This window comes from Brucella ciceri (assembly GCF_041930145.1).
GTDB classification, from domain to species: Bacteria; Pseudomonadota; Alphaproteobacteria; order Rhizobiales; family Rhizobiaceae; genus Brucella; species Brucella intermedia.
The window spans coordinates 169,257-284,599 of sequence record NZ_JBHEEV010000002.1; the positions used below are offsets into that span (position 1 = coordinate 169,257).

Genomic DNA, 115,343 nt, shown 5'->3' on the forward strand with positions numbered 1-115,343 from the left:
GTGGAGTTGGATTGAATGTTTGCCGTCTGAGGGGAAGGTACATTCGCATGAATACAGCTTCTGCCACCGCCGCACATCCGCTTCTGAGAGAAAGAGACGGGCACCATGCCCGGGTAACATTCGAGGAACTGTTCTTCGACCTGGTCTATGTTTTCGCGGTTACGCAACTCAGCCATGAGCTTTTGCACAATCTGACATTAACCGGCGTAGCGGAAACGCTCATTCTCTGGTTCGCCGTGTGGCTGGGCTGGCAATATACCTGCTGGGTAACAAACTGGTTCAACCCGGAGACACCGCAGATACGCAGCCTTCTGTTTTGTATCATGCTGCTCGGCCTGGTGATGGCTTCTTCTATCCCAGGCGCATTTGCAGAGAATGGCTGGATATTCGCGCTGGCTTATGTGGCCATGCAGCTCGGCCGGACCGGCTATATCGTTTTTGTCCTTGGGCAGAAACATCCGCTTGCCGCCAATTACCGGCGAATGCTCGGCTGGCTCACCATTGCAGCCGTCTTCTGGATCGCCGGTTGTTTTGTTGAACATGAAATCCGCATGGCTTTCTGGCTGATCGCCGTGCTTTGCGAATATCTATCGCCGATGTTCGGCTTTGCATTGCCGGGGCTCGGGCGTTCCCATACGAGCGACTGGACCATCGAGGGAGGGCATCTGGCGGAACGTTGCCAATTGTTCGTGATCGTCGCACTTGGCGAAACACTGCTCGCTACCGGCGCATCGCTGTCCAATGCCGATGTCTGGAATGTCGCCTTGATATCCGCTGTGCTTGCAACCTTCGGCGGCACACTTGCGATGTGGTGGCTATATTTCGGAACTTCCAGCAAGGACGCGACAGAAACGATCACTCATTCCCCAGACTCAGGGCGGATCGGCGCATATTTCCATTATGTCCACGCAATACTGGTCGCCGGCATTATTGCGACGGCAGTGGGAAACGATCTGGTGATGGAACATCCACATGATCCGCTGAAAACAGCCTATGTTCTAACTCTTGTCGCTGGACCGGCAATCTATCTGATGGGCAGCGCGATCTACAAAAAAGTTGTCTATGGCCTGATCCCGGCGTCGCACATTTTTGGCGTGCTGGCCCTGCTGATAGCCATTCCCATAGGTTACGCGGCCAATCTCTTACAGATGGGAATCCTGACGACGGTAATCATGCTGGTCGTGAGTGTCTGGGAAGGGCTCAACAAGCGGCTGCGCGCCCCTGCAATGATGAGTTAACTGGACTTCCAGCTCGTCTGTCCAATCCCTATCTACGAAGTCAGACCCGTGTTTTGGAACTTGTAGCGCACCATGTCAGATACGCAGCCCGCCGATGAACCAGCAGCCGAAAATACTCATGTCAAAGTTGCCCGAAAGGTCGACATCGTAGTCATTGGCGCCGGGCAGGCAGGGCTTTCGTCAGCCTATCACCTGAACAGGCTCGGTCTTGCCGGAGAACGGCAATTCGTGGTTCTCGACAAGGCTCCAGGGGCGGGCGGGGCCTGGCAATTTCGATGGCCTTCGCTGACGCTCAAGACTGCAAACGCCATTCACGATCTGCCTGGCATGAAGTTTGAAGATATCGTCGAAACGGAGAATGGCGAAGTGCGCGCGTCGGTGGCCGTCCCGCAATATTATCGGGCTTATGAAGAAAAGTTCGATCTTCCAGTGCATCGACCCGTAACCGCAAGAGTTGTCTGTGACCGTGGCGAGCGGCTTCGGGTGGAGACCGATCAGGGCAATTACTCGGCTCGCGGGGTAATCAACGCGACCGGCACATGGGAGACGCCCTATGTTCCGCCTTATCCGGGTGCGGAACTGTTCAGAGGCCAGCAGCTACACACTCGTGATTATCAGACAGCGGGGGAGTTCAGAGGTAAACGTGTTCTGGTGGTCGGCGCTGGCATCTCGGCCGTGCAGCTTCTGGACGAAATATCGCGCGTGACGGAAACCGTATGGGTGACGCGGAAGGAGCCTGCATTCAGGGAAGGACCATTTACGCCTGAACTGGGGCGCGCTGCGGTGGCCCTGGTCGAGGAGCGTGTGCGCCGAGGCTTGCCGCCGGGATCGGTCGTTTCTGTTACCGGCTTGCCGCTGACACCGGCCATTGAAGCAGCGCGGGCTCGCGGTGTGCTCAACAGGCTGCCAATGTTCAAGGAGATTACGGAAACCGGGGTTCGTTGGGAAGACGGAAGGGAACAATCTTTCGACGTGATCTTGTGGTGCACCGGATTTCGCAGTTCGCTCGATCATCTTGCCCCGCTGCAGTTGCGCAACTCCGAAGGCGGCATTCTCATGACCGGGCGTCTGGCGACACAAGTGGCTGCCGATGCCCGCATTCATCTCGTTGGATACGGTCCGTCAGCTTCGACCATCGGTGCAAACAGGGCAGGTGGCGCGGCAGCGCGGGAGTTGGCAAGCCACCTTGGACTGATATGATCTGATGCAACCAATTTTGCGAGGGGCAGCATGCGGCGCATTCTGAAGTTTGCAGGGGGGGCACTGCTTGCCATCCTGCTTGGAGCAATCGTGTGGCTGGCTGTGAAACCGCCCGAACTTTTGCGTGTCGGCACGGGCTACGCCGCCAAGATCGTCTGTTCAAATGTCTTCATAGCAGGACGTGATGCTGCCAGTGTTCTTGCAGACGATGTTCAGGCACCGGGAAATCCGTTGCTCCGGTTTCTCGATGCGTCCGTTGACAAGAGTCGCGGCAGCGTAACAGTGCGCATTTTCGGCTTTTTCGCGCCAAGTACCGCAACCTACCGCCCGGCGCTTGGATGCGCGAATATCCACCAAAGTGATTTGCGGCTTGAATTACCGACGGGGCCGCAAGTGCCGGCAGAGCCCATCCAAATCGAGAGCGACCCGGCGATACAGGCCATAATCGAAAACGATGCCCTGGCTGGCCCTGGCATGCGGGCGATTGCCGTTATCCGCGACGGCAAACTGATCGCGGAGAATTATGGTCCGGGCTTTAATGCTGATACGCCCTTGCTGGGATGGTCGATGACCAAATCCGTCATGGCAACGCTGATCGGCATGCGCATCGCAGAGGGACGCATGGCGACGGAACGTACGGACCTTTTGCCTGAATGGAAGAATGACGGCCGGTCGAAGATTTCCCTGGCAAACCTTTTGGCGATGAACAGCGGCTTGCGCTTCGATGAGGATTACGGCACCGTGGCGGATGTCACGCGTATGCTTTTTCTCGAACCGGACATGACCCGATTTGCCGCCTCGTTGCCGCTGGAGGAAGCACCCGGCACGAAGTTCAACTATTCCAGTGGAACGGCGAATATTCTATCAGAGCTGTTCATGGATAGTTTCAACAGCCGCGAAGAGGCGCTGGCCTATCCTCGACTTGCGCTTTTCGGCCCGCTTGGCATGCGCAGCACCATTCTGGAGGCTGACGCTTCGGGCGTCTTTGTCGGCTCCTCTTATATGTACGCGACGGCGCGCGAATGGGCACGTCTGGGTGCATTTCTCGCAGATGACGGAAAGCTTTACGGAAGACCGGTACTGCCTGCGGACTATGTTTCGTTCATGCGCAGGCCCACGCCGGAGTCGCAAGGACGTTACGGTTCTGCGCAGGTCTGGCTTCAACTGGGCGGCGTGAAAGCAGGTGAAGACGGTATTCCCGAAGATGCTTTCTGGATGTCGGGACATGACGGGCAAAGTGTCATGGTCGTTCCGTCAATGCATCTTGCCGTGGTTCGCCTTGGCCTGACACCATCCCGCACTGGCTATAACGTTCAATTGTTGAACGCCAAAATCATTGAGGCTCTCCGGAGGGAGCGTTGAACGTCAGTTTGCGAAAATCGTTTCCGCTCGGATTTTGGAAAGCGCTCAGGCCGAATTGCGGCAATACCGCATAGAGGTGATCGAAAATGTCGGACTGGATCTGTTCGAACGATGCCCAGACCGTTGTGTTGGCGAAACAATAGATCTCCAGCGGCAAACCTTCGGGTGTAGGGTCCATCTGGCGCACCAGCAGCGTCATACCCTTGTGCACGCCGGGATGGTTGCGAAGATAATTTTCTACATAGGCCCGAAACGTGCCTATATTGGTGAACTGACGCCGGTTGACCGGATTGTTGGCGCGGTCGCCCAGCTTCTGGTTCCATTCGGCGATTTCCTTGGCTTTCTTCGGTAGATATTCCGCCAGCCAATCGACCGTGCCCAGTCTGGCGCGCTCTTCCTCAGATAGAAATCGAATAGTGTTCTGATCGATGTAAAGAGCACGCTTGATCCGTCGGCCACCAGATTCCTGCATGCCGCGATAGTTCTTCATCGGCTCGGTGATGAGCTTGCGGATGGGAATTGTGGTGATCGTCTTGTCGAAATTCTGCACCTTGACCGTATAGAGCGCGATCTCCGTGACATCGCCATTGGCGTCGAGGTTCTTCATCTCGATCCAGTCGCCGACACGCACCATGTTGGAGGAAGCGATCTGCATGCTGGCGACGAGGGAAAGCAGCGTATCCTGAAAGACGAGGATCAGCACTGCCGCCATGGCACCGACACCGGAAAGCAGGATAACCGGCGATTTGTCCAGCAAGGTGGCAATGATTAGAACCGTCGCGATGATATAGACCGCCAGCTTGGCGACCTGGATATAGCCCTTCATAGGGCGGAATCTCGCCTCTGGACGACGGTGATAGAGCGTATCGACAAGCCCAAAGGCCGAATTAACCGCCAATGCCAGCGTCAGAATGATAAAGGCTATGGCCACATTCCGAATGACGGTGATCACGCCTTCAGGCAGACCCGGCACGGCCATGATCCCGGATGAAATAATCAAGGCAGGAACGATATTGGCAAGGCGGCTGATGACCCCGTGCCTCTTAAGCTCTTCGTCCTGTCCGAAAGATGTCTTCTCGACAATCCGATCGAGCAGTTTCAGCAAGATGGCCTTGATGAGAAAATTTGCAATGAATGCCGAAAGGAATAATCCGCCGAGCGCAGCAAGCGTCTCGGCCCAAGGATGAGCAAGTAAGAATTCCGACAATATTCTTTTCCGGGACCTGTTTTTCGATACTGAGTTTTATTGTGCGTAGCGTGGTTGAGCGCTGAATTCAATCGCGGGGCGTGTTTTGCCTATGTGAAAACCCCGGCTGGGTCGCCGGGGTAATTTTCTGTTGCATTTTCCGTGACGGAATTTGTCAGCTCTACTGAGCGGGTGCCGGAGAGGCTGGCGCAGGCGCGGTCCCGCTTGCGGGAGTGTCAGTCGCTGGCGCGTTGGTCTCCGTTGCCGCAGATGGATCGGCGACACCATCAGCAAAGAATTTTGAACGGTCGAAGGCCGGTGCGTCATTCAGCTGCTGCTTGTTGGCCTTGATGACCAGCCACGTTTTTCCGTCACTGCGCGTAGCAAGCTGAAGTTGATCAGGGCTGACCGCGACGTCCTTTTCACCGACACCGAGGAAACCGCCGACACCGATAATGGCCGCTTCGATCTGACCATCGGGGCTGGCGATCAGGTCATTCAGTTTACCCACTGACTGTGCGTCAGGCGCATCGCTTTCATAAACGCTTCGCCCGATGAAGGACGAAACAAGCAACTGCCCTTCTTTCGGTTCCACAAAGCCGACCTTGCCCGCTTCGCCGGTTATGGGCTTGCCGAACATGTCCTTGGATGAAACCGGCATGTCTTGCGTGGTTGCGGGCGCTTCTGCCGGAGCAGGCGAGGGAGTTGCTGTTTGGGCGAAAGCCGATCCGCCGATCAGCAAAGCACAGGTCGTCGTCAGAAGTGTAGTTCTGAACATAACTATCTCCTTTATACGTTCCGGTTATTCAATCCAAACGCTGAAATTGCTCCTTCGTTCCAAAATTCATTGCAATCTGCCAAGTGTTACAGCTCTGCTTACGGCGGAATATCTTTCCCCGCTACCATTCGACAAACAAAAAGCCCGCGCGAGGCGGGCTTTCAGTGTTGCTGTTTTTACCGACGACCTTTAGCTGCAGCCGCTCGTTGCGCCGCAAGTGTCGCACTTCAGGCAGGTGCCATTGCGAACCATGGTGAAGTTCTGGCACTCGGTGCAGCTGTCGCCCGTATAGCCCTGCATCATCGATTTGATGCGGCGATCAGCTTCCAGCTTCTTGGCGGCATTTGCGCTTTCCGCACGGGCCGAGGCAGCATCTGCGGCGGCCTTGTCCGAGAAGAGCTCAGTTGCCGATGTGCTTTCCTGCTGTTGCGCCGGTGCAGGCTGTTCCTCGAATTCGCGTTTGAAAGCCGTTGCGCCATCCGTGACCAAGCCGATTGTCGCCGGGCGATTGCCCGCCGGAGTGGTCGACTTCAAGGCTGTGACGTTGGAGGCCTGCGGCGCAGAACTCGTCGACCCCTTGGCTTCGTTGTTCGAATTCGTCACCAGCGTGGGCTTGTATCCACGCGTCCAACCGGTCGAAACCAGATTGGTCTTGCCTTCCTTGATGCCTTTGCCCAACGCCGTATTGCCGAAATCGCTCGTATCGACATGGGCGAGGTCATTGCGACCGAGATAGGAGACAGCCAGTTCACGGAAGACATAATCGATGATCGACGTCGCGGTCTTGATGGCATCGTTGCCGATAACCATGCCAGCCGGTTCGAATTTTGTGAAGGTGAAAGCCTCCACATATTCTTCAAGCGGCACGCCATACTGCAGGCCGAGGGAAACGGCGATGGCGAAGTTGTTCATCATTGCGCGGAAGGCGGCGCCTTCCTTGTGCATGTCGATGAAGATCTCGCCGAGACGTCCGTCGCCGAATTCGCCAGTACGCAGATAGACCTTGTGTCCGCCGACGACTGCCTTCTGGGTATAACCCTGACGGCGGTTCGGCAGCTTTTCGCGTTCGTGGACGATCTTCTCTACAACCTTCTCGACGATGCGTTCGGTAACCTGAACGGCACGAGCGGCTGCCGGTGCTTCAATCAATGCCTCGATTGCGTCGTCTTCATCCTCATCGTCCGCGATCAGCGAGGCGTTGAGCGGCTGGGAGAGCTTGGAGCCATCGCGATAAAGCGCGTTGGCCTTGAGCGCCAGCTTCCATGAAAGCATGTATGCGTCTTTGCAGTCCTCGACGGTTGCATCGTTCGGCATATTGATCGTCTTGGAGATCGCGCCCGAAATGAACGGCTGCGCGGCAGCCATCATGCGGATGTGGCTATCTACCGAGAGATAACGCTTGCCGATCTTGCCGCACGGATTGGCGCAATCGAACACCGCGTAGTGTTCTTCCTTCAGGAAGGGAGCGCCTTCGAGGGTCATCGCGCCGCAAACATGAATGTTGGCAGCTTCGATTTCCTTGCGGGTAAAGCCAAGGGCAGGCAGCATTTCGAACGAGAAATCATTGAGCTGCTCGTCCGTGAGCTTCAGCACATCCTTGCAGAAATCTTCGCCCAGCGTCCACTTGTTGAAAGCGAACTTGATGTCGAACGCGCTCTTGAGAGCCGCATTCAGGGCTTCGATCTTCTCATCGCTGAAGCCCTTGGACTTCAGGGAAGAGGGATTGACGCCAGGCGCCTGATTGATGTTGCCGTGGCCGACAGCATAGGCTTCGATTTCGGCAATCTGGCTTTCCGAGTAGCCGAGCGTGCGGAGTGCTTCCGGCACGGCGCGGTTGATGATCTTGAAGTAGCCGCCACCGGCAAGCTTCTTGAACTTCACCAGAGCGAAGTCCGGTTCGATGCCGGTTGTGTCGCAATCCATGACGAGGCCGATCGTGCCGGTTGGCGCAATAACGGTTGCCTGTGCATTGCGATAGCCATGCTTTTCGCCCAGTTCCAGCGCCTTGTCCCAGGCCGCACGGGCATGGACGATCATATCCTGATCCGGGCAATCCTCGGCAATGAGCGCGACCGGGTTGACGGCAAGGCCTTCGTACCCTTGAGTTTCACCATGTGCGGCGCGGCGATGATTGCGAATGACGCGCAGCATGTGCTGTGCGTTCGGCTCGTAGCTCGGGAAGGTGCCCAGTTCCTTCGCCATTTCGGCGGAGGTCGCATAGGCCACGCCGGTCATGATCGCGGTCAGCGCACCGCAAATAGCACGGCCTTCGTCGGAGTCATAAGGAATGCCGGAAGTCATCAGCAGGCCGCCAATATTGGCATAGCCGAGGCCGAGCGTGCGGTATTCATAGGAGAGGCGGGCAATTTCCTTGGACGGGAACTGCGCCATCATTACCGAGATTTCGAGAACGATGGTCCACAGGCGGGCCGTGTGCTCGTAAGCTGCAATGTCGAACGAACCGTCCTTGTTGCGATAGGTGAGTAGGTTGATCGACGCCAGATTGCAGGCCGTATCATCGAGGAACATATATTCCGAGCACGGATTGGAGGCGCGGATAGGACCAGCCGTCGGGCAGGTGTGCCAGTCGTTCATGGTCGTGTTGTAGTGCAGGCCCGGATCGGCGGACGCCCAGGCGGCGTAACCGATCTTTTCCCAAAGGTCGCGCGCCTTGAGCGTCTTCATGACGCGACCGTCGCGGCGTGCGGTGAGGTTCCAGTCGCCGTCATTTTCGACAGCGCGCAGGAATTCGTCCTTCAGCGAGACGGAGTTGTTGGAGTTCTGGCCCGAAACGGTGAGGTAGGCTTCCGAATCCCAATCAGTATCGTAGGTCTTGAACTGAATGTCGGTGTAGCCCTGACGCGCGAACTGGATCACGCGCTTGACGTAGTTTTCCGGGACCTGGTTCTTCTTCGCGGCCCTGATTTCACGCTTCAGGGCAGGGTTCTTCGCCGGGTCGAAGCAATCGTCCCGAGTCGCTTCAGAACCGGCTTCGCAATTGACGCAAGCCTTCATGATGGCCGTCAGATGCTGCTTGACGATCTTGGAGCCGGTGACGAGCGAAGCAACCTTCTGCTCTTCCTTCACCTTCCAGTCGATGTACTCCTCGATATCCGGGTGATCGATATCGACAACGACCATCTTGGCGGCGCGGCGGGTCGTGCCGCCGGACTTGATTGCGCCCGCAGCGCGATCGCCGATCTTCAGGAAGCTCATGAGGCCGGAGGACTTGCCGCCGCCAGAAAGCTTTTCACCTTCGCCGCGCAGATAAGAGAAGTTGGAACCGGTGCCCGAACCATATTTGAACAGGCGCGCCTCGCGGACCCAAAGGTCCATGATACCGCCCTCATTGACCAGATCGTCGCCAACGGACTGGATGAAGCAGGCATGTGGCTGCGGATGTTCATAGGCCGACTTGGACTTGGTCAGCTTGCCAGTCTGCCAGTCGACGTAGAAGTGGCCCTGGCCGGGACCGTCGATGCCATAGGCCCAGTGCAGGCCGGTGTTGAACCATTGCGGGCTGTTCGGCGCCACGCGCTGCGTTGCGAGCATATAGGCAAGCTCGTCGCGGAAGGCGAGGGCATCTTCTTCGGAGGCGAAATAGCCGCCTTTCCAGCCCCAATAGGTCCAGGTGCCGGCGAGACGGTCGAAAACCTGGCAGGCATCCATCTCGGAGCCATAGCGTTCGTTTTCCGGCAGCTTGGCGAGCGCGTCCTCATCGGCGACCGAACGCCACAGCCATGAAGGGACGTCGTTTTCCTCAACCTTTTTCAGCTGCGTGGGGACGCCGGCCTTGCGAAAATACTTCTGGGCGAGAATGTCAGCGGCCACCTGGCTGAACTGCGCGGGCACATTGATGTTTTCAAGACGGAATACGATGGACCCATCGGGATTCTTGATCTCGCTGGTCGCAGTCCGGAACGCGATGTCCGCATAGGCCGACTGATTCTCTTTCGTGAAACGGCGTTCGATCTTCATCTGTCCCATCCAAACGTTCTATATATAGTAGCTTTAGTGACGGTTTTCAGCCACGGCCTGTCTGTATCGCGTCTCTGTCAAAACAGCTCTTCTGCGGGGAGGAGCGTCTTGTTGGGGAGAAAGCTCCCGGAAATCCGCTTCCGCCTCTTCCAATCCCACGAAAAAACGCCTCAGGGGAGCTTGATTGCAACCTTGCTAACGCTATTCGCGATAAAAATCAGCGGAACGAAAAATACCTTATCTTGTAAGGAGTGTGAGCGCAAATACTAAATCTAGTGTTAACGCTGTTTCTTTCCGACGCTGCATCTGCTTCTCCAAAGACCGGAATGCCCAGAATACGGGCGCAAGAAAGCACCGAGCGAAAAAGACACTTCCAAAACGCGACGCTCGTTCGATACTCAACTTGACCGAAAAAAGATCGACGGATTTACAACGCCCGACCACGCTACTTACGCAACGATAGTCTCATAAAAAACGACTCGGCTTCGAGCGTCAAGCAATGGTTTGCTGCAACGCTCCAGCATCTAGATATTGTGCGCAACCGCTTGGGGCAAATGTGGATAACGGGGAGAAGCGACAGTTTTAAGAATCAAGCCGGCTAGAGAACGAAGCGCCTGGAACCTCGCCCTCTCGTGGCGCTTCCTGGAGCAATTTCGGTAGGATTTTCTATAGAAAGGGGAAATCCCGGCAAATAGGTCGCAAGCCGGGAGAAATTGCGGTGGCGGGCGGCTAGCTGCCTACTCGGCCGCCGCCGCTATTCCCGAATCACCAAACTGGTTCAGAATCTGCTTCAATTCACTTTCTTCGACACGACATGCAGCTTCCTGCGGCGATACCCACTCGCTGATGCGTTGGTCCCGCTCAGGCCAGTCTTTTTCCTGACCTGTGAATTGCACGGCAAATACCGCAGCCACGAACTGGTTGATGCGCTCGGGCGGCAGGTCCGTCTTGCAGTAGCAAAAACTGCCAATCGGTATTGGAGAGACTTCGCCGCGAATGCCGGCTTCTTCATACGCTTCGCGAAGAGCGGTTTCTGCAAGGGTACGACCCACTTGCGGCCAGCCCTTGGGAATGATCCATCGCCCTGTGCCGCGACTTGTGATGACGAGAACCTTGAGTGCGCCCATGTCGCGACGATGCACAAGTGCCGCAACCTGCTGCAAACGACCCGAAGGCGTAAGAATACGCTTTTCGGTTGCAATAAGTTGTTTGGCTTGCGACTTCACCGCGAAAATCCCCTCTTTCTTTATAGCATGATCCGATTCGCCAAAATAACAACTGATTACTTAGACTGCGAACCTTCGAAAATGTTCCAAAAAATCTTTTAATTTAAAGGCATTACTGAAATTAATAGATGGGATAGCAGCTTAGGAAAGGCACTTCGCCCTTGGTCGGCGTTATTTCGGTGGGCTTTCTATAAAGCGCGATTGCGGCGGAAATATCACCGCAATCGCATTCGTTTATTTTCGTTTAGTAGTGTTATGACCCGGCAAAGCGGAAAGCCAGCAGTTCCGAGAGAGGTGGAATCCCTATGAATTTAGGGCAAGTTTGCTTCGGGCTTTAGCCGCGCTTTCCGCCTGCAATCGGCTCCTGATAGGTGAAGCCCATATCCCACGGGAAGTAGATCCAGGTGTCCTGCGATACTTCGGTCACGAAGGTATCGATCAGCGGGCGACCTTTCGGCTTGGCATAAACGGTTGCAAAATGGGCCTTCGGCATCATTTCGCGAACGATGGCTGCCGTCTTGCCGGTATCGGTCAGATCGTCGACGACGATGACGCCTTCACCGCCATTTTCGAGAAGCGTTTCGCTGACGCCCTTGAGAATCTGCATGTCTCCTTGCGATGTGTAGTCATGATAGGAGGCGATGCAGACGGTTTCGATAAGGCGAATGCCGAGTTCGCGGCAAACGATGGCCGCTGGAACCAGTCCGCCACGCGTAATGGCAACAATTGCGTGCCAATCGCGGTTCATGCCGGCGATCCGCCAGGCGAGGGCGCGGGCATCGCGGTGGAACTGGTCCCAGGAAACGGGAAAGGCTTTATCTGGCAAGGACATCGAAACGCTCCGTGGAACGATCCGGAGTTTGTTCTCCGGACCTTTTAAAACCAAAAATGCGCTGTGACGGTTGCCAAGCGCTGTAACTGTCAGGATCTGCGGCTTTTCCACCCGCGCCAATTCAGACAGGCGGCGAGTAAGAAAAGGCTCTCCACCCGGCACAGTCAGCGCCGGGTGATGCTGATAACCGCAAAAATGGCGTTCTTGCAAGCGTATCGTGCGATCACATAGGGGCTGAGCGACCAAACCGGTCCTCAGCCATGACTTTTAACGCGAGAAAAGTGTGAGGATTGGCAATTCGTTCAACATGGAGCGCGTCACGCCGCCAAAGACCAGTTCTCGCAACCTTGAATGACTATAGGCGCCCATCACGAGAAGATCGGAACGTTGCGCGATAATATGCTCCCGCAAAGCATCCTGGGCGTAGCGGCCGTTCGAGGCGATTGCCGTTGGCGTTACTTCGATGCCGTGGCGCGAAATTGATTCTGCGATATCGTGGCTTGCCAGCGCCTGATCTTGGCCTTCGATTTCCGGTGGATCAACCCAAACGATTTCCGTCCTGTCCGCATGTTTCATCAGGGGCAGGGCGTCGAACGCAGCGCGGGCGGCTTCACGCTTGCCGTTGAAGGCGACGACGATACGATCCAGTGAGACCATAGGTAGCACCGGTGCATAGGGTACAAGCAGAACAGGGCAGCTTGAATTGAAAACGATGGTATCGGCGGTCTCGTCGTTGGTGGCCGGATCGTCCGGGTCCGGTTGTCCGGCGATCAGCAATTCCGCGCCAAGACAAGCCGTCAGCACACCGTCTGCGGCTGTGCCCGTTTCCGAGCGCGTGATGCGATACTCATAATTGGTGCCCTGACGGCGCATTTCCTCTTCGAAGACATGTTTCAATCTTTCGGAGAGTTCCTTGTGCTGCTTGTCATGTAGTTCGAACATTCCGGGATCGATGAAACCGTTCGGGTCGGCATAGACGATGGGCGAAGGAGTGGCATATAGCCCGATGACATGAATATCGGGCAGCTTCTGCTTCAAAAGTCCAACGGCGGACAAAACCCGCTTCAACTCGGATTCACTGCGAGAATAGGCAACCACCGTCTTGTAGGACATGATAGAACTCCTTCCGGCTGTGTTTCTATTTTAGCATATAATGCAACGAGTTGCGCAGGCAAAAGGTTGCAGGCGATCAAGCGGCGCCCATCTCTTCGAGTGACGAGATCATTTTCTCGATTGCATCGATCGCCACATCAATTTTCACAGGGTCGCTGCCCCGGACGACAAGTTCGGTGCTGAAGCGTCCATTCTCGAATTTCGGGTAGGAACCGATGATCGTATCCGGGTTTTCTTTCTGGATTTCCGTCAGGGGCGCACCGATCACGCCTTCGCCAAAGGGACAGCGCACGGATTTCGACAGAAGCTTCCGTCCGGTCTTCAGCGTGGGCAGCACGTTGTCGAGCATCGCCTGGAACACGGAGGGTACGCCAGCCATCACATAGACATTGCCGATATGAAAGCCGGGAGCAGCGGAGATGGGATTCGCTATATGCTCCGAGCCTTGCGGCATGCGCGCCATGCGCTTGCGCGAGTCAGTAAATTCCAGCCCGCGCTTCGCGTAATTATCACCGAGCAGCCTCATGGCTTTCTCGTCATAGATGCAAGGCACGCCGAACGCCGTCGAAACAGCGTCGGCAGTGATATCGTCATGGGTGGGGCCTATCCCGCCTGACGTGAAGACGTAATCATAATGCGGTCGCAGCGCATTGAGAGCGTCGACGATGGCCGCTTCCTCGTCCGGAACAATCCGTACTTCCTTCAGATCGATGCCGGCCGCTGTGAGCACGTCGGCAAGATGCCCGATATTCTTATCCTTGGTGCGGCCAGAGAGAAGCTCGTCGCCAATTGCCAGCATCGCGGCCCTGACGGCTTGCTGCGGATTGTTGGTCATATCCAGACTCCATTTTCTGGCGTCAGTTAAGCGCCAGCGGGACAAGGCTGCAACTGCTTTATTTCAGCATTTCATTCGTTTGGCTGCGGTTGCGCCTTTCCAAAGGAGGCCGCTCCCCTAATTGAAGCTTTCGAGGTCGGGGCCTCGCAAACCGGGATAGGGAGAGTCACATGGTTAAGGTGCTGGTGTTGTATTATTCGGCCTATGGTCATACCGAGAAAATGGCCAAGGCCGCTGTCGAAGGCGCGCGCGAAGGCGGCGCGGAGGTCACTCTCAAGCGGGTGCCCGAACTGGTTCCACCCGATGTCGCAAAAGCCTCGCACTACAAGGTGGATCAGGATGCGCCGATCGCTACGCCGGCGGAACTTGCAGATTACGACGCCATCATCATCGCTACTGCTACCCGCTACGGCATGATGGCAGCCCAGATGAAAAACTTTCTCGACCAGACCGGCGGGCTTTGGGCAAAGGGCGCTTTAGTCAATAAGGTCGGGTCGGTGATGGTTTCCACAGCCACACAACATGGCGGTGCGGAACTCGCGCTGATTTCCACGCAATGGCAGATGCAGCATCACGGCATGATCATCGTCCCGCTTTCCTATGCCTATCAGGGCCAGATGGGTAACGATGTGGTGCGTGGCGGTGCGCCCTACGGAATGACGACGACCGCCGATGGCGACGGTTCGCGTCAGCCTTCGGAGCAGGAACTCGAGGGAGCTCGCTTCCAGGGCAAGCGCGTTGCGGAAATTACCGCCAGGCTACACGGCTAATCAGGTTTCAAGCGCGGAGGAGCCGCAGACCTGATCTGCGGCTTTTCATGTTGTATGTTATGTATCTCAATTAGTGAATTGTATTATATTATCTTTTTGTATTGATGGCGTCTAACCGCCCGGTAAAGATACCAGCGACGGGCAACGACAACAGTGAGCGGAGGTGGTGCGGTCGGCGGGACTTGAACCCGCAAGTCTAAAAGACGACGGATTTTAAGTCCGTTGCGTATACCAATTTCGCCACGACCGCAGCAATTGCCATTGTCTATGTCATGATTTGTATCACGATTTCAAGCCACAAAGCCTGTTAACATCAACAGTTAGAACTGCCGAATATATGCCTGGTCCAGATCGCTGATTTGGCATCCGGCAAGGCTTCAACCTTGTCTGTGAGGTCAAAGCCATGTAGCGATGGGCAAAATTCCGTTGGAAATGCAGAAAGTCCAATAATGACCGCCTTCGTCAAATCCGTATCCGAGGCCGAAAAGGCAATGCGCGCGCTGTTTCCAGAAACGCCGTTGCAGCTTAACGATTACCTGTCGCGGAAATACGGTGCGGAGATTTGGCTCAAGCGCGAGGACCTGACGCCTGTCCGTTCCTACAAGATTCGCGGCGCCTTCAATTTCATTTCCAAGGCTGTCGAAACGACCGACAAGAATGTGGTGTTCGTATGCGCTTCCGCAGGCAATCATGCGCAGGGCTTTGCATTTGTCTGCCGCCATTTTGGCCGCAAGGGCGTCGTGTTCATGCCGGTCACAACGCCGCAGCAGAAAATTGACAAGACGCGCGCTTTTGGCGGCGAATTCATCGAAATCAAGCTGGTGGGCGATATTTTCGACGTTTGCTATGCCGCGTCGCAGGAGTTTGCAGCAAGCAACAAGGGCGTGATGGTGCCACCTTTCGACCATCCCGGCATTGTCGAAGGACAGGCCACGGTGGCGCTGGAGATCGAACGGCAATTGCCCGACGAAAAGAAGCCTGACTTTATCCTGTTGCCCGTGGGTGGCGGGGGACTGTCCGGCGGCGTTACCCAATATGTTTCGGATCGCGGCTGGAAGACGAGTTTCCGCTTTATCGAGCCACAGGGCGCGGCGAGCCTGAAAGGCAGCCTTGAGGCAGGCAAGCGCATCAAGCTTACCCACGTCGATAATTTCGTCGATGGCGCGGCTGTTGCTGAGATCGGCAAGGAAAACTTCAAGCTTCTCAAAGGCTTTGATCCGAAAACTGTCATAACGGTTCCGGAAAACCGGCTTTGCGCGACCATCATCGAGATGCTCAATATCGAAGGTGTCGTCCTTGAACCGGCCGGCGCACTTGGCATCGATGCGCTCAAGGATTTCAAGAAGAGCGATCTCAAGGGCAAGCGGATCGTCATTGTCGTTTCGGGCGGTAATTTTGATTTCGAGCGCCTGCCGGATGTTCGCGAACGTGCCCTTCGATTTGAAGGGTTGAAGAAGTATTTCATCTTCCGTTTCCCGCAGAGGCCGGGCGCGCTTCGCTCGTTCCTTGATCTGCTGGGGCCCGAGGATGACATTGCCCGGTTCGAATATCTGAAGAAGTCGGCGCGCAATTTCGGTTCGGTCCTGATCGGTATCGAAACGAAGAATGCGTCTAACTTCAAGCTTCTGGAAAAGAAGTTCGCAGCAGCGGGCTGGGCTTATCAGGACATTACGGACAATCAGGTTCTTGCCGACTTCATCATCTGATTTTGGTGGTTTAAGCAAAATCGGTTGCTTTTCTGGCGAAAACACCCCATATGCCGGGGCAGGCGCATGGGCCGACGTGTTCGTCGGCTTTCCCGGCATTGGACTTGTTGCGTCTCGCCTCTGTCTTCCGGAATGGTCCGGAGGCGGGGAGACCCGAGAAATGTTCGGGCACGGCAGCGCAAGTCGCCAGGAGTTTAAAGTTCCGGCGTCCCGTCGTTATCATTGAACAGATAGAGTTCGGCAAGTTGCGCTTGACCGGCATTGGATGTGGACCATGGCAGCATGGTGCCACTGAGAGAGATTGAATTGACAAAAGAAATTACGGGCGGCTTTGCCGCTCTTGGCGTTACCGGCATTTTGCTCAAGGGCGTTGAAGCCGCTGGCATGACCGAGCCAAAGCCGATCCAGTTGCAGGCGATCCCACACCAGCTTGAAGGTCGCGATATTCTGGGCATTGCGCAGACGGGCTCCGGCAAAACCGCTGCTTTCAGCCTGCCTATCCTGCAGAAGATCATCGGGCTCGGCGACAAGCGCCGTCCGAAGACCGCACGTGCGCTGATCCTGGCGCCGACGCGCGAACTGGCCGTGCAGATCGAACAGACGATCCGCAATGTTTCCAAACATGCGCATATCTCGACCGCGCTTGTTCTTGGCGGCGTTTCCAAACTTTCGCAGATCAAGCGCATCGCGCCGGGCATCGACGTTCTGATCGCTACGCCGGGCCGTCTCACTGATCTGATGCGTGACGGTCTGGTAGACCTTTCGCAGACGCGCTGGCTTGTTCTCGACGAAGCGGACCGTATGCTCGATATGGGGTTCATCAACGATGTGAAGCGCATCGCGAAGGCGACCCATTCCGAACGCCAGACCGCGCTGTTTTCGGCGACCATGCCGAAGGAAATCGCATCGTTGGCGGGAAGCCTGCTGCGTGACCCGGTTCGCGTCGAAGTTGCTCCGCAGGGAACGACTGCTGCTGAAATCACGCAGGTCGTGCATCCTGTGCACACCAAGGAAAAGCGCCGTCTTCTTTCCGCACTGCTCGGCGACAAGGCCATGCGTTCGGTCATCGTCTTCACCCGTACCAAGCACGGCGCGGATGCAGTGGTGCGCCATCTGGAGCGGGACGGTTACGAAGTCGCTGCGATCCACGGCAACAAGTCACAGAATGCACGCCAGCGTGCGCTGAACGGATTCCGTGACGGGTCGCTGCGAATTCTGATCGCAACCGACATCGCTGCACGCGGCATTGACGTTCCGGGTATCAGCCATGTCGTGAACTACGATCTGCCTGACGAGCCGGAAACCTATGTGCACCGCATTGGCCGTACTGGCCGCAATGGCGCCAGCGGCGCATCGATCACGCTCTACGATCCGGCGGCGGAGGAATCCAAACTGCGAGCGGTCGAGCGCGTGACGCGCAGCAAGCTTCCGATCAAGGATGCGCCTGTGGAACTTGCACCGGCTCCGGCACCCCGCGCTGCAACTCCCGGCGAGCGCCCGCAGAAGACCCATCGCAAAGGCGGAACGCCACAGAAACCGCGCCGCGCAGCCCCCAAAGCTGGCGATCATCGCGGAGCCGCCCACGCAACGGCGGAAGCTGCTCCCAAGGCGAAGCGCCCGTTCCGCCGTAAGCGCCGCAATGCCAACGGCAATGGCGGCCAGCGCGCGGCATAATTCCGCTTCTCAAACATTTTTCCAAAAAGCCGCTCATTTCGGGCGGCTTTTCTATTTATGACTGCGAAACGGGTTTCGCTTTGCGTAATGGCGGGGAAAAATATTCCCTGCTTGCTTGAAGGGCGGGGCTGTTCCTCATAGTTTCCTCTGCGAAACAGGAAGGACGGATGCCATGTTCCAATCGGTGCTCGACGCAATCGGCAATACGCCATTGATCCATTTGAAGAAGGCTTCCGAACTGACCGGCTGCGCAATTTACGGCAAGGCCGAGTTCCTCAATCCCGGTCAGTCGGTGAAGGACCGGGCAGCGCTCTATATTATTCGCGATGCGGAAAAGCGCGGGCTGTTGAAACCCGGCGGGGTTATTGTCGAAGGCACGGCTGGCAATACCGGCATTGGCCTCACGATGGTTGCAAAAGCGCTCGGCTATCGCACTGTCATCGTCATTCCCGAAACGCAGAGCCAGGAAAAGAAGGACGCCTTGCGCCTGCTTGGCGCCGAACTGATCGAAGTTCCAGCCGCGCCCTATCGCAATCCGAACAATTATGTGCGTCTTTCCGGACGCCTGGCCGAACAACTCGCCAAAAGCGAGCCGAATGGTGCTGTCTGGGCCAATCAGTTCGATAATCCAATCAACCGGCAAGCTCATGTCGAAACCACCGCACAGGAAATCTGGCGCGATACCAATGGCAAGGTTGATGGATTTGTCGCGGCAGTAGGATCGGGCGGAACGCTTGTCGGTACGGCATTCGGTCTGAAGGACCACAATGCCGATATCAAGATCGCACTTGCCGATCCGTATGGAGCTGCACTTCATTCCTTTTACACGACAGGCGAGCTGAAAGCCGAAGGCGACTCGATTACCGAAGGCATCGGGCAGGGGCGTATCACCGCCAATCTCGAAGGCTTCACCCCCGATTTCTCCTATCGTCTTTCCGATGCGGAAGCGCTCGATATCGTATTCGATCTCGTGGAAAATGAGGGGCTTTGCCTTGGCGGTTCATCAGGCATCAATATTGCAGGCGCAATCCGGCTTGCAAAAGATCTCGGTCCGGGCCACACAATTGTGACGGTGCTTTGCGACTATGGTAATCGCTATCAGTCCAAGCTGTTCAATCCTGCTTTCCTGCGCGGCAAGAATCTGCCCGTACCGGGCTGGCTGGAGACGAAAACCGAGATAGACATACCGTTCGAGGGATAATCATGGCATACGAGACCGAAGCGCTTTTCCGCGAAGATTCCTATCTTTCAACGGCGGAGGGCACGGTGCTCGCCATTACCGAAACGGGCGGGATTATTCTCGACCAGACCAATTTTTACGCGACCTCCGGCGGTCAGCCGGGGGATATCGGCTTCTTCGAACGCGCCGACGGCTCTCGCATAGAGATTGCGGCGACCGTTACCGGCGAAAACAAGAACGAAATCATTCATGTGCCGGCAGAGGGGCAGGCTGCACCCGCAATCGGCGAAAAACTGGTGCTGCATGTAGACTGGCCCCGGCGCTACAAGCTGATGCGCATGCATACGGCCTGTCACCTGCTGTCTGTTGTCTGCCCTTTCCCGATTACCGGCGCCGCTGTCGGCGAGGACGAAAGCCGCGTTGATTTCGATCTTCCCGATCCGACCTACACCAAAGAATTCGTGACCGAAAAGCTCATGGAGCGGGTGAACGCCAATGATGCTGTCGCCATTCGCTGGATCAGCGATGAAGAGTTTCTGGCCAATCCGGATATTGTGAAGTCGAAGAATGTACGCCCCCCCGTGGGGCTCGGTCGCATACGCCTCGTTCTTATTGGTGAGAACGGAGTGGTGGATTCGCAACCTTGCGGCGGCACGCACGTTTCCGAGACGCAGGAAGTGGGTGAAATCCACATCGGCAAGATCGAAAAGAAGGGCAAGGAAAACCGCCGTTTCCGCATTCGTTTCGGCGCCTTGCCGGAATCCTGAGCCGTAGGGGAGTGATTGTCATGGCTGATAAAAGCGCTTTCGTCGTTTCGCGTGACTGGTTGAAAGAACGGCTCGGCAAGCCGGGCATCGCGATTGTCGATGCATCCTGGTATCTTCCGGCTGCTGGGCGCAATGGACAGGAAGAATACAACGCAGCGCATATTCCGGGCGCGGTTTTCTTCGATCAGGACAAGATCGCCGACAAGGAATCGGGTCTGCCGCACACGCTGCCATCGGCAGAGCTTTTTGCCCAGCATGTCGGCGCCATGGGGATTACGGCCGACGAGACAGTCGTTGTCTATGACGGGCCGGGCATGTTTTCCGCGCCCCGGGTCTGGTGGATGTTCCGTGTCATGGGCGTGAAGAATGTCTTTGTGCTCGATGGCGGCTTTGATGGCTGGAAGAAGGCCGGATATCCGGTTACCGATGAAGCCACAAAGATTGCATCGACGCTTTTCACGCCATCCTTCAACAAAGCCGCTGTGGTCGATTTCGCCGAAATGCGCGATATCGTAGACGAACGGCGTTCGCAGGTCGCCGATGCTCGTGCTGCCGGACGGTTCACAGGTCGCGATGCCGAACCGCGCGCCGGCATGCGATCCGGCCATATGCCCGGCGCACGCAACGTTCCCGTCGGCACTCTGTCCGAAAATGGCGAACTGAAGGATCTGGACAGCCTGCGCAGGATCTTCGATGAGGCCGGGATCGATCTTTCCAAGCCGGTTGTTACAAGCTGTGGATCGGGCGTAACGGCTGCGGTCATCACGCTGGCCCTCACATCGCTCGGTCATACCGAAAACCGCCTTTACGATGGCTCCTGGAGTGAATGGGGCAGCAGGCAGGACACGCCTGTCGTGACTGGTGAAGCCGAGTAAGCATGTCGGAAAAGCTGGTTGCCCGCATCACCCATCTGGAAATGTCTGCCCGTCAGGCGGTCGCGGTGCCGGTACCTTCCGGTATCCGGCTGGCAATCATGCGTGCGGGCGACATGCCCGTCCACTATTATCGCTATCTCTATGAACGGGTGGGGCGCAAGCATCACTGGATGATGCGCCGCGTTCAGACAGACGCAGAGGTTGCGGCTGCGATCCACGCCAACACCACCGAAATCCACGTTCTCTATGCGGAAGGATGCCCGGCGGGCTTTGTCGAATTGGACCTGTCGGCATTACCCGCCACCGCAGAAATCCTTTATTTCGGTCTCATTGATGATTTTCAGGGACGGGGGCTGGGCAAGTTCTTTCTAAGTGAGGCAATTTCAGCGGCATGGGCGCATGGACCGCAAAAGGTGACGATCCATACCAATACGCTCGACAGCCCGCGCGCATTGCAGCTTTACCAGAAAATGGGTTTCGTCCCGGTTGGTTGGTCCGAAGAGGTCATCGAACCTTGGGAGTAGGGGCTGGCGCTAGAGCGGTTCCTGTTTTAACAGAATCGCCGGAACCGCTCTAACTATTTGTTTTATCGCATTATCCAACGCATCGAAGCGGGATAAGAAATCAGTCCAGTGAACTGATTTCCCCGCGTAGACGTTTCACGCTTTTGCTGGAAATGCTCTAACCGCGTGCCACTTCCCGAACACTCGCGATGGAAACGATGGACGCGCTGGCTAGCCGTCCGCTTTCCTCATCGAAGACCACACAATTGCGCCCGCGCTGCTTTGCCATATAGAGACAACGGTCCGCGCGGCTTAGCACCTGCGAGTTCGTCTCGTTCTTCGGCGCGGACGCAACACCGATACTGATCGTCAACGGATAGACCTGATACTCGGTCGTGTGAAACGGTGTGTTCTCCACTTCCGCGCGTATACGCTGTGCAACGCGCATGCCGGTTTCTCCGCTTGCGCCCGGCAAGAACACGCAAAATTCTTCCCCGCCGATCCGGCCAACCAGATCACCCTTCCGCGTCACGTTCTGAAGCGCGAAAGCGATCAGCTTCAAGGCGCGGTCGCCGACGCCGTGGCCAAACGTATCGTTGATCGCCTTGAAGTGGTCGGCATCGATAACGAGCAGGGTGCCGGTTTCGATACGGGAACGGCTGATCTTCATCGCTTCAAAAAGCGCCTCACGGTTGAGAAGACCGGTCATGTGATCGATCCGCGACCGTGCCTGCAGTTCAACATGGGCCCTCTCGAGCTGAAGATAAGCGTCTTTCAGTTTCCCATGCTGATGGAAAATATAGGCAAGGGAAGGGAAGGCCGTTGCTGCGGGAATGCCCGCGCTGAGGCTAAGCGCAATGATGCCAGGAGTGGCGCCAGCGGAAAAAGCCACTATCGACGTTGCCCCAAGCGAGAACGCAACGACAGACAGCGTTATCAGTGCTGCTTTCACAAGAGCAGTCTTCTTCATTCCCTCGCACTCCCAACCCTGAGTGAGGATGATCAACGACCCCGCCTTAACCCAGAATGAACGGGCTATATTTTGCGGGCCTTATAAAAGGAACGCCGGAGAGGGGAAAGGTATCACCATGCGCGTCCTACAATTTTTTGTTTATGAGTGCCATTAATGACACAATCATAGGTAGCATGATGGTTATATATTACGAAGAAATGTAAATAAGCACAACTATGTTTAAAAGAACGATCCTGACGGGACATAAATCATCAATATCTAATATAAGTATGGAGCGCCTCTCGCAAGGCGTTTTGGAAGATCCCGGAGTAGCGCAAAGCCACAAACTCCGGGATCGTAGCTGCTGAAGGCTTTAAATCAGAAGACCGCCAGATATTTCAGAAGCGAAATGATGCCGATAATGATCACGATAACTTGAGCGATCTGTTTGACCTTGGCATCCAACGGCAGCATGTTGATCAGATAAAGTATGAGGAAGATAACGAGAATTGTTATCAGCAGGCTGATGAGGATGGACATGGGCGGTCTGATCCTTCCCGGAACTTGGGGTTGCATTGCCCACCCGACGACCGTTCCTCCGCGTCGCCCGGTTGAGCCGTTCTAACCGGAAGAAAGAGCAGGGCCCTTGCTGCCGGCACATCGTTTCCAATCCAAAAACAATGTGCCGGTTAACGTTCCAAGAAAAAGAAGGTTCCGCTTTATAAGCAAGAACTTAAAACGCAACGCGCTGTTCAGTTCTGGAGTTTCCAACTCGTCATTTGCGCATGCTGCCCGTTTCGCGGCGGCGTTGATGCCAGCTGAAAGCTTCTTCGATCAGGTGAGGGGTATGTCCGCCACGCGCACAGGCCCTGTCGAAATAATCGTTAAGCTGGCCGCGATAGTCCGGATGCGCGCAGTTGTCTATGATCGCGCGCGCCCTTTCGCGCGGGGCGAGGCCGCGCAGGTCTGCAAGGCCCTGCTCGGTCACAAGAATATCCACGTCATGTTCGGTGTGATCGACATGCGTAACCATCGGTACGACGGACGATATGGCGCCGTTCTTGGCTTCGGATTTGGTCACGAAGATCGAAATGAAGGCGTTGCGGGCGAAGTCGCCTGAACCGCCGATGCCGTTCATCATATGTGTGCCGTCTACGTGCGTGGAGTTCACATTGCCGTAAATGTCGAATTCCAGCGCGGTATTGATGCCGATAATGCCGAGACGACGGATGACTTCCGGGTGATTGCTGATCTCCTGCGGACGCAGAATGAGCTTGTCGCGGTAGCGGTCGATATTGTTGAAAACGCGCTCTCCGCAAGCGGGGCTGAGCGTGATGGACGATCCCGATGCAAAGTCCAGCTTTCCGGCATCGAAGAGATCGAAGGTGCTATCCTGCAACACTTCGCTATACATGCGCAGATTGTGAAACGGGCTGTCGGCAAAACCGTTCAAGACTGCATTGGCAATGGTGCCTATACCCGCCTGAAGCGGATTGAGCGTCAGGTCCAGACGCCCGGCCGCTACTTCCTGCATCAGAAATTCGATGAGATGGCCAGCGATGGCAATGGTTTCACTGTCGGCCGGTTCGACGGTCGATGCGCTGTCATTCTCCTTCGTGATGACGATGCCTGCGATCTTTTCCGGCGGGATTGGAATGTAGGGCAGGCCGACGCGGCTGTCGCAGGCCGTGACCGGTATCGGGTCGCGGGAAGGGCGCTTCGTTGGGATATAGATGTCGTGCAGACCTTCAAGCGCCATGGACTGGTTGAGGTTCACTTCCACGATGACCTTTTCGGCCAGAATGGCAAAGCTCGCGGAATTGCCGATCGATGTCGTGGGAATGATCCCGCCGCTCTCGGTTATGGCAAGCGCTTCAACGACCGCATAATCAATGGGGCCGATCTGGTTCGAGCGCAATTGCTCGACGGTTTCGGAAAGATGCTGGTCGATGAACATCACTTCGCCGCGATTGATGGCGGCCCGCAGGGTTCTGTCGACCTGAAATGGCATGCGCCGCGAAAGCACATGGGCTTCGGTGAGCAGCTTGTCGACATCGTGACCAAGCGATGCGCCGGTAATCAGCGTGATCTTGAAAGGGTCGGTCGCAGCGCGCGCAGCCATGGCCACCGGCACGGCCTTGGCATCACCAGCGCGGGTGAAACCGCTCATGCCGACGACCATGCCGTCTTTAATCAGGCTCGCGGCCTGTTCCGCGGTAATGATCTTGTCCCGAAGCGAAGTGTTGCGAATACGTGCTTCCAACATCTTTAAAACTACCTTCCTCGCCATTCCGGGCTTGAGCCGGAAATGGCGCTCGCTGCGTCCAACGCCGGATACTGCCACCGTTCGATTTGTGGGTCACGGCGCCGCCTGCGTATTAGCGCATATGGACGAGCAGTACACGCATGCTTTGGTCTTAGAAGCCGAAACGGACGGCTGTGAACCCCGCCGTGTCTCCCATGGTCCGCGATTCTAGGGAATGATTGAAATCAACGACGCAGAGCGGGCAGGTGCACGGTCGATCGGTACAAAACGCATGACGCAAAAGGCAGCTCATCTGCAAGTCGCACTTTACGCTGGAACCCACCCTGGCTAACATACGTCGATTGCATAAGATAGATTATGGAACTATCCGATGTGAAGTTCGCGTGAGAACCTGACCTCAAAGCCGATGCCATTATGAAAGCTGCCCTTGCTTTCGAGGACATGTAGCCAGCGTGAAAATCAGCGCCGCCGCGCGATATAGAGATGTCCTGGAACCGGCGCTCCCTGTTCACTGCGAACGACAATATCTTCGCAGCGCACGCAGTCCATATCATGGTTGTCGAGCATCGCACGCACATAGGATTGTGCGTGTGCAAAGCGCTGATAATCACCGACCATGAATGCGCGTCCGGCCAGTCGCGCATCGTCCAATGTCTCGCTTGAAAAGCCGAAATGTCCGCCTGACGACAGATGCGCGGCAACGCCCGCGAAGAATTTTTCGAGTTCGCCCATATATGGCAGGACGTCGGTGGCGACGATCAGGTCCCATTGCGGTTCATCGGTGGTCTCGAGAAAGCGTACGGCTTCGCCGACAAACAGCGCCTGATAATCGCCTTTCTCGTAAGCGACTTCGATCATGTTTTCAGAAATGTCGACGCCCGTCTTATGTCCGGCCATGTCGTCGAGCGCATCGGCGGACAAACCGGTGCCGCAGCCGAGATCAAGCATGCGTTCTGCGAAAAACTCGTCGTCCAGTTCAAGGAGCATTTCGCGCAGCTGCAGCGGAACGTCATAGCCTAGCTGGTCTACAAGGATCGTATCGAACATTTCGGCGTGCTGATCGAAGAGTGTGGACACATAGGCATCCGGCGCCTTTAACGGCACTGCGCCGCGTCCCATGCTCGCAAGCCGCACGGCAGCGCCGCCATGGTCATCAGGATCGATGCGCAGCACATCTTCATATGCCTTGGCAGCGGCATCGAAATCACCAGCCTTTTCCAGAGCGAGAGCCCGGTTATAGGCTTCTGCTAGTGCTTCCTGATCAAAAGCCTGGGCATCGTTCTTTGCCATTGATTTCTGCCTTCTCCACCTTGCACCGCGCACGTGCAAAGACAGCGCAACAATTGCGCACATTTCGTTAGAATATTTGAAGGCCGGAATCCCGTAATCGCAGAGCCGGCCCCTGCCCGTTCTCCTACGCCGATCCAATTGCACTCGCAAGCGCATTATGGAAAGGTTTGTTTCCGTTTTAAATAAAACAGATAAATCTAATATTGTTTATAATTTTCATTGGGAAAAATAATCGATGGAAATATAAAATCGTAATGGTAGCGTCATGATACTTTACGGGCATTTACATCATTGTATTATTTAACTGTAATGAGGCTCAGGTGCGCAGTTCAATTTTGAAATTATTGGTCTTCCTGGCTGCTGTTTCCGCTAGTATCGATCTCGCGCGCGCTGATGCAGAACAGGAACTGGCCAAAAAACTCGCCAACCCCATTTCAAGCCTCATCAGTGTTCCTTTCCAGCAGAATTACGACTGCTGCTTCGGCCCCAAGGATGCTTACCGATATTCACTCAACATTCAGCCCGTCATTCCGTTTTCGCTGGATGAGGACTGGAACCTTATCGTCCGCACAATTGTGCCTGTCGTCTATCAGGAGGCTCCAGCGGCCGGTTTCGACAGTCGTTTTGGTCTGAGCGACACAGAACAGAGTTTCTTTCTTTCGCCGGCGCAATCTCTGAACGGTATAACCTGGGGCGTTGGCCCCGTGTTTCTGTGGCCGACCGCCACCAGCAGCGAGCTTGGCACCGGCAAATGGGGGGCAGGCCCGACAGGTGTCATCCTCAAGCAGCATGGCGGCTGGACCTATGGCGCACTGGCCAACCATATATGGTCCTATGCCGGGCACAGCGACCGTGAGGCTGTCAGCCAGAGCTTTGTCCAGCCGTTTCTCACCTATACTTTTCCCGATACGACAGCGCTGAGCCTTTCATCGGAATCCTCCTATGACTGGACCTCGGAGCAGTGGACCGTGCCAATCAACGCGGGCATATCGAAGGTTTTCAAGTTCGGAGAACAACGGGTCAGCCTCGGTGTTTCTGCGCGGTATTATGCCGAAGCACCGTCGGACGGGCCCAAATGGGGCGCCCGCTTCGTAACGACGTTTCTATTTCCAGAAAAATAGGAGAACGCCCTACTCCGCGGCAGCCGTAACACGTTCGTCGTGATCTTTATGATCGGCCAGTTTTCTGGCGATCACTGCGCAGGCCATGAGCTGTATCTGGTGAAAGAGCATCAGCGGCAAAACGATGCTGCCGACATTCGCTCCGGCGAAAATGGCGCTCGCCATTGGTGCGCCGCTGGCGAGGCTCTTCTTCGAGCCGCAGAACATGATCGTAATGCGGTCCGGCCGGTTGAAGCCCAGCCATTTGCTTCCGTACCAGGTCGCAAGCAGCACGGCGACCAGCAGGACGATATTGACGCCCACCATCATGCCAAGATCGTCCCAGGAAACGGTACGCCAAAGGCCTTCAACCACGGCCTCGCTGAAAGCCAGATAGACCACCATCAGGATTGAACCGCGATCGACGAAACCGAGCGCCTTGCCGTGGCGCCGCATGAAACTCCCGATCCAGGGTTGCAGGATTTGCCCGAGCACGAATGGCGCCAGCAGTTGCAGCAGGATTGATTCAAGCGCGTCGACCGATATTCCGCCACCGCCTTTGACCGCAAACAACAGGCCGACCAGCAACGGTGTGAGAAACATGCCGAAAATGTTTGACGCTGACGCCGACACGATTGCCGCCGAAACGTTGCCGCCCGCAATTGAGGTGAAGGCGATGGATGACTGGACCGTCGAAGGCAGAACGCAAAGAAAGAGGATGCCTGTGTAAAAGGCTGACTGCGACAGTCCAGGAACGGACCAGCCTGCCGCCAGACCGAGGATAGGAAACAGGATGAACGTCGATGAGAGCACCGCCAGATGCAGTCTCCAGTGCGTTATGCCTGCAACGACAGCCTCTCGCGACAGCCGGGCACCATGCAGGAAGAACAGGAGCCCGACAGCAAATTTCGTCGCCAGTGCAAACCACTCCGCAAATTCACCATGTACGGGTAGCACGGACGCAAACAGGATGGTTACGATCAGCATGCTGGTGAATTTGTCAGGCAGGAAACGCATCATATCGTCCAATCTCGCGGCATTTCAAAAGTCTCGGGAGGAGTTGCAATCCCCCGATGTCCGTAAACAGCTCGCAATTTCAAGAGCGGGCCCGAACTATGAACTAATTCGGCCCTGTCCGGTTCATTCGTAGCCGTTGGGGTTCTTCGATTGCCAATGCCACATGTCCTGGCACATCTCGCGCAGGTTCTTCTCCGCTGACCAGCCGAGGAAGTCGCGGGCAAAGGTTGGATCGGCGTAGCATTCCGCCACGTCGCCAGGACGGCGCGGTGCGATCTCATATTTGATCTCGCGGTTGGAAACATGCTCGAAGGCCTTGACCACATCGAGAACGCTATAGCCCTGCCCCGTGCCCAGATTGACCGAGAAGCACTGCGGCTCATCAAGCTTCTTGAGCGCTTTCAGATGCCCTGCCGCCAGATCGACCACATGGATATAGTCGCGAACGCCGGTGCCGTCAGGCGTCGGATAGTCATTGCCCCAGACATTCAGTTTCTCGCGGCGGCCGGTCGCGACCTGCGCGATGATGGGCATCAGATTATTTGGAATGCCCTTCGGGTCTTCACCGATCAGGCCGCTCTCATGCGCGCCAACCGGGTTGAAATAGCGCAGGATGGCGATTTTCCAGCTATTGTCGCCATTATAAATATCGCGAAGCATGTCTTCGATGACGAGCTTGGTGCGACCGTAAGGATTCGTCGCCGTCAGCGGCTGGTCTTCGGTGATCGGTAATTTTTGTGGATCGCCATAGACCGTGGCCGACGAACTAAAAACCAGCGTTTTGACGCCCGTGGCCTCCATGGCTTGCAACAGTCGGAGTGTCCCGACCACGTTGCAATCATAATAGAGCATCGGCTTTTCGCTCGATTCTCCCACAGCCTTCAGACCGGCGAAGTGAATGACGGCGGTGCATTTGTGATGCCGGATCACCTGTTCCAGAAAGGCGCGGTCACGAATATCACCTGCTTCACGGCGCGGCGTGCGCCCGGTAATCTGTTCGATGCGATGCAGGGCTTCCGGGTGGCTGTTATCAAAATTATCGACCACAACGACGTCGTGGCCTGCCTCGATGAGCTGAACGCAGGTGTGCGAACCAATATAGCCGGCACCGCCAGTCACAAGAATTGTCATCGTTTATGTATCCGCTTGTTGAACATACCGCCCCGATGTGCGATCCCCGGCTGACTATGCAAAATCAGTAACAGACTTCAAGCCATCCGGCACGATTCTCTCGAATTGACAGACACGGATTAGCCAAGTTTGATGGAGCGAAGATGAAACCATCCCGCAATATTGATCGCTTGCTGGAAATCATGGCAGCGCTTCGCGACCCGGAAACCGGCTGTCCGTGGGATGTGGAACAGAGTTTCGAATCCATCATGCCCTACACGCTCGAGGAAACTTATGAGGTCCTCGATGCCATAGAGCGCAACGATATGGACGATCTGCGTGAAGAGCTTGGCGACCTGCTGTTGCAGGTGGTGTTTCATTCGCGCATGGCCGAGGAACAGGGCAGCTTTGCATTCGGCGATGTTGTCGAAGCCATCACGCATAAGATGATCAGGCGACATCCGCACGTTTTTGGTGACGCCGAAGCCAGAAGTGCCGGCATGGCCAAGGGGTCGTGGAACCGCATCAAGGCAGAAGAAAAGGCCGAACGGGCCGAGCGGCGCTCCAAACTTGGACTTGAAACGACAGAAAAGAACGGCTTCCTGGATGATATTCCACAAGCCTTCCCCGCCCTGCTGCGCGCCCTGAAACTTCAGCAGAAGGCTGCGAAAGTCGGATTCGACTGGTCTGAAGCGGCACCGATTCTCGACAAGATCGCCGAGGAAACCGCAGAGCTCAAGGAAGCAATGGCGGCACAGGAACGCGGAAATATCGAAGAGGAATATGGCGACCTGCTGTTTGCCATGGTCAATCTTGGCCGCCATCTCGAAATCGACGCAGAAACTGCACTTGTCGCCGCCAATGAAAAGTTCAAGCGGCGGTTCCATTTCATCGAAAAGACACTCGGTGAAGCCGGTAGCGATCTCGACGCTGCTACCCTCGACGAAATGGAAGCAATCTGGGGGGAGGCGAAGAAAAAGGGCCTTTAGAACGGGGTTCTGTCAGGTTGGATCGCCCCCTCAAAGCTTTTGCCTGAAGGCGGGCTCCCACTCTCCGGAATCATGCTCTGATGACGCCTATTTCTCGTCTTCCCATTTTGGCCGGAACATCTGATAGACGCTTTCCGTCGTGGAAAAATCCATATAGCCCAGCCTGCTGACAGGTCTGGTCTTGGCAATATCGATGAGACCATCGGTCAAGACCTGTTCATCGATATGGACGCCGACAACTTCGCCAATCACCATGTAATTGTCGGTCAGCCTGCCCTCTTTATCCTGCAATCGCTTGATTTCCACCGCAACGCATTCAAGCGCGGCGTAGGCTTCCTTGACGCGCGGTGCTGCGATAAGCTTGCTTGCTGCCCTGGTGAGACCCGCATAGTCGAACTCGCTGACGCCGCGCGGGGCGTTGACGGATGACGCATTCATCTGCGTTCTCAAATAATCGCTCACCAGATTTGCGGTGAACTCACCGGTCTGCTCGATGAACGAAACGCTGTCCTTCGCACCGTTCGAGGAAAACATGACCATTGGCGGCGTATCGCAGATCGCGTTGAAGAAGGAATAGGGCGCGAGGTTGACCGCGCCCTCCTTCGATTGCGTCCCTATCCAGCCAATGGGGCGGGGGGCGACGATCGCCTTGAACGGATTATGGGGCAGCGGGTGCCCTTCCCTCGGTTCGTAAAACATAAGCCTGTCCGTTGATTAGCAATGGTTGTTAAAGCCGATTCTAGGCTTGCTCCCACGGGCCGGAATATTCCGATACGATCTTGTCCATATCCGCTCTCGGGCGTTCCGGCATCTTGTTTGCTGCCGATCCGACATGAACGAACCCGGCAACGCATTCATGGGGCGCCAGCCCCAGAAATGCGCGGGCGGGCGCGTCGTCGGCATACCAGTTTGTAATCCAGTTGGTAGCGTATCCAAGCGCATTGGCAGCGGTGCAAAGGTTCATCGCTACAGCTCCGGCGGACAGAAATTGTTCCCATTCCGGAATGCGCTCGTGGGCGACGGGCGATGACACGACGCCAACGACGAGCGGCGCGCGGGAGAAGCGCGTCAGCTCTTTTTCCTTCCGACCTTCCGGAAGCGGGCCTTCAATTTCTTCGGCACGCCGGGCCAGATATTCGCCAACCCTGACACGTGCATCGCCACGATAGAGGATGAAACGCCACGGCGTCAGACGTCCGTGGTCCGGCACGCGCGCGGCGACTTTCAGCAGTGCTGCAAGTTCCTCGCCCTCGGGTGCCGGTTCGGTAATCGCCGAAATCGGGGTGGAACTGCGCTGCGCCAGAAAATCGAATACCGGGTGGGCCACGGATAACCTCATCACTAAAATGCTGCTTATATTGCTCCACTTATTGGAGCTGCCTCTTCTCGCCCGTTGCACCCGAACTGTAAAGTTAAAATTCAAGGATGGAACAATTGCATGAATTTGCAAAAATGCGGGCTCCGAAAGCGATTTGGCCTTGAATTCGCCACCCGCATGGGCTCAAAAATACAGCATGTCGGATTGCTTGAACCTGCTTTATTCAAAGAGAAAAACAGCCCTCGGGGGAGGATCGCTTCTATCAGCGATCATGCTTGCCGTCAGTGCAGTGCCATCGTTGGCTCAGGGCCTCGATCCGCAGACACATATTCCGCAGTTGCAGACCACGACGACCGGCCTGCCCGACTTGCCGCAACCGGCGCTCAATCTCCCGACGCTGAACAATTACGCCTCCCCCTCAAGTCCCGAGAACAATCCGCTTGCCCAGACGCGGGAACTCGATCTCAAGGCGCGACTGAGTGAGGACGGCGGAGACATCCCGGCAGGGCTTGTCTGGCGTGTATTCTCGCCCGATGTCGGAGCTGATGGTCAATTGCCGCTTATCGCGAGCGCACAGGGCGGCGGCGCAGTTTTCAACCTGCCCGAAGGCAGCTATCTCGTGCATGTCGCCTATGGGCGCGCGGGTGCCACAAAGCGGATCACGGTTGGAAATGCGACGCGCCATGAAGTGATGATGCTGGATGCCGGTGGGATGAAGCTTAGCGCTATCCTGCCCGATGGCGGCAAGATCAACAATGATCTCCTGCGTTTCTCGATTTATGCCGACGAGGATAATAGTGACCGTTCGCTGATCGTCCCTGACGTCAAGCCGAACACGATCATCCGCCTCAACAGCGGCACCTATCACGTTGTTTCTAACTATGGCTCGGCGAACGCCATCATCCGTGCGGATATTCGGGTGGAGGCCGGTAAACTGACCGAAGCGACCGTTCAGCATCGTGCTGCGGAAGTGACATTGAAGCTTGTGCGCGAGCGCGGCGGCGAAGCACTCGCCGACACATCCTGGTCTATCCTCAACGCTTCCGGCGATGTGGTGCGCGAAAGCGCCGGCGCCTATTCATCAATGGTTCTCATTGAGGGCGATTATGTTGCGGTCGCCAAGAACAAGGACCGCATTTATCAGCGTGATTTCAAGGTGTCGTCCGGCAAGAACGAGGAAGTTGAAGTCGTCGCCAATGGCGAATCCGAACCTGCTCAGGACAGTATGGATTAGACTCTCCCCGCCTTAAAAATCAAAGGCCGCGCAGTGCGCGGCCTTTTTATTATCAATTGCCATTCTTCAGACGCAGCAGATCGGGCGGCGTTGCCTCTTCAACAAGGCGCGCGATGGCTTCGTCGAGCGTCATCGATTCCTGATCCCGGGAACCGAGACGGCGCATATTGACGGTGTTTTCTTCCGCCTCGCGCTTGCCGCAAACCAGGATCACCGGAACCTTCTGCAACGAGTGCTCACGAACCTTGTAGTTGATCTTCTCGTTGCGCAGATCGGTTGCGACCTGCAATCCGGCGGCCTTCAGCTTGGCGGCAGCCTGTGCGGCATATTCATCGGCGTCCGAGGTGATCGTGGCAACGACAACCTGCACCGGCGCGAACCACAAAGGCATGTGACCGGCGAAGTTCTCGATCAGAATGCCCAAAAAGCGTTCCATCGAACCGCAGATCGCGCGGTGGATCATCACCGGCTGGCGCTTTTCCGAATCCTTATCGATATAGAAAGCGCCAAAGCGTTCCGGCAGGTTGAAATCGACCTGCGTGGTGCCGCACTGCCATTCACGGCCGATGGCATCCTTCAGCGTATATTCGAACTTCGGCCCGTAGAACGCGCCCTCGCCTGGCAGGACGCCGGTCTTGATGTTGTTGGACTGCTGCTGGATCTGATCCAGCACCGACATCATCACGCTTTCTGCACGATCCCATAGTTCATCCGACCCCACGCGCTTTTCAGGACGGGTGGACAGCTTGATGGTGATCTCCTCGAAGCCGAAATCCTTGTAGACCGACAAGATGAGATCGTTGATGCGCAGGCACTCCGCTGCCATCTGCTCTTCGGTGCAGAAGATATGCGCATCGTCCTGCGTAAAGCCGCGCACACGCATCAGCCCATGCAATGCGCCGGACGGTTCGTAGCGATGCACATTGCCGAATTCAGCAAGCTTGATCGGCAGATCGCGATAGGATTTCAGGCCGTGCTTGAATATCTGCACATGGCCGGGGCAGTTCATCGGTTTCAACGCGAACACGCGATCATCGTCGGTTTCATCCCCGGCGACGGTCACCTTGAACATGTTGTCGCGATACCAGCCCCAGTGACCGGAGGTTTCCCACAGCGACTTGTCCAGCACCTGCGGCGCGTTCACTTCCTGATAGCCGTGGCTGTCGAGGCGGCGGCGCATATAGCTCACCAGGTTCTGGAACATCTTCCAGCCCTTGGCGTGCCAGAACACGACGCCCGGCCCTTCTTCCTGGAAATGGAACAGGTCCATTTCACGGCCAAGGCGGCGGTGATCGCGCTTTTCGGCTTCTTCAAGCATATGGAGATAGGCCTGAAGATCGTTATCGTTCGCAAAGGCAGTGCCATAGATGCGGGTCAGCATCGGATTGTTGGCATCGCCGCGCCAATAGGCGCCGGCAACCTTCATCAGCTTGAAGGAATTGCCGATCTGGCCTGTGGAGGCCATGTGCGGACCGCGGCAGAGGTCGAACCAGTCGCCCTGATAATAGATCTTGAGATCCTGCCCGGCTGGAATGGCATCAACCAGTTCCACCTTGTAGTTTTCGCCCTTGTCGGCAAAAACCTGCTTGGCCTTTTCGCGCGACCAGATTTCCTTGGTGAACGGCTTGTTGCGCTGGATGATCTCGCGCATTTTCTTTTCGATCACGGGAAGATCGTCGGGCGTGAACGGTTCATTGCGCGCGAAGTCGTAATAGAAACCGTTTTCGATGACGGGGCCGATGGTAACCTGTGTGCCCGGAAAGAGCTCCTGCACGGCTTCTGCCAGAACGTGCGCCGTGTCGTGGCGGATCAGTTCGAGCGCGCGCGGGTCTTCGCGGGTCAGAATCTCGACCTTGCCGGAAGCGCCGAGGGGATCGGAAAGATCGCGCACAGTGCCATCGACGGCGTAGGCAACAGCTTTTTTGGCAAGTGATTTGGAAATCGATTCCGCGAGACCGGCGCCGGTCATCGACGCATCGTATTCACGCACAGAGCCATCGGGAAATTGCATGGAAACGGTATTCGACATTCTAGTCATCCTTATCCAGTCCCGCCAACGATTGCGGGTGGGGTTCATGCGTATGAAATGAAGGTTGGGTTCTAGTCTTTTTCGCCCGGTCAGTAAAGCGCGACACGCTGACAGCGTCAGGTCGCGCTTATCGACGTTGAAAAGAATAAATCAGTTCCGGATCGGCAGGCAATCAATCTTCTGCTGCTTCAGTTGAGCGCATGCCTTTTCGGCGGAGGCCGAATCCTTGAAGCCGGAGAAACGCGCGCGATAAACCTTGCGACGCTTTTCGGCCGGAGAAATTTCAGCCTTCAGCCCCGGCGCGACCTTGTCGACCGCAGGTCGATACCTGGCCAGCAGTTGCTTTGCGCCGTCAAGCGTCGGCGGAGCGCCAAGCTGGATCGTCCAGGCCGATGCGCCAGCGGCAGAGGCGATCAGGAACCCGCCATCGCCCTGCTCGATGCGCGAATCGTCGATCAGCCCGGCGACTGCGTCGGCTTTCGGCTGGGCTGCGGCTGTTTGCTTCGCGACAGGCTGCGGCTTGGCCATTGCGACGAGCTGCCCCTTGGTATCGGCGTCTTCGGTGCTGAATCGTGTCAGAAGCTTCGCCATCTGGTCGTCGCGCTGCCGCGCCGATCCGGCGCCAAGAACAACGCCGACAAGATGCTTGTCATTGATGATAGCCGAAGAAACGAGATTATAGCCGGACACGTCCGTATAGCCGGTCTTGATGCCGTCCACGCCCTGATAGCGGTACATCAGGGTGTTGTGACCGTTCAGGACGCGGTTGCGGAACGTGAAGGAGCGCGTGGAAAAAAGCGCATATTGTTCCGGAAAGTCGCGACGCAGGCTCATGCCGAGAATTGCCATGTCGCGGGCGGTGGTAAGCTGTGTGGCCTTGGCAGTCAGACCCGAAGGATTGACGAAGAAAGTGCTCTTCATGCCGATCTGGCGCGCCCGTTGCGTCATCAGGCGACCGAAAGCGGCTTCCGATCCCGCCATATACTCGCCCATTACGGTTGCCGCATCATTGGCCGATATGACGATCATGCCATAGATGGCGTCGTGCACGGTGATGGTTTCGCCCGGCTTCAGCCAAAGCTTCATGCGGACCTTGGATGCGGCGTTCTTCGAAATGGGCATTGCATCGTCCCAATGCAGCCTACCGGTCTTGAGCGCCTCAAAAGCGAGATAAAGCGTCATCATTTTCGCCAGCGAAGCAGGCGCATGCTGAATATTGGCGTCGTCCTGACCGAGAATCCGCCCGCTATCGGCATCGAAAACCACCCAGGAGGTGCTCGCCATGGACGCGGATGTACAAAGCACACCTGCACCAAGCGCAAAGGATGCAATGAGACGCGAAAGGCGGGACGATGATTTCAGCATAACAGCTCGCAGGAATATGAACGCCGAGGGGGACATGCAGGCAAATTGCGGCCCGAAAAAGACCACAGCACTGCCTTAAATTCCAATTCTCAATGAAACGTTGATATCCTTAATGAATTATAATCAGCTAACAAAAAACTGTCAGAAATCCCCACGCGGAGATGAGCACCGCCAGTAGCGCCAGGGCAGATACCATTTCAATTCATTGGGGAGCGTTCGGGGTACGGGATCGAATCCGTGTGTGCCGAACGGCCCGCAGCGCATGACGCGAAACAGCCCCATCCACCCGCCGCTCCACAGTCCGTGACGTGCGATGGCTTCGTAGGCATATTCGGAACAGGTCGGCAGATGCCGGCAGGAATTGCCGATGAGGGACGATAATGTCACCTGATAGAAACGTACGAATGCCGTGCCGATCAGCCTTCCCGGCGTCTTGCGCCAGGGATCGGTAAAGTTCCGGCTATAGCGTTTTCGCGGCCCCTCGCCCGCATGATCCTTGCCGGAGGAACACATCAGGCAGCTTTGGCCTTCTCCTCTATCTGCCGGATGCAATCGACAACCGCATCGAAGGTCAGCAGCGTGGAGGCATGGCGCGCCTTGTATTCGCGCACCGGCTCGAAATATTTCAGATCGGCAAAGCGTCCTTCCGGTGCCGGGCCGTCTTCCTTGAGCATCTTGTACATTTCATCGCGAACGGCTTTCAGTTCCTCCGCGGAAGCGCCGATGATATTGCGCGCCATGACGGAGGAAGAAGCCTGTCCAAGCGCGCAGGCCTTCACCTCATGCGCGAAATCCGTCACGACGCCATCGGCCATTTTCATATAGACGGTAACGGTCGAGCCGCACAGCTTGGAATGCACCTTGGCAACCGCGTCCGGTTCGGGAAGACGCCCAAGGCGCTCCATGTTTCCGGCGAATTCCAGGATGCGTTTGTTGTAAATATCATCGATCATCGAGGCGACCTTCCGCCGTGCCGGAGAAAAACATAAATTTGTCGCCCGGCTGCGGTTTGAAGTTGCAATTTATTGTCTATATAATAGGCAAGTAGCGTCTGCGCCATGGGTAACAATAGCACAGACCCCGGGGGCAGTCGCACGAAAACCTGTCCGGTGACCGTAAGCGCCGGATCAATACATCGCCCGCTCGCAAAGCGTATCGTTGTATTGTCCGTTTAACTCGTCTCCTCCTTGAAGGAGACTACTGGAGAATACTGATGGACGCTCGCATCCTCAAAGAAGATGACGAATCCGGCCTGCCGAACAAGCAGGCAGATGTAACTCTTTTGCATGGCAAGCCGACGCAGGCCGATGCGGAAGCGGCGGTACGCACGCTTTTGCTTTGGGCTGGAGACGACCCGGAACGCGAAGGCCTTCTGGAAACGCCGAAGCGTGTGGCCAAGGCTTATAAGGAACTGTTCGCAGGCTATACGGAAAGCCCGGAAGAAGTCCTCGGTACGGTTTTCGAGGAAGTCGGCGGCTATAACGATCTCGTTCTCGTAAAGGACATTTCGTTCCATTCGCATTGCGAGCACCATATGGTGCCGATCATCGGCAAGGCGCATGTCGCCTATCTGCCCGATCACAAGGTGGTTGGCCTTTCCAAGATTGCCCGCGTCGTGGATATTTTCGCGCGCCGCCTGCAGACGCAGGAAAGCATCACTGCGCAGATCGCCGACAGTATCCAGCGCATTCTGAAGCCTCGCGGCGTTGCCGTGATGATCGAGGCGGAGCATATGTGCATGGCCATGCGCGGCATACGCAAGCAGGGTTCGACGACCATCACCACCACTTTTACCGGCGAAATGCAGGTAAATGCGGAGGAGCAGGTTCGCTTCATGACCCTGACCCGCAGATAAGCGGCTGAAATGAGCTTCTTTCCTGCACAGCCTTCCGACAAGAAGGCCATAGAAGAAGGCGCGGCATTCATGCCGCGCTTCGATGCATCGGGCCTCATCACTGCTGTCGTTACCGATGCGCGTGACGGCGAATTGCTGATGGTCGCCCATATGAATGAGGAAGCGCTGCGGCTCACCCTCGAAACGGGAATTGCGCATTACTGGTCACGCTCGCGTTCCACGCTCTGGAAGAAGGGCGAGACGTCGGGCAATCTGCAAAGCGTGGTCGAGTTGCGCACCGATTGCGATCAGGACGCGCTCTGGCTGAAAGTACGCGTGGCTGGCGATGGACCAACCTGCCACACAGGACGCCGCTCCTGCTTCTATCGGCAGGTTATTGCCGAGAACGGCGATATTTCCCTGGCCGTTGAAGGCTCCTGCGATCACGGGCACTAACCCCGGTCAAAAGGATGTGATGGCGCGAATATGAGTCGCGCCATCAATTCGCAGCATTTATTCTTTGGATACTATGTTTCACTAACGTGAAGCTGTTCCCGCCAAACGGAACTGTCGGAATCGTTTTAGCTATTTGCCTGTGCATTTCCTGACGCAAACCGTTTGCCCTTTTACCGGGCTCTTTTGCCGGAAGTGCTTCGGGTGGAAACGAAGAGGTGTCCATCGTGATGCTTGCATGGGGGCAGAAGCGGAAGGCTGCGAATAACGACCTTGCTCTGCCAGCAGAAGAACCCGCTGAAAAGCCTGAAATCAAGCGAGACCCGCGCCGGATAGCCCTGGCGCTGGGCGGTGGCGCTGCACGCGGCTGGGCCCATATCGGCGTGCTGCGCGCGCTGGACGAAGCCAATATCGATATCGAGATGATCGCCGGCACGTCGATCGGCGCGCTTGTTGGCGGCTGTTATCTGGCCGGAAAGCTGGACGAACTGGAAGAGTTCGCCCGCAGTCTTACCCGGCGGCGCATGTTCAATCTTCTCGACATTACATTTCGCGGCAGCGGGTTGTTCGGCGGCATGAAACTGGACGGTCGCCTGCGTGAGCATCTGGATGGGCTGCGCATCGAGGAACTGGATCGTCCCTTTGTTGCGATCTGCACCGAGTTGCGCACCGGGCACGAAATCTGGCTGTCCTCCGGCCCTCTGGTGGAAGCGATGCGCGCCTCCTACGCCCTGCCCGGCGTTTTCGAGCCTGTGCGCTGGCAGGAACGTGTGCTGGTCGACGGCGCGCTGGTCAATCCCGTGCCGGTATCCGTATGCAGGGCTTATGAGCAGCGCCTCGTTCTGGCGGTCAATCTCCACTACGACCAGTATGGTCGCGCGGCGGTCATCAAACACGCGCAAACCCGGCAGGACAGTCTTGCCGACGCAATCCATGGCGAGAAGGAAGCGCGTCTCGGCATTACCGGCGTGATGATGGAAGCCTTCAACATCATTCAGGATCGCATATCGCGCGCCCGCATGGCTGGCGACCCGCCGGACGTCACGCTGATGCCGATCGTGGGACAGATCGGGCTTGCCGATTTCCATCGCGCATCCGAAGCCATTGACGCCGGATATACAGAAACGCTGAAGCGCCTTGAGGATATCAAGCGCCTGCAGGGCATCGCGGGCTGATTTTCGACAGCCGAAACGAATCCGGGGGAATCGATTTCACCGGATTCGCTTCCCGTTGCTCCCTTCAGCTTGGTCGCTGACCGCCGCGCATCCGCTTGATGACGTTTTTCAGAAATTTTTCTGATTTGTGGAAGTCTTTGAAAAAGCCCGGAAATTCTGGGTTTCTTTCCCTTCTGTCGTGATTGAGCACAAGCTTTTTCACATTCTTTTTCAAAAAGATTGCCGGAAGATGCAGATGGGGCTTGTGCACCCCAAAGTGATTTGCTAAATGCCCACTCGCCGACGGAGTTCGGCTCCTACCACGGGCGGTCGTGGCGGAATTGGTAGACGCGCAGCGTTGAGGTCGCTGTGGGGCAACCCGTGGAAGTTCGAGTCTTCTCGACCGCACCATCTTCTCTCAAGAACAATTTCAAATACTTTCCCCGCAAGGGGTTAAAGCCGTTTCTTGATTAGAAACTTTCACTTCTCTTCAATGCATTGCAAACGAAAACGCGCCCTTCCAGGAAGAGCGCGCCGATAGAGTTTCGGGTTTTCGCTCAGCCTTTTCCAATCTCCGAGAGGATCGCTTCGCTGTGTTCACCAAGCTTCGGGGAACGGTTGTGGAGCTTCAGTTCGGCACCAGAGAAACGAATGGGCGTGCGCAGGCCGGGAACCCCTTGCGGGTCTATTCTCATCCCCCTCGCCTCGAACTGCGGGTCTGCGAACACATCGGCCACCGTGTTGATCGGGCCGGCAGGCACGCCGATTCTGGCAAGCTCGGCCAGAAGATCGTCGCGCTTCCACGCTCGGGTCTTTTCTTCCAGAAGCGCCGTCAGGGCCGCCCGGTTGGCCACGCGCGCCGAATTGCTGACGAAGCGCTCGTCTGCTGCAATATCACCGATACCGAGCAGTGAAGTCAGTTTTCCGAACTGTCCGTCGTTGCCGCAGGCGATGATGAAATAGCCATCGGAAACCGGCAGCGTCTGATAGGGCGCGATGTTGGGATGCGCATTGCCCATGCGCTTCGGCGATACGCCGGACGCCAGATAGTTCATTGCCTGATTGGCAAGTACCGCCGACATGCAGTCGAACAGCGCCATATCGATATGCTGGCCGGTGCCGGTGCGTTCCCGCATGATGAGCGCTGACTGAATTGCAATCACGCTGTAGAGGCCGGTGAAAATGTCGGCGAAAGCCACACCGATCTTCTGCGGCTCCCGGTCCGGTTCACCGGTCAGATCCATGATGCCGCCCATACCCTGGATCATGAAATCGTAGCCTGCGCGTTCCGCATAAGGGCCTGTATGGCCGAAACCGGTGATCGAGCAATAGATCAGGCGCGGATTGATGGCCTTCAGGCTCTCATAGTCGAGGCCGTATTTGTCGAGGCCGCCCAGCTTGAAGTTTTCGATGACGACATCGGCGTCAGCCACGAGCTGGCGGACCAGTTCCCTGCCCTCTTCGGTGCGGAAATCGGCCGTGATCGAGCGCTTGCCGCGGTTGCAGGCGTGAAAATAGGCAGCAGACCGTTCGCCTTCCACATCAATGAAAGGCGGGCCCCATTTGCGCGTATCGTCGCCCTCGGGGCTTTCAACCTTGATGACATCGGCTCCCAGATCGGAGAGCGTCTGCCCCACCCATGGCCCGGCAAGAATGCGCGCCAGTTCTACCACCTTGAGACCGTCAAGCGGTGTGTTCTGCATTTTCTGCAATCCCATACAAAAAATAAAGAGGCCCGCCCGCGAACTGCGAACGGGCCCAAATGGAAGGCTTGGCTAGAGCATGTCTCCCGAAAGCGGGAACCGGTTTCGGGTTAAAGACATGCGTAAAAACAAATGGATAGAGCATTTCCAACGACTGATGAAAAACAGGAAATGCTCTAACTGCTATCAGAAGAAAGCCTGAATGCCGGTCTGGGCGCGGCCCAGGATCAACGCATGAACGTCATGCGTGCCTTCATAGGTATTTACCGTTTCCAGATTCTGCGCGTGACGCATGACGTGGTACTCGATCTGGATACCGTTGCCGCCGTGCATGTCGCGTGCCTGACGGGCGATATCCAGCGCCTTGCCGCAATTGTTGCGTTTGACGATGGAGATCATTTCCGGCGCCATCTTGCCTTCGTCGAACAGGCGACCGACGCGCAAGGATGCCTGAAGGCCAAGCGCAATCTCGGTCTGCATGTCGGCGAGCTTCTTCTGATAAAGCTGCGTGCCTGCGAGCGGCTTGTCGAACTGCTTGCGGTCAAGGCCGTATTGACGCGCACGGAACCAGCAATCTTCCGCCGCACCCAGCACGCCCCAGGAAATGCCATAACGAGCGCGATTGAGGCAGCCGAACGGACCCTTGAGGCCGGAGACATTCGGCAGAAGCGCATCTTCCGAAACTTCGACGCCATCCATGACGATTTCACCGGTGATCGATGCACGCAGCGAAAGCTTGCCGCCGATCTTCGGCGCGGAAAGACCCTTCATGCCCTTTTCGAGCACGAAGCCGCGAATGGCGTTGTCGTGCGCGGCAGACTTGGCCCAGACGACGAAAACGTCGGCAATCGGCGAGTTCGAAATCCACATCTTGGAGCCGCTGAGACGATAGCCGCCGTCGATCTTTTCCGCCCGGGTCTTCATGCCTGCCGGGTCGGAGCCCGCATCAGGTTCGGTCAAACCGAAGCAGCCGATCAGTTCGCCGGAGACGAGGCCCGGAAGATATTTCTTGCGCTGTTCGTCGGAGCCATAGGCGTAAATCGGATACATCACGAGCGACGATTGCACGCTCATCATGGAGCGATAACCGGAATCGACCCGCTCGACTTCACGCGCTACCAGACCATAAGACACATAGCCCGCATTGGCCGCGCCGTATTCTTCAGGAAGCGTCACGCCCAGAAGTCCAGCCTGCCCCATGAGACGGAAGAGTTCAGGATCGGTCGTCTCATCCAGATAGGCCTTTTCGACACGAGGCAGCAGAACATCCGTTGCGAAAGCCTTGGCCGAGTCGCGGATCATGCGCTCGTCTTCGTTCAGCTGGTCATCCAGCAGAAACGGGTCTTCCCAGCTAAAAGCCGCACGTGACATCAGTGTATTCTCCTCAATGAAAATTTGCAGGAAATATGGACTGTGCCGCAGTTCGGTGCAATCGACGTTTACTCATCGATCTATTCCATTTAGTAATGGATCATGACTTCGATCTCCCGACGCCTGCTTCCCTCCACCAGTGCGCTTGCCGCCTTCGATGCCGTTGCGCGGCATGAGAGCTTTTCGGCTGCGGCCGAGGAGTTGTCGCTAACGCAAGGCGCGGTGAGCCGACAGATTGCAACGCTTGAAGAACAGCTCGGAACGGCACTTTTCGACCGCACCAGTCGTCATGTGGTGTTGTCGGATGCCGGACGCGCCTATCTCAAGGCTGTGGGGCCGGCGCTGGCGTCCATTCGGGCCGCCTCACTGCAAGTCATGTCGCAGATGCGCGGCACCACGCTCAATCTGGCCTTCCTGCCGACATTCGGGACACGCTGGCTGATACCGCGCATACCGCGTTTCGTGGCAAAATATCCGGATATCATCCTGAATTTTGCGACCCGTATCGGTCAGTTCGACTTTGATCGCGAAGGGCTGGATGCGGCGATCCATATCGGCCAGCCGGACTGGCCCAACGCCGACAGTGTCTTCCTGATGGATGAAACGGTGGCGCCTGTGTGCAGTCCCGCTTTTCTCCAGCAACATCCCGTGCAGGCGCCGACCGATCTTCTGCCGCTCCCTTTGTTCAACATGGCGTCACGCCCCGGCGCATGGGATCATTGGTTCAAGAGCCTCGATATCGCCGCCCCGGTTTCTCCGGGGATGCGTTTCGAGCAGTTTTCAAATGTCTCGCAGGCCTGCATTGCCGGTCTGGGCGTGGCACTGATGCCGCTCTTCCTCATACGGGCTGAAATCGAGAACGGACAGCTTGTGGTCGCCTGCCAGCATACGGTCAGAAGCCCGAGCAGCTATTACTTTGTGACGCCGAAGGCTCGTTCGAGCACTCCGGCTGTATCTGCTTTTCGGGACTGGCTGCTCGCGGAAATCAAAAGCGAGAATGCGGCTCACCCGGCCACGAAACCTGCATAGCCGTCGTTCAGGGTCTTGCGCAGGATCGCCGCATAGTCGGCGAAGGAGTGATCGTCCGCGCGTATACGCCCGAATGAGGGGCTGGTGAATTGCCGCATCGGCACGAGCGCAAGTGGCGTCGAAACGGGTGTCAGATGTGCGCCCTGCCCGGCCCGCAATGTCGTCAGGATACCAAACATTTCACCCGTGATGCTGGGGCGAGAGAGGACGGCCATGCGATATTGGCCGGACGTATTCGTGACCAGATAGATGTGCCCCGAAAGATGCGGAACGGAAACCGCTCCCTGTTGCGAGAACGAAACGTCGGAACGTTCCCGCTCACGAAAATTGAGATGCCCGGCATCGAAATCCCAACCGATTTCCGTGATATAGGCGAAGAGCGCCTTGTCCTCGCCGAAGGATGGACGCAAGGTGAGGTAATCGCCTTCGAGCCATGAAACCGAGGCGCGCGAATAGGCCCCCAGTTCTTCCGCTGCGTGGCTGTTGCCATTTCTGGTCAGTTGAACGGGAGCTTCACCCGCCTGCTCGCGCAGGGCTACGCCCATTGCCTGTTCGAGCCGGATGATCGTTGCGAGCGTGAAGGGCCTGTGGCCCGACAGCGCCTTTTCCAATGTCGAAAGACTGATCCGCGCTTCATCGGCCAGAAGCTGGCGCGAAATTCGCCGTCTTGCGATTTCCTCACGAACCCGAACGGCAACGCGGGTATTGATCTGGTCGGGAAGGTGAGAGTCCTGATCGGACATGGCTTATCCTGAACTGCGTACTTTTCTTCACAATTCCACACATATGCGTAACGGGCAAGGCGGTTTGCGGAAAGGGACGGCTGAAACTTGGCAAAGCTTACGCTGGAGTGGAAACAGCCGCTCCGGCGACAATGGCTCCAGTTCTTCGAGGTGAACAAGGAGCATGTCATGTCACCGGCGACAAGTCTTTCAAATCATAGCATTGGAGGCGGGGTACTCTCCCGCTTCTGTTCGTTCGTCTGGTTATGCAACATGGCGTTGCTGCCCGCGCTGGCCGTCATTTTCTGCCTGTTGCAGATTGTTCAGGCGCGTGCCGAAACATCCGGTCTGGTCACACCGAACGAGGTTCAATCCGGCAGCCTTCTGCTGGAAACAAGCGAAGCCGGTCGTTATGTCGAAGCCCCTCGGCTTGCGACGGACGTCAATCTCGATGTGAGCGGGCCGACGGCCCGAGCCCGGCTGACGCAGGCATTCGAGAACCCGACCGACAGTTTCGTCGAAGCCCTGTATGTTTTTCCATTGCCCGAAGAAAGTGCAGTCTATTCGTTGAAGATGGTTATCGGCGATCGCGTGATTGTCGCTGACATCAAGGAAAAGCAGGCAGCCCGTGAAATATATGAAAAGGCGAAAAGCGAAGGCAAGAAAGCCACGCTGATCGAACAGCAGCGGCCGAACGTGTTCACCAATGCGGTTGCCAACATCGGCCCGCACGAAAAAGTTGTCATCCAGATCGAGTATCAGCAGGCGGTGCGGCTTGCCGATGAGCGTTTTTCGCTGCGTGTGCCGTTGGTCGTTGCACCGCGCTACAATCCGGACATTGCCTCACCCGTTGTCCAGCAAGTCGAAATGAAAAATGGCTGGGGCAAGTCGAGCGACACTGGCAAGCCCGATCCTTATAACGCGCCGATTGTAACGCCCCTAGCTCCCCCGGCTGAACTGCGGACCAATCCTGTGAGCATCTCGGTCGAACTGAAGCCCGGCTTCCCGCTTGGCAAGGTTGAAAGCCTTTACCACAAGGTCAGGATCGCTACGGCGAATGATGACACGCGAGAGATTGCGCTGGACGGCACCGCTGCTGCGGACCGCGATTTCGTTCTGGAATGGAGTGCTGTTGCAAATGATGCACCGCAGGTCGGGCTGTTCCGCGAACATGTCGGCAAGGACGACTATGTGCTTGCCTATGTCACGCCACCGGCTGTTGCCAGCGCAAAAAAGGCGCAGCGTGAAGTCGTCTTCGTGATCGACAATTCCGGATCGATGGGCGGTACTTCCATCGAACAGGCAAAGGCCAGCCTGGATTATGCACTGTCGCATCTTCAGCCCGGAGACCGGTTCAACGTGATCCGCTTCGACGACACGCTGACCAGGTTCTTTGAGGATTCGGTCGAGGCCAATCAGCAGAATATCGCCTCCGCCCGTCGTTTCGTGACGAGCCTTGAAGCGCAAGGCGGTACGGCAATGCTGCCAGCCCTTCATGCAGCGCTTGATGACAGCCATCAGGGCAATGGATTGCGCCAGATCGTGTTTTTGACTGACGGCGAGATCAGCAATGAGCAGCAATTGCTGGATGCCATTGCAGCACGTCGGGGGCGCTCGCGCATTTTCATGGTCGGTATCGGTTCTGCCCCCAATTCCTATCTGATGAACCATGCGGCGGAACTTGGACGCGGAACCTTCACCCATATCGGGTCGGCGGCGGAAGTGGACGAACGCATGCGGGCTCTGTTCGACAAGCTAGAAAACCCTGCAGTTACCGATCTGAAGGCCAATTTCTCGGAAAAGAATGTAAGCATGACCCCATCCCTTCTGCCCGACCTCTATCGTGGCGAACCACTGGTTATCGCTGCGCGGATGGGCAAGGCAGCCGGAAACCTTGTCATCGAAGGCCAGATTGATGGCCGTCCATGGACAGTCAATCTGCCGCTCGATCAGGCAATGAATGCGGAAGGCATTTCAAAATTGTGGGCTCGCCGCAAGATTGATGATGCCGAAGTGGAACTTACCCTTGGCAAGATTTCTCAGGACGCTGCCGATGCGCGCATTCTTCGGCTCGCACTGGAACATCATCTGATTAGCCGGCTGACGAGCCTCGTTGCGGTCGACAAGACGCCGTCGCGACCGGCCAACACACCGCTCACCCGCGCCGATATTCCGCTGCAACTGCCTGCTGGCTGGGATTATGACAAGCTGTTCGGCATCCGTGCGGAACGCAATGTCGAGGAGCATGCAAGTATGGACGTGAATGGCGTGAGCGCCCCTGTTCGCAGCCATGAGCGCCTTGCTTCACCATCATCGCCGTCGCAGCCCCTTCCGCTGCCGCAGACGGCAACGCCAGCGACGCTCCTGCTCATGCAAGGCCTCGGTTCGATGCTGGTCGGGCTCTTCGTCCTCTGGTTCTTCCGCCGCAGGGAGAATGTGTGATGGCTGTCGGTCGGTTTGTTACGGGGAGCGCGCTGAAGCGCTCCCTTTTTCCCGCGCTTGGCATGATGCTGGTCGCAATGGGTTTGGTACTTTCCGGTCAGGGAATGTGGATACATGCCAAAGCGTTTGTCGCACAAATCCTGCTTGAACGGGCGTTTTCAGAGAGCATTGAAACAGGCGCTCCCGTCAAACCGTGGAACTGGGCCGACACCTGGCCGGTAGCCCGTATCGAAGTCCCGCGGCTTGAAGAATCAGCCATTGCCCTGAAAGGCGCCAGCGGGCAGGCATTGGCTTTTGGCCCCGGCCATCTGGACAATACGCCGATGGCGGGCGAACGGGGAACGGCCGTCTATGCCGCGCATCGCGACACGCATTTCGCATTTCTGAAGAATGTCGAGGAGAACGACCAGATACTCGTCACTCGCAGCGACGGAAAGACGGTTTCCTATCGCGTCAGCCACATGGCCGTGGTGCGGTGGGATGAGGCGAGGATCGCGCCGGACCGCGAAGGCCGCCACCTCGTGCTGGCGACCTGTTACCCGTTTGATGCGATTACTCCTGGCCCGCTTCGCTATCTGGTCTATGCAGACATGGAGACTGGCAAGTCAGGCGATTGATCGACTTGCGATCTCGTATGAACGCAGGCGTTTCTTGTGATCGTGGATCATGCCGGTCAACATCAGCTCGTCGGCACCGGTGCTCTCCGCAAAGGCCTTGATGCCTTGCGCTACTGTCTCCGGTCCACCGACGACGCGGCATGAAAGCATCTGCCGCACGAGCGCCTGCGCTGCCGGATCAAGCCGTTCCATATAGCCTTCGACAGGTGCGGGCAGCTTGCCGGGGCGACCGCTGCGCAGGTTCACGAAAGCCTGCAGTTGCGACGTGAAAAGATAGTTCGCCTCTTCGTCCGTATCGGCAGCAATCACATTAAGGCCCAGCATCACATAAGGCTTTTGCATATATTCCGATGGTTCGAACCGCTCGCGATAAAGCGCAATGGCGCGTTCCATCTCGGCAGGCGCAAAGTGCGAGGCGAATGCGTATGGCAATCCCAGCATGGCGGCAAGCTGCGCGCCGAACAGGCTGGAACCGAGAATCCAGACAGGCACATTCAGCCCCTCACCCGGCACGGCGCGCACGCGCTGGCCCGGTTCGGCAGGTTTGAAATAGTTGAGCAACTCGACCACATCCTGCGGAAAGGCGTTTGCATCGCTGTCGAGATTGCGTCGAAGGGCATGGGCGGTGATCTGGTCGGTGCCGGGAGCGCGTCCAAGACCGAGATCGATGCGGCCCGGAAACAGCGACGCCAGCGTGCCGAACTGTTCGGCAATCACTAGGGGTGCGTGATTGGGCAGCATGACGCCGCCTGCACCGACGCGGATGGTCGTGGTGCCGTTCGCGACGTAACCAATAACCACGGATGTCGCCGCGCTGGCGATGCCCGGCATATTGTGGTGCTCGGCGAGCCAGTAACGGTGAAAGCCGAGCCGTTCGGCATGTTGCGCAAGTTCCAGTGTGTTGTGCAGCGACTGCGCTGCATCACTGCCTTCGGGAACGGGCGAAAGATCAAGAACGGACAAAGGTATCATACTGGCTCATATGGGTTGGAACGCCGCATTCGCAACGTCAGCAGAACAAAAAAGGGCGACCTATTTCTAGGCCGCCCCTTGTCGTTGGTTCAACGCAAGTTTCAGTGATGTTGCACTGGAGCCGGTTCGCCGCCCTCTTCGGAGGACGCGACATACTCGCCTTCCACATCCTTCTTCGCGATGAAGGTGTAGAACATAGGCACCACGAACAGCGTGAAGATCGTACCGATCACGATGCCGGTGAAGATCACGAGGCCCATCGAATAACGAGCAGCCGCACCGGCACCGGTCGCGATGATGAGCGGCACGACGCCGAGCGCCATGGCCGCAGTGGTCATCAGGATCGGACGCAGGCGGGTTTCAGCCGCGACGATGATTGCATCCCGGCGTGACAGGCCATGCAGGCGGCGCTGCTGATTGGCGAATTCGACCATCAGAATGCCGTGCTTGGTAATCAGCCCCACAAGGGTGATGAGACCGACCTGCGTATAGATGTTGAGCGTGCCGAGGCCGATATTCAACGGCACGATGGCCCCGAAGATCGACAGCGGAACCGACATCATGATGATGAACGGATCGCGGAAGCTTTCGAACTGCGCCGCAAGCACGAGATAGATCACGATCACGGCGAGGCCGAAGGCGATCAGGATCGTGTTGCCCTGCTCCACTTCCAGACGCGACTGGCCGGAATAATCCAGGAAGAAGCCTTCCGGCATCTTGGACTTGGCCAGATCGACCAGGGTTTGCAGACCCCGCCCGGTGGTGACGCCCGGAAGTGGCAGCGCCGAAATCGTTGCCGAATTCAGCTGGTTGAACTGCTCGATAGCGGCAGGCGATGCGTTCTGGCTGACCTTGATGACCGAAGACAGCGGGATCATCGAGCCGGAGACGCTGCGCACATAGAAGTCGCCCAGCTTTTCCGGGTTCGAACGGTAGACATCAGGCACCTGCGTGATGATGTCATAGCTGTTCGAATCGCGGTCGAATTTCGCCACCGACGCGCCACCGGTCAGGAGCCCCAGTGTCGAACCGATATCGCTGATCTGCACGCCCAGCGTCGCCGCACGGTCACGGTCGATGGTGATCGTGATCTGCGGTGCGTTGAAGGAGAGCGAGTTCTGCACGATGATGTACTGGCCGGAAGCCTGCGCTTCGTTCTTGATTTCCTCGGCGAGTTCGAAGACCTGATCGGCCGGGCCGGTCGATTGCAGCGCAATCGAGATCGGCAGACCGCCACCCGTTCCCGGCAGGGACGGAGGTGCGAAGATGAAGGCTTCGACACCTGCGACCTTGGAGATACGTGCGGTCAGGTCTTCCTGGATCTGCTTCTGCGAACGCGTGCGCTCGTTCCAGTCCTTCAGAACCCATAGCGCGATACCGGACGTCGTTCCGCCGTCCATGCCGACGATCTGGAAGCGGGTCTTCAGTTCAGGAAGATCCTTCGTCAGTTCGTCGATCTGTTCGGCGTAGAGATTGGTATAGGCCGAGGTTGCATATTGCGGAGCCTGGAACATCGAGAACAGCGCGCCGGAATCTTCTTCCGGTGCCAGTTCGCTCGACGTGTTCATGAACAGGAACCCCGTCAGGCCCATCAGCGCAATAACGATCATCAGCGTGATGCCGCGATAGTTGAGCGAGTTGGAGACGCGGCGGTGATACCACTTCTCGAAACGCGAGAAGGTCCGGTCGATGAACTTCTGGAATCGGGTCTGGTCGCCGTGCTTGAGCATGCGGGCGCACATCATCGGCGAAACCGTCAAGGCGGCAATACCGGAGATGATGACGGCACCGGCCAGCGTGAAGGCAAATTCCCGGAACAGAGCGCCCGTCAGGCCGCCCGTGAAACCGAGCGGTGCGAACACCGCCGCCAGCGTGATCGTCATGGCGATGATCGAGCCGGTGATTTCCTTCATGCCCTTGAACGCGGCGTCAATGGGCCTCAGGCCCTCCTCGATATGCCGGTGGATGTTCTCCAGGACCACGATGGCGTCATCGACCACAAGACCGATGGCGAGAACCATGGCAAGCAGCGACAGGAGATTGATCGAGAAGCCGAGCACATAAAGGAAGAAGCACACGCCGATCAGCGAAATCGGGATCGTGACAATCGGAATCAGCACCGAACGGAACGATCCGAGGAAGACGATGATGACCAGAATGACGATGGCCACGGCTTCGCCGATGGTCGTGAAGACTTCCTTGATCGACGAGCTGATCTGTTCGGTCGCGTCGTAGACCAGAACGAGCGACATGCCTTCCGGCAGCGATGCCTGGATGGACGGAAGCTCCTTCCGGACCGCCGCCGCCATGTCGATGGGGTTTGCCGCCGGCGTCGGGAAGACGCCGAGGAATGTACCCGCCGAGCCGTTGAACGAAACGATGGTGTCGGTGCTTTTCGCCGCGAGTTCGACCCGCGCCACATCACGCAGGCGAACGACGTCATCCCCCGACGCCTTGATCGGCATGGCGCCGAAGGCTTCCGGGGTCTGCAAGGTCGACTTCAGCGTGATCGAAGACGCGACATATTCGTTCTTCGTCGTGCCAGGAGCCGACAGGAAGTTGGAGGCCTTGATGGCCGCCAGAACTTCCGGCGCCGTGATCTGGCGGGCCGCAAGCTGGATCGGGTCCAGCCAGACGCGCATCGAATAGACCTGGCCGCCCAGAATTTCCGCCTTTGCAACGCCCTGAATGGTGGACATGCGCGGCTGGATAACGCGCTCCAGATATTCGGTGATCTGTTCGCTCGTCATGTTCGGGTTCTGCGCCGCCAGATACATGGTGGCGAAGTTCTGGCCCGTGCCCTTGACGATGACAGGGTCATCGGATTCGTCCGGCAGGTCGCCGCGAACCTGATTGACCTTGGCGATGACTTCCGTCAGCGCCGCGTCAGGGTTTGCGCCGAGCTTCATCTGCACCGTCACGGTGCTTGACGACGGACGGCTCGAAGAGGTCACGTAATCGATGTTTTCGGTGGTCGCGACCGCTTCTGCAATCGGAGCGGTGATGAAGCCCTGAATGAGATCGGCGCTCGCACCGGCATATGTGGTCGTTACCGTAATGACGGTTTCGTCGACCTTCGGATATTCACGCACCGTAAGCTGCGCGATCCCCTGAAGGCCCAACAGAATGATCATGAGGGCGACCACCGTGGCAAGCACGGGGCGCCGGATGAAGATATCGGAAAAGCTCATCGGGTTCGCCTATTGCTTGTCGGCCGGCTGGCCGGCCGGAATCGGATTGACGGTGTTGTCGATTTTCACCGGAACACCGGGCGAAAGCCGGTTCTGGCCTGCCGTGATGATGATGTCGCCGGCCTTGAGGCCGCTCGTTACCTCGACCAGACCGGAATAACGGCGTCCAAGCTTGATGAAGACCTGCTGCGCCACCTGCTTTTCGCCCTCTTCAGGCTTGGCATCGGCTGCTGGAGCCTTGGCGGTGCTGTCGCCTTCGGCGGCCTTCGCGCCTTCCGGCTTCTGTTCCGGACGGACAGCATAGACATAATCGCCGTAAAGGCTGGAGATGATCGTGGTCTGCGGAAGAGCGATGACATTGTCTTCTTCCGGCAGTTCGACACGAACCTGCACGAACTGGCCCGGCGTCAGCTTGTGATCCGGATTCTGCACTTCGGCACGCACGGAAACGAGACGGGTGGCCGGGTCGATCTTCGGATCGATGCCGACAATCTTGCCCGTAAAGTCGAGCGCGTCCGCCGTCGAACCGACCTTGACGGTCTGCCCGAGCTTGATGGACGCCAGCGATTGTTCAGGAACCGTGAAGTCGATACGCATCACGTCGGCGTTCTGCAGCGTGGCGATGACCGTGCCGGGGGTCAGATACTGGCCAAGATCGACTTTGGAGATGCCGATAACGCCGGAAAACGGAGCCTTGACCGACTTCTGCGCCAGCGTTGCGCGCATTTTTTCAACGCGTGCGCTTGCAGCATCGGAGGCCGAGGCCGTCGTATCGACATTCGACACCGCACCCACGCCACGGGTGCGCAACGTGTCAGCTCGCTTCAGGTTCTGCTGGGCAAGGACGGCTTCGGCTTCAGCGGCTGCGAGGTCCGCCTTCTGAATGCTGTCTTCCATCTGAAGCAGCAGGGCGCCTTCCTTGACTTCCTGATTGGCCTTGAAGTTGATCTTCTGCACGACGCCGTCGAGCTGCACGGTCAGGTCAACACCATTGAGCGCGTTGGCCGTGCCGATGGCCTCAACACCCGGCTTCCAGACGCCCGGCTCCACCGTGACGGTCGAAACCGTCTGGGCAGGCTGCTGCATGTTGGCGAAGAAGTCCTTGATGGCCTGTGATCGGAACAGGTTAAAGCCGACGAGGCCTCCGACGACGATCACGAGGAATATTATTGCCAGTATAAGGCGCTTGATCATTGCGGATGCACTCCAGATGGCTCCCTGATCGATCAGGGTTGGGGGATTGGCCGCGGCGCCTTCTTTCGCATTCACGCAAAGGTCGCGCGTATTTTACTTGAATGAAAGTGGCGAATAACTGTACCGTCCAGACGGTATTGTCAACACTCGAACTGTCAGGAGACACCAGTAAGTTGCCAACTAAAAAGAAAGTCTCGTCGCGCGAACGTATTTTGCGCGCTGCTATCGAGCTTGCCCGTGAGATCGGCCCTGCTCACCTCTCTCTCGATGCCGTAGCAGCCCGTGCGGGGCTTTCAAAAGGCGGATTGCTTTATACTTTTCCGACCAAGGCCAAACTGCTCGAAGCGGTGGTCGAAGAATACATGAAAGAGCATGAACACGCCATGGAGGTTCATGAGACACTTCAGAAAGGCGATAAAAACCGCGTGGCGCGGGCTTTTCTGGATGTTTACCGGGTGCAGGCCGATGAGGAACCTCCTGCCTGCGGCGTTCTTGCCGCGCTTGCCGAAGACCCCGGTTTCATGGTGCCTGTCCGGCAATATCACAGGGCTTTCCTCGACCGCATGATCAAGGACACGACCGATTCCGATACGGCGCTGATCGTCTATCTGGCCGTCGCCGGGCTGGAATGCTCCAAATTGATGGAATGTGAAATTCTGGACGACGAAGAGCAGCGCGCCGTTCTCTGTCGTCTGGAGAACATGTTGACGGTCGGATAGGCCGCTCGCCTGAGACGCATCGGCGAGATGCGCCCCGGTGGTTTTTCTTCCTCTGATTCGTATCATCTTGCGGCCGGAGAGAATACGCGCAGGCGATGTCCGTCTGGATCAATTGCCACAAACGAGCGTCCGAACTCCAATGTTTGCGGCTTGGACAAGTTGGAAATCTCGCGCGCGGTCCAGTCTGCATATATCTTGTCGATCTCTTCATAACTCGCGTACCGGAAAGCGATCTCTCCACCAAACGCGCCGGAATCAGCGACCGGTTCTACCGTGTGTCTGGACCACAGTCCCAGCATCAGACCGTTGTTCAACAGAAAGAGCACAAAAGTCGGTGAGGCTTCGATAGGCTCAATCCCAAGCAGTTCTGTGTAAAAGCGACCGCTCGATAGCGGGTTCTCTACGTATAGAATTGTGAAATTCGGATGGTTCATTGTTGTCGCTCCTTGATTGGATACGAGCAACACTACGAAGACACACTGTCAGTTTCCGGCAGTATCAATCAAAATTCCGGACGATCCCCTGACGGGTCTTCCACTCTTTAAGGAGCGCAGAACGTCGTTTGGGGTAGCGATCGCTCTCAACGCTCAATCTGGCGATGCGATCAGTACGGAAATGTCGAAAATCCTGTCGCATTTCGCACCAAGCGAGCACTACCCGCACCTGTTCGAAAAAAGTCAGGGCGAACGGCCAGATCAGGCGCTCGGTCGAAGTACTGGCCGCATCGTTATAGAATATGGTGATTTTTCTTTCCGAGCGAATGGCGCTACGAAGAGCGGCAGCATCCACCAGATCGACCGCATCTTTCTTGCTGGGGCCGACAAGAAGGCTTACCGCGTCGAGCGTAACGCGTAAATCCTCAGGCATTACTGCTGCCACTTTGGCAAGAACATTGCGTGCAGCTGCGCCGAGTTCAGCGTCTCCCCTGTCCGCAACCCATCTTGTGCCGAGAACCAACGCTTCGATTTCTTCCTGGCTGAACATGATAGGCGGCAACATAAAGCCGGGACGCAGGATATAACCCAATCCCGGCTCCCCTTCGATAACTGCGCCCTGCGCCTGAAGGCTCGCGATATCACGATACAGCGTGCGAATACTGATACCGAGCTGCTGCGCCAGCGTCGCCCCGCTTACCGGGCGACGATAGGTGCGGAGTAACTGCAAAAGCTCAAGGAGGCGTTCAGAGCGGGACACCGGGATGCTCCTCCTTGTGCAGTATGGAGATATTACAGAAGGGCCGGAATATCGCCCCTCGCCCATCCTTCCGAGGTTTCGGCGGAGAAATCGGCAAAGCGTCCCCCGGCAATCGATGCGCGGATGCCTTTCATCAGATACTGATAATAGGCCAGGTTATTCCAGGTCAGCAGCATGGCGCCGAGCGCTTCACCCGATTTCACCAGATGATGCAGATAGGCGCGGCTGTAGTCGCGCGATGCCGGGCAATCCGATTCCGGATCGAGCGGGCGATGATCGTCGGCATGGCGTGCATTGCGCAAATTCACCTTGCCGAACCGCGTAAACGCAAGGCCGTGGCGGCCTGCTCGCGTCGGCATGACACAATCGAACATATCGATCCCGCGCGTCACGGATTTCAGAATATCGTCCGGCGTGCCGACGCCCATCAGATAGCGCGGCTTTTCCGACGGCAGGATCGGACATACGACTTCCAGCATGTCGAGCATGACCTGCTGCGGTTCGCCGACTGCAAGCCCGCCGACCGAATAGCCCTTGAGATCCATGGCCTTTAGCGCTTCCGCCGATTTTTCGCGCAGGCGCGCAACATCGCCGCCCTGCACGATGCCGAACATCGCCTTGCCCGGCTGGTTGCCGAAAGCGACCTTGCAGCGCTCGGCCCAGCGCAGCGACAATTCCATTGCGCGCTCGGTGTTCTTTTCCGGCGAAGGCAGCGCCACGCATTCATCGAGCTGCATCTGGATATCGCTATCGAGTAGCCCCTGTATCTCGATGGACCGTTCCGGCGTCATCTCATAAGGCTTGCCGTCGATATGCGAGCGGAATGTCACGCCATTTTCGTCAAGCTTGCGCAATTGCGCGAGCGACATGACCTGAAACCCGCCGGAATCGGTCAGGATCGGGCCTTTCCAGCCGCCGAACTCGTGCAGGCCGCCCAGACGTGCCACGCGTTCAGCGCCGGGCCGCAGCATCAGATGGTAGGTGTTGCCAAGGATGATATCCGCGCCGAGCTCTTTCACCTGATCCATATACATGGCCTTGACCGTGCCCGCCGTGCCCACCGGCATGAAGGCAGGTGTGCGAACCACGCCGCGCGGCATGGAAATCTCGCCCTGACGAGCAGCGCCGTCGGTTGCCAGCACCTTGAATTCGAAGTTTTCGCTTGTCTTTAGGTTTTCCAGAGTCATGCGGTGTCTTTAACTTTGTCGGCTCGCTCAAGCAAGCTGCCGTCGCCATAGGAGTAGAAGCGATAACCGTTGCTGATGGCGTGATCGTAGGCGGCGCGCATCGTGTCGAGACCGCTGAATGCCGATACGAGCATGAATAGCGTCGAGCGCGGCAAATGGAAGTTGGTCATCAGCAGATCAACCGCACGGAACTTATAGCCGGGGGTTATAAAAATATCGGTCGCACCCGACCATGGACGGATGAGGCCGTCCTCACCCGCCGCACTTTCGATCAGGCGCAGGGATGTGGTGCCGACGCAGACGATCCTGCCGCCCCGCTCGTGAACGGCATTGAGCGCATCTGCAGTGCGCTGCGACACATGGCCGATTTCCGAATGCATCTTGTGGTCGGCGGTGTCATCGGCCTTGACCGGCAGGAAAGTCCCCGCCCCCACATGCAGCGTCACGAAATGTTCTTCAACGCCCTTGGCCTTGATCTTTTCCAGAAGCTCCGGCGTGAAATGCAAACCGGCGGTCGGAGCTGCGACCGCGCCTTCTTCCCGCGCATAGACCGTTTGATAATCCTTGCGGTCGCGCTCGTCTTCGGCGCGCTTCGATGCGATGTAAGGCGGCAGCGGAATGTGCCCGACCGAAGCAATCGCCTCGTCCAGCATGGCGCCGGAAAGATCGAACACCAGAAGCGCCTCGCCCGCATCGCCCTTTTCCGCCACGGTGGCATCAAGCGTGCCGAGGAAGCAGCTCGATCCGGAATGGCCAAAGCGGATGCGGTCGCCTTCCTTCACGCGCTTGGCCGGACGGAGGAAAGCCTTCCAGCGATCGGCGCCGGTACGCATATGCAGCGTGGCGCTGACCTGGCTTATATTGCCGTCGCGCTCGCGCATGCCTTCAAGCTGCGCCGGTATCACTTTGGTATCATTGAAGACAAGCGCATCGCCGGGTTGCAGCAGATCAGGCAATTCGAATACCTGTCGATCCTCGAATGGCTGGCCGGGACGGACACGCAACAGTCGGGCGTGGTCACGCGGCTCGACCGGGCGCAGAGCGATGCTCTCTTCCGGCAAATCGAAATCAAAAAGATCAACACGCATGATAGACCTCATTATTACGGCCCCGGCATGAACCGGAGCCGTAATTTTTCTTTGAAACAGGCAGGATCAGATGTCGACAGCGATACGCGCCGTCACGATCTGGTCCGGATCGGAGACCGGTTCGCCGCGCTTGATCTTGTCGACATTGTCCATGCCTTCGATGACCTGGCCCCAGACGGTGTACTGGCGGTCGAGCCATGGAGCATCGGCAAAGCAGATGAAGAACTGCGAGTTGGCCGAGTTCGGATTGGCGGAACGCGCCATCGAGGCGGTGCCACGCTTGTGCGGCGTGTTGGAGAATTCCGCCTTCAGGTCCGGCTTGTCCGAACCGCCCATGCCAGCGCGCGAGCCGTTGAAATGAGCGCCGCCCGTCTTGCCGAACTTCACGTCGCCGGTCTGGGCCATGAAGCCATCGATCACACGATGGAACACAACGCCGTCATAAGCGCCTTCGCGCGCCAGTTCCTTGATACGCGCAACGTGATCCGGCGCGAGATCCGGATAAAGCTCCAGAACGACATTGCCCTTGGTGGTTTCAAGAACGAGCGTGTTTTCAGGGTCTTTGTAAGCCATTGGGCCTCTCCTTGTATTTACTTCTTGGTGGCCTGAAGCGTGGCCTTGATGATCTTGTCGGGGTTTTTCACGGCGCCATTATCGGCTTCGCTGCCCTTCTTTATCTTGTCGACGACATCCATGCCGCTGACAACCTTGCCGACCACCGTATACTGGCCGTTGAGGAATGAGCCGTCCGCAAACATGATGAAGAACTGCGAATTGGCCGAGTTCGGGTTCTGGCTGCGGGCCATGCCCACCGTGCCGCGAACGAAGGGTTCCTTGGAGAATTCTGCCGGAATATCCGGATAGTCAGAGCCGCCGGTGCCGACGCGTGATGCATCGAAGTTCTTGTCCATGTTGCCGAACTTTACATCCCCGGTCTGGGCCATGAAGCCCGGAATGACACGGTGGAAGGCAACGCCGTTGTAAGCGCCCTCGCCGACCAGCTTTTCGATCTGCGCAACATGCTTTGGCGCAAGGTCGGGACGAAGCTCGATGGCCACGTCGCCATCCTTCAGTTTGAGAACCACGGTGTTTTCGGTACTGGCGGCAGAAGCGGTGTGGACTGCGCCTTGCGAGAGCGCGAAGAAGGCGGCAGCGGCTAGCGCTGAACGAACGAAAGACATGATCGAAAAACTCCCTGTGGTCAGGATTTGAATTTGGCGTTCAGGGCGGCAGCGACAGCCGCCGGAACAAAAGGCTTTATATCGCCGCCCATGGAGGCAATCTGTCGAACCAATGTGGCGGTAATCGTGCGCACTGCCGGGTCTGCCGGAAGAAACACGGTCTGCAATTCCGGCGCCATGGTGCCGTTCATGCCTGCCATCTGCATTTCATAGTCGAGATCGGTGCCGTCGCGCAAACCGCGCACCATCAATTGAGCACTGTGCTTGCGGGCGGCATCGATAACAAGACCGTCGAAGGAAATGACGGAGAGCCGACCCGCATCCTTGCCCAGCACGGCCTTGCAGCTTTCATCGATGAGCGCCACGCGCTCCTCAAAAGTGAAGAGAGGCTTTTTCCCGGGGTGAACGCCAATCGCGACAATAACCTCATCGGCAAGGCGCAGGGCACCTTTCAGGACATCCATATGGCCGTTGGTCACCGGGTCAAAGGAACCCGCATAAATCGCGATTGTCATTTCTTCCAGCTAGCCTTTTCTGACGGGATTTTCAACAAGAACCACAGCGCTAAGGAAACAGAAACCAAGAAAACAGATGAACGCGATATGAACCGCAATTTCACGGCAAGTTCACAACCGATTTACCAAAATAGGCGCAAGTTTGGTGCAACCTTTTCGCTTTTGAAGCGTATGTATGTCGAAAGGATAACACGATGATGATCTTTCTTCTGGCATTATCCATGATGGTCGCAATGGCAGCTTCGGCAATCATACTGCTTCTCGAAGAGAATGAAGCCAAGCGTCAGCGCGTGCGTCATGTCGCATTCGACATCAATACTCTGCGCAACATGCGTTCGCGCTAGGTATTAACAGCTGAGCTCACGCGATAGCGTTGGAGCTTGCTGGAAAAGAGTTTGTGTGATCGCCAATTCCTCCAGTCTTGGCATCTGAAAAAGGCCGATGGTTCCCGCCATCGGCCTTTTTCATTGATCTGTACCGAAAGCCCGGTTCCGTTGTCTTGTTGCATTATCCGCCGCAAAACCGCCTGACCCGGGCTTTCAGCTTATTCTTCGGTGCCCGCGACCGGTGCTTCACCTTCCGGCGACGCATCGCCCTCACCGCCGTTTTCTTCGTCGCTGTCCGTTTCGGAAATGCGTTCGACCGAAACGACCTTTTCGCCGTCCGCCGTATTGAAGATCGTGACGCCTTTGGTGGAACGTCCGGCAATGCGGATGTCGTCAACCGGCACGCGGATAAGCTGTCCGCCGTCCGAAACGAGCAGAATCTGGTCGCTTGCCTCGACCGGGAACAGGGCGACGAGCTTGCCGATTTCGTCGGTCTTCGACGTATCGGTGGCGCGGATGCCCTTGCCGCCACGGCCGGAAACTCGGAACTCGTAGGACGAGGAGCGCTTGCCGTAACCATATTCGCTGACCGTCAGCACAGTCTGTTCGCGCGCTTTCAGCTCCTGATAGCGTTCTTCGTTGAGCTCGGTTTCGTTTCCGACCTCCTCGCCAACCACCACGATATCATCCGCGTCATCTGCGCCCTGGGCACGGCGTTCGGCAATCGAACGCTTCAGGTAGGCCGAGCGCTCAGCCGCGTCCGCATCGACGTGATGCAGGATCGCCATGGAGATGACCTTGTCGCCATCCGCCAGATTGATGCCGCGCACGCCGATGGAGTTGCGGCCCGCAAAGACGCGCACATCGGTAACGGGGAAGCGAATGCACTGGCCACCGGCGCAGGTCAGAAGCACGTCGTCGAATTCCGTACACGTATCGACCGAGAGGATTTCATCGTCCTCGTCCTCGAGCTTCATCGCGATCTTGCCGTTGCGGTTGACCTGAACGAAGTCCGACAGCTTGTTACGGCGAACCGTACCGCGCGTGGTCGAGAACATGACGTCCAGATTTGCCCAGGAATCCTCATCCTCGGGCAGCGGCATGATGGTGGTGATGCGCTCGCCCTGCTGCAATGGCAGCATGTTGATGAGCGCCTTGCCGCGCGACTGCGGCGTGCCAATCGGCAGACGCCAGACCTTCTCCTTGTAGACGATGCCACGCGAGGAGAAGAACAGAACCGGCGTATGCGTATTGGCCACGAACAGGCGCGTGACGAAATCCTCGTCCTTCGTCGCCATGCCGGAGCGGCCCTTGCCGCCGCGGCGCTGCGCACGATAGGTCGTCAACGGCACGCGCTTGATGTAGCCCGCATGGCTGACGGTGACGACCATATCCTCGCGGGCGATCAGGTCTTCGTCATCCATTTCGGCGCCGCCGAAACCGATTTCGGTGCGGCGTGGGGTTGCGAACTCGTCGCGAACCGCAATCATCTCTTCCTTGACGATGGTCATCACGCGCAGGCGCGAACCGAGAATGTCGAGATAATCGCGGATTTCCTCGCCGATCTTGTTCAGTTCGTCCGCCACTTCGTCGCGACCAAGCGCGGTGAGGCGCTGCAGACGCAGATCGAGAATGGCGCGAGCCTGTTCTTCGGAGAGGTTGTAGGTGTTATCTTCATTGATGGTGTGGCGCGGATCGTCGATCAAACGGATCAACGGTGCCACATCTGCCGCCGGCCAGCGGCGTTCCATCAACTGCTCGCGCGCCGTCGTCGGATCGGGAGCGCGGCGGATAAGCGCGATGACCTCATCGATATTGGCGACGGCGATTGCAAGACCGACCAACACATGCGCGCGGTCACGCGCCTTGTTGAGCAGGAACTTGGTGCGGCGCGTCACGACTTCCTCGCGGAAGACGACAAAGGCGCGCAGCATGTCGAGCAGGTTAAGCTGTTCCGGCTTGCCGCCGTTCAGCGCCACCATGTTGCAGCCAAACGAGGTTTGCAGCGGCGTGTAGCGATAAAGCTGGTTCAGCACCACATCGGCAACGGCGTCACGCTTGAGTTCCACCACGACGCGATAGCCTTCGCGGTCGGACTCATCGCGCAGATCGGAAATGCCTTCGATGCGCTTGTCGCGCACCAGTTCGGCCATCTTCTCGATCATCGAAGCCTTGTTCACCTGATAAGGTATCTCGGTGATGATGATGGCTTCGCGGTCGCCGCGCATCGGCTCGATCGTGGCGCGCCCGCGCATGACCACCGAACCGCGCCCGGTCGTGTAGGCGGAATTGATGCCGGAACGTCCAAGGATGATGCCGCCGGTCGGGAAGTCCGGTCCCGGAATGATTTCCATCAGTTCCGCCAGTTCAATGGCCGGATTGTCGATCAGCGCAACGCAGCCGTCGATCACTTCGCCCAGATTGTGCGGCGGAATGTTGGTCGCCATGCCGACAGCGATACCGCCCGAACCATTGACGAGCAGGTTCGGAAAGCGCGCAGGCATGACCACAGGTTCCTGCTCGCGACCGTCATAGTTGTCCTGGAAGTCGACCGTATCCTTGTCGATATCCGACAGGATGGATTCGGAAAGCTTTTCCAGACGGCATTCGGTGTAACGCATCGCCGCCGGCGGATCGCCGTCGATGGAGCCGAAATTGCCCTGCCCGTCGACCAGCGGATCGCGCATTGAAAAATCCTGCGCCATACGCACGAGGGCGTCATAAATAGAGGCGTCGCCATGCGGGTGGTACTTACCCATCACCTCACCGACCACACCCGCCGACTTGCGGTACGGGCGGTTATAGGCGAGGTTCATTTCGTTCATGGCGTGGAGAATGCGGCGATGCACGGGCTTCAGGCCGTCGCGCACATCGGGCAGCGCACGGCTCACGATAACGCTCATCGCGTAATCGAGATAGGAGCGCTGCATCTCCTCGATGATGGAAATCGGTTCGATACCGCTAGGGCCGCCGTTTGGGCCACCATTCATATCGTCGGAACCGGGTGGAGGCGTTTGATCTGACACTATTCAGATTTCTTTCTCAACAGAATCGATAAAGTCACTTTATAACGGAAACCAGCAAAAAACGCCAATTTCACGACCTTTTCGGCGGGCTATTTCCGCACGTCAATTCAATGACTTAAAAGATATTCACATAAAGATTGAGCAACGATGTTGCCCGACCTCGCGCTTTGCATCGACCATGTGCTCGTGATCGTCTACAATCCATGTATCCGATCGAGCATAACATGCCAACAGGAAGGGCGCGTGCAGTATGGGGTTCTACGATACGGTTTTCAGCGCCTTCGTCACCCTGCTTGTTACAATCGATCCGCCCGGGCTGGCGCCTTTGTTCCTGGCGCTGACGCCGGGCATGGAGCGGCACCATCGCGGACAGGTTGCGCTTCGCGCCTCCATCATCGGTTTTATCGTGATGGCGCTGTTTGCCATTGCGGGCGCGCAGATACTCGGCATGTTCGGCATCACCATCGGCGCGTTCCGCGTCGCGGGTGGTCTGCTCCTCTTCTGGATCGCCTTTGAAATGATCTTCGAGAAGCGGACGGAGCGCAAGGAAAAGAGCGCCGAGGTTGCGATCACCAAGGATCACATCCGCAATATCGCCGCCTTCCCGCTCGCCATTCCGCTGATTGCCGGTCCGGGTGCGATCTCGGCTATCGTGCTGACGTCAAATTCCTTTGAAGGCGTAGGGCCGAAAGCGGCCCTTCTCGGGGTCATCTTCGTCTGCCTGTTCATCACCTATCTTGTGCTGCTGCTGGCAGAGCGCGTCGACCGGTTTCTTGGCGAAACCGGCCGTTCCATCCTCACTCGCCTTCTCGGCGTCATTCTGGCAGCGCTTGCCGTTCAGTTCGTGGCTGACGGCATCAAGACACTTATCAGTGGTTAAGCCGACCTCTGTGCCTTCTTGCCGATCATGGCGTGACGGAGCTTCGACGAGAACCAGTCGATGAGGGCAACAGCGATCAGGATCATGATGATCAGGAAGGAAACGTCCTGAAGGTTGAGAACCTTGATCTGTTCGGCCAGATGCGCGCCGATGCCGCCTGCCCCGACAATGCCGATGATTGTCGCCGAACGCGTGTTTGACTCGAAAAAGTAAAGCACCTGACTGCCGATGAGCGGCAGAACCTGCGGCAACACGCCGAAACGATAGCCGTGCAGCCTGCCGCCGCCCGATGAGACGACGCCTTCGACCGGCTTCTTGTCCGCGCCTTCAATGGCTTCGGAGAACAGCTTGCCGAAAGCACCGAAGTCCGAGCAGGCAATCGCAAGAATGCCGGCGAACGGTCCGAGCCCCACGACCGACACCCAGATCAGCGCCCAGATAAGCGTGTCGACGCCGCGAATGGTGTCGAGGAAGCGGCGAATGCCGAAATGCAGGAACACATTGGGAATGATGTTCTTCGCCGCCAGAAAGCCGAACGGAAAGGCGAGGATCGCGGCCAGCAACGTGCCGAGATAGGCAATCGCCAGCGTTTCCATCATCGACCACAGGTAAAGGCTGAAACGCCCGCCGGAGGATGGCGGCATCATCATCAGCGCGAAATCGCCGAGGCGACCAAGGCCGTTCAGAATGCGCAGCAGTGAAAAATCGAGCCAGTAGAAGGCGAACCAGACCGAAGCGATAAGCGCTGCGGTTAAAATCGCCAGATTGCGCCATGTGCGCCCATTGCCGAACAGATCGGCATATTCGGCCCTCAGTTCCTTTTCGTGCGCGTGTGCTTCGCGGGAGAGACTTTGTGCAATATCGGTCATAGTTCTCTCCTCAACCAATACGGCCAAGCAGTGCGTGACGCACGCGCTGGGTGACAAGATCGATCACGACGATCGTCACGATGATCAGAAGCAGAATGGCGCTGACATCGCTGTAATAGAACTGGCGGATGGAAGTAAGCAGTTCCTGCCCGATACCGCCTGCCCCCACAAAACCCATGACGGAAGCGCCGCGCACGTTGATTTCAAAGCGCAGCAGGCCATAGGAAGCAAAATTCGCGGCCACTTGCGGCAATACGGCAAAGCGGATGACCTGCAGGCCGGAACCGCCGGATGCGCGAATGCCTTCCACCGGGCGCATGTCGATATTCTCGACGACTTCGGAGAACAGCTTGCCCAGCGCACCTGTGGTGTGCAGCATCAGCGCCAGTACACCGGCCATCGGCCCAAGGCCGAAGGCGATGACGAAAAGCAGCGCGAAGACGATTTCCGGAACAGTGCGCAACAATTCCAGCCCGCGACGGACGATGAAGCGAATCGTCGAATTGGGGGCCATGTTGGATGAGGCTGCGAAGGATGCAGCGAAAGCGACGACCGCCCCGATCAATGTCGCCAGATAGGCGATCAGCAGCGTCTCGAACAGCATCTTGAGCCAGCCGCCGAGGTTCCAGTACCAGGCGGCGAGGTCGCCCCAGAAATTGGCGATGGTCAGATCCGGCAGAATGCGGCCGAGATAGCTTGTGAAGCGAAAGAGATTTTCGACCAGGGTGCCGGGCCGAACATCGGCAACGACGGAGGCGGCAATGGCGACAAGGACAAGCGCAAGGAGAAGCGCGATACCATAGAGCCGCCGTTTGCCGACTTCCCTGCGGTAATCGGCGAGCAGGCTTTTTGCTCCACTGCCGTCGAGTGAGGATACCGTCATGCGAAATTCCTTTGATCAAGCCTGATCCCGAAAACCTTTCGAAATCCTGCCCTAAAAAAATGCCCGGAACGGGTTACGTTCCGGGCACTTCAATTTCTCACGGATCAGGACTTGCGAGCCTTGTCGTTGAACTTGAGCATTTCGATGATCGGCTCATAGTCCTTGGCTTCGGTGGCTACGAATTCCTGATCCTTGCCATCGGAAAGAGCGTCAAAGCCAGCCTTGTCCTTCTTCGGCATGTCGAGGAAAGCCTGCTTGATATCGGCCTTCAGCTGATCCGGCAGGGTGCTGAGAACGGCGAACGGGCCTTCAGGAAGGAAGTCCGACTTGAAGATGATGCGGAAGTCGTCCTTCGTCAGTTCCTTGCCGTTGGCATCCTTCAGAACGCCGCGGCTGACCATGCGGGTCAGGTTGGAATCGTTTTCCGAGTTCCAGGAGTTGGCAGCGGCATCGGCGGTGCCCTGCGCCAGAGCGAGAACTGCGTTTTCGTGGCTGCCGGCGAAGAAGTTCTTACCGAAGAACGTATCGACGCTATAGCCTTCGCGGTTGAGGAAGAAGCGCGGTGCGTTGTTGCCCGAGGTCGAGTTCGGATCGACGAGAGCAATGGTCTTGCCCTTCAGGTCGTCCATCTTCTGGTACGGGCTGTCGGCGCGAACATAAACGACCGAATAATAGCCGTTGACGCCGGTGTCGTGACGCTGGTTGACGAGCGGCGTGGTTTCAACGCCGGTCATGACGGCGCGGGCGTAGGAAGCCGGGCCATAGAATGCGATCTGGATGTTTCCGGCGCGCTGTCCTTCGATGACGGCTGCATAGTCGTTGGCGACGCGCAGCGTTACCTTGGTGCCGAGTTCCTTGCCGAGATAGGCAGCCAGAGGCGCATAACGGTCGGAAGTGGTCGAGGCGTTTTCAGCCGGGATAACGCCCAGAACGATTTCCGGATAGTCCTTGCTCCAGTCGGCAGCCTGGGCATTGAAGGTCATCGTAGCGGTGAGCGCAACAGCCGCCAGAAAGGTTCTACGGTTAAGCATGGGTATCTCCTGTTAATCCTGAGTTTGGAGCGTGTTTCTTTTCCGGAGCTTTGTGCGCTCAGGCGGAAAGCTGGCGCAGAACGGCTTCGGCCGACTGCGGAACTGGCATCGGCATCGGTGCGTCCAACTGCTCATCGGCATCGATGACGTCAGCGGCTTCCATGCCGTAAAGGTCGCGTGATGCCATATCTGTCAGCATCGACGGTGTGCCGCGGAATACGATCTTGCCGGCGGACATGCCGACGAGACGGTCGCAATAGCTGCGCGCAATATCGAGCGAGTGCAGATTGCAGAGAACCGTGATGCCGTATTCGCGATTGATGCGGCGCAGGGCGTCCATGACGCTGCGCGTGTTGCGCGGATCGAGCGATGCAATCGGCTCGTCGGCGAGGATGATGCGCGGCTGCTGCACGAGCGCGCGGGCAATCGCCACGCGCTGCTGCTGGCCACCCGAAAGCTCGTCCGCGCGGTGCGCTGCAAGATGCGCAATGTCGAACTGCTGCAAGGCTGAAAGCGCGATCAGGCGCTCCTCATCGCTCCAGATACGCAGGAGCGATTTCGGCGTCGAAACATAGTTCAGACGGCCCATCAGGACGTTGGTCAGAACATCCAGACGGTCGACCAGATTGAAATGCTGGAAAATCATCGCGCATTGCGCACGCCAGTCCCGCAGGCCCGAGCCTTTTAGCCCGGTAACATCGCGGCCATCCCAGTGGATGGTTCCCTCTGAAGGCTCGACAAGGCGATTGATCATGCGCAGAAGCGTCGACTTGCCTGCGCCCGAGCGCCCGATAATTCCCACAAACGTGCCCGGTTCGATTTCGAGGTCCACACCCGAAACCGCCACCTTGTCATTATAGCGGCGCGTTATGTTTTTCAGTTGAAGCATGAATTCGTCTCCATTCATGCTTACTCTGAATGGCTTCCATGACACTGCAATGAAAGCCCCATGACGTTTGTGTAAATTTAGATATTGCTACAAAAACCTTATCTAAGCGACTGTTTTGACGCTGATTTCCTCCAGGTGACGCAGGAAGGCTTTTGTGGACAGGCCGACTTCGCCGGAATTGTCTATTGTGACAACATCGCCCGCACCGTCATCGAAGCTGACTTCCCGTGAAAGCCGCGCGACGATTTCCTCCCGGCTTTCGCGGCCGCGCGATGCGAGCCGCTCGGCCAGAACTTCCGGCCGGGCCGTAATCACGACCACCGAGCGCGACGGGTAGAGCCTGCGAACATCGCCCAGAACCCGGCGTGAAACATTGGCGATCACCACCGTTCCGTCCGCGATTTCATCCTCCAGCGATTTCGGCAATCCGTAGCTCAGGCCATGCGCCTGCCAGTGCAGGGCGAAGGCGCCCTCGCCCGCCGATTTTGCAAATGCTGCTTCATCCAGACTGTCGTGATCTTCCGTTCCCGGCATTTGCGGGCGGGTGATGATGCGACGCACAAAGTGAAAACGCGTGTCGCCCGCCAGAGCCACACGCGCCGCATCCATGATCGTATCCTTGCCGGCCCCGCTGGGGCCGACAACGGCGACGAAACAGCCTTTCGGCCTGTTGGATTGCATCTGCATCAGAGCACCCGTTCGCCTTCGCGCCAGACGGTGCGGACAACCGGGATTGCGCCCTTCGGACGGACACGGACCAGATCGGCGCGCTTGCCGATGGCAATCTCACCGCGATCATCCATCGCCATCGCGTCAGCAGGATTCTTGGTCACAAGCCGGATCGCATCCGGCAACGCAATCGGGCGTTCGCCGGAAGCCAGACCGAATGCCGACTGAATGAGGCTGAACGGGATATAATCCGACGACAGGATATCCAGGCTGCCATTGTCCACCAGATCGCGCGCGGCGATATTGCCGGAATGCGAGCCACCGCGAACGATATTCGGCGCGCCCATCAGGATCGAAAGGCCAGCGCCCTTTGAAGCATTGGCGGCTTCCATCGTGGTCGGGAATTCTGCGATCCGCACGCCATGATCGAGCGATTCATCGACATGCGCACTGGTTGCATCGTCATGGCTGGCCAGAACGATGCCACGCGTTGCCGCGAGTTCGGCGATGGAGCGGCGGTGTCTGGCCGAATAGGCGTCCGAATCCGCCATGCGCTTTTCACAATGCACCCGGAACTCCTCATCCGTGAGCTTCATCTTGCGCATGTAATAGGTGCGATAGGTCTCAAGATCAACGAATTGCCGCTGTCCCGGTGCGTGATCCATCAAGGATGCGAGTTTTACGCGGTCATCATCCGCGAAAAGCTCGAATGTTTCGAGGCAATCGGCAGAGGAGACTTCGCAGCGCAGATGCAGGAAGTGATCTGCACGCAGGCGATTTTCGCGCACGCCGCTTTCAATCGCGTCGGCGAGCATGCGCATATCCTTGCCGACGAAATCGCGGTCATAGTCGGAGCCGACGCGCATCGCGTCGAATACCGTGGTGATGCCGGAGGCCGCGACCTGCGCATCGTGCGCCTGCACGGCAGCATCGACATTCCAGCGCACCTTCGGACGCGGCGCATAGTGGCTTTCCAACTGGTCGGTGTGCAGCTCTATGAGGCCCGGGATGACGTAATCGCCATCCATGTCGTCGCCGCCATTGCTGTTGCCGTGGTCGATTGCTGCGATCTTGCCGTCCCGGATCAGGATGGAACCGGAAACAATCTCATCGGCGAGCACGATCCGCGCGTTTTTCAGAACGATTTCATTAGCCATTGGACAGCTCTTTCATGACCGCATTTGTGTTGGCGGCTGTTTCATATTTCGAGAGGAAGGCTTCGATATCGAGCGTGCGGAAATCATCGAGCGCCTGGCGCAGACGATCATGGCTCCAGTCCCACCAGGCCAGCCGGTCAAGGCGATTTCCGGTTGCAGCGTCGAAGCGTTCGCGAATGAGCCGCGCAGGCACGCCGCCCACGATCGTATAGGGCGCGACGTCCCTGCTCACCACGGCTCCGGCACCGACAACCGCACCATTGCCGACCGTCACGCCCGGAAGGATTGTCGAGCCATGGCCGAGCCATGTGTCGTGACCGATCTTCACCGCGTTGCCGCGACGCCACTCGAAAAACTCCGTCTCATCCTTTTCTTCCGGCCAGTAATCACCGGCGCGATAGGTGAAATGGTGCAGTGTCGGACGCCATGTCGGATGATTGGTGGCATTGATGCGCACGTGGCTGGCAATATTGGAAAACCTGCCAATCTCCGCACACCAGATTTCGCAATCGACGCCGAGATAAGAATAATCGCCCAGCACGGTTTCCGAAACGCGGCTGCGCTCGCCAATCTCGGTATAGCGCCCGAGCGTACAGCCGCTGACGATGGCCGTTTCGTGAACCAGCGGTTCTACCGAGAGCTTGGTCATGAGAGCCCCCGCGGAGAGAAAGCCGTCACGTCGATGATCCGGTCGGCAACGACCGAACGCACATCTTCATCGTGGAAGATGCCGAGCATGGCGACGCCCTGCTCCTTCTTGGTCTTGATGAGGTCCACCACGACCGCGCGGTTCTTCGCATCGAGCGAAGCTGTCGGCTCATCGAGCAGCAATACCGGATGATCGGTGATGAAGCCGCGAGCGATATTCACGCGCTGCTGTTCGCCGCCCGAGAAGGTCGCAGGCGGCAAGGCCCACAGCCTTTCCGGAAGATTGAGCTGCGCCAGAAGTTCGCGGGCGCGGTTGAGCGCTGTCTCACGGTCGACGCCACGCGCAACCAGCGGTTCGGCAACCACATCGATTGCCGCAACGCGCGGCAGCGTGCGCAGAAACTGGCTGACATAGCCGATCGTATCGCGGCGCACCGCCAGCACTTCACGCGGATCGGCAGTGGCAAGATCGACAAACCTGTCGGCATGGCGGATCATGATCGAGCCGCCATTGACCGCGTAATTGCCATAGACCATCTTCAGGATCGAGCTTTTGCCCGCGCCCGAAGGCCCGCCAAGCACGGCGCATTCACCGGCATTCAGTTCGAAATTCACGCCGCGAACGACCGGAAGTTCGATGCCGCCCTGCAAATGCATGACGAAGGTCTTGGTAACGCCGGTGACGGCAAGCGGGGCTGATGTTTGCAACATAGGCATTTTTCACCTCACGCATGAAGTTCGGCTAATTTAGGAACAACATGCAATAAACATCTGTTTTAATTTACTAAACTTGCAGAATAGACGACACAAGCAGCTGCGTATAAGGCGCCTGCGGGTCATCCAGCACGCGGTCGGTCAGGCCCTGCTCGACAATATGGCCGTCTTTCATGACCATGATGCGATGGGACAGAAGCCGGGCCACGGCGAGATCATGCGTCACGATAATCACCGAAAGGCCGAGATCGCTGACAAGACCGCGCAGAAGGTCGAGAAGGCGCGCCTGCACAGATACATCAAGACCGCCGGTCGGCTCATCCATGAAGACGAGACGCGGCGCCGTCACCAGATTGCGGGCAATCTGCAGGCGCTGGCGCATGCCGCCGGAAAAGGCGCGTGGCTGATCGTCGATACGGTCGGAGGCAATTTCGACACGTCCCAGCCATTCGGTTGCCGTGTTGCGAATATTGCCATAATGGCGTTCGCCGACCGCCATCAGACGCTCGCCGACATTGGCACCGGCCGAAACCGTCATGCGCAATCCGTCTGCCGGGTTCTGGTGCACGAACCCCCAGTCCGTCCGCATCAGGAAGCGGCGTTCCGCCTCGCCGATCTTGTAGAGATCGCGGAATTCACCGTCGCGCATCCGGTATTCAACCGTGCCGGAAGTCGGTTCCAGACGGGTTGCCAGACTGTTCAGCAGCGTCGTCTTGCCGGAACCGGATTCGCCGACGATGGCCAGCACTTCACCCGGCCACAGATTGAAGGAAATATCCGCGCAGCCACGACGATTACCGTAGAATTTCGACAGGCTGTTCACTCTCAGTAGAGGTTGCTCGCTCATTGTGCGGCCTCCTTGTTCGCTGCCAGATGGCCGAAATGGCCATTCGCCTGACGGTCTTCGCAAAAATCGGTGTCGGAGCAGACGAACATCGAGCCGCCGCGATCATCCAGCACGACTTCATCGAGATAGACGCCCTTCGCGCCGCAAAGTGCGCATGGTTCCTTGAATTTCTGCACCTCAAATGGGTGATCTTCAAAGTCGAGGCTCACGACATCCGTATAGGGCGGCACGGCATAGATGCGTTTTTCGCGCCCGGCACCGAACAGCTGCAATGCCGGAGACATATGCATTTTCGGATTGTCGAATTTCGGCGTCGGCGAAGGCGCCATCACATAGCGGCCTTCGATCATAACCGGATAATCATAGGTCTTGGCGATATGGCCGTGCCGCGCAATGTCTTCGTAGAGCTTCACATGCATGAGGCCATATTCGGCAAGCGCATGCATCTTGCGGGTTTCGGTTTCGCGCGGTTCAAGGAAACGCAGCGGTTCCGGGATCGGCACCTGATAGACAATCACCTGCCCTTCGCTCAGCGGATATTCCGGAATGCGGTGACGGGTCTGGATGATCGTCGCCTCACCCGTATGGGTGGTGACGGCAACATCAGCCGTCTTCTGGAAAAAGGCGCGGATGGAGACGGCGTTGGTCGTGTCGTCGGCACCCTGGTCGATGACTTTCAGCACGTCATCCGGCCCGATGATCGAGGCCGTCACCTGCACGCCGCCCGTGCCCCAGCCATAAGGCATCGGCATTTCACGGCTGGCAAACGGCACCTGATAGCCGGGAATGGCAATGGCCTTCAGAATGGCGCGGCGGATCATCCGCTTGGTCTGCTCGTCCAGATAGGCGAAGTTGTAATTGGCCAGATCGCTCATTCTGCGGCCTCCTTGGTTGGGTTCTGCGCTTCCTCATACTCAGAACGCATACGGCGGATGAGTTCGAGTTCTGCCTGAAAATCCACGTAATGCGGCAGTTTCAGATGTTCGACGAAGCCGGTGGCCTGCACATTGTCGGAATGGGAAATGACGAATTCCTCATCCTGTGCGGGTGCGGTCACATCCGTATCGAATTCGCGCACGCGCAGCGCACGGTCGCAGAGCGACATGGACATGGCCTTGCGCTCGCTCTGGCCGAACACCAGCCCATAGCCGCGTGTAAACTGCGGCGGCTGCTTGGCCGAACCCTTGAACTGGTTGACCATCTGGCATTCGGTCAGCTGTACGCGACCCAGCGAGACGGCAAAGCCAAGCTCCGGCACATCGAACTCGACCTCGACTTCGCCGATGCGGATTTCGCCAACGAATGGGTGGTTGTTGCCATAGCCGCGCTGGGTGGAATAGCCGAGCGCCAGCAGAAAGCCCTCGTCGCCGCGCGCCAATGCCTGCAAGCGCAGGTCGCGCTCCATCGGAAATGTCCATGGTTCGCGGGTCAAATCGCCCGGTTCGTGACCGTCCGGCAGCGAGCCGTCTTCCTCGATCATGCCGTTGACGCCGAGAATATCGGTTACACGCGGCGTTTCTTCGGGTTCTGCGGGGCGCAGTTCCGGTTCCGGCACAGCCACATCGCCAGCCAAATCGGGATCAAGCAGCCGATGGGTATAATCGAAGGTCGGCCCCAGAAGCTGGCCACCCGGCAGATCCTTATAGGTCGCCGAAATGCGGCGCTCAATCAGCATTTGTGCCGTTTCCATCGGACGGGAATAGCCGAAGCGCGGCAAGGTGGTGCGATAGGCGCGCACCAGAAAGATTGCTTCGATCAGATCGCCACGCGACTGACGCACGGCAAGGGCTGCCAGTTCACGGTCATAGAGCGAACCTTCCGCCATGACGCGATCAACCGCCAGCGCCAGCTGTTCGGCAATCTGGTCGAGGCGAAGCGCTGGAACCGAACGGTCACCGCGACGACGATCATCGAGAAGACGGTGGGCATTGCGGATGGCCGTTTCGCCACCCTTTACGGCAACATACATTTTCAGCCCTCCAGAGCAGAAATTCTGGTTGTGCGGGGAAGTGCTGCAACAGCGCCGTCGCAGACCAGAACAAGGTCAACGCCAAGCGGATATTGCGCACCGTTTTCACGCCATTGCTGGATGAAATCCTGCGGCAGACCATCGACGCGGAGCGAACGCTCGCCATCAATGCCGGGGCCTTTCAACACAAAGCCCTGCCCGCCTTTCAGCGACGCGACAGCCAGCACGATGGTTGTGGAACGATCGGGAAACTCGGCATTGCCTTGCGAAAAATCGGCTAGGGACGGCAGCAGCGACACATCGCTTACGAGAGAAAATTGCGCGGCATCGGCATTTTCGACACGGGGCGCACCGGTGTGGAAAGTAACCCAGGCGGTTGCATATTCATTGGCGGCTATCGCCGCATCGCACCACACCGTCGCATCATGATCGAGCAGGGTTGCAGCGATTACACCCAGTTCCGGCGTCAGCGGCTGCGGCGGCGTGGCAGCTGCGGCCAGCGGATAGATGCGGCCGGGATTGGCCATGGCGTGCATGACGGCATGAAAGACAGACTGCGCATCCGTCACCGGATTAGCCAGACCGCCTTCAAATGCTGGAGAAGAAGGAAGCATCAATTGTCTCCCCGAACCATTGTAAAGAAATCAACCTTGGTAGCAGCTGCTTCGCCGCGCAGCGTGGCGTCGGCATCGTCGTGCCGTTTGCGCAGGACGCCCAGCACCTGCGTTTCCACCGCGTCGCGGCGACTCTCATCAAGCCAAAGCGCATCGAAGAGAGCGGCAAGGCGTGCCTTTTCCTGATCGCGGCCAAGCGCATAAGAGTGACCGACCGAACCATCGGAAAGCCGCACGGTGGCGCGTGTCACGGTCGCCTCGCCCACATTGAAGGGAGCGCCGCCGCCGCCGATGCGTCCGCGCAGCATCACGAGGCCGGTTTCCGGCCCGCGCAAAACCTCAAATTCCGGCTTGTTGGACCATGCCTGCCAGAAGGCCTGCAATTCTTCGCCGCTGGCGCGCGCAAGAACCGCCATGCTTGCCTGCCGTGCGAGCTGCACTGCATCCGGTGCCTTTTTGCTTTCAGTGGCGGAACCGGCTCCGCCTCCCTTCGCACCATGCTCCGTACCGTACATGAGCTTCCCTGCCTTCAAATCCTGTTGACGCGATCTTTCAAATTGTCTAGTTATATAGACAACTATACAATACCAGAATGAATACACCCTGCCAATGACAGGACGATGACAGTTGATGGCAAAGACCAGACACATTGAGAGAAACAGCGGCGTTGCGATCTGGCGGCAGATTGCCGATGAGATACGCGGCGACATCATGGCGGGTAAGCTTCAACCCGGCGCGCGCATGCCAGCCGAGATGGAGTTGGCCGACAGGTTCGGGGTCAATCGCCATACGGTGCGCAGCGCCATTGCAGCATTGACGCAGGAAGGCGTGCTGCGCGCCGAGCAAGGACGCGGCACCTTTGTCGCCAACGCAAGGCGCCTCACCTACCAAATCGGACGCCGAACCCGCATTTCCCAGTCGCTCGCTTCGCAGGTGCGGGAAATGCAGGGCATTCTGCTGGCCTCAGGCAGGGAAACCGCAACGCGGGAAGTCGCGGACGCGCTTGAACTGCATGCGGGCGACGAGGTGATCCGGCTTGAAACGATGCACAACGCCGATGGTTATCCGATTTCGATTGCGACTCACTGGATCGATGCCGCGCGCTTTCCTTCCTTTGCAGAGGATTATGCGGAAAGCGGCTCGATAACGGCTGCGTTCAAGGCTGCGGGGATCGCCGATTACCTGCGAAAATCGACTGTCATATCGGCCCGTCATGCCGGTCCGGAAGACTTGAGAATCTTGAAACTGTCTCCGGGTGCCATCGTCGTGACAGCGCGTGCAGTAAACGTCGATACGGACGGAAAACCGATCCAATATTCCCTGTCGCGATTTTCGGCGGATCGCATGGAGTTCTCCATCGAGAATGACGAGAACAGCTGAGGTGTCCGCCATGCAGTTTTGGTTAAGCCTCTGGGCCGATTAAGCATTATCCGGGCTGCGTTCGCATTGCCCCACTGGCATAAGACTTAACCGCGGGATGGCCACTCCAGATCGCAGCTTGACGTGCATGTTATATCCATTATTCTGGATATATGGAAAACGACTCTGCAATCCTGGCTTTGGCCGCTCTCGCCCAATCGACAAGGCTCGATACCTTTCGATTGCTGGTCCGACACGAACCTGCCGGGATCAGGGCGGGCGAGTTGGCCCGTATGCTGGACATTCCGCAAAATACGATGTCCGCCCATCTGGCTACCCTGTCACGGGCTGGTCTCGTAAGGAGCGAGCGGCAAAGCCGCTCGATCATCTATCGCGCTGATCTGGATCAGTTTCGCGAACTGACGCTTTTCATGATCAAGGATTGTTGCGGCGGCGGCGCCGAACTCTGCGCGCCTCTGCTCCAAAGCCTGACACCTTGCTGCGAACCCAGGACGGCTGACGCCACTCAATAACCACGTTCTGGCGACGCCAGTTCACCCCAACGGACGTTAAAATGACAAATCGGTTTCAACTGGCGCCCGGCGCGCGCACGGGCAGTCAGTCGCCCATGAGAAACACCCTGACGCCGACATGGAAAGGCATGTGGAGCAACGCTGATGTCTGTCTTTGAACGGTATCTGACCGTCTGGGTTGCCCTTTGCATTGTTGCGGGTGTCGCTCTGGGGCACCTCTTCCCGGCTCTGTTCCACGCTATCGGCTCCGCCGAGATTGCCAAGGTCAATATTCCCGTCGCCGTTCTCATCTGGCTGATGATTATTCCCATGCTTTTGAAAATCGACTTCGCCGCGCTTCGGCAAGTCGGTCGGCACTGGCGGGGCATCGGCGTCACGCTGTTCATCAACTGGGCCGTCAAGCCGTTCTCGATGGCGCTTCTTGCATGGCTGTTCATCGGCTGGTTTTTCCGCCCGCATCTGCCTGCCGACCAGATCGACTCTTACATTGCAGGCCTTATCATCCTTGCCGCGGCACCCTGCACGGCCATGGTCTTCATATGGTCCAGCCTGACCAAAGGAGAGCCACACTTCACCCTGTCCCAGGTCGCATTGAATGACGCTATCATGGTCATAGCCTTTGCTCCGATCGTCGGGCTTCTGCTTGGGCTTTCGGCCATTACGGTTCCATGGGATACGCTCGTTCTTTCCGTTGTCCTCTATATCGTCATTCCGGTGATCCTTGCGCAGATCATCCGGCGAAGCCTGCTGGCGGGTGGCGGACAAAGCGCGCTCGACAGGCTGCTGAAGACACTGCAACCGCTTTCCCTTGTGGCGCTGCTCGCCACTCTCGTCCTGCTCTTCGGTTTTCAGGGCGAACAGATCATCGCGCAGCCGCTCATCATCGCCATGCTGGCGGTGCCGATCCTCATTCAGGTCTATTTCAATTCGGGGCTGGCCTATCTTCTCAACCGCCTGTCTGGCGAAAAGCACAGCGTTGCCGGACCGTCGGCCCTGATCGGCGCGTCGAACTTCTTTGAACTTGCCGTCGCCGCTGCAATCAGCCTTTTCGGCTTTTCATCCGGCGCGGCGCTCGCAACCGTGGTGGGCGTTCTCGTCGAGGTGCCGGTCATGCTGTCGGTCGTCTGGATCGTGAACCGCTCCAAAGACTGGTATGAACGCGGCGCCGATCAGAAGCCTGCAACACAAACAGGAAACTCCCGATGACTGTCACTATTTTTCACAACCCGAAATGCGGCACCTCGCGCAATACGCTGGCTATGATCCGGGCGAGCGGCGAAGAGCCTGTGATCGTCGAATATGTGCAGAGCCCGCCCACGCGGGAACGTCTGGTCGGCCTGCTTGCGTCGATGAAATTGACGCCGCGCGAATTGCTGCGCGAGAAAGGTACGCCCTATGCCGAACTCGGCCTGTCCGATCCGAAATGGACTGACGAGGAACTGATCGACTTCATGATGGCCCATCCGATTCTGATCAACCGGCCGATTGTTGAAACTCCGCGCGGCACCCGGCTTTGCCGCCCTTCCGAGCTGGTCCTGGATATTCTGGAAAACCCGGTTGCTTCCTTTACCAAGGAAGATGGCGAGCAGGTCACCTATGGAGAAAGGAAATGACTGCCGCGGACTTGCCCAACCTCGACCGGAAATCCTTTCTCCTGCCGGATGAGAATGCTCTTCGCGCACCTTTCCCGGAACATAAGCCTCGCATCCTGCTGCTCTACGGATCGTTGCGCGAACGTTCCTATAGCCGTTTCCTGACGCTGGAAGCGCAGCGACTGCTTGATGCAATGGGCGCGGAAACCCGCGTTTTCCATGCCGATGGCCTGCCTTTGCCGGACCATGGGACGCCGGATCACCCCAAAGTGCAGGAACTGCGCGAGGCGATGCTCTGGTCGGAGGGGCAGGTCTGGACAAGTCCTGAACGCCATGGCGCGATGAGTGCCGTCATGAAAGCGCAGATCGACTGGATTCCCCTGCCCGGTGGCGCGATCCGCCCCACGCAAGGGCGAACACTGGCCCTGATGCAGGTCTCCGGCGGTTCGCAGAGCTTCAATGCCGTCAACCAGATGCGTATTCTCGGCCGCTGGATGCGGATGATTACCATTCCCAACCAGTCATCGGTCGCCAAGGCCTGGCAGGAATTCGATGATGCCGGCCGCATGAAACCATCGTCATTCTATGATCGCGTCGTCGACGTCATGGAAGAACTGATGAGGTTCACCTTGCTGACGCGCGGTATTTCAGACCATCTGACGAACCGTTACAGCGAACGGAAAGAAGCTGCTGCCCTGCTTGAAAAGCGGGTCTCGCTGCAATCGATCTGACATTCCGGCAGTCTGGCGCACAGGCAGCGGGATGCCTTCAAGTAGAATAGCCATCCCGCCGCAAGCCATTGTTTGGGCATGGTTTCATCCGATCCAGGCAGGATCAGAATTCAGTCCGATAGACTGATTTCCCTGCGTAGGCGGTTCCCTTTTCGGAATCGTGCTCGAATTTCGGGCGCAGGTATTTCTGCCGGTTTGGACGCCAGAACATCAGTTCGGAAAACAGAAAAGGCGCTGCAAAACAGCACCTTATCGCATTTTACTAATAAATTGGGTTATACGCGTTCTCAGAACGGAATTTCGTCGTCCAGATCGCGGGAGAAACCACCACCGCTGCCGCCCCCCGAAGACGGGCCGGACGAACCGAAGTCGCCGCCGCCACCGGAATAATCCGACATCTGGTTGCGATTGCCGCCACCACCGAACGAACGGCCCTCACCGCCGCCTTCGCCACGGCTGTCGAGCATCTGCAACTCACCGCGGAACTTCTGCAGCACGACTTCCGTCGAGTAACGGTCATTGCCGTTCTGGTCCTGCCATTTGCGGGTCTGGAGCGCGCCCTCGATATAGACCTTGGCACCCTTCTTCAGATATTGCTCCGCGACCTTGGCAAGGTTCTCGTTGAAAATGACGACGCTGTGCCACTCGGTGCGGTCCTTGCGTTCGCCAGTCTGGCGGTCACGCCAGCTTTCAGACGTTGCAATGCGCAGATTGGCAACCACGTCGCCCGAGTTCAGACGACGAATTTCCGGATCGGCACCAAGGTTGCCGACCAGAATGACTTTGTTGACGCTACCAGCCATCGAAAAATTACTCCGGGTCTCGCATGCACACTCTTTCCGCACAGCTTCGCACGGACAAGAGGCACTTTCCAAATGAAAGCTCAGGCGCAGCGATGCGCCATCACCAGAAACTCATATGCTCACCTTACAGGACTGGCTCAATGAGCGCTCAGTCCGGCGCGGTGAATTTGTCAATGTCCACAGAGTTTATGTTCTTGTTTTGTTCAAAATGCAACCTTCGACACGAAAAAGACATGCGTTCGCCACAAATTTTCATGGGTTTTTGCACTGTTTCCCGTGCAGAAAATGCAGTTTTGCATATTTCGGGCGCAAAAACTGCATCTGCCTTAATTTGAAATCGGCCTTCCCTCCACTCTTCCTGAAGCGATAGCCACAGGCGCTGTGTGCGCCGGATCGTGCTCCAAGAAAAAGCCCTGCCGCTCACTGTATCTTTGGCGCGCAGGGCTTGGGTTTTGAGCAATGCTCTTGTGCCGACAATAATTCGCCAGCAGATATTTTCGGACGGCGATGACGCGCGGTCATTTGCCTTCCGCGCAAATTCAGATTTTCGGCAATCGCAGTTTCAGTCAACGAGGCATCATTCCTTGCGAAAAGATGCTGCCGCGACGGAAATGGATTGTGCTTTCATCGTTGTGAAAGCTAGGCAACGTAGTCAGGTGGACTCATGCTCCTTACCTCCCTACTGGGTTTCCCGCCTCCTGCGGACCTCTTGCCGATGCCGCGTCATCCCACCACGACACCTCTCCGCCATCAGCGAGCAAGGCCAGTCTGCTCCTGTCAGGAGTGACAGTCAACGCTCTTGCGTTCACATTTCGTATCGCCTATCAGAAGGCTGGTTGTTCGATATTTGTTCCAGTGATAAGAGTGCACCGATGAATGACCCGAGACCCCTTCTTATCGGAGGGTTCCACCCCATATTAGAAACCGGCGCGACGGGTTTCACCATTCGGCGCCCGTTTATCCATGGCATCATGAGCAGGCAGGACGCGGAATGAGCGATCAGAAATTCATTTCCATACGTGGCGCGCGCGAACACAACTTGAAAAATGTCGATCTCGATCTGCCTCGCGACAAGCTGATCGTGATGACAGGCTTGTCCGGTTCGGGCAAATCCTCGCTTGCCTTCGATACGATCTATGCGGAAGGCCAGCGCCGCTATGTCGAAAGCCTTTCGGCCTATGCGCGCCAGTTCCTGGAAATGATGCAGAAGCCGGACGTCGACCAGATCGACGGCCTGTCGCCAGCCATTTCCATCGAGCAGAAGACGACGAGCCGCAATCCGCGTTCGACGGTCGGCACCGTCACCGAAATCTACGACTATATGCGCCTGCTCTTTGCGCGCGTGGGCGTGCCCTATTCGCCGGCGACCGGGCTTCCCATCGAAAGCCAGACGGTCAGCCAGATGGTCGATCGCGTCATGGCGGTTGAGGAAGGCACCCGCCTCTATATCCTCGCGCCCATCGTTCGCGGCCGCAAGGGCGAGTACAAGAAGGAGCTGGCGGAGCTTCAGAAGAAGGGCTTCCAGCGCGTCAAGGTCGACGGCACCTTCTATGAAATCGCCGATGTTCCGGCACTCGACAAGAAATACAAGCACGATATCGATGTGGTGGTTGACCGCGTGGTGGTTCGGCCTGACCTTTCGACCCGCCTCGCCGACAGCCTTGAAACCTGCCTCAAGCTTGCCGAAGGGCTGGCCGTTGCGGAATTTGCCGACAAGCCGCTGCCGCCTGAAGAAACGGCGGAAGGCGGCGCTGCCAACAAGTCGGCCAACGAAACGCATGAACGCATTCTGTTTTCGGAAAAGTTCGCCTGCCCGGTCTCCGGCTTCACCATCCCGGAAATCGAGCCGCGCCTGTTCTCGTTCAACAATCCCTTCGGCGCCTGCCCGACCTGCGACGGCCTTGGCACGCAGCAAGCCATCGATCCCAACCTGATCGTTCCCGACGAAACGGCAGTGTTGAAGGACGGCGCGATTGCCCCGTGGGCGCGATCCTCGTCGCCCTATTACAATCAGACGCTGGAAGCGCTTGGCAAAGCCTATGGCTTCAAGATCGGCGCAAAATGGGCTGATATTCCGGAAGAGGCCCAGCAGGCCATTCTTTACGGTACCAAGGGCCAGGAAATCACCTTCCAGTATGATGATGGCTTGCGTTCCTACCAGACGACGAAAGCTTTTGAAGGCGTGATCCCCAATCTGGAACGCCGCTGGAAGGAGACCGATTCCGCCTGGTCGCGTGAGGATATCGAGCGCTTCATGGCCTCGACGCCCTGCCCGGCCTGTAACGGTTTCCGCCTGAAGCCGGAGGCGCTGGCGGTCAAGGTCGGCATGAAGCACATCGGTGAAATCACCGAAATGTCGATCCGCAAGGCCGATGCCTGGTTCCGCGATATCGACAGCAGCTTCAACGACAAGCAGCGCGAAATTGCCGCCCGCATCCTCAAGGAAATCCGCGAGCGCCTGCAGTTCCTCAATGATGTCGGCCTCGACTATCTGACGCTGGCGCGCAATTCCGGCACGCTGTCGGGCGGTGAAAGCCAGCGCATCCGTCTTGCCTCGCAGATCGGCTCCGGGCTGACCGGCGTGCTCTACGTGCTGGATGAGCCGTCCATCGGCCTGCATCAGCGCGACAATGCCCGCCTTCTCGACACGCTGCGCCATCTGCGCGATCTCGGCAACACGGTCATCGTGGTCGAACACGATGAAGATGCGATCCTGACCGCTGATTATGTGGTCGATATCGGCCCGGCGGCTGGTGTCCACGGCGGCAAGATCATCGCGCAAGGGTCGCCGCAGGACGTGATGTCCAATGCAAACTCGCTGACCGGCAAATATCTGTCGGGTGCGATGGAGGTTGCCGTCCCGGCGGAACGCCGCAAGATTTCCAAGTCCAAGCGCATTCGCGTGGTGGGCGCGCGCGGCAACAACCTGAAAAATGTCTCGGCGGATATTCCGCTCGGCACCTTCACTGCTGTTACCGGCGTTTCAGGCGGCGGCAAGTCCACCTTCCTGATCGAAACCCTGTTCAAGGCCGCTTCGCGCCGCATCATGGGTTCGCGCGAGCATCCGGCAGAGCATGACCGTATCGAAGGGCTGGAATTCCTCGACAAGGTGATCGATATCGACCAGTCGCCGATTGGCCGCACGCCGCGCTCCAACCCGGCAACCTATACCGGCGCGTTCACGCCAATCCGCGACTGGTTTGCGGGCCTGCCGGAAGCCAAGGCACGCGGCTATCAGCCGGGCCGCTTCTCGTTCAACGTGAAGGGCGGGCGCTGCGAGGCCTGCCAGGGCGATGGCGTCATCAAGATCGAGATGCACTTCCTGCCGGATGTGTATGTGACTTGCGATGTCTGCCACGGCAAGCGCTATAACCGCGAGACGCTGGAAGTCCTGTTCAAGGGCAAGTCCATCGCCGATGTACTGGATATGACTGTCGAGGAAGGTGCGGAGTTCTTCTCCGCCGTGCCTGCGGTGCGCGACAAGCTGGAAACGCTCGTCAAGGTGGGCCTCGGCTATATCAAGGTCGGCCAGCAGGCAACGACGCTTTCAGGCGGCGAAGCGCAGCGCGTGAAGCTTGCCAAGGAACTGTCGCGCCGCGCGACGGGCCGCACGCTCTATATTCTGGACGAACCGACAACCGGCCTGCATTTCCATGACGTGGCGAAGCTCTTGGAAGTGCTGCACGAGCTGGTGGAACAGGGCAACACAGTCGTGGTGATCGAGCACAATCTGGAAGTCATAAAGACCGCCGACTGGGTGATCGATCTTGGACCGGAAGGCGGCGATGGCGGCGGCGAGATTGTCGCCGTGGGCCGTCCGGAAGACATTGTGAAGGAGAAGCGCTCCTATACCGGCCACTTCCTCAAGGAACTGCTGGAACGCCGCCCCAAGCGCAGTTCAGAGGCGGCGGAGTAGGAACGGCTTCGCCTATGCAGAGCCTCCCCCTGTTGATGCCTATCCCCACGGTTTTTTGCACTTGCCAGCTTGGCTGGCCTTCTTATCGCCACTTGTGAGATAAGGTGCAAACAATCTGACCGATGGGGATAGACATGCGGCACAGCATTCTTGGACTGGTCGTCTGTTCAGCAGTGGCGCTCACTGCTACGCCGGTTTTTGCTGACGCGGCCGACATTCTTGATCGTTACAAAGCGACCATGGAAACTCTGGTGGGCGACGTCACCAATCCAGAAGCAAATCGCAAGAAGATTTTCGACGGTCTTGATGGAGACTGGTTTGCGATCAGCACATTGCAGCCAGCCGAAATCGACCCAGCAAAACTTGCTCTGTTTTGCAAACCTTCGAGTCTTGGAAGAATAGCTGTGCGGGTTCTGAACCCGTATTCATTCGAAGCGACCACCGCGCCTGCCAGCAAAAACCCGTCATCCACCATTTATACGGCCCGCTCTGAAAACCAGTTCGGTTCATATACTGACATTCAGCCGCTTGTGCGCAGGCTGGGAATTGCTGATGGGGACACTGTTTCTCCGGCAGAGAAGAGAATGATATCCGCGATATTGCAGAGGAATAATGGTGTTGTGACCATTACGCGCCCCTATGACGATATGCTGCTCATTCGCTCTCCGGACACGGTTTTGATTATGGCGCGATGTCCGCAGCAGGATGCTCAGTGAGAGAGCCGTATCCTTTTGGCTGCGAAATGCTTCCGGCTTCCGTTATTTGAGCAGCTTTAACCGATATCGATCGATCATCCACAAGTGGAGAATCTGTACCGCAATCAGTGCGATCAGCACTATGCCCACCGATTTTGCAGTGTATTTTTCGGGATCATGCTCCGCGGCCCAAATGAAGATACCGGCCAGCACGGCGTAAAGCACAGGGACAAAGGCCAGACCCAGAACGCGCGGTGCCGTCCAGTTAACCTGGCCTGACAGCCCCCACTGCATGGGAAGCCGCTCAAGGTCCGCAAACCGGCTGTTGGCGGCCACTGCCAGCAGCACGCTTAATGCAAAACCAATTAAACCAACGGCGAGCATATACGTCTCCAAATCAGCCCGAGGTTATCGTTCTCAAGGTGCCATATCGCGACGGTTTGTTGAAGCACCCCCTCACCACACAAACGAAAAAAGCCCGGATAAACCGGGCCTTCTCGACAGCCAATCGCGATCATGCCGCGATGGCTGGAAATTTAATGTCACGATCCGTTCGAAGAGCTTTCACTCTCCAGATCATGATTAGCCGTTTACGGCGTCCTTCAGGCCCTTGCCAGCCGAGAACTTCGGCACGTTGCGAGCCGGGATAGCAACTTCCTTGCCGGTCGACGGGTTACGGCCGGTCGAGGCAGCGCGATGCGAAACGGAGAAAACGCCGAAGCCAGGCAGACGGACTTCTTCACCAGCCTTCAGGGCGCCGGTAACAGCAGCGAGTACGGCGTCAACAGCAGTACCGGCGTCAGCCTTCGTCAAACCGCCCTTTTCCGCAACTGCGGCAACCAATTCGTTCTTGTTCATTGGCATTTCCTTTCTTTATCTACCGGAACGGATAACGTGACCGGATTGGTCGGAGTTTATTCAAATCGTTTCACAAACCAAGCCTGTCAACGTGAAAAAACCCCGGAAAACCGGGGTTAAACACAGAAATGCCGGGCAAATTGCCCGGCATTTCGATTGTTGGTCCTGATAGACAGCTTCCGGCAGGACTATCCGACTGAATCAGAATCGCCTGCCGGAAGTTCATTTCAGCGCATTGCCAATAAGCAAACTCTTTCGAACGTTTGCCGGAAATGCCTTAATGGGCCATCGTGGCGCCAGCTTCTTCCTCGACCGAAGGGACCGGTGTCGCATTTGCGGGCTCCGTCCATTCAATCGGCTCGGGCTCGCGAACCAGAGCGTGCTTGAGCACCTCACCCACGCGGGACACCGGAACGATCTCAAGACTGTTCTTCACATTGTCCGGAATATCCGCCAGATCCTTGGCGTTTTCTTCCGGGATCAGAACCTTCTTGATGCCGCCGCGCAGTGCCGCGAGGAGCTTTTCCTTGAGGCCGCCGATGGGCAGGACACGACCGCGCAGCGTGACTTCGCCCGTCATTGCGATGTCCTTGCGAACCGGGATGCCGGTCAGCACGGAAACAATCGCCGTGACCATGGCGATGCCAGCGGACGGACCGTCCTTCGGCGTCGCACCTTCCGGAACGTGCACGTGGATGTCGCGCTTGTCGAACAGCGGAGGCTCGATGCCGAAATCGATTGCCCTGCTGCGGACATAAGATGCCGCCGCCGAGATCGATTCCTTCATCACGTCGCGGAGGTTACCCGTGACGGTCATGCGGCCCTTGCCGGGCATCATGACGCCTTCGATGGTCAGCAATTCACCGCCGACTTCCGTCCAGGCAAGGCCTGTCACGACGCCAACCTGATCCTCGCCATCGATCTGGCCGAAGCGGTACCGCTCGACACCCAGATAGTCGGAGAGGTTCTTTTCGGTGACTTTCACCGACTTCTTCTTCGACTTCAGAATGTCGGTCACGGCCTTGCGCGCCAGCGTCATCAGTTCGCGTTCGAGGCTACGGACACCTGCTTCCCGCGTGTAGAGGCGGATAACATTGCGCAACGCATCGTCCGTGACCGAAAACTCCTTCGGCTGCAGGGCGTGATCCTTGATCGCCTTCGGCAGCAGGTGCCGCTTAGCGATCTCGAGCTTTTCATCCTCGGTGTAGCCGGCAATACGGATGACTTCCATACGGTCCAGAAGCGGGCCGGGAATGTTGAGCGTATTGGCCGTCGTCACGAACATGACGTTCGACAGATCGTATTCGACTTCAAGGTAGTGATCCATGAAGGTCGAGTTCTGTTCAGGATCCAGCACCTCGAGCATTGCCGATGACGGATCGCCGCGGAAATCCTGGCCCATCTTGTCGATTTCATCGAGCAGGAAGAGCGGGTTGGACTTCTTCGCCTTCTTCATCGACTGGATGACCTTGCCGGGCATCGAGCCGATATAGGTGCGGCGGTGACCGCGGATTTCGGCCTCGTCACGCACGCCGCCGAGCGACATGCGGACATATTCACGGCCGGTAGCCTTGGCGATCGAGCGGGCGAGCGAGGTCTTGCCGACGCCGGGAGGTCCGACGAGGCAGAGGATCGGGCCCTTGATCTTGGTCGAGCGGGCCTGCACCGCGAGATATTCGACGATGCGTTCCTTGACCTTGTCGAGGCCGAAATGCTCGTCATCGAGCACTTCCTCAGCGAAGTTCAGGTCCTGCTTGATCTTCGACTTCTTGCCCCACGGAATGGACAGCAGCCAGTCGAGATAGTTGCGGACGACCGTCGCTTCGGCCGACATCGGGCTCATGCTGCGCAGCTTCTTCAGCTCGGCCTGTGCCTTTTCGCGGGCTTCCTTGGAAAGCTTGGTCTTGTTGATGCGTTCTTCGAGTTCTGCCGCTTCATCGCGACCGTCCTCGCCATCGCCAAGCTCCTTCTGGATCGCCTTCATCTGCTCGTTGAGATAGTATTCGCGCTGCGTCTTCTCCATCTGGCGCTTGACGCGGCTGCGGATACGCTTCTCAACCTGGAGAACCGAAATTTCGGCTTCCATGAAGGAAAGCGCCTTCTCGAGGCGCTCGCGCACCGAGAGGATCGACAGCATTTCCTGCTTCTCGGGAATCTTGATCGCGAGATGCGAGGCAACCGTGTCGGCAAGCTTCGAATAGTCGTCGATCTGGCTGGCGGCGCCAACCACTTCCGGCGAAATCTTCTTGTTCAGCTTGACGTAGTTTTCGAAGTCGGAAACCACCGAGCGGGCGAGCGCCTCGATCTCGACGGCATCTTCATCAGGCTCCGGCAGAGCCGCAGCATAGGCCTCGTGATAGTCTTCGCGGTCCGTAAACTTGGAAACCCTGGCGCGCGCCGTGCCCTCGACCAGCACCTTGACGGTGCCGTCCGGCAGCTTGAGAAGCTGCAGCACATTGGCAATCGTGCCGATTTCATAAATCGCATCCGGTGCCGGATCGTCATCGGCGGCGTTCTTCTGGGTGGCAAGCAGGATCTGCTTGTCCACGCCCATCACTTCCTCCAGCGCGCGAATGGACTTTTCGCGGCCGACAAAAAGCGGAACGATCATATGGGGGAAAACGACGATGTCACGCAACGGCAAAACGGCATAGAGCCCGTCTGCACCGCCCGCTTCAGAGCCACCCAGCGGTGTCTTCTGTTCAGTACTCGTCATAGTTCAAGTCCTTTCTCAGGTCTTTCAACCTGACTGCCACATCCGCGCCCCCTTTCGTCATGAGGCAGGTCACGAATGTGCTTCGGTCCATACTTGGAGAGCCGACCCCGGCAATTCAATAGGCTTTATCGGGCCGGCTTTCATAGAATCGTCATCTATCCTGCGCTGTGCCGCGCATTAGTACAATATCCAGCTTGGCCTGTACCCTGATTGCTGCCCTGCAATAGTGACAGGTTAAGCCCCACGCAAGCCTGAAGCATGTCATCTCCTCGGCCTGCACTTTTCCGTGACATGGCTGGCCTATGGCCCGGCACATGAAAAAGGCCGCTTGCGCGGCCTTCTTTTGAATGATTGCTGCCGCGAATATTGCGCATTACCCGACGCAAAACCGCTACGCACTTTTGCCGGAAATGCTTCAGGCGGAAACATTACCCTTTTCGTCCTGCCGCTCGGCATAGATATAGAGCGGACGGGCGCTGCCATCCACCACATCGCCGGAAATAACCACTTCCTGCACGCCTTCCAGCGTCGGAAGTTCGAACATCGTGTCGAGCAGGATCTTTTCCATGATCGAACGCAGGCCGCGTGCACCCGTCTTGCGCTCGACCGCCTTGTTGGCAATCGCCCGCAGGGCGTCGTCGTGGAAGCTCAGCTCGACATTTTCCATGTCGAACAGGCGCTGATACTGCTTTACGAGCGCGTTCTTCGGCTCGGTCAGGATCTGCACCAGGGCATCGACATCGAGGTCTTCGAGTGTCGCGATCACGGGCAGACGACCGACGAATTCCGGAATGAGGCCGAATTTCAGAAGGTCTTCCGGCTCCAGTTCCCTGAAGACGTCGCCGATGCGGCGTTCATCGACCGACTTGACGGTGGCGCCGAAGCCGATGGAGGTCTTTTCGCCGCGTGCGGAGATGATCTTGTCCAGACCGGCAAATGCGCCGCCGCAGATGAAGAGGATGTTCGTCGTGTCCACCTGCAGGAATTCCTGCTGCGGATGCTTGCGGCCACCCTGCGGCGGCACGGAAGCGACGGTGCCTTCCATGATCTTCAGAAGCGCCTGCTGGACGCCCTCGCCCGACACGTCGCGCGTGATGGACGGATTATCCGACTTGCGGCTGATCTTGTCGACTTCATCGATATAGACGATGCCGCGCTGTGCGCGTTCCACGTTGTAATCGGCAGCCTGAAGCAGTTTCAGGATGATGTTCTCGACATCTTCACCGACATAGCCTGCTTCCGTCAGCGTCGTCGCATCGGCCATGGTGAACGGCACATCGATGATGCGGGCGAGCGTCTGGGCAAGATAGGTCTTGCCGCAGCCCGTGGGGCCCACGAGCAGAATGTTTGACTTCGCAAGCTCGATGTCGCTGTTCTTCGACTGATGGGCGAGACGCTTGTAGTGATTGTGTACCGCAACCGACAGAACGCGCTTGGCATCCTTCTGGCCGATGACGTAATCGTCAAGGACGGCCATGATTTCCTGCGGCGTGGGCACGCCCTCGCGCGACTTCACCATGGAGGATTTGTTTTCCTCGCGGATGATGTCCATGCAGAGTTCGACGCACTCGTCGCAGATGAAAACGGTCGGGCCTGCAATCAGCTTGCGCACTTCATGCTGGCTTTTGCCGCAGAACGAGCAATAGAGCGTATTCTTGGAATCGCCGCCGCCGTTGCTGACTTTGCTCATTGCAGTTTCCTTTCAGTTGATCGAAATGAGCCTTGGGCGCTTCAGATCGATCGTTTCTTCCGGTTCGGACCCAGTGCTGGAGGAGAAACGCGCCTCCCGCCGGTCACAACAGCAGCAGATACGCGCTGCCTATAGTCCTGGACCTGTAATCAAGGGCCAGTAGTCTCAGGATTCGTCACCGTATGGCTCCCCGACCGAAGGAACCATCTGGCGACTTTTGCAGAAGCTGCACCGTCGAACAAATGAAAAATATGTTCCCGGCAAAGATTCGGCATAATCTGACCAAGTTTAGCGCCCCGAACCCCAACAGATGCTTAACGCGGCGCGTTAACCATCACGTAGGTGCAAGAATTGGGCCCCTTTTGTGGCAAAGGGCGCTAAAAACAGGTGCGAGCCGGAGAAACCGGCTCTTACTTCGATTCGTCCGCGCTCACGTCGCGCGCTTCGACCACCTTGTCGATGAGGCCGAATTCGAGCGCTTCCTGCGCGGTCATGAAATGGTCGCGGTCGAGCGTGCGTTCGATCGTCTCGTAATCGCGGCCCGTGTGCTTGACGTAGATTTCGTTCAGGCGGCGCTTCATCTTGATGATGTCCTGCGCATGGCGCTCAATGTCCGAGGCCTGTCCCTGGAAACCGCCCGATGGCTGGTGGACCATGATGCGCGCGTTCGGCAGCGCATAACGCTGGCCGGTGGCGCCTGCCGTCAGAAGCAGCGAGCCCATCGAGGCGGCCTGGCCCATGCAAAGCGTGGAAACCGGCGGACGAATGAACTGCATCGTATCATAGATCGCCATGCCGGACGTCACCACGCCGCCGGGCGAATTGATGTACATGTTGATCTCTTTCTTCGGATTTTCCGCTTCGAGAAAGAGAAGCTGCGCGCATACCAGCATCGACATTCCGTCTTCAACCGGTCCGTTTACGAAGATGATGCGCTCCTTCAGAAGGCGCGAGAAAATATCATAGGCCCGTTCGCCACGGTTGGTCTGCTCAACCACCATCGGGACGAGGTTCATGACGGTTTCGATCGGATCTCTCATTATGGGCCTCTGGATATATTTATGGCGAAGTGAATAGTTTTGAATCGTCGGTGTTTCATACATAGGGCGTTGCGCCCCTGTTTCGCAAGTGGCGCAGCACTTCCCGCCTCAGTCCCAATCGGACTCCGGCTTTTCAGGACGGATGCCGCGCTTCTCGTCCAGCGTTTTGCGGGCCACTTCGGTCAGCCGGGCCTTGATGCGAACGGAGCCGTCTTCCAGATTCTCGCGCTCCACATTGCTGCCATGCTGGTAAATCCAGTCGAGCAGATGAAGCTCGAAAGGAGACAGCACGACATCGATCGCGCCGAGCGAACCCGCTATCCGCGTTTCGATAAGCGAAAGCAACCTGTCAACGCCTTCACCGGTAATGGCCGAAAGCGGAATGGGACGCCCCTCCTCGCTGCCGGCAGCGGCAAGACGCAGGGCGGCCTCGCGTCCGCTTTCGTCAAGATTGTCGATCTTGTTCCAGATTTCGACGACGCGCTTGCGATCCTGCGGCTCGATGCCCAGCCCGGCAAGGATGCTTTCCACGTCTTCGGCCTGCGCGGCATTGTCCGGATCGGAAATGTCGCGGACATGCAGGATCAGGTCGGCCTCGACCACTTCTTCAAGCGTGGCCCGGAAGGCAGCGACCAGATGGTGCGGCAGGTTGGAGATGAAACCCACCGTATCCGACAGGATGACCGTCTCGCCATGCGGAAGCCGGATGCGGCGCAATGTCGGATCGAGCGTGGCGAAGAGCATGTCTTCGGCCAGTACTTCCGCGCCCGTCATGCGATTGAAAAGCGTGGACTTTCCGGCATTGGTATAGCCGACGAGCGCTACAATCGGATGCGGCACCTTGCGCCGCTTCTGGCGATGCAGCGTGCGGGTGCGCACCACCGTTTCAAGTTCGCGCTTGATCTTCAGAATCTTGTCCTGCAGCAAACGGCGGTCGGCTTCGATCTGGGTTTCACCCGGACCGCCGAGGAAGCCGCCACCACCGCGCTGGCGCTCCAGGTGAGTCCAGCTTCTGACCAGACGGCCCTTCTGATAGTTCAGATGCGCCAGCTCGACCTGCAATGCACCTTCCTTGGTGCGCGCGCGCTCGCCGAAAATTTCGAGGATAAGTCCCGTGCGGTCGATGACCTTGACGTTCCATTCCTTTTCGAGGTTGCGCTGCTGCACCGGCGTCAGGGCGTGATCGACGATGACCAGCCCGATGGCCTTTTCCTTGACGGTTTCGGCAATGGATTCCACCTTGCCCGCGCCCAGCAGGGTCGCAGGACGCGGATTGGCGACAATCGCGATTTCGGCATGTTCGATATCGAGCGCAATCGCCCGGGCAAGCCCCATGGCTTCCTCAAGCCGCGCTTCGTTCGAACGCTGGAACTGGGGACGCGCGCCTTCCTCGGCGGTCGTGCCTGCACTATACCGCTCCGGCAGGACGGGAACGATGACGGCTGCCCGTGTGGGCTCTGGCTCTGAAAGTCCGAAGCCCTTGTCTGCATCGGCAGATGACGGCTTCTTATCCTTGAATTTGGACAATGTTCACTCCGGGGACACGGAAACGTGTTATCTACGGCTGCAGATAAGTCACCGCTAAAGCTGTTTCAAATGAAAGACGCCCCGGATCGTTCAAACATGACGAACCGGACAGGCAATGCGTGTCCGGTTATCATCAGCAGAAACAAAATTTGGAGCGACAACCAAAGCCAGTGCGCTCCAATGGTATTGGGAAAGCGTCAGGCTTCTTCGCCTTCGAACATCTGCACAGGCTGGCTCGGCATGATCGTCGAAATCGCATGCTTGTAGACAAGCTGCGAATGACCATCACGACGCAGAAGCACGCAGAAATTATCGAAGGACGTCACAATGCCGGTCAGTTTCACGCCATTGATAAGGAAAATCGTCAGCGAAATTTTCTGCTTGCGTACAGAATTCAGAAAAAGGTCTTGTAGATTTTGCGATCGTTCAGCCATTGTTTTTATTCCTTTAATCGATCAGCAGCCAGCTCGCGATGTGTTAAACGAACACGCGCATGCACATAAATCAAGGACCGGAGCGTGCAAAACCGGTACCTGACTGCAATTGCTGTGGAAAGACAACTGCTTCGCTATTCAGCTTCGGTTAACAGGATGGGAATCTTTGTGCAACCGTCAATTTCATTAGCCTCGCGGCAAATTCCAGCAGGGCCGATAATACAGCGACGCCGAATGCGCCACCAAGCTCTTCGCCTCACGGGAATTTGAAGCGGTAGAGGTGTCGCGCAACGTGCGTGAGCCTGCGTATCAGAAAAATTCCAGACTGACGCGGAACATCTGCTCCACATGCTTTACGGCGTCAGAGGTTGCGAAGATGACGACGCGGTCCTTCGGCTTGATGCGCACATCGCCGTTCGGACGGATCACCTGTCCGTCACGGTAGATCGCACCGATTCGCAGACCTTCCGGCAAGTCGAGATCGCGCAACGGCGCGCCAACCAGTGACGATGTTTCCAGAGCTTCGGCTTCGATCAGTTCGGCCATGTCGCGATAAACGCTATAGACCGCCCGGATGCGGCCTCGCCGGACATGCTGGAGAATTTTCGAAATCGTCACGGCCTTCGGGTTAATATAGGCGTCGATCCCCACCATGTGGGTGAAGTCCTGATAGGCAACCGTATTGAGCAGCGCCATGTTGGACTTGCAGCCCAGCCGCTTTGCCATGATGCTCGACAGGATATTGACCTGATCCTGATTAGTGAGCGCGACCATCAGGTCGGCGTCCTGGATGTCAGCTTCCTGAAGCAAATTCTGGTCGAGCGCGCTGCCGTGCAGCACCATGGTGCGTTTGAGCTGGTCGGCGATGGCGAAGGCACGCTCGTGCTCGCTTTCGATCATCTTGACGCGCGTATGCCATTTGCGGTCCTCGATGGCCTTGGCCACGTACAGGCCGATATTGCCGCCGCCCGCGATAACGATGCGGCTGGCTTCCGGTTTCTCGTGGCCGAACAAGGAGAGCGTGCGGCGCACCTGCTCGCGTGTCGTCACGACATAAGCGAGGTCGCCGGCATTCAGCTCGTCCGAAGATCGCGGGATGAAAAGGCTGTCATTGCGCACCACGCCGACGACGGTGGCCGCAAGATCGGGAAACAGATCGGTCAGCTGCTTCAGCGGCGTATTGATGACCGGGCATTCCTCCAGGCATTCGATGGCGAGGCCGATGATCTTGTCGTCGGCAAAACGCAGCACGTCCGTTGCGCCCTGCAAGGCGATGCGCCGCAGAACCACCTCACCCACTTCAAGCTCCGGCGAGATAATCACGTCGATCGGCAGGTTTTCGCGGAGGAAAAGATCCTGATATTCTGCCTTGAGATAGGACTGCGCGCGAATGCGGGCGATCTTGGTCGGCACGTTGAAGACCGAATGCGCCACCTGACAGGCCACCATGTTGACCTCGTCGGACAACGTGACGGCAATGATCATATCCGCTTCATCGGCGCCAGCGGCCGCAAGCACGTCCGGCTGCGAACCGTGCCCGACAAAACCACGGACATCGAGCGTGTCGCGCACGATCTCGATATGGCGGGCCGAGGTGTCGATGACGGAAACATCGTTCTCCTCGGCGGCAAGCCGCTCAGCGATGCCGTATCCGACCTGCCCTGCTCCGCAAACGATTACCCGCATGACACATCCGCCCGAGACACTTGACTATTTATACGCCGAGAGATTTCAGCTTACGATGCAGCGCCGAGCGCTCCATGCCGACGAACTCCGCCGTGCGCGAAATATTGCCGCCGAACCGGTTGATCTGGGCGATCAGATATTCCTTCTCGAAACGCTCGCGCGCCTCGCGCAACGGAAGCGCCATGATGTGCTGGTCGGATTCCGTCGGTGCACGCGGCAGCGTGTCGCCGATTTCGGCCGGCAGGAGGTCGGCCGTCACCGGCGCCTCCGGATCATCGCCGCGCGCCAGAATCATCAGGCGCTCGACATTGTTGCGAAGCTGGCGAAGATTGCCCGGCCAGCTATGCGCCTGCAAAACCGCCATCGCATCGGAGCCGATCTTGCGCGGCTTGATGCCCGCCTGTTCGGCGATCTGCTTCATGAAGTATTCGACCAGTGACGGAATGTCCTCGCGCCGCGCGGCAAGCGGCGGCACCTGCACCGGAACCACCGAGAGGCGGTGAAACAGGTCTTCGCGGAACGTGCCTTCCGCAATCATGCCTTCGAGGTTCTGCGCCGTGGAGGAGATGATGCGCACATCCACCTTCACGCGCTTGGTGCCGCCCACGCGTTCAAACTGCTGGTCGACCAGAACACGCAAAATCTTGTTCTGCGTCTCGCGCGGCATGTCGGCGACTTCATCGAGATAGAGAATGCCGCCATGGGCTTCTTCCAGAGCGCCGACCTTGCGCTCGCCGCCATCCATTTCGGTGCCGAAAAGCTCGATCTCCATGCGCTCCGGCGTGATGGTTGCGGCATTGACGGTCACGAACGGCCCATTGGCGCGGCCCGACTGCGCGTGGATGGCGCGGGCGGCAAGTTCCTTGCCAGCGCCGGACGGTCCGGTAATCATGATGCGGCTGTTGGTCGGCGCGACGCGCTCGATGGTCTGGCGCAACTGGTTCATGGCCAGCGATGCGCCGATCAATTCCAGATGGTCGCCGCTGCGCTTGCGCAGGTTCGAGACTTCGCGCTTCAACTTGGAGGTTTCGAGCGCCCGTTCCGCGATGAGGATGAGGCGGTCCGCCTTGAACGGCTTTTCGATGAAATCGTAGGCGCCGCGACGGATCGCAGACACCGCCGTTTCGATATTGCCATGACCGGAGATCATCACCACCGGCAGTTCGGGGTGCTGCTTCTTGATTTCATCGAGCAGCGCGAGGCCGTCCAGACGGCTGCCCTGCAGCCATATATCCAGAAAGACCAGCCGGGGAACGCGATCGTTGATTGCGGCGAGCGCGCTGTCCGCATCGAAGGCCGTGCGGGTTTCGTGGCCTTCATCGCTCAGAATGCCTGCAACAAGTTCCCGGATATCCGCTTCGTCATCAACCACAAGAATATCGGCAGCCATATCAAATCACCTGTCCAGCTATGTTCTTTTCGTCATTTCCCGCATCTGCTTCGATCTCACCGGCAGAACCGGCATTCACGCCAGCTTCGTTGGTGGGTGCTTGCGGGAAGACCATACGTATCATTGCGCCCCGTCCTCCGTGGAAATCCGAAGGCGCATCATGCAATTCCAGATGCCCGCCATGATCCTCGACGATCTTGCGGACAATCGCGAGACCGAGGCCGGTGCCCTTCTCGCGCGTCGTCATGTAAGGTTCGAGCAGCTTCTGGCGGTCGTCGCCCGGCAGGCCCTTACCGTTGTCGATGACATCGACAAACAATTGTCCATCCGCCTGATAGGAACGGATGAGGATATGCCCGCCCTCGCCTTCCCTGGCGCGATCTTCCTTCGGAAGTCCGTCAATGGCTTCGCTGGCATTCTTGATGACATTGCCGAAGGCCTGTCCGATCAGGCGGCTGTCAAAGGAACCCACCAGCTTTTCCGAGCCGAAATCGTTCTGGAAACGAATATCGCTGCGGCTGACTTCGACCAGGAAGGAGGCTTCGCGCAATGCCTCGCGCATATCCATAAGCCGCATTTCCGGCTTCGGCATACGGGCGAAGGCGGAGAATTCATCGACCATGCGGCCTATGTCGCCGACCTGACGGATGATCGTATCCGTGCACTGATCGAAAACCTCGCGGTCCTCGGTGATGACCTTGCCGTAACGGCGGCGTATGCGTTCTGCGGAAAGCTGGATCGGCGTGAGCGGGTTCTTGATTTCATGCGCGATGCGGCGCGCGACATCCGCCCAGGCGGACGAACGCTGCGCCTGCACCAGATCGGTGATGTCGTCCACCGTCACCACATAGGAATGATCTTCGGATTCCGTGTCCTCGACAGTTACCTGTACGTTGAAGGTGCGCGCCACGCCGCCACGGGTCATGCTGACCTGCTCGCGATGCACCGCGCGCCCCGTTGAACGGGCGACCTCGAAAGCCTGCCCGATCTCCGGCGCGATGCTTGTGAGGTTCTTGCCGACAGCATCTTCCGAAGTGACGCCGAACATATGTTCCGCCGAACGGTTCAGGATGGAAATACAGCCATCGGTCTCGATGCCGATGACGCCTGCCGTCACGCCGGAAAGCACGGCTTCGGAGAAGCGGCGGCGCTCATCGATCTGGTCCTTGGCGGAAAGCAGCTCGTTGCGCTGGCTTTTCAGCTCCGCCACCATGTTGTTGAAAGTGCCGGATAACGCGCCCACGTCGCCATCCGAAGTGCGCACCGGAACCGAAACGTCGAGATTGCCAGCCGCCACATCGTCGGATGCCCCGATCAACAGCCGGATCGGACGCACCAGCCGGTCGGCGACGGCAATGCCGGTCCAGATAGCCGAAAGCAGCACGATCAGCGTCAGGCCGAAATAGAGCAGCGCAAAGGCGATCTGCGTCGGAATGCGGTTGGCATCCATTTCCTGGTAGCGCTGGGTATTGGCTTCCATCAGGCGCATGGCGTCGAGAATCTGAGGATCGACTGCGCGAACCGTGTAGAGATAGACATCCGGTATCTCGCGCATCTTGATGATGGCGCCGACGAATTTACTGTTGCCAGGCGGAATGACCACAGCCTTTCCGTCGCTGGCGGTGTTGAGCGCGCCGGATGGCGGTGGCGGCAGTCCGGTTTCCGTACCGACATTGCTTGCAACCACAACGTCGCCGTTTTCACGCACCAGAAACCCACCGAGCAGGCCGCGGCCACGTACCTGCAATGACATAAGCTGGATGAAACCTCCCCGGTCCAGACTGTATATCGTTCGCTGCGCGTCCAGATCCTGCAGCATGGAATAGGAGGTGCTTTGCAGATTACGCCCGGTTTCGAGAATGTAGGATTGTGACAGGCTGAGCGAGGAATTGACGATATCGCGGGTGTTGGTATCGAACCAGCGGTCGAGACCGAGGTTGAGCGTGACCGACGCAACGATGGCAACCACGATGGCGGGCACCGCCGCGATCAGCGAAAACAGCGCGACAATACGGACATGCAGGCGCGAAGCCGCCTTCCCGAGCCGCCGGGCCATCACGATGCGGTAAACTTCGCGGCAGATCAGCAGGATGAGAAACAGAATCAGCGCGACATTGATGATGACCAATGCCAGCGTGACGGTCCTGTCAGGCGTGATCGGTGTAATGCCGATCAGAATGGCAAAGGAAATCGAGGCGGTGACAAGCGCCGAAATGACCGTGATAATGCCCGGCAGGGCCAGAAGCCTGCGCCCCTCGCCGCTTTGCGATGATTGTTCCTCGCCGTTCATGTTCGCCGTCAGATTCGCCGTGTTCATATTAACCATGTTACCCAATAGCGTTGCATCTATGCAACGCATTGTGGCGAAAATGCAACGTTATTCTATGTGCTCTGCTGGATCGGACTTTGGCTTGCCCGAAGCGAACCCGGAAAGTCGGCCCATCGACACTTTCAGGCCTTCAATATGGTGCGATTTCGCTGCATAAGAGCGCGCGCCGATTCCGGAATTTCCGGGCTCTTCGAAACCGGGGTGAGGGATTCTCCGACATGCAGGACAACACGCTGGGTTTCTACAATTCCAATGCGATCGACTATGCAGCCGACGGCGACACGCCCAACCCGAAACTGTTCGGCTTTCTGAAGCGCTGCAAGCCAGGGGGACGAATCCTGGAACTGGGAACGGGTTCGGGCACCGATGCGAGTGCCATTCTGAAGGCCGGATTTCAGCTCGATGCGACGGATGGCTCCTCCGAACTGGCGGCAATCGCTGCAAAACGGCTGGGGCAGCCCGTCCGCACGATGATGTTCGACGAACTTTCCGCAATCGAGGAATATGACGGGATTTACGCCTGCGCCTCGCTCACCCATGTGCCGAGAACCGAACTTGGTCCTATCATAAGACGCGTTCACAGTGCCTTGGTGAAAGGCGGGATCGTGTGGGCCAGCTTCAAGACCGGCACGGCTGAAGGCCACGACGCGCTTGGCCGCTATTACAACTATCTGTCGCCGGAAGAATTGCAGGAATACTGGAGCGATAACGGTCAATGGTCGGGCATCGAAATTGAATGCTGGACCGGCAGCGCCTACGATAAACGCTCCACTGACTGGGCCGCAGTTATAGCGGTGCGATAATCGCGAAAGAACGGCGTCAGAAGTTGAGCCTGGCCATTGCGAGCGAGTCGACAAACTCACCGGCCCGGAAAGCATCTTTGCGGCGTATGCCTTCCGAAACAAAGCCGAATTTTTCATAGAGGCGGATTGCGGGGGCATTGTCGACGTAAACGGTGAGTTCAAGCCGTTTCAGGTCGAGCCAGTTGTCGGCAATGTCGATCAGTTCGGCCATGAATGCCGTGCCGATGCCCTGTATGCCCATGATGATTGCCGCGCTATGACCACGCCGTCCTGCGTGCCGGAGCAAGCCAGCGTTTCCGACAATCTCTTCATTGATCGTCGCAACCAGAACCGTGGCTTCCGGCCCGAGCGCTTCCAGCCACTTGCGTGTCGTTTCGAGGCGTTGAAACGGAGTGCGCAAGGTGCCGAAACGAAATCCCGGCATGTTCTGCAAATGGGTGAGCCCTTCCGCATCCGCGGCTTCCACTGCGCGAATGACGAGATTTTCAGGTCGCATTTTTTCTCCGGGGTATTCTCAATTCCTCATTAAATTCAGTTGGTCCACTGGCAAACATCCAGACACGCAGAGACCGGCTGGCGGTTCTTGTCACAGATACAGCCCTTTGTTGCGGCATAGGATATGACCGGCATATCCTGCCGATAGTATGAAGACATATGCGCAAGCGCGAAACCGGAAACCATCAGGCACAGTATTCGATACATCTGGAACTCCCGTGCACGGCAAGATCAGACATTGTCCTTACCGGCACGAGAATTCTCAACTCCAACAACTGCCTCATGATTATATGGAGGCACAGTCTTGCCGCCATCATGGCCTGCCAATGGCAATGCCGCCGGTGACGGCATTGCGAAGGCCGACGGGATAACGGCCTTTTGTCCTTATTTTTCAGGGCCGTAGGCGTCGAAATCAAAGTATTTGTCGTTGACTTCCTTGTACTTGCCGTTGGCGCGGATGGCCTTGATCGCCTTGTTGAACTTTTCGACCAGTTCCGGGCGTCCCTTCTTCAAGGCAACGCCGACGCCAACACCATGGATGTTGTCATCGGGCGGATAGGTGCCGACCATCTTGCAGCAGGCGCCGTCCGGCGTCTTCAGCCATTCGCTCAGCGTTACGCTGTCATCATTGACGGCATCCAGACGGCCATTGGCCATGTCGAGGCGGTATTCTTCCGCTGTTGGATAGGCCTTGATGGTGCTCTCGGTGAAGGCGTGTTCGGCATAATTCGCATGCGTCGTGGACACCTGAACGCCGATCGTCTTGCCTGCCAGATCTTCCTTGGTCACGCCCTTGATGTCGGTGTCCTTCGGCGCGGCAATGCCGGGTGGCGTGTTGTAGTATTTATCGGAAAAATCGACCTGTTTCTTGCGCTCTTCCGTGATCGACATGGAGGAAACATAAGCGTCGAACTTCCCGGCCTGAAGCGCGGGAATAGTGCCATCCCATTCCTGTGTGATGAATGTGCACTCGGCCTTCATCTCCTCGCAAAGCGCCCGTGCGATATCGACATCGAAGCCGGAAAGAGAGCCATCCGGATTGATGAAATTGAACGGCGGATACGCGCCTTCCGTTCCGATAATCAGTTTCAGCGGTTCTTCGGCGCTTGCTGCGCCAATTGCAAAACCACCTGTCGTGGCCACGATCCCCACCATCGAAGCTGCCACAGCGATACGCTTTAAAACGCGCATTCCAGTTCCTCCCATTTCGTACCGGCCCGCTCCGGAATTGTTCTTCCGGTCCGGCCTCTTGCAAAGGGGAAGATTCACGCCGGCAATGCGAATTGGCCGACTCGTCATAATTTCTCCCCCGTAGCTATCATTAGATGGTTCGGCGCGGCTTGCACACTGTCTTTTCGCTTGCGGCGCACCGGCCCTATAACGGTCGAACGCTTTCTATCCCTGGGATTTCCCAATGCCGGTTTGCTGCCGATTGCCGGTTTCTTACACAGCGGTGACCGCCAAAGGTCGCGAACACAATCGCCTGTTCACCTAACAGAAACGATTGAATTTCACCGTTGATAGGGCTTGAGCCTTCGATGGGTACTATGAGCAACGCGGAAGCAAGGGGATGCCGACCTGTTGCGGCCTTTTTGGGGCTTGGAGACTACTGCCCGGCAGACGAGCCTTGTTCGCCGCTATTTTGCGGACTTACGCCATAGTAATAAGGCGTTGCGAAAATGAAGCCCAGGATCACGGCAACGGCCAGAATAATAAACAATAAGGACTTTCGCATTCAATTCTCCTGTTCACGAGAGACGAAACGAGCCTCCGGCGATCAAGTTCCGTCTCTCGACAAACAACTGTGACGCTCTATCTGCCGAAATCGAAACAGTGAGGGGATCGCCATGTCCAATCCGGAAGAGACAGAACCGACTGCGGATGGACTAAAAGAAGTTCTCCCGTCGAAATCGGCGGCAATACACGAGCTGATCCGGCGCGACGGAGAAAAGGAGATAAATCGCGAAGCGATGGCGCTGCTCTGGTCTGCCATTGCGGGCGGTATATCCATGAGCACTTCGATGATCGCTCGCGGCATTCTGGAGACCTATCTCCCCGACGGCGACCTGTTCTTCCTGATCAGTTCCGCGGGATATACCGTCGGTTTCATAATCGTCATCATCGCCAATCAGCAACTGTTCACCGAAAATACGATCACCCCGGTTCTGCCGTTCATGGTTGAACCTACATTGTCCCACTTTCTGAAGATGATCAGGCTCTGGGGAATAGTCCTTTTCGGCAACCTGATCGGAGGCGCCATTGCGGCCTACGTTATGGCCTCGATGCCTATTTTTTCAGACGAGGTGACAAAGACCTTCATCGGCATGGGAAGGCACCTCATGGCCAACACCAGCAATGAGTTGTTCAGCAAGGGCATAATGTCAGGGTGGCTTATCGCGACGCTGGTCTGGATGCTCCACAGCACCAAACAGGGTCACATAGCGCTGATATTTTTCGTCACCTACCTCATTGCGATCGGCGATCTGACACACATCATCGTTGGCTCGATCGAGGTGTTGTTTCTGCTGATAATTGGGGAAGTCTCCCCATTTGACAGCCTCTTCAAGTTCGGCCTCCCCACATTGTTGGGGAACGTCGTCGGTGGAACATTCATCTTCGGGTTAATTTCACACGCGCAGGTACGCGCGGACGAATGATGAGATTCCGAATATCTGGCGCGCTCTTCTCGGCAATCACACTCAGGGCGTGCGCCCGATTCTCACCGGATTATCTGCTCAAAGCAGCGTCGGCACTGGACTTCCAGACTCAATTGAACCCGTAGTCGCTGCCAATTCTACCTGTAAACTATTGATTTTTATGGCGCACCCGATGAACGTTCAGGTGGCAGGTCAGGACTGAGATACGTTATCTTTAATTCAGTGTTGTTCACGCTTCCTTTGCTCTCGTTTCTTTGTGTCTTCCCTTATAAAAACTAATGCATCGTATGTAGAGCGCACGACGATTTCGAGATGCTTACATGCTTCTTCTAAAGATGGAAACGCTTCGCTAAAGGGGGTTATTTTTCCATTCTCATAAAAATATCCCTTCTCACCAAACCTTAAGGCTTTTAAGCCTTCTTCTCGATTAAAAGTTGTGGTTTCTTCGAGTACAAATTCCTGCATTCTAACCACCTCTTCGAGAACCAACTTGTGCGCGAAACAAAACCTAGCGGCACCTAAAATTTCCCATTGTTTTTCACTTTGAATTTGAGCTGATAAAGGCGATGCCCAAAGTATTGACGAAAATATAATCACCCTATCAATGGAAACTTTTAAAATTGATTCTTTAATATATCCTGCCATGATTATAAAATTTATTAGTGTTAGGAGTATAATTTTCTGCACCCTTAGTTTATTCGTATAAATTAAAATATTCAAGGAACACTATGGACTCCTTGTTAAATTCTGGCCTTGCTTTCCCTGAAACCCCAGCCCGTTTGCGGGCTCTGTATAGGCTGTTTTCAAGGCGTCTTTTGTTATTTTGAAAACTTGTCCATCGCGCTTAGGGTTATCAGGCAATCTTGCAAAATCTCCATGGCGCGAGGCGATAGTCCAATTTTAATGTCGCGAGCTTCGTGCGGATTTCGACTGTTTTTTACCCGTCGCAACAGTACCGTGCGCTTTTCTAGATCGATAAGCGTCTCTTCATGTCGGCGAGAACGATCAACGAAAACGCCTTTATCCATGCTGGATTCCACGTCACGCGCCCACGTTTCGGCTTATACCTTCGTTCGAAACGTGCTTGTCTGGTTCGGCCAACCTTCGCCGAATTTGAACATGCCACTGTTCTGGGCCCTTTTGTCGAATCGTTGCCACCTGAAATCACCGTGATCGCTAGTGTGTCGAGGTTCGGCACTGTGTCAAAACTGTGTCAGCAAATAGCTCAATTCCACCCACCAATTTCGCGACTATTGTAATTATTTGATTTTATTGAGAAAAATGGCGCACCCGACAGGATTCGAACCTGTGACCTCTGCCTTCGGAGGGCAGCACTCTATCCAGCTGAGCTACGGGTGCATGGCCGGAAGGCTCGAAGCCTTTGCATGCGCGTTTCTAACCGAACCGCGCATGTGCATCAATGGCTTATTTTGATTAAGCGACGCAAATCTTGTCGTAAATCATGCGTCACGAACGCAAGCCCGGGGCCTCCTGCCCCGTCCGCTCGACATATTCCGTATAACCGCCGCCATATTGATGAATGCCGTCCGGCGTCAGTTCCAGAACGCGGTTCGACAAGGCACCGAGAAAATGCCGGTCGTGCGATACGAACAGCATCGTACCCTCATAGGCGGCAAGCGCCTTGATGAGCATTTCCTTGGTATCGAGATCAAGATGGTTCGTCGGCTCGTCCAGAACAAGGAAGTTCGGCGGATCGAACAGCATTGCCGCCATGACCAGGCGGGCTTTTTCACCACCTGAAAGCACCCGGCATTTCTTTTCGATATCGTCGCCGGAAAATCCAAAACAGCCAGCGAGTGCACGAAGCGGAGCCTGGCCGGCCTTCGGAAAGCGCTCTTCCAGCCATTCCAGTATGGTTGCGTCCCCGTCGAGCACGTCCATTGCATGCTGCGCGAAATAACCAAGCTTGACGCTGGCACCGATATTGACATTGCCTTTGTCCGGCTCGGCAGCGCCCGCGACCAGTTTCAGCAGCGTCGATTTTCCCGCACCGTTGACGCCCATGATGCACCAGCGTTCGCGGCGACGGACCATGAAGTCGAAGCCGTCATAGATCGTGCGGCTTCCATAGGTCTTGTGCACGCCCTTGAGGCTCACCACGTCCTCACCCGAACGTGGCGCCGGAGCGAAATCGAAGGCGACGGTCTGGCGACGGCGTGGCGGCTCCACGCGGTCGATCTTCTCCAGTTTCTTCACGCGGCTCTGGACCTGCGATGCATGGGAAGCACGCGCCTTGAAGCGCTCGATGAATTTGATTTCCTTGGCAAGCATCGCCTGCTGACGCTCGAACTGGGCTTGCTGCTGCTTTTCGTTCAGCGCCCTCTGCCCCTCATAGAATGCATAGTCGCCGGAATAGGTGGTGAGCGAGCCGCCGTCGATTTCGATGATCTTGGTGACGATGCGGTTCATGAATTCGCGGTCGTGCGAGGTCATCAGCAGCGCGCCGTCGTAATTCTTCAGGAACGCTTCCAGCCAGATGAGGCTTTCGAGATCGAGATGGTTGCTCGGTTCGTCGAGCAGCATCACGTCCGGGCGCATCAGCAGGATGCGCGCCAGCGCAACGCGCATTTTCCAGCCGCCGGAAAGCTTGCCGACATCGCCGTCAATCATTTCCTGCGTGAAGCTCAGGCCCGCGAGAACCTCGCGCGCGCGGCCGTCCAGACCATAGCCGTCCAGTTCCTCATACCGCGCCTGCACTTCACCGTAGCGCTCGATGATCGCATCCATCTCGTCCATGCGGTCCGGATCAACCATAGCACCTTCAAGCTCGCGGAGTTCGGCTGCGACCACGCTGACCGGGCCAGCACCTTCCATGACTTCCGCCACGGCAGACCGCCCGCCCATTTCACCGACATTCTGGTCGAAATAGCCAACTGTCACGCCTTTTTCGACGGAAACCTGTCCTTCGTCCGGCTGTTCATCGCCCGTAATCATCCGGAACAGTGTCGTCTTTCCCGCGCCGTTGGGACCGACAAGGCCGATCTTTTCGCCGCGGTTCAAAGCGGCGGACGCCTCGATATAGAGAATTCGATGGCTGTTGGACTTGCTGATATTGTCGATGCGGATCATGAAACGGAAGAACTTTGTGAGAGGATGTGGAACGTAAGGCGGTCGCGTTGCGGCCTCCCTATGCCATGGCGGCACGGGCAAGTCACCCCGCTTCGCGATTGTGAGCGAGACAGAATGTTCAGGGAATGTTGTGCAGCCACTGCTCGGTCGAGAATTTCTCGACCACGAGCTTTTCCGCAGCCGCGTATTCCTCCGACGTTATCGTGCTGCTGACGCCGCCATTGAGCGACATGAAGGTTTCCTTCATGCGCTTGATGACTTCCTCGCGCGGCAGGCCCGTCTGGCTGCGCACCGGATCGACGCGCTTGACGGCGCTTGCTGTGCCCTTGTCGCTCAGCTTCTCACGCCCGATGCGCAGCACCTTCACCATCTTCTCGGCGTCCATGTCGTAGGCCATGGTTACATGGTGAAGGACCGTTCCCTTGGAAAAGCGCTTCTGCGCAGCACCACCGATCTTGCCTTTGGAGCTCGAAATATCGTTGAGTGGCTTGTAGAAAGCGTCGATGCCAAGCGAATTGAGCGCTTTCAGCACCCAATCGTCCAGAAATGCATAGGAATCAGCAAAGCTCATATCACGCACGAGTTCGCCCGGCGCATAGAGCGAATAGGTGATGGTGCTGCCAGGTTCCACGAACATGGCCCCGCCGCCAGTCACGCGGCGGACGGTCTCGACGCCGAATTCGCGTGTCGCTTCCATATCGACTTCGTTGCGCACCGACTGGAACGCGCCGATGATGATGGCGGGGCGCTCCCATTCCCAGAAGCGGAGTGTAGGCGCGCGACGCCCCGCGGCGACTTCCTGTGCCAGAACTTCATCCAATGCGAGATGCATGGCGGGCGAAACCGCAGGCATTTCAACGATCTGCCACTCGAAATCCCGCCATGTGCGCGCAACGCCCAGTGCTCGCCTGACGGCAATCGCCACCGCTTCGGGGCTGAAACCCAGCATCATGGCATCCGGGCGGAGGCCCGCCCTCACCGCGTCTGCGATCTGCTCCGACGATGCATCGACTGAAAGGCCCTCGAGGGCATTGCAGATGTCCTGCAGCGCCTCGTCCGGCTCAAGGAAGAAATCTCCCGCAACCTGCACATCGCTCAGGCGTCCGTCGCGGACATCCAGATCGACAACGACAAGTTTTCCACCGTGGACTTTATATTCGCCATGCATGCGGGCAGCCTCCGAAGAGTGAAGGTGAGGTTTCACTCTCATTTCATGAAACCTGCGGGAAAGGAAGCTCGTTCGGAGCAAAAGAGCAGGACTATATTCCAGCTTCAGATGGCGCGGAACGTTGAACAAGCGATGTCTGGCGCGCCTCTTTCGTTTTGTGGCCGACATAAAACCCGACGGCGATCATGCCCGCCAGAACGACGATGATAGATGTGAAACGAAAAGGCAGTCGGTGCATTTCAGAACCTCATTCTTGCCGCAGCAAACCAGAGCGGAAAATGTTTGTCGACCCCGCCTCATGGAATTCTTAACCACCCGGCAAAATTCCCATTGGACACAGCACATTCATCCTCTGTTCAAGATACCGGAACTAAAGCATATTTCACCGATATCAGAGGGACACATCATGATACCTGCACTCAAGACGACCATTGCTTCAATATGCCTTGGCGGCCTGGTAACCGTCCTCGCTCCGCTCGTTGCACCGGCATCGGCAGCACAGCTCCAGCGTTGCGCAAGCGAGAACGGAATTTGCCAGCTGCCCTATCCGGCCGAAGTGGTTTACGGCACTGGCGGACGGAATACCTCGCGCTTCATCGACCGCCCGCAGGTCAACTGCTCCAACCGGGTTTTCGGCGATCCCGCGCCGGGCCAGAAGAAGAGCTGCTCCTTCGTCGTTCAGGATCGCTGGGACAGGCCAGACCGTCCGGGCCGCCCTGATCGCCGCGATCGTCCGGGCCGGTATGACCCGTATGACCGCTACGATGATCGTGACCGTGACCGTGACTGGAGCCGTTGCGCGAAGGAAGGCGGTTTCTGTGATTTTTACGGACGCAAGCGCGTCCGCTACGGCGCTGAGGGCCGGTTCACGGAAGGCGTCTTCCGGAATGGCGTTCGCTGCGACAATCGCGCCTTCGGCGATCCGGCACGCGGCAAGGCCAAGGCCTGCTACATTCTCGACTAAGAACCCAGCCATGAGCATCCAAAAGCCCGGAACGAACAGTCCGGGCTTTTTTAGTTAAAGCAGAATCTCGACTATACCTTTAACTTATTGTTTCTTATGCCGTTCTTCAATTCTATAGCGTAATATAAAAAGGCGGCGACCGGTCAGGTCGCCGCCCCTGTCGCTAGAAACATGGACTGGAGGTCATCATAGTTCTACGACAATGCTTGTGCCGTTGTCGGCACTATCAGCCAGCCTGTCAGAACGAGCGCTGGAAACGGATCTTGCCCTGCCAGGCGTCCTTGCCATCCATGCTGGTGTTCTTGTCCTGCCACTTGGTGTAGGAAACTTCAGGCGTAATGGTGAAGCCCGGAACCAGCTGGTAGGCGACGTTGGCGGTTGCGGCGAAGGTTTCACTGTCGTCGTAAGCGGCCTGTACGTTGAAGGTCGCCTTGCTGGTCGCCTTGAACGCTGCACCGCCCCAGACTGCCCAGTCACCGCCCCACGTGCCGTAGAACGAGTCGACGATACGGACGCGATAACCACCCGACGTGCCGTAATGATCGTCGTTGGACTTATAGGCGCCCTGCAGCCAGACCGAGAACTGATCGGTGATGTTGACATCGCCGCGGACCTTTCCGGCCCATTCCTCATTGCGGGCGTCATAGGCTACGACGCCTGCGATCTTGCCCCAGCTCTGCTCGTATTTGAGACCGCCAACCACATGCGGCATGTAGTCCTTGATGGTGACGTCCACGTTGGAGTCGGAATTGCCGCCTTCTTCGAGCGAGACGATGGCCGAGAAGCCGTTTCCGCCCTTGAAGGTGTAGCTGATGAGGTTGGTGCGATAACCGCCAGCGAGGATCACGTCGTCGCTGATGACGTTGCCCAGATAGCCGGTGAAGGTAACGAAAGCCGATTCATCCAGACCGACACGCAGGCCGCCAAGCTGGATATAGGCATAACGCAGCGAGGTGCTGGTGGAGCCGCCATTGTAGTTGTCGGCCTTGCCGTTTCCGTCGCCGTTCCAGTCATAGCGCAGTTCGCTATAGGTCTTGAGCGTGCCGAGTTCCGTTTCGGAAGCGGTGGAGAAACGCAGGCTGACGCGGGCCAGCTTGTTCCAAGTGTCGCGCTCCAGCTGTGCCGGGGTGCGAGCATAGTTGTTGTCGCCGCCGCTTGCATCATAGCGAACATAGCCATGAATGCGCAGGCAGGTTTCCGTTCCCGGAATGTAGAAATAGCCAGCGCCGTATGCATCGCATACGCGGACATATTCGACTGCTTCGGGTTCAGGCGCCACGATTGCATCGGCTGCCTGCGCGCCGGAAATCGCTACGAGCGATGCAGCCGAACCAAGAAGAATTTTTCTGATAGTCATAAAATGCGTCTCCAGTGGAAGATTTAGACGCCACCGCTATATTTATTCACTAGAATTTGATCAATGTTTATTCGATGTAAGTTTTGTGAATTATTTATATGTGATATAAAAACTACTTCATATAATATTATATATACTTCATCTATTCAAAAATAGAAAAAATAATTCTCTTCATCGCCGCAACATGCAACGAATCCACCATTCCAGCGATTTTGTTAGTCTGCCCCTTAATGCCCGTCCGATCCGCTCAACAAGCGGTCGCCCTCGCCTAACCGGCGACGGTGAAGGTTTTATAACAGCATGAAGAAATATACGTCGTAACGCCGAAAATGGCCGTTGTTGCGCCCATGCGCGAAAACCGCGACTCGTCAATTCAACTGTCAAAAATGTTGATTCGTCATTGCGGACCTGACGAAGTGATTTTCCTCGGTCATTCTCCCCTCCGATAAAGAAAACAAACGGAACAGGGACAATGCAATGGTCTTATTCTCTATTGTCATAGGCGTTCTGACGTCTGCGGTGGTGATTGCAGCGTGCATTATGCTTTGGAGATATGAACGTCCCTGAGACCGATGAAGTTTGACGCGCTGCGCCGCCCTTTCGACAGAAAACTCACGTAAGCCCGACAGAAAATTCACACGATCTTCACAAACGCAGGGTCATGCTCCGGAAAACTGAGCAAGAATTGGTACTGTCGTGTTTTCTGATACCGTGAACAATTATTGGCGTGACACCTTTCGTGGGGAAGGCGTCGTGTTTGAAGACAAACACTTTTCGATCGCCACCACGCCGGCGCTCGAGATCGAAGCCGATGGCGCCATTCTTGAGATGGCGGATAAAACGCTGGTCGTTCTGCGCGAAGCGCTGGCCAGGCAGTTGCTTTCGGACACCCCGTCAAGCGCACCGGAATTTCACCGCCGCCTTGATAGGGCTGGCATAAAGTGCCACGGGGCAGACCACCTGTTCTATTTTCCCGAGGCGGAGCTGAAAAACATCGCCGAAATGGATGTTTCTCCCGATATACGTCTGCTTACGGAAGAAGACGCCGCACTCTTCAACGCATTCTGCGATAAGGCTACCGAGGCTGATCTCGACGCCGCGTCTGTGGAACTTGATCACTGGCTCGTCGCTGGCGCATTCGAGAACGGCGAGCTTGTCAGCGCTGCAAGCATGTATCCATGGGATGACACGAAACTCGCGGATACGGGCGTGCTGACCTTGCCTCATGCAAGAGGCAAGGGATATGCATCCAGACTGTTCCGTGGGATTAGCCATTTTGCGATCGAGCGGGGCTTTGAACCGCAGTATCGCTGCCAACTCGACAATTTGCCGTCCGTTACGCTCGCCAAAACCTGCGGCCTCGTAGAGTTCGGCAAATGGGATGTCATCCTGTCGCGATAGACCATCGGCGCCCGTTTCCGATAAACTCGCAATCGATCAAGCCGGATTTTCCGGCTTCTTTCGTGCGCGCTCACGGCAGCTGCGGCGAGCCGGATCATTCGGCGTGGGAGTAAGGGGTCGTTTGCGGGAGGGGGCGGAATCCGACGCTAAGGCTTTGGCCAACGATATTCTCCGGTGAGATTGATGTGCTCCCATCCCAGCGGCGAGACATGGGCCAGCAGATTTTCGGGAAGATCGACACGTTGCAGGTATTCCAACCGGTCGAGCAGACGGTTGGCCGACGAAGAGTTCGAGCCAGGCTCGAACTGACGCAGCCACACGAAGCGGGTCACCCGATCGTCAGCCGTTTCTTCGAGCAATGCCAGTAACTGTTCCCGGATCGGTATGAGCAAGCGACGCGGCGTCCGGGTTCCTTTTTCAAAATCAGACGATGTTCAAGACGCTTTGTTTGTGAAGCTGGTTGAGATACGTTTCCAGTGAACAAACCATCCGCGACCGATGCGCCGCCTCAAACCACCGTTTGTGAAACAGGGAATACCACGCAATGAATCAACGTGACCCAGATGAGAACGGGTGGCTTAGCTCTTCTCAAGCGTGGATCGACAGAATGCCAGATGCGGGCGATTTCGCGCGCGAATTCATTCTCGACAAGCCGATGCTGGAACGATCCGAATTGTCGGGCGCGGCAAAAATGTTGGATATCGGCTGTGGCGAAGGGCGGTTTTGCCGTATGGCAAAGAAGATCGGTATCGATGCTGTCGGAATTGATCCAATCGAACCGTTTATTGAAAGAGCACGAAACCGTGATCCAGCTGGTAAATATCTCAACGCTTTTGCCGAAAAATTGCCTTTCGATGATGAAGAGTTCGACCTCGCAGTATTCTACCTAAGCCTTATCGACATTGACGACATGCACACGGCGGTTCGAGAAGCCACTCGCATTCTCAAACCCGGTGGAAGAATTCTGATCGCAAACCTGACAAGTTTCTTCACTTCCAATGGCACAATTGGGTGGATCAAAGGCGAAGACGGTCGTGCGTACCATCCTCTTGGAAACTATTTTAGTGAACAGGCAGAGTGGTTTGAATGGGATGGCTTGCGAGTGCGAAACTGGCATCGCCCCATGAGCACTTACATGTCTGTATTGCTTGGTGAAGGCCTGAAACTGACGTTCTTCGATGAACCGAAACCATCCAGCGGTCCCCAAGACAGGGTGCAAAGATATCTCACGACGCCATTCACCATGATCATGGAATGGCGAAAATGTTGATCGCTATGAGCGCATTTCCAAAAGCTGACGGGTCGCAGTCGCTAGACCTGCAACACGATGCCCTGAGCGCCGCCGGCGTCGAACAGGACAAAATCTATGAAGATCGCGCTTCTGGCAGCACGTGCGGGCGATGTGCTGGTTGTCTGGAAGCTCGACCGCCTCGGGCGCTCGCTCGCCCATCTGGTCAACACTGTGAAGGATCTGTCTGATCGCAATATCGGTTTGCGGGTGCTGCCCATCTCCGATCTCTGCAAGGAACTCGGGATCGAGCGCGTCACTCTCTATCGATATGTCGGACCGAAGGGCGAACTCAGGGACTACGGGAAGCGCGTTCTCAGCTTAGCGTAGGATTTCGCCCCCTCCCGCAAACGACCCCAGTAAGAAAATGGTGGGCGTGACAGGGATTGAACCTGTGACCCCTCCCGTGTGAAGGGAGTGCTCTCCCGCTGAGCTACACGCCCGATGAGCAGTGCTCAATCAAGGTGGTGCGGATATACTGGCCTGCGCCTGCATAAGTCAAGCGTCTGGTGTGCCACTTCCCAAAGAGATTTTATCTTCTCCCGTCTGTCCCGAGCGACAAACAAAAACGGCAACCATTCTGCAATGGTTGCCGTTCTGTCTTGAATGGCAAAGGATTTCAGAGCGCTGCCAGACGCGAACCCGCAGTCTTGTCGAATGCCTTCTGCAAGCCGGAATCACGGTCATAGACGTCGCCATAATAGCGAATCTGGCCGCTCGCATCCGGCCATGCCGTGAAGTAGGAGATATAGACAGGAACCGGCTCCTTCACCTTGATGCCGCGTTCGTTCTTGCCGAAATACTTGTCCAGATCCTGCACGGTTGTTCCCATGACGGCAGCGGCCATGTCGCGCGGGCGTTCCAGTCGGATGCAGCCGTGGCTGAGCGCCCGCATGTCGCGGCTGAAATAGGACTTGGCCGGAGTGTCGTGCATGTAGATGTCATGCGAATTGGGAAACAGAATCTTCAGTTCGCCCAGCGCATTGTCGAGGCTCGGCTTCTGCCGAATGCCGACATGGGCCTTGCCTGCGGCAACCGCGCTCCAGTTGACGGCGCTGGCCGAAACCTTCTTGCCGTCCGCATAAACCTCATAGCCGTTGCGGTCGAGATAGCTCGTGTCCCGCATGACCTTCGGCAGCATCTCGTTCAGGATGATGGAGCGCGGCACGCCCCATGACGGATTGAAAACGACCGTCTGCACCTTGTTGTAGAAGAAATAGGTCTGGTGGCTCGGAGAGCCGATGACCACATTCATGGCCAGCTTTTCTTTTCCATCCTCGAAATATTCCGCACGGTAAGCCGGCTGATTGACCATCACGTAGCGCGTGCCGAAATCATGCGGGAGCCAGCGCAGGCGTTCCATGGAATAAAGGATACGGTCGCGCTTGATGGAGGACTGCTCGCCCTGAAGGGCAGAAAGCGTATTGCGGCCAATGACGCCATCCGGCGTGCTGCCGGAAAGCTTCTGGTAGTCCTTGATGGCCGCAACCAGCTCCGGATCGTAAACGTCGCCGTTGGCATGGGCGTCCAGCACCTGCCTGTGCTCTGCCAGATAGCTGGCGGGCGCATGTCTCGAAATGAGGGCGACGACCTTGCCAAGCTGCGGGTTGGCATCGCCGGGCTTGATGACGCCATTCAGCGAGATGCGGATCGGTTCGGCAGAGGGCGGCTCGGTATTCGCCAGTTCGCGCTTCAAGGCCACATATTGCTCGTTGTTCGGCTGGAAGCCATGCAGATAGGCAGCCGGATCGCTTTCCGACGCCAGTTTTTCGAGAACGGCTTTCGGATCGACGCGATCGCGCGGCAGGTCGTGGAAACCGCTGAGGCGGTCGGCGATCACCCGCCCCTCGCCTGCGTCGATGGCATAGCGCAGAGCGCGTGCCGACATGCGGATTTCAAATTCTGCAAGTTTCTGCTGGCGCTCGGCTTGGGCGGAAGCATCGAAAGTATCAGCGGGAATCGTGACCGCATATTCGTCGGGATTGAGCCCGTCTTCATCGGCACGGGCAAAGAAAGCAGCGACGTCCTTGGCGCGGTCCAGCGCCTTGTCATCGGCCGACCACATGAAGCTGCGCTTGTTGGAATAATAATCAACGATAGCCTGCGCTATCTCTTTCTCCGCCTTGACGTTGACGGACTTCAGATAGTCCACCGCTGCATCGAATGCACGCTGCCCCGGGGTTTCCTCATGTATCTTCGGGCGGATCGGCGACATGCCCGATGTCAACGGATCGACCGTGGCAGGTTCAGTGGCCGCCGTGACGCCCATGTCGAGCGCGCTGAAATCGACATTGACCAGAGCATCGGGCTTGTAATCGTAAATCTGCGGGCCCTTCACCGTCACGCGCTGGGCTGGCGGAACGCTGCGCGCGGCCGTGTTCGGCGTGGAAGGACGCGGAGCCGCGACTGCTTTTGGCGTCGCAGCTTTTGGAAGCTCCGGCTGGGGTGCAATCTGTGGCGCCTGCTGCTGGCGGCGCTGCTGAAAAAGCTCCAATAACGAATTCGCGGCTTCAGCCTGCGCCGTGGGGAGAAACACCGAAGCTGCCAAAGCCAGCGCCGCTGCGCGACGGATAGTTAGTCCGCGCCCAGCGCTGCTCTTCTCATCTGTCTGCGAGTGTCTGGGAAACTGCATTTCAAACCGCCCAAATTGATGCGTTCGCTGAACAAGCGAATCCGTCCGAATCTCGCACGTAGAATTTACCAATCTCGTATAGAAACTTTTAACGCTAATGCTTCGGGAAGCAATTTCGCGTTCCACACCTATCACAATTGTTTGAGGCACCTTCTTGGGAGACCGACCCGGATTGCCCTGATGAACAAAGTGACGCAGTGGCATCCATCCCGCATCGCGCTAAAAGCCCCTCAGACTTTGGTTCCGGAGCTGTCTTCGGGGCTTCGATCAACCTATCGCGCGAGCCGGAACGGTGACCATTTCCGGCTGGCGCAGCTGGCAAGCAAGCGAGGTACCGCGATGGCAGAAGCAAGCGCCGCCGATCTTTTCCCTCTTGGCGAAGACGACACCCCTTACCGCAAGCTGACTTCGGATCATGTTTCTGTCGATACGTTCAAGGGACAGGAAATCCTGACGGTTGACCCGGAAGGGCTTCGCCTGCTTTCGGAAGCGGCTTTTGCCGATATCAACCATCTGCTGCGCCCCGGCCATCTTCAGCAGCTTGCCAGGATTCTCGAAGACCCGGAAGCGACCGACAACGACCGGTTCGTTGCCTACGACCTCCTGAAAAACGCCAACATCGCCGCTGGCGGCGTGCTGCCCATGTGTCAGGACACCGGCACGGCCATCATCATGGGCAAGAAGGGCCGCCGCGTCTGGACTGAAGGCGGCGATGCCGATGCGCTGGGCGCAGGCGTTCTCGACGCCTACAACAAGAAGAACCTGCGTTATTCGCAGCTGGCACCCCTGTCGATGTTCGAGGAAAAGAACACCAAGAACAACCTGCCCGCGCAGATCGATATCTATGAAGAAGGCGAAGACGCCTACAAATTCCTTTTCGTCGCCAAGGGCGGCGGTTCGGCGAACAAGACGTTTCTCTATCAGGGAACGCCATCGCTCCTCACCCATGACCGCATGATCGATTTCCTCAAGGACAAGATCCTGAGCCTCGGCACAGCCGCCTGCCCGCCTTACCATCTGGCGATCGTCATCGGCGGCACTTCCGCCGAGATGAACCTGAAGACGGTCAAGCTCGCCTCGACGCGCTATCTGGACAGCCTGCCCACCAAGGGTTCGGAAACCGGGCACGCCTTCCGTGATCTCGAAATGGAAGCTGAAATCCACAAGCTCACGCAGTCGCTCGGTGTCGGCGCACAATTCGGCGGCAAATATTTCTGCCATGACGTGCGCGTCATTCGCCTGCCTCGCCACGGCGCTTCGCTGCCGATCGGCATTGGCGTTTCCTGCTCTGCGGATCGTCAGGCCAAGGGCAAGATCACCAAAGACGGCATCTTTCTGGAAAAGCTGGAAACCAATCCGGCCAAGTACATGCCGGACATTGACGAGGAAAAACTGTCGTCGCATGTGGTCAAAATCGACCTCAATCAGCCGATGCAGGACATTCTCAAGGAATTGTCGAAGCACCCGGTCAAGACGCGCCTGTCACTCTCCGGACCGATCATCGTGGCGCGCGATCTGGCCCATGCCAAGATTCGCGAGCGGCTTGAAAACGGCGAAGCCATGCCGGATTATTTCAAGAACCACCCGATCTATTATGCAGGCCCGGCCAAGACCCCTGCCGGGTACGCCTCCGGCTCATTCGGCCCGACCACGGCTGGCCGCATGGATTCCTATGTGGACCAGTTCCAATCCTTCGGCGGTTCGATGGTGATGCTCGCCAAGGGCAACCGTTCGCGCCAGGTGCGCGAAGCCTGCGGCCAGCACGGCGGCTTCTATCTGGGTTCCATCGGTGGCCCGGCTGCCCGTCTGGCGCAGGATTGCATCAAGAAGGTCGAGGTCGTCGAATATCCGGAACTCGGCATGGAAGCGATCTGGCGCATCGAAGTGGAAGATTTCCCGGCCTTCATCGTCATCGATGACAAGGGCAACGATTTCTTCAAGGAGCTCAATCTGGGCTAGGCAGTTCAAGCAAGAGACAGAAAACAAGGGCGGCGTGAGCCGCCCTTTTCGTTTCAGGCGTTGGCCCCACCGTCGACGGTGAGCGAGGCTCCCGACACGAAGCGTCCTTCGGAGCTGGCAAGCCAGGCGACCAGACTTGCAATATCGTCGGGCGAACCAAAGCTGCCGGTAGCGATGCGTTCGCGCTGCTGCTCCGCATGGTCGCCTGCTGCCGGATTCATGTCGGTATCGGTCGAGCCGGGGTGAACGACATTGACCGTGACGCCTTGGGGGCCGAGATCGCGCGCCAGACCTTTCGTCAGACCGATCAGCGCCGCCTTGCTTGCCGCATAAAGGCTGATGCCCGGCCAAGGCACGCTTTCGGCGAGGTTTGAGCCGATAGTGATCACCCGTCCGCCATTACCGAGATGCGGAGCGGCTGCGGAAACGGCGGCAAAGACAGCGCGGAAGTTTACCGCCATTACGTCATCGAAATCCGCAAGCGTGACCTGTTCCAGCGGGGCTGCGTGCCAGATGCCGGCGCTGTTGACCAATATATCCAGACGGCCGAATTCCTTGACGGTATTATCGATGGCCGCTGCAATCTCGCCGGCATCGCGATTGTCGGCCTTCAGCGCCAGCGCCTTGCCGCCATCGGCCAATATCCCGGAGACCACGGTGTCGGCCTTTTCCTTACCATTCACATAAGTGATTACGACTGCTGCCCCATCTTTCGCGAGCCGCCGCGCAATTGCGGCTCCGATGCCACGGCTTCCGCCAGTGACGAAAGCAACCTTCCCGTTCAGAGCTTCTGCTGGCATGTCATTTCCTTTCTGTATCGATTGATAAATAATTGCTGACAGGCTTGCACAGAGCGGTCAAGCGATTTATTTATTGATCGATACAGAAAGGAGGGAGCGTGGCAGACAAAGGACGCCCCCGCAGCTTCGACCGCGAGACAGCGCTGCGTGCTGCAATGCTCAAATTCTGGGAAAAAGGTTTTGATGGCGCGTCGCTGGCCGACCTGACAGCCGCCATGGGCATCAATGCTCCCAGCCTCTATGCAGCTTTCGGCAGCAAGGAAGGGCTCTATCTTGAAGCCCTCACCCTTTATTCCGGTGAAGTCGGGGTAGAAATATGGTCGACGCTGGATAAGACGCCGGAGGTCCGCAGGGCATTCGAGCAGTTTCTCTACGCCACCGTCGACGCTTATTGTCAGGAATCGGTGCCTCGCGGATGCATGATCGCACTGGATGCGCTGCACCGTACG

Annotated in this window: 104 protein-coding genes, 4 tRNA genes and 4 pseudogenes (1 of these 112 only partly in view); 39 read left to right on the forward strand and 73 right to left on the reverse strand. The window is 57.3% G+C overall.

The genetic code is table 11. The annotated features are described in order from the left end of the window. The first annotated feature begins 47 nt into the window (after positions 1–47). The 3 genes from JNC63_RS03975 to JNC63_RS03985 all read left to right on the forward strand — a co-directional run bounded on the left by JNC63_RS03975 (position 48) and on the right by JNC63_RS03985 (position 3,800). Positions 48–1,238, forward strand: coding sequence for a low temperature requirement protein A (locus tag JNC63_RS03975; RefSeq protein ID WP_063882317.1), 1,191 nt, complete (start codon positions 48–50; stop codon positions 1,236–1,238). A 72-nt stretch (positions 1,239–1,310) separates the two neighbouring features. Beyond that, a complete protein-coding gene (locus JNC63_RS03980) occupies positions 1,311–2,438 on the forward strand; it encodes an NAD(P)-binding domain-containing protein (protein ID WP_171053455.1) in 1,128 nt (375 codons plus the stop codon). Positions 2,439–2,468: 30 nt separating this feature from the next. Beyond that, a complete protein-coding gene (locus tag JNC63_RS03985; RefSeq protein WP_063882319.1) occupies positions 2,469–3,800 on the forward strand; it encodes a serine hydrolase domain-containing protein in 1,332 nt (443 codons plus the stop codon). On the opposite strand, the gene JNC63_RS03990 is transcribed toward JNC63_RS03985, so the two are convergent. The 7 genes from JNC63_RS03990 to JNC63_RS04020 form a co-directional block, all read right to left on the reverse strand. Then, a complete protein-coding gene (locus tag JNC63_RS03990) occupies positions 3,772–5,007 on the reverse strand; it encodes a mechanosensitive ion channel family protein (RefSeq protein ID WP_063882320.1) in 1,236 nt (411 codons plus the stop codon). The two genes, JNC63_RS03985 and JNC63_RS03990, sit on opposite strands and share 29 nt — an antisense overlap. Before the next feature lie 160 nt (positions 5,008–5,167). Then, positions 5,168–5,764, reverse strand: a complete 597-nt coding sequence (locus JNC63_RS03995) for a PRC-barrel domain-containing protein (RefSeq protein ID WP_006466849.1) — start codon at positions 5,762–5,764, stop codon at positions 5,168–5,170. A gap of 189 nt (positions 5,765–5,953) precedes the next feature. Next, a complete protein-coding gene (locus JNC63_RS04000) occupies positions 5,954–9,742 on the reverse strand; it encodes a vitamin B12-dependent ribonucleotide reductase (RefSeq protein WP_374846121.1) in 3,789 nt (1,262 codons plus the stop codon). 737 nt (positions 9,743–10,479) lie between these two features. Continuing rightward, entirely contained in the window at positions 10,480–10,968 is a 489-nt protein-coding gene (locus tag JNC63_RS04005) for an NUDIX hydrolase (RefSeq protein WP_063882322.1), read from the reverse strand. A gap of 334 nt (positions 10,969–11,302) precedes the next feature. Then, positions 11,303–11,800 (reverse strand): xanthine phosphoribosyltransferase, encoded by a 498-nt coding sequence (gene gpt, locus JNC63_RS04010; RefSeq protein ID WP_006470476.1) that lies wholly within the window; start codon positions 11,798–11,800, stop codon positions 11,303–11,305. A gap of 267 nt (positions 11,801–12,067) precedes the next feature. Beyond that, positions 12,068–12,913: a universal stress protein gene (locus JNC63_RS04015; protein ID WP_063882324.1), complete on the reverse strand. Its 846-nt coding sequence runs from the start codon at positions 12,911–12,913 to the stop codon at positions 12,068–12,070. 76 nt (positions 12,914–12,989) lie between these two features. Further along, complete coding sequence (locus tag JNC63_RS04020; RefSeq protein WP_063882326.1) at positions 12,990–13,748, reverse strand: competence/damage-inducible protein A; 759 nt, start codon at positions 13,746–13,748, stop codon at positions 12,990–12,992. Positions 13,749–13,918: 170 nt separating this feature from the next. Here JNC63_RS04020 and wrbA point away from each other — a divergent pair, with 170 nt between their 5' ends. Then, positions 13,919–14,518, forward strand: a complete 600-nt coding sequence (wrbA, locus tag JNC63_RS04025) for an NAD(P)H:quinone oxidoreductase type IV (protein WP_006466832.1) — start codon at positions 13,919–13,921, stop codon at positions 14,516–14,518. A 164-nt stretch (positions 14,519–14,682) separates the two neighbouring features. Here the strand turns inward: wrbA and JNC63_RS04030 are convergent. Beyond that, positions 14,683–14,768: transfer RNA gene (locus JNC63_RS04030), tRNA-Leu, on the reverse strand. A 196-nt stretch (positions 14,769–14,964) separates the two neighbouring features. On the opposite strand from JNC63_RS04030, the gene ilvA reads away from it, so the two are divergent. The 6 genes from ilvA (at position 14,965) to JNC63_RS04060 (ending at position 21,244) form a co-directional block, all read left to right on the forward strand. Beyond that, positions 14,965–16,224, forward strand: coding sequence for a threonine ammonia-lyase IlvA (ilvA, locus tag JNC63_RS04035; RefSeq protein ID WP_063882421.1), 1,260 nt, complete (start codon positions 14,965–14,967; stop codon positions 16,222–16,224). A gap of 285 nt (positions 16,225–16,509) precedes the next feature. Further along, complete coding sequence (locus JNC63_RS04040) at positions 16,510–17,898, forward strand: DEAD/DEAH box helicase (protein WP_025089527.1); 1,389 nt, start codon at positions 16,510–16,512, stop codon at positions 17,896–17,898. A gap of 172 nt (positions 17,899–18,070) precedes the next feature. Next, positions 18,071–19,099, forward strand: coding sequence for a cysteine synthase A (locus JNC63_RS04045; RefSeq protein ID WP_063882328.1), 1,029 nt, complete (start codon positions 18,071–18,073; stop codon positions 19,097–19,099). 2 nt (positions 19,100–19,101) lie between these two features. Next, positions 19,102–19,845 (forward strand): alanyl-tRNA editing protein, encoded by a 744-nt coding sequence (locus tag JNC63_RS04050; RefSeq protein WP_063882330.1) that lies wholly within the window; start codon positions 19,102–19,104, stop codon positions 19,843–19,845. A gap of 20 nt (positions 19,846–19,865) precedes the next feature. Then, positions 19,866–20,720 (forward strand): 3-mercaptopyruvate sulfurtransferase, encoded by an 855-nt coding sequence (sseA, locus tag JNC63_RS04055; protein WP_063882331.1) that lies wholly within the window; start codon positions 19,866–19,868, stop codon positions 20,718–20,720. A 2-nt stretch (positions 20,721–20,722) separates the two neighbouring features. Next, a complete protein-coding gene (locus JNC63_RS04060; protein ID WP_063882333.1) occupies positions 20,723–21,244 on the forward strand; it encodes a GNAT family N-acetyltransferase in 522 nt (173 codons plus the stop codon). 157 nt (positions 21,245–21,401) lie between these two features. Here the strand turns inward: JNC63_RS04060 and JNC63_RS04065 are convergent, their stop codons facing one another. The 4 genes from JNC63_RS04065 to JNC63_RS04080 all read right to left on the reverse strand — a co-directional run bounded on the left by JNC63_RS04065 (position 21,402) and on the right by JNC63_RS04080 (position 25,731). Further along, positions 21,402–22,193, reverse strand: coding sequence for a GGDEF domain-containing protein (locus JNC63_RS04065; RefSeq protein WP_006470470.1), 792 nt, complete (start codon positions 22,191–22,193; stop codon positions 21,402–21,404). A gap of 360 nt (positions 22,194–22,553) precedes the next feature. Further along, positions 22,554–22,715: a Thivi_2564 family membrane protein gene (locus tag JNC63_RS04070; protein WP_006470469.1), complete on the reverse strand. Its 162-nt coding sequence runs from the start codon at positions 22,713–22,715 to the stop codon at positions 22,554–22,556. A gap of 235 nt (positions 22,716–22,950) precedes the next feature. Beyond that, positions 22,951–24,441, reverse strand: coding sequence for a succinyl-CoA:acetate CoA-transferase ScpC (scpC, locus tag JNC63_RS04075; protein ID WP_063882335.1), 1,491 nt, complete (start codon positions 24,439–24,441; stop codon positions 22,951–22,953). A 459-nt stretch (positions 24,442–24,900) separates the two neighbouring features. Next, positions 24,901–25,731: a class I SAM-dependent methyltransferase gene (locus tag JNC63_RS04080; RefSeq protein WP_063882337.1), complete on the reverse strand. Its 831-nt coding sequence runs from the start codon at positions 25,729–25,731 to the stop codon at positions 24,901–24,903. A gap of 320 nt (positions 25,732–26,051) precedes the next feature. On the opposite strand from JNC63_RS04080, the gene JNC63_RS04085 reads away from it, so the two are divergent. After that, positions 26,052–26,852 carry a hypothetical protein gene (locus JNC63_RS04085; protein WP_063882338.1) on the forward strand — a complete coding sequence of 267 codons (801 nt, stop codon included), beginning with the start codon at positions 26,052–26,054 and terminating at the stop codon, positions 26,850–26,852. A gap of 9 nt (positions 26,853–26,861) precedes the next feature. Here JNC63_RS04085 and JNC63_RS04090 read toward each other — a convergent pair whose 3' ends face one another. Beyond that, the gene (locus JNC63_RS04090) at positions 26,862–27,848 is read right to left on the reverse strand and encodes a bile acid:sodium symporter family protein (protein ID WP_063882422.1); all 987 of its coding nucleotides are present in this window, start codon (positions 27,846–27,848) and stop codon (positions 26,862–26,864) included. Positions 27,849–27,971: 123 nt separating this feature from the next. Beyond that, positions 27,972–28,979 (reverse strand): UDP-glucose 4-epimerase GalE, encoded by a 1,008-nt coding sequence (gene galE, locus JNC63_RS04095; RefSeq protein WP_021585139.1) that lies wholly within the window; start codon positions 28,977–28,979, stop codon positions 27,972–27,974. A gap of 143 nt (positions 28,980–29,122) precedes the next feature. On the opposite strand from galE, the gene mazG reads away from it, so the two are divergent. Beyond that, positions 29,123–29,947: a nucleoside triphosphate pyrophosphohydrolase gene (mazG, locus tag JNC63_RS04100; protein ID WP_063882340.1), complete on the forward strand. Its 825-nt coding sequence runs from the start codon at positions 29,123–29,125 to the stop codon at positions 29,945–29,947. Positions 29,948–30,034: 87 nt separating this feature from the next. Here the strand turns inward: mazG and JNC63_RS04105 are convergent, their stop codons facing one another. Then, entirely contained in the window at positions 30,035–30,646 is a 612-nt protein-coding gene (locus JNC63_RS04105) for a flavin reductase family protein (RefSeq protein WP_063882342.1), read from the reverse strand. A gap of 40 nt (positions 30,647–30,686) precedes the next feature. After that, positions 30,687–31,274 (reverse strand): nitroreductase family protein, encoded by a 588-nt coding sequence (locus JNC63_RS04110; RefSeq protein WP_063882343.1) that lies wholly within the window; start codon positions 31,272–31,274, stop codon positions 30,687–30,689. A gap of 262 nt (positions 31,275–31,536) precedes the next feature. Between JNC63_RS04110 and JNC63_RS04115 the strand changes: the two genes are divergently transcribed. After that, on the forward strand, positions 31,537–32,499 hold the full coding sequence (locus tag JNC63_RS04115; protein WP_006470463.1) for an RgsD C-terminal domain-containing protein: 963 nt from the start codon (positions 31,537–31,539) through the stop codon (positions 32,497–32,499). 52 nt (positions 32,500–32,551) lie between these two features. Here JNC63_RS04115 and thrS read toward each other — a convergent pair whose 3' ends face one another. The 4 genes from thrS to JNC63_RS04135 form a co-directional block, all read right to left on the reverse strand. Beyond that, positions 32,552–34,528 (reverse strand): threonine--tRNA ligase, encoded by a 1,977-nt coding sequence (gene thrS, locus JNC63_RS04120; protein WP_006470462.1) that lies wholly within the window; start codon positions 34,526–34,528, stop codon positions 32,552–32,554. Between the two features lie 150 nt (positions 34,529–34,678). Next, positions 34,679–35,893: a D-alanyl-D-alanine carboxypeptidase gene (locus JNC63_RS04125; protein WP_025089534.1), complete on the reverse strand. Its 1,215-nt coding sequence runs from the start codon at positions 35,891–35,893 to the stop codon at positions 34,679–34,681. 141 nt (positions 35,894–36,034) lie between these two features. Then, the gene (yidD, locus tag JNC63_RS04130; protein WP_063882348.1) at positions 36,035–36,406 is read right to left on the reverse strand and encodes a membrane protein insertion efficiency factor YidD; all 372 of its coding nucleotides are present in this window, start codon (positions 36,404–36,406) and stop codon (positions 36,035–36,037) included. Further along, entirely contained in the window at positions 36,406–36,846 is a 441-nt protein-coding gene (locus tag JNC63_RS04135) for an iron-sulfur cluster assembly scaffold protein (RefSeq protein ID WP_025089536.1), read from the reverse strand. The genes yidD and JNC63_RS04135 overlap by 1 nt, the downstream gene beginning before the upstream one ends. Before the next feature lie 260 nt (positions 36,847–37,106). On the opposite strand from JNC63_RS04135, the gene folE reads away from it, so the two are divergent. From folE to JNC63_RS04155, 4 genes are all read left to right on the forward strand, one after another. Next, complete coding sequence (gene folE / locus JNC63_RS04140) at positions 37,107–37,748, forward strand: GTP cyclohydrolase I FolE (protein ID WP_006466810.1); 642 nt, start codon at positions 37,107–37,109, stop codon at positions 37,746–37,748. A gap of 9 nt (positions 37,749–37,757) precedes the next feature. Continuing rightward, positions 37,758–38,183, forward strand: a complete 426-nt coding sequence (gene hisI / locus JNC63_RS04145; protein WP_063882350.1) for a phosphoribosyl-AMP cyclohydrolase — start codon at positions 37,758–37,760, stop codon at positions 38,181–38,183. Positions 38,184–38,407: 224 nt separating this feature from the next. Beyond that, the gene (locus tag JNC63_RS04150) at positions 38,408–39,355 is read left to right on the forward strand and encodes a patatin family protein (protein ID WP_063882424.1); all 948 of its coding nucleotides are present in this window, start codon (positions 38,408–38,410) and stop codon (positions 39,353–39,355) included. Between the two features lie 305 nt (positions 39,356–39,660). Continuing rightward, a tRNA-Leu gene (locus tag JNC63_RS04155) sits at positions 39,661–39,745 on the forward strand. Between the two features lie 146 nt (positions 39,746–39,891). Here the strand turns inward: JNC63_RS04155 and JNC63_RS04160 are convergent. Together JNC63_RS04160 and JNC63_RS04165 are read right to left on the reverse strand one after the other, a co-directional pair. After that, complete coding sequence (locus JNC63_RS04160; protein ID WP_063882426.1) at positions 39,892–41,037, reverse strand: CaiB/BaiF CoA transferase family protein; 1,146 nt, start codon at positions 41,035–41,037, stop codon at positions 39,892–39,894. 186 nt (positions 41,038–41,223) lie between these two features. Next, positions 41,224–42,408 carry an acyl-CoA dehydrogenase gene (locus tag JNC63_RS04165; protein WP_021585127.1) on the reverse strand — a complete coding sequence of 395 codons (1,185 nt, stop codon included), beginning with the start codon at positions 42,406–42,408 and terminating at the stop codon, positions 41,224–41,226. A 102-nt stretch (positions 42,409–42,510) separates the two neighbouring features. On the opposite strand from JNC63_RS04165, the gene JNC63_RS04170 reads away from it, so the two are divergent. Next, entirely contained in the window at positions 42,511–43,437 is a 927-nt protein-coding gene (locus JNC63_RS04170) for a LysR family transcriptional regulator (protein ID WP_021585126.1), read from the forward strand. Here JNC63_RS04170 and JNC63_RS04175 read toward each other — a convergent pair. Beyond that, positions 43,413–44,180, reverse strand: coding sequence for a helix-turn-helix domain-containing protein (locus JNC63_RS04175; RefSeq protein ID WP_063882353.1), 768 nt, complete (start codon positions 44,178–44,180; stop codon positions 43,413–43,415). The genes JNC63_RS04170 and JNC63_RS04175 overlap by 25 nt on opposite strands. Before the next feature lie 252 nt (positions 44,181–44,432). Here JNC63_RS04175 and JNC63_RS04180 point away from each other — a divergent pair, with 252 nt between their 5' ends. Together JNC63_RS04180 and JNC63_RS04185 are read left to right on the forward strand one after the other, a co-directional pair. Then, the gene (locus tag JNC63_RS04180; RefSeq protein ID WP_245670688.1) at positions 44,433–46,601 is read left to right on the forward strand and encodes a marine proteobacterial sortase target protein; all 2,169 of its coding nucleotides are present in this window, start codon (positions 44,433–44,435) and stop codon (positions 46,599–46,601) included. Next, positions 46,601–47,218, forward strand: coding sequence for a class GN sortase (locus tag JNC63_RS04185; protein ID WP_063882355.1), 618 nt, complete (start codon positions 46,601–46,603; stop codon positions 47,216–47,218). The genes JNC63_RS04180 and JNC63_RS04185 overlap by 1 nt, the downstream gene beginning before the upstream one ends. On the opposite strand, the gene JNC63_RS04190 is transcribed toward JNC63_RS04185, so the two are convergent. From JNC63_RS04190 to JNC63_RS04200, 3 genes are all read right to left on the reverse strand, one after another. Further along, positions 47,207–48,190: an LLM class flavin-dependent oxidoreductase gene (locus JNC63_RS04190; RefSeq protein WP_063882357.1), complete on the reverse strand. Its 984-nt coding sequence runs from the start codon at positions 48,188–48,190 to the stop codon at positions 47,207–47,209. The genes JNC63_RS04185 and JNC63_RS04190 overlap by 12 nt on opposite strands. A 101-nt stretch (positions 48,191–48,291) precedes the next feature. Continuing rightward, positions 48,292–51,381 carry an efflux RND transporter permease subunit gene (locus JNC63_RS04195; RefSeq protein WP_063882359.1) on the reverse strand — a complete coding sequence of 1,030 codons (3,090 nt, stop codon included), beginning with the start codon at positions 51,379–51,381 and terminating at the stop codon, positions 48,292–48,294. A 9-nt stretch (positions 51,382–51,390) separates the two neighbouring features. After that, on the reverse strand, positions 51,391–52,575 hold the full coding sequence (locus JNC63_RS04200) for an efflux RND transporter periplasmic adaptor subunit (protein ID WP_063882360.1): 1,185 nt from the start codon (positions 52,573–52,575) through the stop codon (positions 51,391–51,393). Positions 52,576–52,748: 173 nt separating this feature from the next. Between JNC63_RS04200 and JNC63_RS04205 the strand changes: the two genes are divergently transcribed. Then, a complete protein-coding gene (locus tag JNC63_RS04205; RefSeq protein WP_006470453.1) occupies positions 52,749–53,294 on the forward strand; it encodes a TetR/AcrR family transcriptional regulator in 546 nt (181 codons plus the stop codon). Positions 53,295–53,356: 62 nt separating this feature from the next. Here the strand turns inward: JNC63_RS04205 and JNC63_RS04210 are convergent, their stop codons facing one another. The 7 genes from JNC63_RS04210 to coaD all read right to left on the reverse strand — a co-directional run bounded on the left by JNC63_RS04210 (position 53,357) and on the right by coaD (position 58,459). Next, the gene (locus JNC63_RS04210; protein ID WP_063882362.1) at positions 53,357–53,728 is read right to left on the reverse strand and encodes a VOC family protein; all 372 of its coding nucleotides are present in this window, start codon (positions 53,726–53,728) and stop codon (positions 53,357–53,359) included. 64 nt (positions 53,729–53,792) lie between these two features. Continuing rightward, positions 53,793–54,488: a helix-turn-helix transcriptional regulator gene (locus JNC63_RS04215; RefSeq protein WP_063882364.1), complete on the reverse strand. Its 696-nt coding sequence runs from the start codon at positions 54,486–54,488 to the stop codon at positions 53,793–53,795. A gap of 32 nt (positions 54,489–54,520) precedes the next feature. Next, complete coding sequence (tgt, locus tag JNC63_RS04220; RefSeq protein WP_063882366.1) at positions 54,521–55,675, reverse strand: tRNA guanosine(34) transglycosylase Tgt; 1,155 nt, start codon at positions 55,673–55,675, stop codon at positions 54,521–54,523. Continuing rightward, on the reverse strand, positions 55,672–56,763 hold the full coding sequence (queA, locus tag JNC63_RS04225; protein WP_063882368.1) for a tRNA preQ1(34) S-adenosylmethionine ribosyltransferase-isomerase QueA: 1,092 nt from the start codon (positions 56,761–56,763) through the stop codon (positions 55,672–55,674). The genes tgt and queA overlap by 4 nt, the downstream gene beginning before the upstream one ends. Before the next feature lie 66 nt (positions 56,764–56,829). Next, positions 56,830–57,336: a peptidylprolyl isomerase gene (locus JNC63_RS04230; protein ID WP_063882370.1), complete on the reverse strand. Its 507-nt coding sequence runs from the start codon at positions 57,334–57,336 to the stop codon at positions 56,830–56,832. 17 nt (positions 57,337–57,353) lie between these two features. Then, a complete protein-coding gene (locus JNC63_RS04235; protein WP_063882371.1) occupies positions 57,354–57,944 on the reverse strand; it encodes a peptidylprolyl isomerase in 591 nt (196 codons plus the stop codon). 20 nt (positions 57,945–57,964) lie between these two features. Further along, complete coding sequence (gene coaD, locus JNC63_RS04240) at positions 57,965–58,459, reverse strand: pantetheine-phosphate adenylyltransferase (RefSeq protein WP_006466793.1); 495 nt, start codon at positions 58,457–58,459, stop codon at positions 57,965–57,967. 194 nt (positions 58,460–58,653) lie between these two features. On the opposite strand from coaD, the gene JNC63_RS04245 reads away from it, so the two are divergent. Beyond that, complete coding sequence (locus JNC63_RS04245; RefSeq protein ID WP_006466792.1) at positions 58,654–58,803, forward strand: hypothetical protein; 150 nt, start codon at positions 58,654–58,656, stop codon at positions 58,801–58,803. A gap of 200 nt (positions 58,804–59,003) precedes the next feature. On the opposite strand, the gene gyrA is transcribed toward JNC63_RS04245, so the two are convergent. After that, entirely contained in the window at positions 59,004–61,775 is a 2,772-nt protein-coding gene (gyrA, locus tag JNC63_RS04250) for a DNA gyrase subunit A (RefSeq protein ID WP_063882429.1), read from the reverse strand. Positions 61,776–62,061: 286 nt separating this feature from the next. Here gyrA and JNC63_RS04255 point away from each other — a divergent pair, with 286 nt between their 5' ends. Next, positions 62,062–62,691: a MarC family protein gene (locus JNC63_RS04255; RefSeq protein ID WP_025089551.1), complete on the forward strand. Its 630-nt coding sequence runs from the start codon at positions 62,062–62,064 to the stop codon at positions 62,689–62,691. On the opposite strand, the gene phnE (JNC63_RS04260) is transcribed toward JNC63_RS04255, so the two are convergent. The 13 genes from phnE (JNC63_RS04260) to phnG all read right to left on the reverse strand — a co-directional run bounded on the left by phnE (JNC63_RS04260) (position 62,688) and on the right by phnG (position 73,496). Then, positions 62,688–63,560: a phosphonate ABC transporter, permease protein PhnE gene (phnE, locus tag JNC63_RS04260; RefSeq protein ID WP_063882373.1), complete on the reverse strand. Its 873-nt coding sequence runs from the start codon at positions 63,558–63,560 to the stop codon at positions 62,688–62,690. The genes JNC63_RS04255 and phnE (JNC63_RS04260) overlap by 4 nt on opposite strands. Positions 63,561–63,570: 10 nt before the next feature. Beyond that, positions 63,571–64,443, reverse strand: coding sequence for a phosphonate ABC transporter, permease protein PhnE (gene phnE, locus JNC63_RS04265; RefSeq protein WP_063882375.1), 873 nt, complete (start codon positions 64,441–64,443; stop codon positions 63,571–63,573). A 104-nt stretch (positions 64,444–64,547) separates the two neighbouring features. Beyond that, positions 64,548–65,474: a phosphonate ABC transporter substrate-binding protein gene (phnD, locus tag JNC63_RS04270; protein WP_006470444.1), complete on the reverse strand. Its 927-nt coding sequence runs from the start codon at positions 65,472–65,474 to the stop codon at positions 64,548–64,550. 58 nt (positions 65,475–65,532) lie between these two features. Further along, positions 65,533–66,363 (reverse strand): phosphonate ABC transporter ATP-binding protein, encoded by an 831-nt coding sequence (gene phnC, locus JNC63_RS04275; RefSeq protein ID WP_031346027.1) that lies wholly within the window; start codon positions 66,361–66,363, stop codon positions 65,533–65,535. Between the two features lie 102 nt (positions 66,364–66,465). Beyond that, positions 66,466–67,044, reverse strand: coding sequence for a phosphonate metabolism protein/1,5-bisphosphokinase (PRPP-forming) PhnN (gene phnN, locus JNC63_RS04280; protein WP_063882431.1), 579 nt, complete (start codon positions 67,042–67,044; stop codon positions 66,466–66,468). A 5-nt stretch (positions 67,045–67,049) separates the two neighbouring features. Further along, complete coding sequence (locus JNC63_RS04285) at positions 67,050–68,189, reverse strand: alpha-D-ribose 1-methylphosphonate 5-triphosphate diphosphatase (protein ID WP_006466784.1); 1,140 nt, start codon at positions 68,187–68,189, stop codon at positions 67,050–67,052. Then, positions 68,182–68,838, reverse strand: a complete 657-nt coding sequence (locus JNC63_RS04290; RefSeq protein ID WP_022568701.1) for a DapH/DapD/GlmU-related protein — start codon at positions 68,836–68,838, stop codon at positions 68,182–68,184. The genes JNC63_RS04285 and JNC63_RS04290 overlap by 8 nt, the downstream gene beginning before the upstream one ends. After that, on the reverse strand, positions 68,835–69,548 hold the full coding sequence (phnL, locus tag JNC63_RS04295; RefSeq protein WP_063882376.1) for a phosphonate C-P lyase system protein PhnL: 714 nt from the start codon (positions 69,546–69,548) through the stop codon (positions 68,835–68,837). Before phnL ends, JNC63_RS04290 begins: the two co-directional genes overlap by 4 nt. A 73-nt stretch (positions 69,549–69,621) precedes the next feature. Beyond that, positions 69,622–70,398 carry a phosphonate C-P lyase system protein PhnK gene (phnK, locus tag JNC63_RS04300; protein ID WP_063882378.1) on the reverse strand — a complete coding sequence of 259 codons (777 nt, stop codon included), beginning with the start codon at positions 70,396–70,398 and terminating at the stop codon, positions 69,622–69,624. Further along, a complete protein-coding gene (locus JNC63_RS04305) occupies positions 70,395–71,273 on the reverse strand; it encodes an alpha-D-ribose 1-methylphosphonate 5-phosphate C-P-lyase PhnJ (RefSeq protein WP_063882380.1) in 879 nt (292 codons plus the stop codon). The genes phnK and JNC63_RS04305 overlap by 4 nt, the downstream gene beginning before the upstream one ends. Beyond that, on the reverse strand, positions 71,270–72,367 hold the full coding sequence (locus tag JNC63_RS04310; protein WP_063882381.1) for a carbon-phosphorus lyase complex subunit: 1,098 nt from the start codon (positions 72,365–72,367) through the stop codon (positions 71,270–71,272). Before JNC63_RS04310 ends, JNC63_RS04305 begins: the two co-directional genes overlap by 4 nt. A gap of 2 nt (positions 72,368–72,369) precedes the next feature. Further along, positions 72,370–72,981: a phosphonate C-P lyase system protein PhnH gene (gene phnH, locus JNC63_RS04315; RefSeq protein WP_063882383.1), complete on the reverse strand. Its 612-nt coding sequence runs from the start codon at positions 72,979–72,981 to the stop codon at positions 72,370–72,372. Next, entirely contained in the window at positions 72,981–73,496 is a 516-nt protein-coding gene (phnG, locus tag JNC63_RS04320) for a phosphonate C-P lyase system protein PhnG (protein ID WP_081255561.1), read from the reverse strand. The genes phnH and phnG overlap by 1 nt, the downstream gene beginning before the upstream one ends. 112 nt (positions 73,497–73,608) lie before the next feature. On the opposite strand from phnG, the gene phnF reads away from it, so the two are divergent. The 5 genes from phnF (at position 73,609) to arsH (ending at position 77,196) form a co-directional block, all read left to right on the forward strand. Further along, positions 73,609–74,361 carry a phosphonate metabolism transcriptional regulator PhnF gene (phnF, locus tag JNC63_RS04325; protein WP_063882385.1) on the forward strand — a complete coding sequence of 251 codons (753 nt, stop codon included), beginning with the start codon at positions 73,609–73,611 and terminating at the stop codon, positions 74,359–74,361. A gap of 152 nt (positions 74,362–74,513) precedes the next feature. Beyond that, the gene (locus tag JNC63_RS04330) at positions 74,514–74,873 is read left to right on the forward strand and encodes an ArsR/SmtB family transcription factor (RefSeq protein ID WP_063882387.1); all 360 of its coding nucleotides are present in this window, start codon (positions 74,514–74,516) and stop codon (positions 74,871–74,873) included. Positions 74,874–75,017: 144 nt separating this feature from the next. After that, positions 75,018–76,079: an ACR3 family arsenite efflux transporter gene (gene arsB / locus JNC63_RS04335; protein ID WP_063882389.1), complete on the forward strand. Its 1,062-nt coding sequence runs from the start codon at positions 75,018–75,020 to the stop codon at positions 76,077–76,079. Then, positions 76,076–76,486, forward strand: coding sequence for an arsenate reductase (glutaredoxin) (gene arsC / locus JNC63_RS04340; protein ID WP_063882390.1), 411 nt, complete (start codon positions 76,076–76,078; stop codon positions 76,484–76,486). Before arsB ends, arsC begins: the two co-directional genes overlap by 4 nt. After that, on the forward strand, positions 76,483–77,196 hold the full coding sequence (gene arsH / locus JNC63_RS04345; protein WP_100651939.1) for an arsenical resistance protein ArsH: 714 nt from the start codon (positions 76,483–76,485) through the stop codon (positions 77,194–77,196). Before arsC ends, arsH begins: the two co-directional genes overlap by 4 nt. Positions 77,197–77,483: 287 nt before the next feature. Here the strand turns inward: arsH and ssb are convergent, their stop codons facing one another. After that, the gene (gene ssb / locus JNC63_RS04350) at positions 77,484–77,999 is read right to left on the reverse strand and encodes a single-stranded DNA-binding protein (RefSeq protein WP_006470425.1); all 516 of its coding nucleotides are present in this window, start codon (positions 77,997–77,999) and stop codon (positions 77,484–77,486) included. A gap of 664 nt (positions 78,000–78,663) precedes the next feature. Between ssb and JNC63_RS04355 the strand changes: the two are divergent. The 3 genes and pseudogenes from JNC63_RS04355 to JNC63_RS04365 all read left to right on the forward strand — a co-directional run bounded on the left by JNC63_RS04355 (position 78,664) and on the right by JNC63_RS04365 (position 82,631). Beyond that, a pseudogene (locus tag JNC63_RS04355) lies at positions 78,664–78,875 on the forward strand (hypothetical protein). A 115-nt stretch (positions 78,876–78,990) separates the two neighbouring features. Next, a complete protein-coding gene (gene uvrA, locus JNC63_RS04360; RefSeq protein WP_100651937.1) occupies positions 78,991–81,915 on the forward strand; it encodes an excinuclease ABC subunit UvrA in 2,925 nt (974 codons plus the stop codon). A gap of 134 nt (positions 81,916–82,049) precedes the next feature. After that, positions 82,050–82,631, forward strand: coding sequence for a hypothetical protein (locus tag JNC63_RS04365; RefSeq protein ID WP_063882554.1), 582 nt, complete (start codon positions 82,050–82,052; stop codon positions 82,629–82,631). Between the two features lie 42 nt (positions 82,632–82,673). On the opposite strand, the gene JNC63_RS04370 is transcribed toward JNC63_RS04365, so the two are convergent. The 11 genes and pseudogenes from JNC63_RS04370 to JNC63_RS04420 all read right to left on the reverse strand — a co-directional run bounded on the left by JNC63_RS04370 (position 82,674) and on the right by JNC63_RS04420 (position 96,310). Further along, the gene (locus JNC63_RS04370; RefSeq protein ID WP_063882556.1) at positions 82,674–82,994 is read right to left on the reverse strand and encodes a hypothetical protein; all 321 of its coding nucleotides are present in this window, start codon (positions 82,992–82,994) and stop codon (positions 82,674–82,676) included. 198 nt (positions 82,995–83,192) lie between these two features. Beyond that, a complete protein-coding gene (locus tag JNC63_RS04375; protein WP_006470422.1) occupies positions 83,193–83,468 on the reverse strand; it encodes an HU family DNA-binding protein in 276 nt (91 codons plus the stop codon). A 277-nt stretch (positions 83,469–83,745) separates the two neighbouring features. Continuing rightward, positions 83,746–86,184: an endopeptidase La gene (gene lon / locus JNC63_RS04380; protein ID WP_025089569.1), complete on the reverse strand. Its 2,439-nt coding sequence runs from the start codon at positions 86,182–86,184 to the stop codon at positions 83,746–83,748. 415 nt (positions 86,185–86,599) lie between these two features. After that, positions 86,600–87,874 (reverse strand): ATP-dependent Clp protease ATP-binding subunit ClpX, encoded by a 1,275-nt coding sequence (gene clpX / locus JNC63_RS04385; protein ID WP_006466764.1) that lies wholly within the window; start codon positions 87,872–87,874, stop codon positions 86,600–86,602. Between the two features lie 410 nt (positions 87,875–88,284). Beyond that, positions 88,285–88,914 (reverse strand): ATP-dependent Clp endopeptidase proteolytic subunit ClpP, encoded by a 630-nt coding sequence (gene clpP, locus JNC63_RS04390; RefSeq protein WP_006470421.1) that lies wholly within the window; start codon positions 88,912–88,914, stop codon positions 88,285–88,287. Positions 88,915–89,022: 108 nt separating this feature from the next. Continuing rightward, positions 89,023–90,441, reverse strand: coding sequence for a GTPase HflX (hflX, locus tag JNC63_RS04395; RefSeq protein ID WP_063882558.1), 1,419 nt, complete (start codon positions 90,439–90,441; stop codon positions 89,023–89,025). A gap of 197 nt (positions 90,442–90,638) precedes the next feature. Continuing rightward, entirely contained in the window at positions 90,639–90,875 is a 237-nt protein-coding gene (gene hfq / locus JNC63_RS04400; protein ID WP_002964239.1) for an RNA chaperone Hfq, read from the reverse strand. Positions 90,876–90,880: 5 nt separating this feature from the next. Then, a pseudogene (locus JNC63_RS04405) lies at positions 90,881–91,111 on the reverse strand (hypothetical protein). 73 nt (positions 91,112–91,184) lie between these two features. Then, positions 91,185–92,561: a Trk system potassium transporter TrkA gene (gene trkA, locus JNC63_RS04410; RefSeq protein WP_006466760.1), complete on the reverse strand. Its 1,377-nt coding sequence runs from the start codon at positions 92,559–92,561 to the stop codon at positions 91,185–91,187. A gap of 28 nt (positions 92,562–92,589) precedes the next feature. Then, positions 92,590–93,951, reverse strand: coding sequence for a nitrogen assimilation response regulator NtrX (gene ntrX, locus JNC63_RS04415; protein ID WP_006466759.1), 1,362 nt, complete (start codon positions 93,949–93,951; stop codon positions 92,590–92,592). A 1-nt stretch (position 93,952) separates the two neighbouring features. Beyond that, positions 93,953–96,310, reverse strand: a complete 2,358-nt coding sequence (locus tag JNC63_RS04420; RefSeq protein ID WP_063882561.1) for a sensor histidine kinase NtrY-like — start codon at positions 96,308–96,310, stop codon at positions 93,953–93,955. Positions 96,311–96,498: 188 nt separating this feature from the next. Here JNC63_RS04420 and JNC63_RS04425 point away from each other — a divergent pair, with 188 nt between their 5' ends. Continuing rightward, a complete protein-coding gene (locus JNC63_RS04425) occupies positions 96,499–97,083 on the forward strand; it encodes a class I SAM-dependent methyltransferase (protein ID WP_063882563.1) in 585 nt (194 codons plus the stop codon). Between the two features lie 16 nt (positions 97,084–97,099). Here the strand turns inward: JNC63_RS04425 and JNC63_RS04430 are convergent, their stop codons facing one another. From JNC63_RS04430 to JNC63_RS04445, 4 genes are all read right to left on the reverse strand, one after another. Then, complete coding sequence (locus tag JNC63_RS04430) at positions 97,100–97,579, reverse strand: GNAT family N-acetyltransferase (protein ID WP_063882565.1); 480 nt, start codon at positions 97,577–97,579, stop codon at positions 97,100–97,102. Positions 97,580–97,614: 35 nt separating this feature from the next. Continuing rightward, positions 97,615–97,785, reverse strand: a complete 171-nt coding sequence (locus tag JNC63_RS04435; protein WP_155734637.1) for a hypothetical protein — start codon at positions 97,783–97,785, stop codon at positions 97,615–97,617. Positions 97,786–97,962: 177 nt separating this feature from the next. After that, entirely contained in the window at positions 97,963–98,769 is an 807-nt protein-coding gene (locus JNC63_RS04440; protein WP_006470415.1) for an ABC transporter substrate-binding protein, read from the reverse strand. 415 nt (positions 98,770–99,184) lie between these two features. After that, positions 99,185–99,313 (reverse strand): hypothetical protein, encoded by a 129-nt coding sequence (locus JNC63_RS04445; RefSeq protein ID WP_264830430.1) that lies wholly within the window; start codon positions 99,311–99,313, stop codon positions 99,185–99,187. 112 nt (positions 99,314–99,425) lie between these two features. On the opposite strand from JNC63_RS04445, the gene JNC63_RS04450 reads away from it, so the two are divergent. After that, positions 99,426–100,235, forward strand: a complete 810-nt coding sequence (locus JNC63_RS04450) for a formate/nitrite transporter family protein (RefSeq protein WP_063882567.1) — start codon at positions 99,426–99,428, stop codon at positions 100,233–100,235. Positions 100,236–100,454: 219 nt separating this feature from the next. Here JNC63_RS04450 and JNC63_RS04455 read toward each other — a convergent pair whose 3' ends face one another. The 5 genes from JNC63_RS04455 to lplAB all read right to left on the reverse strand — a co-directional run bounded on the left by JNC63_RS04455 (position 100,455) and on the right by lplAB (position 104,529). After that, positions 100,455–100,880, reverse strand: coding sequence for a hypothetical protein (locus tag JNC63_RS04455; RefSeq protein ID WP_128006087.1), 426 nt, complete (start codon positions 100,878–100,880; stop codon positions 100,455–100,457). A gap of 173 nt (positions 100,881–101,053) precedes the next feature. Beyond that, positions 101,054–101,263 carry a hypothetical protein gene (locus tag JNC63_RS04460; protein ID WP_063882571.1) on the reverse strand — a complete coding sequence of 70 codons (210 nt, stop codon included), beginning with the start codon at positions 101,261–101,263 and terminating at the stop codon, positions 101,054–101,056. A 254-nt stretch (positions 101,264–101,517) separates the two neighbouring features. Beyond that, positions 101,518–101,594 (reverse strand) — tRNA-Arg (locus tag JNC63_RS04465). A 108-nt stretch (positions 101,595–101,702) separates the two neighbouring features. Beyond that, positions 101,703–103,325, reverse strand: a complete 1,623-nt coding sequence (locus JNC63_RS04470) for an ABC-F family ATP-binding cassette domain-containing protein (RefSeq protein WP_063882573.1) — start codon at positions 103,323–103,325, stop codon at positions 101,703–101,705. 118 nt (positions 103,326–103,443) lie between these two features. Next, positions 103,444–104,529 carry a lipoate-protein ligase LplAB gene (lplAB, locus tag JNC63_RS04475; RefSeq protein ID WP_247882288.1) on the reverse strand — a complete coding sequence of 362 codons (1,086 nt, stop codon included), beginning with the start codon at positions 104,527–104,529 and terminating at the stop codon, positions 103,444–103,446. A gap of 370 nt (positions 104,530–104,899) precedes the next feature. Here lplAB and JNC63_RS04480 point away from each other — a divergent pair, with 370 nt between their 5' ends. After that, the gene (locus JNC63_RS04480; protein WP_063882577.1) at positions 104,900–105,457 is read left to right on the forward strand and encodes a hypothetical protein; all 558 of its coding nucleotides are present in this window, start codon (positions 104,900–104,902) and stop codon (positions 105,455–105,457) included. 238 nt (positions 105,458–105,695) lie between these two features. Here the strand turns inward: JNC63_RS04480 and JNC63_RS04485 are convergent, their stop codons facing one another. After that, a complete protein-coding gene (locus JNC63_RS04485; protein WP_006466749.1) occupies positions 105,696–106,814 on the reverse strand; it encodes a porin in 1,119 nt (372 codons plus the stop codon). 753 nt (positions 106,815–107,567) lie between these two features. Between JNC63_RS04485 and JNC63_RS04490 the strand changes: the two genes are divergently transcribed. Then, positions 107,568–108,215 (forward strand): GNAT family N-acetyltransferase, encoded by a 648-nt coding sequence (locus tag JNC63_RS04490; protein WP_128006089.1) that lies wholly within the window; start codon positions 107,568–107,570, stop codon positions 108,213–108,215. A 158-nt stretch (positions 108,216–108,373) separates the two neighbouring features. On the opposite strand, the pseudogene JNC63_RS04495 reads toward JNC63_RS04490, so the two are convergent. Beyond that, positions 108,374–108,472, reverse strand: a pseudogene (locus JNC63_RS04495) (Tn3 family transposase); the annotation flags it as partial. A gap of 287 nt (positions 108,473–108,759) precedes the next feature. Here JNC63_RS04495 and JNC63_RS04500 point away from each other — a divergent pair. Both JNC63_RS04500 and JNC63_RS04505 read left to right on the forward strand, forming a co-directional pair. After that, positions 108,760–109,485 (forward strand): class I SAM-dependent methyltransferase, encoded by a 726-nt coding sequence (locus JNC63_RS04500; RefSeq protein ID WP_063882583.1) that lies wholly within the window; start codon positions 108,760–108,762, stop codon positions 109,483–109,485. Further along, positions 109,479–109,833, forward strand: a pseudogene (locus JNC63_RS04505) (recombinase family protein). The gene JNC63_RS04500 and the pseudogene JNC63_RS04505 overlap by 7 nt, the downstream one beginning before the upstream one ends. A gap of 38 nt (positions 109,834–109,871) precedes the next feature. Here the strand turns inward: JNC63_RS04505 and JNC63_RS04510 are convergent. Both JNC63_RS04510 and JNC63_RS04515 read right to left on the reverse strand, forming a co-directional pair. After that, positions 109,872–109,946, reverse strand: a tRNA-Val gene (locus tag JNC63_RS04510). Between the two features lie 176 nt (positions 109,947–110,122). Continuing rightward, positions 110,123–112,135 carry a L,D-transpeptidase family protein gene (locus JNC63_RS04515; RefSeq protein ID WP_100651934.1) on the reverse strand — a complete coding sequence of 671 codons (2,013 nt, stop codon included), beginning with the start codon at positions 112,133–112,135 and terminating at the stop codon, positions 110,123–110,125. Positions 112,136–112,474: 339 nt separating this feature from the next. Here JNC63_RS04515 and JNC63_RS04520 point away from each other — a divergent pair, with 339 nt between their 5' ends. Continuing rightward, positions 112,475–114,094 (forward strand): fumarate hydratase, encoded by a 1,620-nt coding sequence (locus tag JNC63_RS04520; RefSeq protein ID WP_025091462.1) that lies wholly within the window; start codon positions 112,475–112,477, stop codon positions 114,092–114,094. 53 nt (positions 114,095–114,147) lie between these two features. Here JNC63_RS04520 and JNC63_RS04525 read toward each other — a convergent pair whose 3' ends face one another. Continuing rightward, entirely contained in the window at positions 114,148–114,894 is a 747-nt protein-coding gene (locus JNC63_RS04525; protein ID WP_063882586.1) for an SDR family NAD(P)-dependent oxidoreductase, read from the reverse strand. Between the two features lie 98 nt (positions 114,895–114,992). Between JNC63_RS04525 and JNC63_RS04530 the strand changes: the two genes are divergently transcribed. Beyond that, positions 114,993–115,343, forward strand: the 5' portion of a protein-coding gene (locus JNC63_RS04530; RefSeq protein WP_063882588.1) for a TetR/AcrR family transcriptional regulator. 261 nt of this gene lie beyond the right edge of the window; the window shows 351 of its 612 coding nt (coding positions 1–351); it begins with the start codon at positions 114,993–114,995; its stop codon lies off the right edge, out of view.

Bases quoted from the DNA above. Each gene is read 5' to 3' on its own strand.
- JNC63_RS04330 (WP_063882387.1), top strand. From the start codon at position 74,514: ATGGAAAACGACTCTGCAATCCTGGCTTTGGCCGCTCTCGCCCAATCG.
- JNC63_RS04460 (WP_063882571.1), bottom strand. From the start codon at position 101,263: ATGGATAAAGGCGTTTTCGTTGATCGTTCTCGCCGACATGAAGAGACG.
- JNC63_RS04480 (WP_063882577.1), top strand. From the start codon at position 104,900: ATGATACCTGCACTCAAGACGACCATTGCTTCAATATGCCTTGGCGGC.
- JNC63_RS04305 (WP_063882380.1), bottom strand. From the start codon at position 71,273: ATGAGCGATCTGGCCAATTACAACTTCGCCTATCTGGACGAGCAGACC.
- JNC63_RS04435 (WP_155734637.1), bottom strand. From the start codon at position 97,785: ATGTATCGAATACTGTGCCTGATGGTTTCCGGTTTCGCGCTTGCGCAT.
- uvrA (WP_100651937.1), top strand. From the start codon at position 78,991: ATGAGCGATCAGAAATTCATTTCCATACGTGGCGCGCGCGAACACAAC.
- JNC63_RS04290 (WP_022568701.1), bottom strand. From the start codon at position 68,838: ATGACCAAGCTCTCGGTAGAACCGCTGGTTCACGAAACGGCCATCGTC.
- JNC63_RS04310 (WP_063882381.1), bottom strand. From the start codon at position 72,367: ATGTATGTTGCCGTAAAGGGTGGCGAAACGGCCATCCGCAATGCCCAC.
- JNC63_RS04170 (WP_021585126.1), top strand. From the start codon at position 42,511: ATGACTTCGATCTCCCGACGCCTGCTTCCCTCCACCAGTGCGCTTGCC.
- JNC63_RS04105 (WP_063882342.1), bottom strand. From the start codon at position 30,646: ATGTTTTACGAACCGAGGGAAGGGCACCCGCTGCCCCATAATCCGTTC.
- arsB (WP_063882389.1), top strand. From the start codon at position 75,018: ATGTCTGTCTTTGAACGGTATCTGACCGTCTGGGTTGCCCTTTGCATT.
- JNC63_RS04450 (WP_063882567.1), top strand. From the start codon at position 99,426: ATGTCCAATCCGGAAGAGACAGAACCGACTGCGGATGGACTAAAAGAA.
- JNC63_RS03975 (WP_063882317.1), top strand. From the start codon at position 48: ATGAATACAGCTTCTGCCACCGCCGCACATCCGCTTCTGAGAGAAAGA.
- JNC63_RS04090 (WP_063882422.1), bottom strand. From the start codon at position 27,848: ATGCGTTTCCTGCCTGACAAATTCACCAGCATGCTGATCGTAACCATC.
- folE (WP_006466810.1), top strand. From the start codon at position 37,107: ATGGACGCTCGCATCCTCAAAGAAGATGACGAATCCGGCCTGCCGAAC.
- JNC63_RS04135 (WP_025089536.1), bottom strand. From the start codon at position 36,846: ATGATCGATGATATTTACAACAAACGCATCCTGGAATTCGCCGGAAAC.
- galE (WP_021585139.1), bottom strand. From the start codon at position 28,979: ATGACAATTCTTGTGACTGGCGGTGCCGGCTATATTGGTTCGCACACC.
- clpX (WP_006466764.1), bottom strand. From the start codon at position 87,874: ATGAGCAAAGTCAGCAACGGCGGCGGCGATTCCAAGAATACGCTCTAT.
- phnK (WP_063882378.1), bottom strand. From the start codon at position 70,398: ATGAGCGAGCAACCTCTACTGAGAGTGAACAGCCTGTCGAAATTCTAC.
- phnE (WP_063882373.1), bottom strand. From the start codon at position 63,560: ATGACCGATATTGCACAAAGTCTCTCCCGCGAAGCACACGCGCACGAA.
- scpC (WP_063882335.1), bottom strand. From the start codon at position 24,441: ATGTTGGAAGCACGTATTCGCAACACTTCGCTTCGGGACAAGATCATT.
- JNC63_RS04515 (WP_100651934.1), bottom strand. From the start codon at position 112,135: ATGCAGTTTCCCAGACACTCGCAGACAGATGAGAAGAGCAGCGCTGGG.
- clpP (WP_006470421.1), bottom strand. From the start codon at position 88,914: ATGAGAGATCCGATCGAAACCGTCATGAACCTCGTCCCGATGGTGGTT.
- JNC63_RS04245 (WP_006466792.1), top strand. From the start codon at position 58,654: ATGATGATCTTTCTTCTGGCATTATCCATGATGGTCGCAATGGCAGCT.
- JNC63_RS04015 (WP_063882324.1), bottom strand. From the start codon at position 12,913: ATGTCCTACAAGACGGTGGTTGCCTATTCTCGCAGTGAATCCGAGTTG.
- JNC63_RS04160 (WP_063882426.1), bottom strand. From the start codon at position 41,037: ATGCAGAACACACCGCTTGACGGTCTCAAGGTGGTAGAACTGGCGCGC.
- JNC63_RS04485 (WP_006466749.1), bottom strand. From the start codon at position 106,814: ATGACTATCAGAAAAATTCTTCTTGGTTCGGCTGCATCGCTCGTAGCG.
- JNC63_RS04500 (WP_063882583.1), top strand. From the start codon at position 108,760: ATGAATCAACGTGACCCAGATGAGAACGGGTGGCTTAGCTCTTCTCAA.
- thrS (WP_006470462.1), bottom strand. From the start codon at position 34,528: ATGTCGAATACCGTTTCCATGCAATTTCCCGATGGCTCTGTGCGTGAA.
- JNC63_RS04230 (WP_063882370.1), bottom strand. From the start codon at position 57,336: ATGGCTTACAAAGACCCTGAAAACACGCTCGTTCTTGAAACCACCAAG.
- JNC63_RS04440 (WP_006470415.1), bottom strand. From the start codon at position 98,769: ATGCGCGTTTTAAAGCGTATCGCTGTGGCAGCTTCGATGGTGGGGATC.
- gyrA (WP_063882429.1), bottom strand. From the start codon at position 61,775: ATGAATGGTGGCCCAAACGGCGGCCCTAGCGGTATCGAACCGATTTCC.
- JNC63_RS04165 (WP_021585127.1), bottom strand. From the start codon at position 42,408: ATGTCACGTGCGGCTTTTAGCTGGGAAGACCCGTTTCTGCTGGATGAC.
- JNC63_RS04525 (WP_063882586.1), bottom strand. From the start codon at position 114,894: ATGCCAGCAGAAGCTCTGAACGGGAAGGTTGCTTTCGTCACTGGCGGA.
- arsH (WP_100651939.1), top strand. From the start codon at position 76,483: ATGACTGCCGCGGACTTGCCCAACCTCGACCGGAAATCCTTTCTCCTG.
- JNC63_RS03985 (WP_063882319.1), top strand. From the start codon at position 2,469: ATGCGGCGCATTCTGAAGTTTGCAGGGGGGGCACTGCTTGCCATCCTG.
- JNC63_RS04115 (WP_006470463.1), top strand. From the start codon at position 31,537: ATGCTTGCCGTCAGTGCAGTGCCATCGTTGGCTCAGGGCCTCGATCCG.
- gpt (WP_006470476.1), bottom strand. From the start codon at position 11,800: ATGTCCTTGCCAGATAAAGCCTTTCCCGTTTCCTGGGACCAGTTCCAC.
- JNC63_RS04080 (WP_063882337.1), bottom strand. From the start codon at position 25,731: ATGGCAAAGAACGATGCCCAGGCTTTTGATCAGGAAGCACTAGCAGAA.
- JNC63_RS04470 (WP_063882573.1), bottom strand. From the start codon at position 103,325: ATGATCCGCATCGACAATATCAGCAAGTCCAACAGCCATCGAATTCTC.
- JNC63_RS04210 (WP_063882362.1), bottom strand. From the start codon at position 53,728: ATGAACCATCCGAATTTCACAATTCTATACGTAGAGAACCCGCTATCG.
- JNC63_RS04000 (WP_374846121.1), bottom strand. From the start codon at position 9,742: ATGAAGATCGAACGCCGTTTCACGAAAGAGAATCAGTCGGCCTATGCG.
- JNC63_RS04050 (WP_063882330.1), top strand. From the start codon at position 19,102: ATGGCATACGAGACCGAAGCGCTTTTCCGCGAAGATTCCTATCTTTCA.
- JNC63_RS04190 (WP_063882357.1), bottom strand. From the start codon at position 48,190: ATGATACCTTTGTCCGTTCTTGATCTTTCGCCCGTTCCCGAAGGCAGT.
- JNC63_RS04255 (WP_025089551.1), top strand. From the start codon at position 62,062: ATGGGGTTCTACGATACGGTTTTCAGCGCCTTCGTCACCCTGCTTGTT.
- JNC63_RS04185 (WP_063882355.1), top strand. From the start codon at position 46,601: ATGGCTGTCGGTCGGTTTGTTACGGGGAGCGCGCTGAAGCGCTCCCTT.
- JNC63_RS04445 (WP_264830430.1), bottom strand. From the start codon at position 99,313: ATGCGAAAGTCCTTATTGTTTATTATTCTGGCCGTTGCCGTGATCCTG.
- JNC63_RS04070 (WP_006470469.1), bottom strand. From the start codon at position 22,715: ATGTCCATCCTCATCAGCCTGCTGATAACAATTCTCGTTATCTTCCTC.
- JNC63_RS04235 (WP_063882371.1), bottom strand. From the start codon at position 57,944: ATGTCTTTCGTTCGTTCAGCGCTAGCCGCTGCCGCCTTCTTCGCGCTC.
- mazG (WP_063882340.1), top strand. From the start codon at position 29,123: ATGAAACCATCCCGCAATATTGATCGCTTGCTGGAAATCATGGCAGCG.
- yidD (WP_063882348.1), bottom strand. From the start codon at position 36,406: ATGTGTTCCTCCGGCAAGGATCATGCGGGCGAGGGGCCGCGAAAACGC.
- JNC63_RS04370 (WP_063882556.1), bottom strand. From the start codon at position 82,994: ATGCTCGCCGTTGGTTTAATTGGTTTTGCATTAAGCGTGCTGCTGGCA.
- phnC (WP_031346027.1), bottom strand. From the start codon at position 66,363: ATGCTTCAACTGAAAAACATAACGCGCCGCTATAATGACAAGGTGGCG.
- phnG (WP_081255561.1), bottom strand. From the start codon at position 73,496: ATGTACGGTACGGAGCATGGTGCGAAGGGAGGCGGAGCCGGTTCCGCC.
- ntrX (WP_006466759.1), bottom strand. From the start codon at position 93,951: ATGGCTGCCGATATTCTTGTGGTTGATGACGAAGCGGATATCCGGGAA.
- JNC63_RS03995 (WP_006466849.1), bottom strand. From the start codon at position 5,764: ATGTTCAGAACTACACTTCTGACGACGACCTGTGCTTTGCTGATCGGC.
- JNC63_RS03980 (WP_171053455.1), top strand. From the start codon at position 1,311: ATGTCAGATACGCAGCCCGCCGATGAACCAGCAGCCGAAAATACTCAT.
- JNC63_RS04045 (WP_063882328.1), top strand. From the start codon at position 18,071: ATGTTCCAATCGGTGCTCGACGCAATCGGCAATACGCCATTGATCCAT.
- queA (WP_063882368.1), bottom strand. From the start codon at position 56,763: ATGCGTGTTGATCTTTTTGATTTCGATTTGCCGGAAGAGAGCATCGCT.
- hisI (WP_063882350.1), top strand. From the start codon at position 37,758: ATGAGCTTCTTTCCTGCACAGCCTTCCGACAAGAAGGCCATAGAAGAA.
- JNC63_RS04455 (WP_128006087.1), bottom strand. From the start codon at position 100,880: ATGGCAGGATATATTAAAGAATCAATTTTAAAAGTTTCCATTGATAGG.
- wrbA (WP_006466832.1), top strand. From the start codon at position 13,919: ATGGTTAAGGTGCTGGTGTTGTATTATTCGGCCTATGGTCATACCGAG.
- JNC63_RS04125 (WP_025089534.1), bottom strand. From the start codon at position 35,893: ATGCTGAAATCATCGTCCCGCCTTTCGCGTCTCATTGCATCCTTTGCG.
- phnE (WP_063882375.1), bottom strand. From the start codon at position 64,443: ATGACGGTATCCTCACTCGACGGCAGTGGAGCAAAAAGCCTGCTCGCC.
- JNC63_RS04200 (WP_063882360.1), bottom strand. From the start codon at position 52,575: ATGATCAAGCGCCTTATACTGGCAATAATATTCCTCGTGATCGTCGTC.
- JNC63_RS04430 (WP_063882565.1), bottom strand. From the start codon at position 97,579: ATGCGACCTGAAAATCTCGTCATTCGCGCAGTGGAAGCCGCGGATGCG.
- JNC63_RS04065 (WP_006470470.1), bottom strand. From the start codon at position 22,193: ATGAAGAAGACTGCTCTTGTGAAAGCAGCACTGATAACGCTGTCTGTC.
- phnH (WP_063882383.1), bottom strand. From the start codon at position 72,981: ATGCTTCCTTCTTCTCCAGCATTTGAAGGCGGTCTGGCTAATCCGGTG.
- JNC63_RS04195 (WP_063882359.1), bottom strand. From the start codon at position 51,381: ATGAGCTTTTCCGATATCTTCATCCGGCGCCCCGTGCTTGCCACGGTG.
- JNC63_RS04420 (WP_063882561.1), bottom strand. From the start codon at position 96,310: ATGCGTTGCATAGATGCAACGCTATTGGGTAACATGGTTAATATGAAC.
- JNC63_RS04180 (WP_245670688.1), top strand. From the start codon at position 44,433: ATGGCGTTGCTGCCCGCGCTGGCCGTCATTTTCTGCCTGTTGCAGATT.
- JNC63_RS04020 (WP_063882326.1), bottom strand. From the start codon at position 13,748: ATGACCAACAATCCGCAGCAAGCCGTCAGGGCCGCGATGCTGGCAATT.
- coaD (WP_006466793.1), bottom strand. From the start codon at position 58,459: ATGACAATCGCGATTTATGCGGGTTCCTTTGACCCGGTGACCAACGGC.
- hfq (WP_002964239.1), bottom strand. From the start codon at position 90,875: ATGGCTGAACGATCGCAAAATCTACAAGACCTTTTTCTGAATTCTGTA.
- lon (WP_025089569.1), bottom strand. From the start codon at position 86,184: ATGACGAGTACTGAACAGAAGACACCGCTGGGTGGCTCTGAAGCGGGC.
- arsC (WP_063882390.1), top strand. From the start codon at position 76,076: ATGACTGTCACTATTTTTCACAACCCGAAATGCGGCACCTCGCGCAAT.
- tgt (WP_063882366.1), bottom strand. From the start codon at position 55,675: ATGACTCTGGAAAACCTAAAGACAAGCGAAAACTTCGAATTCAAGGTG.
- trkA (WP_006466760.1), bottom strand. From the start codon at position 92,561: ATGCGGGTAATCGTTTGCGGAGCAGGGCAGGTCGGATACGGCATCGCT.
- JNC63_RS04425 (WP_063882563.1), top strand. From the start codon at position 96,499: ATGCAGGACAACACGCTGGGTTTCTACAATTCCAATGCGATCGACTAT.
- JNC63_RS04285 (WP_006466784.1), bottom strand. From the start codon at position 68,189: ATGGCTAATGAAATCGTTCTGAAAAACGCGCGGATCGTGCTCGCCGAT.
- sseA (WP_063882331.1), top strand. From the start codon at position 19,866: ATGGCTGATAAAAGCGCTTTCGTCGTTTCGCGTGACTGGTTGAAAGAA.
- phnL (WP_063882376.1), bottom strand. From the start codon at position 69,548: ATGTTGCAAACATCAGCCCCGCTTGCCGTCACCGGCGTTACCAAGACC.
- phnD (WP_006470444.1), bottom strand. From the start codon at position 65,474: ATGCTTAACCGTAGAACCTTTCTGGCGGCTGTTGCGCTCACCGCTACG.
- phnN (WP_063882431.1), bottom strand. From the start codon at position 67,044: ATGCAATCCAACAGGCCGAAAGGCTGTTTCGTCGCCGTTGTCGGCCCC.
- JNC63_RS04175 (WP_063882353.1), bottom strand. From the start codon at position 44,180: ATGTCCGATCAGGACTCTCACCTTCCCGACCAGATCAATACCCGCGTT.
- JNC63_RS04365 (WP_063882554.1), top strand. From the start codon at position 82,050: ATGCGGCACAGCATTCTTGGACTGGTCGTCTGTTCAGCAGTGGCGCTC.
- ssb (WP_006470425.1), bottom strand. From the start codon at position 77,999: ATGGCTGGTAGCGTCAACAAAGTCATTCTGGTCGGCAACCTTGGTGCC.
- JNC63_RS04060 (WP_063882333.1), top strand. From the start codon at position 20,723: ATGTCGGAAAAGCTGGTTGCCCGCATCACCCATCTGGAAATGTCTGCC.
- JNC63_RS04520 (WP_025091462.1), top strand. From the start codon at position 112,475: ATGGCAGAAGCAAGCGCCGCCGATCTTTTCCCTCTTGGCGAAGACGAC.
- JNC63_RS04375 (WP_006470422.1), bottom strand. From the start codon at position 83,468: ATGAACAAGAACGAATTGGTTGCCGCAGTTGCGGAAAAGGGCGGTTTG.